This window comes from Rhodococcus sp. MS16 (assembly GCF_013277795.1).
Classification (GTDB): domain Bacteria; phylum Actinomycetota; class Actinomycetes; order Mycobacteriales; family Mycobacteriaceae; genus Rhodococcus_F; species Rhodococcus_F globerula.
Genome location: NZ_VBTM01000004.1, coordinates 56242 through 171584 on the forward strand (window position 1 = coordinate 56242; position 115343 = coordinate 171584).

111 protein-coding genes (2 of these 111 only partly in view) are annotated in these 115343 nt (G+C 62.9%); 60 read left to right on the forward strand and 51 right to left on the reverse strand.

From position 1 onward, the window contains the following. A protein-coding gene (locus FEZ60_RS09735; RefSeq protein ID WP_172936021.1) for an adenosine deaminase crosses the window boundary here: on the forward strand, positions 1-212 show its end. Its footprint begins 871 nt before the window's first position; 212 of the gene's 1083 nt are visible here — the last part of the coding sequence; its start codon lies beyond the left edge, outside the window; its stop codon occupies positions 210-212. A gap of 40 nt (positions 213-252) precedes the next feature. On the opposite strand, the gene FEZ60_RS09740 is transcribed toward FEZ60_RS09735, so the two are convergent. From FEZ60_RS09740 to FEZ60_RS09760, 5 genes are read right to left on the reverse strand one after another with little or no spacing between them, the layout of a single operon-like run. Next, the gene (locus tag FEZ60_RS09740) at positions 253-1491 is read right to left on the reverse strand and encodes a hypothetical protein (RefSeq protein WP_033231270.1); all 1239 of its coding nucleotides are present in this window, start codon (positions 1489-1491) and stop codon (positions 253-255) included. 47 nt (positions 1492-1538) lie between these two features. Continuing rightward, positions 1539-1838 carry a YbaB/EbfC family nucleoid-associated protein gene (locus FEZ60_RS09745; protein WP_172936022.1) on the reverse strand — a complete coding sequence of 100 codons (300 nt, stop codon included), beginning with the start codon at positions 1836-1838 and terminating at the stop codon, positions 1539-1541. Then, the gene (locus FEZ60_RS09750; protein ID WP_045070695.1) at positions 1835-2191 is read right to left on the reverse strand and encodes a hypothetical protein; all 357 of its coding nucleotides are present in this window, start codon (positions 2189-2191) and stop codon (positions 1835-1837) included. The genes FEZ60_RS09745 and FEZ60_RS09750 overlap by 4 nt, the downstream gene beginning before the upstream one ends. A gap of 1 nt (position 2192) precedes the next feature. After that, a complete protein-coding gene (locus FEZ60_RS09755) occupies positions 2193-3164 on the reverse strand; it encodes a C40 family peptidase (protein WP_172936023.1) in 972 nt (323 codons plus the stop codon). Further along, a complete protein-coding gene (locus FEZ60_RS09760) occupies positions 3161-3475 on the reverse strand; it encodes a hypothetical protein (protein ID WP_172936024.1) in 315 nt (104 codons plus the stop codon). The genes FEZ60_RS09755 and FEZ60_RS09760 overlap by 4 nt, the downstream gene beginning before the upstream one ends. 82 nt (positions 3476-3557) lie before the next feature. Between FEZ60_RS09760 and upp the strand changes: the two genes are divergently transcribed. Then, entirely contained in the window at positions 3558-4181 is a 624-nt protein-coding gene (upp, locus tag FEZ60_RS09765; RefSeq protein ID WP_033231521.1) for a uracil phosphoribosyltransferase, read from the forward strand. Position 4182: 1 nt separating this feature from the next. Here the strand turns inward: upp and FEZ60_RS09770 are convergent, their stop codons facing one another. Together FEZ60_RS09770 and FEZ60_RS09775 are read right to left on the reverse strand one after the other, a co-directional pair. Further along, positions 4183-5790 carry a phospho-sugar mutase gene (locus FEZ60_RS09770; RefSeq protein WP_172936025.1) on the reverse strand — a complete coding sequence of 536 codons (1608 nt, stop codon included), beginning with the start codon at positions 5788-5790 and terminating at the stop codon, positions 4183-4185. Then, positions 5787-6572, reverse strand: coding sequence for a purine-nucleoside phosphorylase (locus FEZ60_RS09775; RefSeq protein ID WP_172936026.1), 786 nt, complete (start codon positions 6570-6572; stop codon positions 5787-5789). Before FEZ60_RS09775 ends, FEZ60_RS09770 begins: the two co-directional genes overlap by 4 nt. A 67-nt stretch (positions 6573-6639) precedes the next feature. Between FEZ60_RS09775 and FEZ60_RS09780 the strand changes: the two genes are divergently transcribed. The 4 genes from FEZ60_RS09780 to FEZ60_RS09795 are packed head-to-tail and all read left to right on the forward strand — an operon-like array spanning position 6640 to position 10788. Further along, positions 6640-7338, forward strand: a complete 699-nt coding sequence (locus FEZ60_RS09780; RefSeq protein WP_033231264.1) for an enoyl-CoA hydratase-related protein — start codon at positions 6640-6642, stop codon at positions 7336-7338. A gap of 12 nt (positions 7339-7350) precedes the next feature. Then, positions 7351-8511, forward strand: a complete 1161-nt coding sequence (locus tag FEZ60_RS09785) for a M20 family metallopeptidase (RefSeq protein WP_051730213.1) — start codon at positions 7351-7353, stop codon at positions 8509-8511. Beyond that, a complete protein-coding gene (locus FEZ60_RS09790) occupies positions 8508-9656 on the forward strand; it encodes a M20 family metallopeptidase (RefSeq protein WP_033231263.1) in 1149 nt (382 codons plus the stop codon). The genes FEZ60_RS09785 and FEZ60_RS09790 overlap by 4 nt, the downstream gene beginning before the upstream one ends. 55 nt (positions 9657-9711) lie before the next feature. Beyond that, positions 9712-10788 (forward strand): hypothetical protein, encoded by a 1077-nt coding sequence (locus FEZ60_RS09795; protein ID WP_172936027.1) that lies wholly within the window; start codon positions 9712-9714, stop codon positions 10786-10788. A gap of 14 nt (positions 10789-10802) precedes the next feature. Here FEZ60_RS09795 and FEZ60_RS09800 read toward each other — a convergent pair whose 3' ends face one another. Continuing rightward, positions 10803-11273 carry a gamma-glutamylcyclotransferase gene (locus FEZ60_RS09800; RefSeq protein WP_172936028.1) on the reverse strand — a complete coding sequence of 157 codons (471 nt, stop codon included), beginning with the start codon at positions 11271-11273 and terminating at the stop codon, positions 10803-10805. 178 nt (positions 11274-11451) lie between these two features. Between FEZ60_RS09800 and FEZ60_RS09805 the strand changes: the two genes are divergently transcribed. Both FEZ60_RS09805 and FEZ60_RS09810 read left to right on the forward strand, forming a co-directional pair. Next, complete coding sequence (locus FEZ60_RS09805) at positions 11452-12855, forward strand: NAD(P)H-quinone dehydrogenase (RefSeq protein ID WP_033231260.1); 1404 nt, start codon at positions 11452-11454, stop codon at positions 12853-12855. 184 nt (positions 12856-13039) lie between these two features. Next, positions 13040-14233, forward strand: coding sequence for a PLP-dependent aminotransferase family protein (locus FEZ60_RS09810; protein WP_172936029.1), 1194 nt, complete (start codon positions 13040-13042; stop codon positions 14231-14233). Here FEZ60_RS09810 and FEZ60_RS09815 read toward each other — a convergent pair. From FEZ60_RS09815 to glpK, 6 genes are all read right to left on the reverse strand, one after another. Continuing rightward, on the reverse strand, positions 14218-14823 hold the full coding sequence (locus FEZ60_RS09815) for a TetR/AcrR family transcriptional regulator (RefSeq protein ID WP_172936030.1): 606 nt from the start codon (positions 14821-14823) through the stop codon (positions 14218-14220). The genes FEZ60_RS09810 and FEZ60_RS09815 overlap by 16 nt on opposite strands. 11 nt (positions 14824-14834) lie before the next feature. Beyond that, entirely contained in the window at positions 14835-15605 is a 771-nt protein-coding gene (locus FEZ60_RS09820; protein ID WP_172936031.1) for a tyrosine-protein phosphatase, read from the reverse strand. Positions 15606-15613: 8 nt separating this feature from the next. Then, complete coding sequence (gene phnE / locus FEZ60_RS09825) at positions 15614-16447, reverse strand: phosphonate ABC transporter, permease protein PhnE (protein ID WP_033231257.1); 834 nt, start codon at positions 16445-16447, stop codon at positions 15614-15616. Next, positions 16425-17225, reverse strand: a complete 801-nt coding sequence (gene phnC, locus FEZ60_RS09830) for a phosphonate ABC transporter ATP-binding protein (protein ID WP_172936032.1) — start codon at positions 17223-17225, stop codon at positions 16425-16427. Before phnC ends, phnE begins: the two co-directional genes overlap by 23 nt. Further along, the gene (gene phnD / locus FEZ60_RS09835) at positions 17222-18109 is read right to left on the reverse strand and encodes a phosphate/phosphite/phosphonate ABC transporter substrate-binding protein (protein WP_172936033.1); all 888 of its coding nucleotides are present in this window, start codon (positions 18107-18109) and stop codon (positions 17222-17224) included. Before phnD ends, phnC begins: the two co-directional genes overlap by 4 nt. A gap of 153 nt (positions 18110-18262) precedes the next feature. After that, complete coding sequence (gene glpK, locus FEZ60_RS09840) at positions 18263-19753, reverse strand: glycerol kinase GlpK (protein WP_141484630.1); 1491 nt, start codon at positions 19751-19753, stop codon at positions 18263-18265. An 89-nt stretch (positions 19754-19842) separates the two neighbouring features. On the opposite strand from glpK, the gene FEZ60_RS09845 reads away from it, so the two are divergent. Together FEZ60_RS09845 and FEZ60_RS09850 are read left to right on the forward strand one after the other, a co-directional pair. Continuing rightward, on the forward strand, positions 19843-21585 hold the full coding sequence (locus FEZ60_RS09845; protein ID WP_033231254.1) for a glycerol-3-phosphate dehydrogenase/oxidase: 1743 nt from the start codon (positions 19843-19845) through the stop codon (positions 21583-21585). A 187-nt stretch (positions 21586-21772) separates the two neighbouring features. Then, entirely contained in the window at positions 21773-23230 is a 1458-nt protein-coding gene (locus tag FEZ60_RS09850) for an HNH endonuclease signature motif containing protein (RefSeq protein WP_242484540.1), read from the forward strand. A 35-nt stretch (positions 23231-23265) separates the two neighbouring features. On the opposite strand, the gene FEZ60_RS09855 is transcribed toward FEZ60_RS09850, so the two are convergent. The 3 genes from FEZ60_RS09855 to FEZ60_RS09865 all read right to left on the reverse strand — a co-directional run bounded on the left by FEZ60_RS09855 (position 23266) and on the right by FEZ60_RS09865 (position 25481). Next, positions 23266-23862: a serine/threonine protein kinase gene (locus FEZ60_RS09855; protein ID WP_202025917.1), complete on the reverse strand. Its 597-nt coding sequence runs from the start codon at positions 23860-23862 to the stop codon at positions 23266-23268. A gap of 123 nt (positions 23863-23985) precedes the next feature. Then, entirely contained in the window at positions 23986-24522 is a 537-nt protein-coding gene (locus FEZ60_RS09860; protein ID WP_033231251.1) for a hypothetical protein, read from the reverse strand. Between the two features lie 17 nt (positions 24523-24539). Next, entirely contained in the window at positions 24540-25481 is a 942-nt protein-coding gene (locus FEZ60_RS09865; RefSeq protein WP_172936035.1) for an oxygenase MpaB family protein, read from the reverse strand. A gap of 52 nt (positions 25482-25533) precedes the next feature. On the opposite strand from FEZ60_RS09865, the gene FEZ60_RS09870 reads away from it, so the two are divergent. Continuing rightward, complete coding sequence (locus FEZ60_RS09870; protein ID WP_033231249.1) at positions 25534-26103, forward strand: TetR/AcrR family transcriptional regulator; 570 nt, start codon at positions 25534-25536, stop codon at positions 26101-26103. Here the strand turns inward: FEZ60_RS09870 and FEZ60_RS09875 are convergent. Both FEZ60_RS09875 and FEZ60_RS09880 read right to left on the reverse strand, forming a co-directional pair. Continuing rightward, positions 26090-26881 (reverse strand): DNA-formamidopyrimidine glycosylase family protein, encoded by a 792-nt coding sequence (locus FEZ60_RS09875; RefSeq protein ID WP_045070662.1) that lies wholly within the window; start codon positions 26879-26881, stop codon positions 26090-26092. The genes FEZ60_RS09870 and FEZ60_RS09875 overlap by 14 nt on opposite strands. 13 nt (positions 26882-26894) lie before the next feature. Next, positions 26895-31415 carry an ATP-dependent helicase gene (locus FEZ60_RS09880; RefSeq protein WP_172936036.1) on the reverse strand — a complete coding sequence of 1507 codons (4521 nt, stop codon included), beginning with the start codon at positions 31413-31415 and terminating at the stop codon, positions 26895-26897. A gap of 117 nt (positions 31416-31532) precedes the next feature. Here FEZ60_RS09880 and FEZ60_RS09885 point away from each other — a divergent pair, with 117 nt between their 5' ends. After that, positions 31533-32864: an anaerobic C4-dicarboxylate transporter family protein gene (locus FEZ60_RS09885; protein ID WP_045071171.1), complete on the forward strand. Its 1332-nt coding sequence runs from the start codon at positions 31533-31535 to the stop codon at positions 32862-32864. Here FEZ60_RS09885 and FEZ60_RS09890 read toward each other — a convergent pair. From FEZ60_RS09890 to FEZ60_RS09900, 3 genes are read right to left on the reverse strand one after another with little or no spacing between them, the layout of a single operon-like run. Further along, entirely contained in the window at positions 32861-33976 is a 1116-nt protein-coding gene (locus FEZ60_RS09890) for an N-formylglutamate amidohydrolase (RefSeq protein ID WP_239654806.1), read from the reverse strand. The genes FEZ60_RS09885 and FEZ60_RS09890 overlap by 4 nt on opposite strands. A gap of 38 nt (positions 33977-34014) precedes the next feature. After that, entirely contained in the window at positions 34015-35016 is a 1002-nt protein-coding gene (locus FEZ60_RS09895) for an acyl-CoA dehydrogenase family protein (protein ID WP_084703041.1), read from the reverse strand. A gap of 21 nt (positions 35017-35037) precedes the next feature. Continuing rightward, a complete protein-coding gene (locus FEZ60_RS09900) occupies positions 35038-35601 on the reverse strand; it encodes a cupin domain-containing protein (protein ID WP_033231245.1) in 564 nt (187 codons plus the stop codon). Positions 35602-35748: 147 nt separating this feature from the next. Here FEZ60_RS09900 and FEZ60_RS09905 point away from each other — a divergent pair, with 147 nt between their 5' ends. From FEZ60_RS09905 to FEZ60_RS09915, 3 genes are read left to right on the forward strand one after another with little or no spacing between them, the layout of a single operon-like run. Continuing rightward, positions 35749-37143: a nucleobase:cation symporter-2 family protein gene (locus FEZ60_RS09905; protein ID WP_092801274.1), complete on the forward strand. Its 1395-nt coding sequence runs from the start codon at positions 35749-35751 to the stop codon at positions 37141-37143. Further along, on the forward strand, positions 37124-38188 hold the full coding sequence (locus FEZ60_RS09910) for an isopenicillin N synthase family oxygenase (protein WP_172936037.1): 1065 nt from the start codon (positions 37124-37126) through the stop codon (positions 38186-38188). Before FEZ60_RS09905 ends, FEZ60_RS09910 begins: the two co-directional genes overlap by 20 nt. Further along, positions 38185-38970: an alpha/beta fold hydrolase gene (locus FEZ60_RS09915; protein WP_033231242.1), complete on the forward strand. Its 786-nt coding sequence runs from the start codon at positions 38185-38187 to the stop codon at positions 38968-38970. Before FEZ60_RS09910 ends, FEZ60_RS09915 begins: the two co-directional genes overlap by 4 nt. Here FEZ60_RS09915 and FEZ60_RS09920 read toward each other — a convergent pair. Further along, the gene (locus tag FEZ60_RS09920) at positions 38921-40426 is read right to left on the reverse strand and encodes an aldehyde dehydrogenase family protein (RefSeq protein ID WP_095886593.1); all 1506 of its coding nucleotides are present in this window, start codon (positions 40424-40426) and stop codon (positions 38921-38923) included. The genes FEZ60_RS09915 and FEZ60_RS09920 overlap by 50 nt on opposite strands. Continuing rightward, positions 40423-41679 (reverse strand): VOC family protein, encoded by a 1257-nt coding sequence (locus tag FEZ60_RS09925; RefSeq protein WP_172936038.1) that lies wholly within the window; start codon positions 41677-41679, stop codon positions 40423-40425. The genes FEZ60_RS09920 and FEZ60_RS09925 overlap by 4 nt, the downstream gene beginning before the upstream one ends. 30 nt (positions 41680-41709) lie before the next feature. Here FEZ60_RS09925 and FEZ60_RS09930 point away from each other — a divergent pair, with 30 nt between their 5' ends. Together FEZ60_RS09930 and lat are read left to right on the forward strand one after the other, a co-directional pair. Next, a complete protein-coding gene (locus FEZ60_RS09930; protein ID WP_045070647.1) occupies positions 41710-42171 on the forward strand; it encodes an Lrp/AsnC family transcriptional regulator in 462 nt (153 codons plus the stop codon). A gap of 65 nt (positions 42172-42236) precedes the next feature. Continuing rightward, positions 42237-43568: an L-lysine 6-transaminase gene (lat, locus tag FEZ60_RS09935; RefSeq protein ID WP_172936039.1), complete on the forward strand. Its 1332-nt coding sequence runs from the start codon at positions 42237-42239 to the stop codon at positions 43566-43568. Here lat and FEZ60_RS09940 read toward each other — a convergent pair. Genes FEZ60_RS09940 through uraD form a run of 6 tightly spaced genes read right to left on the reverse strand, consistent with a single transcriptional unit; the run spans position 43558 to position 50202 of the window. Continuing rightward, the gene (locus FEZ60_RS09940; protein ID WP_172936040.1) at positions 43558-46254 is read right to left on the reverse strand and encodes a molybdopterin cofactor-binding domain-containing protein; all 2697 of its coding nucleotides are present in this window, start codon (positions 46252-46254) and stop codon (positions 43558-43560) included. The genes lat and FEZ60_RS09940 overlap by 11 nt on opposite strands. Then, positions 46251-47057, reverse strand: coding sequence for an FAD binding domain-containing protein (locus FEZ60_RS09945; protein ID WP_033231237.1), 807 nt, complete (start codon positions 47055-47057; stop codon positions 46251-46253). Before FEZ60_RS09945 ends, FEZ60_RS09940 begins: the two co-directional genes overlap by 4 nt. 7 nt (positions 47058-47064) lie before the next feature. Next, positions 47065-48429, reverse strand: coding sequence for an 8-oxoguanine deaminase (locus tag FEZ60_RS09950; RefSeq protein ID WP_172936041.1), 1365 nt, complete (start codon positions 48427-48429; stop codon positions 47065-47067). After that, positions 48417-49340, reverse strand: a complete 924-nt coding sequence (gene pucL, locus FEZ60_RS09955) for a factor-independent urate hydroxylase (RefSeq protein ID WP_095887912.1) — start codon at positions 49338-49340, stop codon at positions 48417-48419. Before pucL ends, FEZ60_RS09950 begins: the two co-directional genes overlap by 13 nt. Positions 49341-49357: 17 nt before the next feature. Further along, complete coding sequence (uraH, locus tag FEZ60_RS09960) at positions 49358-49687, reverse strand: hydroxyisourate hydrolase (RefSeq protein WP_045070635.1); 330 nt, start codon at positions 49685-49687, stop codon at positions 49358-49360. Beyond that, positions 49684-50202 carry a 2-oxo-4-hydroxy-4-carboxy-5-ureidoimidazoline decarboxylase gene (uraD, locus tag FEZ60_RS09965; protein ID WP_172936042.1) on the reverse strand — a complete coding sequence of 173 codons (519 nt, stop codon included), beginning with the start codon at positions 50200-50202 and terminating at the stop codon, positions 49684-49686. The genes uraH and uraD overlap by 4 nt, the downstream gene beginning before the upstream one ends. Positions 50203-50321: 119 nt before the next feature. On the opposite strand from uraD, the gene FEZ60_RS09970 reads away from it, so the two are divergent. Continuing rightward, a complete protein-coding gene (locus tag FEZ60_RS09970; protein WP_045071165.1) occupies positions 50322-51122 on the forward strand; it encodes a tyrosine-protein phosphatase in 801 nt (266 codons plus the stop codon). 7 nt (positions 51123-51129) lie between these two features. Here FEZ60_RS09970 and FEZ60_RS09975 read toward each other — a convergent pair whose 3' ends face one another. From FEZ60_RS09975 to FEZ60_RS10015, 9 genes are all read right to left on the reverse strand, one after another. Continuing rightward, positions 51130-51477 carry a VanZ family protein gene (locus FEZ60_RS09975; RefSeq protein ID WP_045070628.1) on the reverse strand — a complete coding sequence of 116 codons (348 nt, stop codon included), beginning with the start codon at positions 51475-51477 and terminating at the stop codon, positions 51130-51132. Beyond that, on the reverse strand, positions 51474-51815 hold the full coding sequence (locus FEZ60_RS09980; protein ID WP_172936043.1) for a hypothetical protein: 342 nt from the start codon (positions 51813-51815) through the stop codon (positions 51474-51476). The genes FEZ60_RS09975 and FEZ60_RS09980 overlap by 4 nt, the downstream gene beginning before the upstream one ends. 4 nt (positions 51816-51819) lie before the next feature. Further along, entirely contained in the window at positions 51820-52221 is a 402-nt protein-coding gene (locus FEZ60_RS09985) for a DUF1707 domain-containing protein (RefSeq protein ID WP_172936044.1), read from the reverse strand. 76 nt (positions 52222-52297) lie between these two features. Beyond that, a complete protein-coding gene (locus tag FEZ60_RS09990; RefSeq protein ID WP_033231230.1) occupies positions 52298-54094 on the reverse strand; it encodes an acetyl/propionyl/methylcrotonyl-CoA carboxylase subunit alpha in 1797 nt (598 codons plus the stop codon). 140 nt (positions 54095-54234) lie between these two features. Continuing rightward, complete coding sequence (locus FEZ60_RS09995; RefSeq protein WP_172936045.1) at positions 54235-55647, reverse strand: condensation domain-containing protein; 1413 nt, start codon at positions 55645-55647, stop codon at positions 54235-54237. A 10-nt stretch (positions 55648-55657) separates the two neighbouring features. Beyond that, a complete protein-coding gene (locus FEZ60_RS10000) occupies positions 55658-56074 on the reverse strand; it encodes a SufE family protein (protein WP_033231228.1) in 417 nt (138 codons plus the stop codon). After that, positions 56071-56973 carry a sulfurtransferase gene (locus FEZ60_RS10005; RefSeq protein ID WP_045070622.1) on the reverse strand — a complete coding sequence of 301 codons (903 nt, stop codon included), beginning with the start codon at positions 56971-56973 and terminating at the stop codon, positions 56071-56073. The genes FEZ60_RS10000 and FEZ60_RS10005 overlap by 4 nt, the downstream gene beginning before the upstream one ends. Positions 56974-57101: 128 nt before the next feature. Then, a complete protein-coding gene (locus FEZ60_RS10010; protein ID WP_045070621.1) occupies positions 57102-58565 on the reverse strand; it encodes a condensation domain-containing protein in 1464 nt (487 codons plus the stop codon). Continuing rightward, entirely contained in the window at positions 58565-60046 is a 1482-nt protein-coding gene (locus FEZ60_RS10015; protein ID WP_033231225.1) for a condensation domain-containing protein, read from the reverse strand. The genes FEZ60_RS10010 and FEZ60_RS10015 overlap by 1 nt, the downstream gene beginning before the upstream one ends. A gap of 219 nt (positions 60047-60265) precedes the next feature. Here FEZ60_RS10015 and FEZ60_RS10020 point away from each other — a divergent pair, with 219 nt between their 5' ends. After that, the gene (locus FEZ60_RS10020) at positions 60266-61960 is read left to right on the forward strand and encodes a DHA2 family efflux MFS transporter permease subunit (RefSeq protein WP_257013076.1); all 1695 of its coding nucleotides are present in this window, start codon (positions 60266-60268) and stop codon (positions 61958-61960) included. Here the strand turns inward: FEZ60_RS10020 and FEZ60_RS10025 are convergent. From FEZ60_RS10025 to FEZ60_RS10035, 3 genes are read right to left on the reverse strand one after another with little or no spacing between them, the layout of a single operon-like run. Beyond that, positions 61945-62586 (reverse strand): Maf family nucleotide pyrophosphatase, encoded by a 642-nt coding sequence (locus tag FEZ60_RS10025; RefSeq protein ID WP_172936046.1) that lies wholly within the window; start codon positions 62584-62586, stop codon positions 61945-61947. The two genes, FEZ60_RS10020 and FEZ60_RS10025, sit on opposite strands and share 16 nt — an antisense overlap. Before the next feature lie 37 nt (positions 62587-62623). Continuing rightward, the gene (locus FEZ60_RS10030; RefSeq protein ID WP_033231223.1) at positions 62624-62962 is read right to left on the reverse strand and encodes an acyl-CoA carboxylase epsilon subunit; all 339 of its coding nucleotides are present in this window, start codon (positions 62960-62962) and stop codon (positions 62624-62626) included. Then, positions 62959-64599 carry an acyl-CoA carboxylase subunit beta gene (locus FEZ60_RS10035; RefSeq protein WP_033231222.1) on the reverse strand — a complete coding sequence of 547 codons (1641 nt, stop codon included), beginning with the start codon at positions 64597-64599 and terminating at the stop codon, positions 62959-62961. The genes FEZ60_RS10030 and FEZ60_RS10035 overlap by 4 nt, the downstream gene beginning before the upstream one ends. Before the next feature lie 116 nt (positions 64600-64715). Between FEZ60_RS10035 and FEZ60_RS10040 the strand changes: the two genes are divergently transcribed. From FEZ60_RS10040 to FEZ60_RS10060, 5 genes are all read left to right on the forward strand, one after another. Next, entirely contained in the window at positions 64716-65570 is an 855-nt protein-coding gene (locus tag FEZ60_RS10040) for a biotin--[acetyl-CoA-carboxylase] ligase (RefSeq protein WP_172936047.1), read from the forward strand. Between the two features lie 52 nt (positions 65571-65622). Then, on the forward strand, positions 65623-66198 hold the full coding sequence (locus FEZ60_RS10045; RefSeq protein ID WP_095886585.1) for a DUF308 domain-containing protein: 576 nt from the start codon (positions 65623-65625) through the stop codon (positions 66196-66198). A 61-nt stretch (positions 66199-66259) separates the two neighbouring features. Further along, the gene (locus tag FEZ60_RS10050; RefSeq protein ID WP_172936048.1) at positions 66260-66814 is read left to right on the forward strand and encodes a PH domain-containing protein; all 555 of its coding nucleotides are present in this window, start codon (positions 66260-66262) and stop codon (positions 66812-66814) included. Between the two features lie 37 nt (positions 66815-66851). Continuing rightward, positions 66852-67532, forward strand: coding sequence for a response regulator (locus FEZ60_RS10055; protein ID WP_172936049.1), 681 nt, complete (start codon positions 66852-66854; stop codon positions 67530-67532). A gap of 8 nt (positions 67533-67540) precedes the next feature. Next, on the forward strand, positions 67541-68848 hold the full coding sequence (locus FEZ60_RS10060; protein ID WP_033231218.1) for a HAMP domain-containing sensor histidine kinase: 1308 nt from the start codon (positions 67541-67543) through the stop codon (positions 68846-68848). 27 nt (positions 68849-68875) lie between these two features. Here FEZ60_RS10060 and FEZ60_RS10065 read toward each other — a convergent pair whose 3' ends face one another. Continuing rightward, positions 68876-69409, reverse strand: a complete 534-nt coding sequence (locus FEZ60_RS10065; RefSeq protein WP_092801217.1) for a GtrA family protein — start codon at positions 69407-69409, stop codon at positions 68876-68878. A gap of 139 nt (positions 69410-69548) precedes the next feature. On the opposite strand from FEZ60_RS10065, the gene FEZ60_RS10070 reads away from it, so the two are divergent. The 7 genes from FEZ60_RS10070 (at position 69549) to FEZ60_RS10100 (ending at position 77006) form a co-directional block, all read left to right on the forward strand. Beyond that, complete coding sequence (locus tag FEZ60_RS10070; RefSeq protein WP_172936050.1) at positions 69549-70817, forward strand: 5-(carboxyamino)imidazole ribonucleotide synthase; 1269 nt, start codon at positions 69549-69551, stop codon at positions 70815-70817. Next, positions 70801-71319: a 5-(carboxyamino)imidazole ribonucleotide mutase gene (purE, locus tag FEZ60_RS10075; RefSeq protein ID WP_172936051.1), complete on the forward strand. Its 519-nt coding sequence runs from the start codon at positions 70801-70803 to the stop codon at positions 71317-71319. Before FEZ60_RS10070 ends, purE begins: the two co-directional genes overlap by 17 nt. A gap of 24 nt (positions 71320-71343) precedes the next feature. Beyond that, positions 71344-71727: a hypothetical protein gene (locus tag FEZ60_RS10080; protein ID WP_033231215.1), complete on the forward strand. Its 384-nt coding sequence runs from the start codon at positions 71344-71346 to the stop codon at positions 71725-71727. Positions 71728-71747: 20 nt separating this feature from the next. Then, positions 71748-72929 (forward strand): sensor histidine kinase, encoded by a 1182-nt coding sequence (locus FEZ60_RS10085; protein WP_172936052.1) that lies wholly within the window; start codon positions 71748-71750, stop codon positions 72927-72929. A gap of 10 nt (positions 72930-72939) precedes the next feature. After that, complete coding sequence (locus FEZ60_RS10090; protein ID WP_033231507.1) at positions 72940-73632, forward strand: response regulator transcription factor; 693 nt, start codon at positions 72940-72942, stop codon at positions 73630-73632. Positions 73633-73761: 129 nt separating this feature from the next. After that, the gene (locus FEZ60_RS10095) at positions 73762-74562 is read left to right on the forward strand and encodes an ABC transporter ATP-binding protein (RefSeq protein WP_045070610.1); all 801 of its coding nucleotides are present in this window, start codon (positions 73762-73764) and stop codon (positions 74560-74562) included. After that, the gene (locus tag FEZ60_RS10100; protein ID WP_172936053.1) at positions 74559-77006 is read left to right on the forward strand and encodes an ABC transporter permease; all 2448 of its coding nucleotides are present in this window, start codon (positions 74559-74561) and stop codon (positions 77004-77006) included. Before FEZ60_RS10095 ends, FEZ60_RS10100 begins: the two co-directional genes overlap by 4 nt. 20 nt (positions 77007-77026) lie before the next feature. Here the strand turns inward: FEZ60_RS10100 and FEZ60_RS10105 are convergent, their stop codons facing one another. Both FEZ60_RS10105 and FEZ60_RS10110 read right to left on the reverse strand, forming a co-directional pair. Then, positions 77027-77740 carry a TIGR03089 family protein gene (locus tag FEZ60_RS10105; RefSeq protein WP_172936054.1) on the reverse strand — a complete coding sequence of 238 codons (714 nt, stop codon included), beginning with the start codon at positions 77738-77740 and terminating at the stop codon, positions 77027-77029. A gap of 21 nt (positions 77741-77761) precedes the next feature. After that, the gene (locus tag FEZ60_RS10110; protein WP_045070602.1) at positions 77762-79276 is read right to left on the reverse strand and encodes an LCP family protein; all 1515 of its coding nucleotides are present in this window, start codon (positions 79274-79276) and stop codon (positions 77762-77764) included. 94 nt (positions 79277-79370) lie between these two features. Here FEZ60_RS10110 and rfbD point away from each other — a divergent pair, with 94 nt between their 5' ends. From rfbD to FEZ60_RS10130, 4 genes are read left to right on the forward strand one after another with little or no spacing between them, the layout of a single operon-like run. Then, complete coding sequence (rfbD, locus tag FEZ60_RS10115; protein WP_033231212.1) at positions 79371-80225, forward strand: dTDP-4-dehydrorhamnose reductase; 855 nt, start codon at positions 79371-79373, stop codon at positions 80223-80225. A gap of 43 nt (positions 80226-80268) precedes the next feature. After that, positions 80269-81183 (forward strand): glycosyltransferase family 2 protein, encoded by a 915-nt coding sequence (locus FEZ60_RS10120; protein WP_092801201.1) that lies wholly within the window; start codon positions 80269-80271, stop codon positions 81181-81183. Then, complete coding sequence (locus FEZ60_RS10125; protein ID WP_033231210.1) at positions 81180-82259, forward strand: NDP-sugar synthase; 1080 nt, start codon at positions 81180-81182, stop codon at positions 82257-82259. Before FEZ60_RS10120 ends, FEZ60_RS10125 begins: the two co-directional genes overlap by 4 nt. Before the next feature lie 32 nt (positions 82260-82291). Continuing rightward, entirely contained in the window at positions 82292-83065 is a 774-nt protein-coding gene (locus FEZ60_RS10130; RefSeq protein WP_116101573.1) for an SGNH/GDSL hydrolase family protein, read from the forward strand. Positions 83066-83069: 4 nt separating this feature from the next. Here FEZ60_RS10130 and FEZ60_RS10135 read toward each other — a convergent pair whose 3' ends face one another. From FEZ60_RS10135 to cofD, 3 genes are read right to left on the reverse strand one after another with little or no spacing between them, the layout of a single operon-like run. Continuing rightward, positions 83070-83627: an NUDIX domain-containing protein gene (locus FEZ60_RS10135; RefSeq protein ID WP_172936055.1), complete on the reverse strand. Its 558-nt coding sequence runs from the start codon at positions 83625-83627 to the stop codon at positions 83070-83072. Continuing rightward, positions 83628-84995 (reverse strand): coenzyme F420-0:L-glutamate ligase, encoded by a 1368-nt coding sequence (locus FEZ60_RS10140; protein WP_172936056.1) that lies wholly within the window; start codon positions 84993-84995, stop codon positions 83628-83630. Continuing rightward, the gene (gene cofD, locus FEZ60_RS10145) at positions 84992-85984 is read right to left on the reverse strand and encodes a 2-phospho-L-lactate transferase (RefSeq protein WP_033231206.1); all 993 of its coding nucleotides are present in this window, start codon (positions 85982-85984) and stop codon (positions 84992-84994) included. Before cofD ends, FEZ60_RS10140 begins: the two co-directional genes overlap by 4 nt. 402 nt (positions 85985-86386) lie before the next feature. Here cofD and FEZ60_RS10150 point away from each other — a divergent pair, with 402 nt between their 5' ends. Further along, positions 86387-86650 (forward strand): WhiB family transcriptional regulator, encoded by a 264-nt coding sequence (locus tag FEZ60_RS10150; protein WP_165826358.1) that lies wholly within the window; start codon positions 86387-86389, stop codon positions 86648-86650. Positions 86651-86836: 186 nt separating this feature from the next. Here FEZ60_RS10150 and FEZ60_RS10155 read toward each other — a convergent pair whose 3' ends face one another. Further along, a complete protein-coding gene (locus tag FEZ60_RS10155; protein ID WP_033231205.1) occupies positions 86837-87325 on the reverse strand; it encodes a metallopeptidase family protein in 489 nt (162 codons plus the stop codon). Between the two features lie 80 nt (positions 87326-87405). On the opposite strand from FEZ60_RS10155, the gene FEZ60_RS10160 reads away from it, so the two are divergent. The 18 genes from FEZ60_RS10160 to secA all read left to right on the forward strand — a co-directional run bounded on the left by FEZ60_RS10160 (position 87406) and on the right by secA (position 107793). After that, on the forward strand, positions 87406-87804 hold the full coding sequence (locus FEZ60_RS10160; protein ID WP_033231204.1) for a DUF3499 domain-containing protein: 399 nt from the start codon (positions 87406-87408) through the stop codon (positions 87802-87804). 138 nt (positions 87805-87942) lie between these two features. Beyond that, complete coding sequence (locus tag FEZ60_RS10165) at positions 87943-89316, forward strand: phosphomannomutase/phosphoglucomutase (protein WP_092801333.1); 1374 nt, start codon at positions 87943-87945, stop codon at positions 89314-89316. Between the two features lie 132 nt (positions 89317-89448). Beyond that, on the forward strand, positions 89449-90543 hold the full coding sequence (locus FEZ60_RS10170; protein ID WP_172936057.1) for a tobH protein: 1095 nt from the start codon (positions 89449-89451) through the stop codon (positions 90541-90543). Then, positions 90543-91760, forward strand: coding sequence for a mannose-6-phosphate isomerase, class I (gene manA / locus FEZ60_RS10175; protein ID WP_033231201.1), 1218 nt, complete (start codon positions 90543-90545; stop codon positions 91758-91760). The genes FEZ60_RS10170 and manA overlap by 1 nt, the downstream gene beginning before the upstream one ends. A 2-nt stretch (positions 91761-91762) precedes the next feature. Then, the gene (locus FEZ60_RS10180; RefSeq protein WP_033231200.1) at positions 91763-92689 is read left to right on the forward strand and encodes a cation diffusion facilitator family transporter; all 927 of its coding nucleotides are present in this window, start codon (positions 91763-91765) and stop codon (positions 92687-92689) included. Positions 92690-92740: 51 nt separating this feature from the next. Continuing rightward, on the forward strand, positions 92741-94234 hold the full coding sequence (locus FEZ60_RS10185; protein ID WP_033231199.1) for an amino acid permease: 1494 nt from the start codon (positions 92741-92743) through the stop codon (positions 94232-94234). Between the two features lie 111 nt (positions 94235-94345). Next, the gene (locus FEZ60_RS10190; RefSeq protein WP_095886572.1) at positions 94346-95569 is read left to right on the forward strand and encodes an alkane 1-monooxygenase; all 1224 of its coding nucleotides are present in this window, start codon (positions 94346-94348) and stop codon (positions 95567-95569) included. Then, a complete protein-coding gene (locus tag FEZ60_RS10195; RefSeq protein WP_072782327.1) occupies positions 95566-95745 on the forward strand; it encodes a rubredoxin in 180 nt (59 codons plus the stop codon). The genes FEZ60_RS10190 and FEZ60_RS10195 overlap by 4 nt, the downstream gene beginning before the upstream one ends. A gap of 3 nt (positions 95746-95748) precedes the next feature. Further along, positions 95749-95931 (forward strand): rubredoxin, encoded by a 183-nt coding sequence (locus tag FEZ60_RS10200; RefSeq protein WP_033231503.1) that lies wholly within the window; start codon positions 95749-95751, stop codon positions 95929-95931. A 34-nt stretch (positions 95932-95965) separates the two neighbouring features. Beyond that, entirely contained in the window at positions 95966-96586 is a 621-nt protein-coding gene (locus tag FEZ60_RS10205; RefSeq protein ID WP_033231197.1) for a TetR family transcriptional regulator, read from the forward strand. A gap of 87 nt (positions 96587-96673) precedes the next feature. Next, positions 96674-98152 (forward strand): adenosylhomocysteinase, encoded by a 1479-nt coding sequence (ahcY, locus tag FEZ60_RS10210; RefSeq protein ID WP_033231196.1) that lies wholly within the window; start codon positions 96674-96676, stop codon positions 98150-98152. Between the two features lie 116 nt (positions 98153-98268). Continuing rightward, positions 98269-98910 carry a dTMP kinase gene (locus tag FEZ60_RS10215; RefSeq protein ID WP_033231195.1) on the forward strand — a complete coding sequence of 214 codons (642 nt, stop codon included), beginning with the start codon at positions 98269-98271 and terminating at the stop codon, positions 98908-98910. Between the two features lie 115 nt (positions 98911-99025). Next, on the forward strand, positions 99026-99703 hold the full coding sequence (mtrA, locus tag FEZ60_RS10220) for an MtrAB system response regulator MtrA (RefSeq protein WP_033231194.1): 678 nt from the start codon (positions 99026-99028) through the stop codon (positions 99701-99703). Then, on the forward strand, positions 99700-101439 hold the full coding sequence (mtrB, locus tag FEZ60_RS10225) for an MtrAB system histidine kinase MtrB (RefSeq protein ID WP_346343342.1): 1740 nt from the start codon (positions 99700-99702) through the stop codon (positions 101437-101439). Before mtrA ends, mtrB begins: the two co-directional genes overlap by 4 nt. After that, positions 101439-103211 carry an MtrAB system accessory lipoprotein LpqB gene (lpqB, locus tag FEZ60_RS10230; protein WP_172936212.1) on the forward strand — a complete coding sequence of 591 codons (1773 nt, stop codon included), beginning with the start codon at positions 101439-101441 and terminating at the stop codon, positions 103209-103211. The genes mtrB and lpqB overlap by 1 nt, the downstream gene beginning before the upstream one ends. 55 nt (positions 103212-103266) lie before the next feature. Beyond that, positions 103267-103968, forward strand: a complete 702-nt coding sequence (locus tag FEZ60_RS10235) for a ComF family protein (RefSeq protein WP_172936058.1) — start codon at positions 103267-103269, stop codon at positions 103966-103968. Positions 103969-104142: 174 nt separating this feature from the next. Continuing rightward, positions 104143-104823, forward strand: a complete 681-nt coding sequence (gene raiA, locus FEZ60_RS10240) for a ribosome-associated translation inhibitor RaiA (protein WP_033231192.1) — start codon at positions 104143-104145, stop codon at positions 104821-104823. A 132-nt stretch (positions 104824-104955) separates the two neighbouring features. Next, positions 104956-107793: a preprotein translocase subunit SecA gene (secA, locus tag FEZ60_RS10245; RefSeq protein WP_033231191.1), complete on the forward strand. Its 2838-nt coding sequence runs from the start codon at positions 104956-104958 to the stop codon at positions 107791-107793. A 41-nt stretch (positions 107794-107834) separates the two neighbouring features. Here secA and FEZ60_RS10250 read toward each other — a convergent pair whose 3' ends face one another. Beyond that, positions 107835-108374 (reverse strand): Rv3235 family protein, encoded by a 540-nt coding sequence (locus tag FEZ60_RS10250; RefSeq protein ID WP_095886570.1) that lies wholly within the window; start codon positions 108372-108374, stop codon positions 107835-107837. A gap of 111 nt (positions 108375-108485) precedes the next feature. Between FEZ60_RS10250 and FEZ60_RS10255 the strand changes: the two genes are divergently transcribed. From FEZ60_RS10255 to FEZ60_RS10280, 6 genes are all read left to right on the forward strand, one after another. Next, the gene (locus FEZ60_RS10255) at positions 108486-108932 is read left to right on the forward strand and encodes an HAD-IA family hydrolase (protein WP_045070558.1); all 447 of its coding nucleotides are present in this window, start codon (positions 108486-108488) and stop codon (positions 108930-108932) included. After that, positions 108926-110335, forward strand: coding sequence for a wax ester/triacylglycerol synthase family O-acyltransferase (locus FEZ60_RS10260; RefSeq protein ID WP_172936059.1), 1410 nt, complete (start codon positions 108926-108928; stop codon positions 110333-110335). The genes FEZ60_RS10255 and FEZ60_RS10260 overlap by 7 nt, the downstream gene beginning before the upstream one ends. 41 nt (positions 110336-110376) lie before the next feature. Next, a complete protein-coding gene (locus FEZ60_RS10265; protein ID WP_033231187.1) occupies positions 110377-110871 on the forward strand; it encodes a hypothetical protein in 495 nt (164 codons plus the stop codon). A 117-nt stretch (positions 110872-110988) separates the two neighbouring features. Beyond that, entirely contained in the window at positions 110989-112107 is a 1119-nt protein-coding gene (locus FEZ60_RS10270) for a ferredoxin reductase (protein ID WP_033231186.1), read from the forward strand. Between the two features lie 24 nt (positions 112108-112131). Continuing rightward, positions 112132-113394, forward strand: coding sequence for an acyl-CoA desaturase (locus FEZ60_RS10275; protein WP_033231185.1), 1263 nt, complete (start codon positions 112132-112134; stop codon positions 113392-113394). A gap of 115 nt (positions 113395-113509) precedes the next feature. Continuing rightward, a complete protein-coding gene (locus FEZ60_RS10280; protein WP_033231184.1) occupies positions 113510-114751 on the forward strand; it encodes a fatty acid desaturase in 1242 nt (413 codons plus the stop codon). Between the two features lie 55 nt (positions 114752-114806). Here the strand turns inward: FEZ60_RS10280 and rsgA are convergent, their stop codons facing one another. Further along, positions 114807-115343, reverse strand: the 3' portion of a protein-coding gene (gene rsgA / locus FEZ60_RS10285; protein WP_045070554.1) for a ribosome small subunit-dependent GTPase A. It continues 495 nt past the right edge of the window; the window shows 537 of its 1032 coding nt (coding positions 496-1032); the start codon falls outside the window, past its right edge; it ends in the stop codon at positions 114807-114809.

Genomic DNA, 115343 nt, shown 5'->3' on the forward strand with positions numbered 1-115343 from the left:
TCCGGGTCACCGTCAACACCGACAATCGGCTCATGGGTGATACCAGCATGAGTCGCGAAATGGCGGCGCTCGTCGAAACATTCGGTTACGGCTGGACCGACCTCGAACGTTTCACGATCAACGCCATGAAGTCTGCGTTCATCCCGTTCGACCAGCGTCTGGCGTACATCGACGACGTCATCAAGCCCGGATACGCAGTTTTGGTCGGCTGACAGTGTTGGTCGGGTAGCAGTACTGATCAGCCGACGCCGTTTACTCGGGACGCAGGCGTGTCTCGAACTCACGCTCGAGTTCGCGCCACCCCTCGGATTCCTTGGTGAACGGCGCACTGGGAGCCATCCGGGACGGATCGGGATTGAGAAGGTACGAGACGTACCACCCGAGCTCGTTCGACGCGGACAGCGCTTCCTCGGTGGAGTCATCGTCCGCGAAATCGGCTGCATCGGTGAACAATTCGACAGCTAGTTCGAGTTGTTCGACGTCGACGGCGTCCGGGCCCTGGGCAAGGTCGTCGGCGATGCCGGGGAGAACGTAGACATTTTCGTCGGTGACCTCGATGTCGAGTGAACCGTCGACGGCGGCATTCTGGATCACGCCGTACGTGCTGACCTGTGACAGATCGTGCTCGTGATTGTCGGCAAGGTAGCGGCCGAGTGCGCGCTCGGACCGGAAGACGGTGATCAACCCGTCCTTTCCGAGGAAGATTGCCTGGTCACCCATGTAGCAACGAAGGGTGTAGAAGGTGTCGCCGGAGGTGATGATGCGGACCGGATCGACGCCGACCTCGCCCCAGAACGTCTCGATCTCGTCGTCGTCCTCGTCGAGTTCGTCTTCGTCGAATTCCTCGTCCTCGCCTTCCTCGGCGACGTCGTCCGCATCGACGGTGTTCTCGGCGGCTGCGAGGAGTTCGGCTTCGGCGACTGCGACGGCAGCGGCATCAACCTTGGGCGATGTCACGACGGTGTCGATCGCGTCGAGAACCTTGTCCCAGTCCTTGGCGATGGCTGCGCCGACCTGGTCCCAGATCTCGAGTCCTTCACGACCCTCGAAGGCGCTCGCGCCCGTCGCGAGTGCACCCAGGATCGGGTGGCCGCTGAAGAACCGGATCACGGAATCGAGTTCGCAGACCTCGCCGATATTGCGGGCCATGTTCAGGGTGTCTTCGAGTTCGGAGACAACCAGCGGTTCCGGGTCCCCGGCAGCAAGTTCCGGTACTCCGACGAAGTCGAACGTGAAGTTCTCCTCCGGTTCGAGTTCCGCGGCGGAGAGACCGGCAACAACACTCCAAGCGGGGTGGTCGACCAAATCGTTGTCGGTATCGGTGCGGATGAATGCGGCGAGTTCCGCGACCGAGGCAAACCCGTACAGGTCTTCCTCATGACCGAGGAAGGCCTCCCATTCGTCGTCGCCCTCACGCCACCGCGGCGCCCACAACGTGACGAGGTCTCCACTTGTGAGACCGATTTCGATCGGGACGATATCTCCAGCCATGGGCGGAAGCCTATCGACCCGACCGCCCTGCGTATAGCGCGGGTTACTCACACCTCGCCGAGTGAGCGACTCAGTTGATTCATCAGACGTTCGCGTTCGACGTTGCTGCGGTGAACTGCCTGGTGGATGGTGGCGATAGTCAGTGCCGCGACGGCCTTCGGTTCCATAGTGGTTACGGCGTCGGTGATGGTCAGTTCGACCAGCGCGCCCATTCCGTCGACACAGGCGACAACCGTGCCGTCGGCGCTCGCGGCGGTCGCCCGGATGGCGTCGACGTCACCGACCGCATCCTGCATGAATCCGCACTGACTCTTGGCGCGCTCCATGATTCGGTCCATTTCGTTCATATCGATCGCATCCAGGTAGTGGGGGCTGTGTCGGTGTGCTCTTCGGCAGCTTGGGCGTCGGCCAATTGCTCACGTGTTGCGAGTCCCAGGGCATTCACGATGTCGGCCGGAACCCCATCGGCTTCCAATTCGAGGCGGTGGCGGACGCCGGCCTCCATGGCGGCCCGGGCAGAGAGGGCCATGATCTCGGTGGCCAGGCGAGCACCGCCATAGCGTAATTCGCTGTGATGGATACGGATGTCGATGGGAATGCCCTGTTCGGTGGCCCGTAAGGCGATGGTTCCGCGGCGATTTGCCGCCACGGCGGTGATGACGCTCGGCGGGCGCGGTGTGTCCTGCATATTCGTGCTCATTTCACTCTGTGGGTCGGTAGAAGCCGTGAAATCCCATGCCGATGTTGGATGTTCGGACAGGGCTGACGCTGACCGGGTCTCCGGCTTCGACCATCTGGCCGTTGCCGATCACCATGGCAACGTGGCCGTCCCAGACTGCGAGGTCGCCCGGCAGAAGTTCGGACTGATCGACGGGGCTGCCGATGCCTTGTTCCTGGGCAAGGCGCGGAATATCGACGCCCGCTTGTCCGTAGGCCCATTGCGTCAAACCACTGCAGTCGAGGCCAACCCCAGGTGAGGTGCCGCCCCACTCGTATGGCACTCCTTGCTGGGTGAGTGCGTTGCGCACTGCTGCGGCGGCTTCGGCGTTGGGCGCGGTCGCAACAGAACCGTCGGGCAGATCGATCTGCAATCCAGCGCTGCCGGTACTGGCAGCAGAACCGGTTCCCGATTCCGGGTTGGTGACCCCGGGCGCGGGATCCGGCAGCGGGACTGACGGCACCAGAGCGGACATCTTGTCGGTGGACCCGGAGAGATCGCCGCGCATTCTCTCGACGACGGATATTGCCTGCCCAAGATGGTCGAATGCAGCTGCAACGAGCATCAATTGGCCCGGCGGCGTCAGTAGGGCCGGACCGGCTTTGGCAGCGATCCCGAGAAACGACTGCAAGATGCCGTTCAGTTCGTTGATCCCGGCGGACACCGTCATGGTGGCCTCGTCGACAATTCCGGCGATGTCGGTGCCTTTACCGGTGAGTGTTCGAGTTGCCGCTTGGGTCTGTTCGGTCATTGTTGTCGCGGCGCGCATGCCCGCGGTGGATGTTCCGCCGCCGGACAGTTCCCCCAGTGCAGCGGTACCCAGTTGGTAGGCGATCTCCAGTACGTCCGACGCGATGCGGAGTCCGACTTCGGGTCCGTTCGAGTCGGTGACGCCAGAACCAAGGGTTGCCACCAGGTCGATGATCGGCCGGGCAAGGGCCTCGACGGGGATCATGTCCGCGCCGCTTCGACGATGGTGCTGCGAATCAACTCGTCTGTGCCCACGTACAGGTCGCGGGCGCTGTGTGTGGCGGCTGCGGCACTGGACACAACGGTGGCAAGACGGCCGAGATCGTCGATGTGAGTCTGTTGGGCTTCGCCGGTGACTCGGACGAAGTCCTCCGCAATCAACCCCAGGACTGCGCGGAGCGCAGTGTGATCGTGACGGGCCGCGTCGGCCTGGGCGCGGGCCACGGTGTCGGCGACTACGGCCAGTCGTGAACCGAAGTCTGTGATGTCTTCTGTGTGAGCTAGAAAATTGTCCAACTTCTCTTCCCCCCGTTGCGCTTACTCCTTTCTTGGACGCCGCCCGGGGCCGCTCGGTTCCCGAGGAACTATCCTCATGGTCATGCAAACGCACGTAGTCGACCATCCGCTGGCAGCGGCACTCCTGACGACAATGCGTGATGCACGCAGCGACAATGCGACATTCCGGTCGGCTCTGCGTCGGCTCACGCACATGCTCGTGTACGAGGCAATGCGCGACGCCGAGATCGAAGAGTTCCCCGTCGACACGCCGGTGGCAGCGACAACGGGAATTCGTCTGGCCAAGCCTCCGTTGCTGGTCCCGGTGCTGCGCGCCGGTCTGGGCATGGTCGAGCAGGCCAGTGCGTTGATCCCGTCGGCTGGTGTCGGCTTTGTGGGAATGGCGCGCGACGAGAAGACCCACGCGCCCGTTCCGTACCTCGAATCGCTCCCGGCTGATCTCTCCGGAATCCCGGTATTCGTACTCGATCCGATGCTGGCAACCGGTGGATCGATGGTTCACACGATCGACCTGCTCGTTGCGCGCGGAGCAACCGACGTGACAGCGGTGTGTGTTGTCGCGGCACCGCGTGGTGTCGACGCGCTTGCGGAGTCCGGCCACCCGGTTCGCCTGGTTCTGGCGAGCATCGACGACGGCTTGGACGAGAACGCTTTCATCGTGCCGGGCCTCGGCGACGCGGGCGATCGGCAGTTCGGACCGCGCTAGCCTACAAATTTTCTGCGAAGGCCCGGAGTTGTCTTGTCCGGGTCTTCGCTGCTGCCTGGGCGCCGGCGAGTTCGCTGCGGTTCGCTACCGGAATCACGACCTCGAGATAACACTTGAGCTTGGGCTCGGTGCCGGACGGGCGGACGACGATGCGCGTCGTCGCGCCGGTGAAGACCACCGCGTCGGTGCGCAGTGGCGAATCGACCGTCGCCAGATCCTCGAAAGCAGCCAGATCTTCGAAAGCAACTGCCTCGTCGCAGATTTCGTGCGGTGGATTGCTCCGAATGCGGTCCATGATGGTGGCGATGTCGGCAACGTCGTCGACTCTGCGGGAAACTTGGTCCCCGTGGTGATAGCCGAATTCGAGGGCGTAGTCGTCGAGCACATCCAGCACGGTTCGGCCGGTCTCGGCAAGAGTGGCAACCAGATCGGCGACCAGGACGGCGGCCGAGATTCCGTCCTTGTCTCGGACGGCGTCGGGGTCGACGCAGTGGCCGATCGCCTCTTCGTAGGCGTAGACAAGACCGTCGCCCGCGCGGGTCAGCCACTTGAATCCGGTGAGGGTGCAGGCGAATCGAGCGCCGCGAGTGGGAGCCAGTTTCGAGAGCAGAGTAGACGACACGATGGTGGTCGCTACGAGGGAATTCGGCCGAGCCGCGGTGAGGACGTGGTCGGCGAGCAGCACGCCCGTCTCGTCTCCGCGAAGCATTCGCCACCTGTCGCCGTCGCGCACCCCGACGGCGCAGCGGTCGGCGTCCGGATCGAGAGCGATCGCGAGATCGGCGTTCACCGTGTCGGCCAGCTCGAGAAGTGCATCGGTGGCACCGGGTTCTTCCGGATTGGGAAATGCGACGGTCGGGAAATCGGGATCGGGATCGAATTGCCCGGCGACTACGTGGACGTCGGTGAAACCGGCGGCGTGCAATGCGGCCAGTGCGGTGTCCCCGCCCACGCCGTGCAGTGGTGTCAGTGCGATGCGAATGTTGCGGGCTTGACCGTGAGGAAGCGTTGCGACGCGTCGTACGTAGTTTTCGATCACGGAGTTGCCCACCGGCGTCACCGGAGTTCTGGCAATGCTCGACGCGCCGCCGACCTTCGCGATCGCGCTTTCGATTTCGCGATCCGCCGGTGAGACCAGTTGGGATCCACCGTCGAGGTACACCTTGTAGCCGTTGTCCGCGGCGGGGTTGTGCGACGCGGTGATCTGGATTCCGGCGCTGGCGCCGAGTGCCCGAACGGCAAATGCGAGCACCGGTGTCGGTAGCGGGTGGGGAAGAAGAGTGACCTCGAATCCGGCGGCGGCCAGAACCTCGGCGCCGGCAGTGGCAAATGCTTCGGAACCATGGCGGGCGTCGCGGCCGACAACGATGTGAGAGCCGCTGTGGCCGTGCGCGTTCAGCCACGCTGCGAGTCCGGCGGTGGTGCGGATGACAACAGCTACGTTCATCCCGTTGGGGCCGCCTCGCACCGGTCCGCGCAACCCCGCCGTGCCGAATGTCAGTGGAGCGGAAAAACGTTCGGCCAGTTCATGTTCGGAGAGCGATGCGAGTTCGCGCCTGGTGGCCGGGTCGGGATCGGAGTTGATCCACTCCTGCGCCGCCAGGATCACAGTTCGCGGACCAGTTGGCGCAGCAGCGTTCCCACTCGGGTCGCGGACGCCTTGCCTGCCGCGAGTACTTCCTGATGATCGAGTGGTGCGCCGGTGATGCCCGCGGCAAGATTGGTGACCATCGAGATGCCCAACACCCGTGCGCCCAGAGCGCGAGCCGCGATGGTCTCGTGGACCGTCGACATGCCTACGAGATCGGCGCCGAGGGTGCGCAGCATGCGGATTTCGGCCGGCGTTTCGTAATGGGGCCCGGGTAGTCCGGCGTACACGCCTTCGGCGAGTTCGGGGTCGATGGAGCGGGCGAGTGCTCGAAGTTCGGGGGAGTACGCGTCGACGAGATCGACGAATTCCGCGCCCACCAACGGCGAGCGAGCCGTCAGGTTGAGGTGGTCACTGATCAGGACCGGCTGACCGACGGCGTAGTCCTCGCGGATACCGCCGGCGGCATTGGTGAGGATCACGGTGTCCGCGCCCGCTGCGATGGCGGTGCGAACGGGATGGACCACGGAGCTGAGTTCATGGCCTTCGTACGCGTGGGTGCGTCCGAGAAGCAACAGAACCTGGGTATCGCCGACGGTGACGGTTCGGATCCTTCCGGCGTGGCCGAGAGCCGACGGCGGAGCGAAGCCAGGTAGGTCGGCCATCGACACCTCGGCAGTGGGCTCACCGAACTGGTCGGCAGCGTCGGTCCACCCTGAACCGAGGACTACGGCGACGGAGGGCGGCGCGCTTCCGGTCATGGCGGACAGAGCGGCAGCGGCGGCTTCGGCGATCGTTCCCATGTGCGTTACCTTACTGACGAGTCGGGTCGGTTCGTCGGATGACCTACCGGCCATTACGCTGCCCTTCATGCCTTATCTCGAACGCGACGGCGACGTATTCATCCTGTACCTCGGAAACGAGGGTGAAACTGACAACGAGAACCGTTTCACCCCTGATTGGATCGACTCGGTGCACAGCGCACTCGACGAGGTCGAAGCGCACGAGGGGCCGGCTGCCCTGGTCACCACGGCGACGGGCAAGTTCTACACGAACGGCCTGGACACCACGTGGATCTTTGCCAACATCGACGGTCTTCCCGGGTACCTCGACAAGGTACACACGCTGTACACCCGCTTGCTGACATTCCCGATGGCGACGGTCGCGGCGATCGGTGGCCACGCCTTCGGAGCGGGCGCGATGCTCGCGACGTCGCACGACTTCCAGATCATGCGCGCCGACCGCGGTTTCTACTGCCTGCCAGAGGTGAGCCTGAACATGCCGTTCACCGTTGGCATGTCGGCCCTGCTGAACAGCAGACTCCCCAAGCAAGCGGCCGTGGAGGCAATGACCACCGGGCGCCGATTCGGTGGCGCCGACGCACTGTCTGCCGGAATTGTCCAGGAAACCGTCGAGGGTGATTCGGTGCTCGCGACCGCGGTGGCCAAGGCCGCTGCGCTCACCGCGACACACGGACCGAACCTGGCCGGAATCAAGGCCGGGATTCATCGAGACCTGTTGGTTGATCTTGGACGGGTGACTGACAAGAGCAACTTCTCGTTCGGGTGAGACAATGATTCGGTGAATCATGAAGTCGACGGCGTAGTCAGGTCTGTGGAGACCGATCTGATTGCGCTGTCGCATTCGATTCACGGTGATCCGGAGCTTGCATTCGAGGAATTCCGCAGCAGCGCCAAGGTGTCCGAACTGCTGGAGCAGCACGGCTTCGCGATCACTCGCGGTCTGGTCGATCTACCCACGGCGTTCGATGCGACGTACGGCAGCGGAGAGCTGGTCATCGCGATCTGCGCCGAGTACGACGCTCTTCCGGACATCGGCCACGCCTGTGGGCACAACATCATCGCTGCGGCGGCGGTAGGTGCCGGTATCGCCTTGGCGTCTGTGGCGGACCAACTCGGCATCACCGTTCGGGTGATCGGAACTCCGGCCGAGGAAACGGGTGGCGGCAAAGTGCTGATGCTCGAGCGCGGGGCGTTCGACGGCGTCGGCGCCGCGATGATGGTTCACCCTGGCCCGATCGACATCATCGGTGCGACGTCGTTGGCCTTGGCCGATATCGCCGTCAGCTACCACGGACGGGAGGCTCACGCGTCCGCCGCACCGGAGTTCGGACTCAATGCCGCCGACGCGGCAACCCTGGCTCAGGTGGCAGTGGGGTTGTTGCGCCAGCACCTGCTCCCCGGTCAGCAGATTCACGGCATCGTCAGTGACGGTGGAACCGCCCCCAACATCGTGCCGGCGCGTTCGGAGCTGTTGTATTACTTGCGGGCGGAGACCGCCGCGTCGTTGGCCAATCTGTCGGAGCGGTCGAATGCCTGTTTTGCAGCCGGCGCTCTTGGCACCGGTTGCACTCACGAGATCCGCACCGTATCGCCGACCTACACCGAATTGACGCCTGATCCGTGGCTCGCTGACGTGTACCGCGAACAGATCCTGGACCTGGGCCGGGTGCCGTTGGCACCTGAATGGGAGCGTTCTCGTCCGCTCGGAAGTACCGACATGGGTAATGTCACCAACGTGATTCCTGGAATTCATCCTGTGATCGGTTTGGATTCAGCTGGGGCAGTGACACATCAGCCGGAGTTCGCTGCTGCGTGTGTCACGGAATCTGCTGATCGCGCCGTTGTAGACGGCGCAATAGCCTTGGCTCGCACTGCTGTCCGGGTAGCGTCCGATCCTTCGGAACGCGCCCGTCTGTTGGAAGGAGTAGATCGCCGGTGAACGCGGCAATCGATACTTGGATTCACGCGCATACCGACGATCTGGTCGCGTGGCGACGGCACATTCACGCCAACCCCGAATTGGCGCGCCATGAATACGCGACAACGGAATTTGTCGCGACGCGGCTCATCGAAGCTGGACTTTCACCGAAGGTGCTTCCCGGCGGCACGGGGTTGACGTGCGATATCGGTCCGGACGGACCCCGCATTGCCCTGCGCGCCGACATGGATGCACTGCCGATGCAGGAGGCGACGGGTGCGACGTACTCGTCCACGGTCCCTGGTGTTTCCCACGCTTGTGGGCACGACGCGCACACCACGATCCTGTTGGGCGTTGGTGTGGCCTTGGCGTCGTTGCCGGAACTTCCGGTCGGAGTTCGGTTGATCTTCCAGCCTGCCGAAGAAGTGATGCCGGGCGGTGCGCTCGACGTCATCGCGGCCGGTGCACTCGACGGTGTTTCGAGAATCTTTGCTCTGCATTGTGATCCGCGCCTGGAAGCGGGTCAGGTCGGTGTGAGACTCGGCGCGATCACGTCCGCAGCCGATACCGTCGAAGTGGTTCTGGATTCGCCGGGAGGCCATACGTCGCGGCCTCACCTGACAACTGATCTCATCTACGCGCTCGGAACTGTTGTCACCGGTTTGCCCGGAATGCTCAGCCGCCGTATCGATCCGCGCACCGGCACCGTCATGGTGTGGGGCGCGGTCAGCGCCGGTCAAGCGCCCAACGCTATCCCGCAGACCGGCATGATGACGGGCACGGTCCGAACGGGCGATCACGAAACGTGGGAACTGCTCGAACCTCTTGTGGAGGAGATCGTGCACGGACTGCTCGCACCGACAGGTGTCCGCTACCAACTGAACTACCGCCGCGGTGTCCCGCCGGTCGTCAATGACGAGGTCTCGACGCGTATGTTCGAGGACGCCATCGCCAGCGTCGGGCAGGATGCCTTGGCTGACACACCACAATCCGGTGGTGGAGAAGACTTTTCGTGGTACCTCGAGACCGTCCCTGGTGCAATGGCCAGGTTGGGTGTGTGGTCCGGCGAAGGTGAACAACTCGATATCCATCAACCCACATTCGATCTCGACGAGCGCGCGCTCGGTGTGGGCGTGAAGGTTCTCACAAGCCTCGTTCTCGGTTAGTTCCGGTTCCCGTCGGGGGCACCGTTTTTCGTAAGGTTCGAGTGAAGGTACGGGCATGTCCATAGGTGTGGGAGTGCGAATCGGCACAGTGGTGTCGACGGCAGTGGTCGCGTCGAACGATCCAGGTTCGGCTGATCCGGTGGTAATCGTTCGCGATACGGTTCTCAATCAGCGCAAGGACGGCACCACCGTGCTCGGCGGCGAGTCGGAGTTGGGCGGCGGCCGCGAGTTCACAGAAAGCTGGACGGGCTTTGTCGCCCGCGTCGGCGATCCGAGCGGTGTTGCCGGAACCGCTGATACCCGTTATCGCGCTGAAGATTTGGTGGCAACGTCCATCCGCTGTCTGCTACAGGAATGCGAGCCGCTGCCCGATCGTGGGGGTAAGGACGGCGGCGCGCCCGACATCGTGGCGACGTACCCGTCACGCTGGGATTCCTCGACGGCGGCGATCCTGCGCGATTCACTGGTCTACGCGGGCCTCGAACGGGTCACCTTGGTATCGGACGCCGAAGCGGTGTCGGCGTGGTTCGAATCGGAAATCGCCGCGCTGGCCGGAACGCTCATCGGGATCTATCACGTCGACGACACCGGAGCCGCTGTCACCCTGGTGCGTTCGGGTGTTGCCGCGGGCCGCGCATTCGGATTTGCCGGCGACGGCAGCTCTCCGAGTTCACGAATCGCAACGGCGCTCGGCGCCTTCGGATGGATGCCGGAAAACCTCGACGCCGTTGTCGTGACAGGCGACGGTGACATGGCGGGCGACAAGGCAGCGATGACGGCCATTGCCGTTGGGGTCGCCGAAAAGCTCAATGTCCGTTGTGAACTCGGACCTGGTCCGGAACAGTCGGCAGCGCTCGGTGCGGCAATTCTTGCAGCCGGTTTCACGTCGACGTCGCACAAGATCGTGCCGATCGGACTGCCGCCGTCACATGACGTCACCGAAGTATTCGACAACGTCCCGAGGGTTGCCGTGTCGGCCGAAGCGACACAGGTTGCCACTGCGGAGGCAGAAGGTACGGCGGTTGCGGAGACCGAGACCGGCAAGTCCGGCTCCACGCGCATCGTGATCGCAGTTGCCACCGTAGCGGCGATCATCGCGCTCGCGGTGCTGGCCTATTTCCTGCTGCTCTAGTCGGTCAATCTGGATTAGTCGGTCAAACCGTTTCCGGGACCCACGTTCCGGCTGTTTCGCGTCCGCAGTTCCCGGACGTAGTCGGCCGGAGCGCCCGCGATCTCGGCTGCGTCGGCCATCACACCGATGTAGCGAGCGGACGGAAGACCACCTTCGTAGGCGTCCATGACATACAGCCAGGCCAGAACGGCGCCGTCCGTGGTGTCGACACGTACCCGGATCTTGCGGTGCAGTCCGAGTTCGGCGCCTTCCCAGCGGTCGAGGCTCACCTCGTCCTCTTCCGGTACGTCGTAGAGGACTACGAAAACGCTGGAATTCGGGTCTTCCACAACTGTGGCGAGAGCGCCTTCCCAGCCGAGGTCTTCGCCGCTGAAGGTCAGGCGCCAGCCACGCAACCATCCAGTTCCCGACATGGGGGAGTGTGGGCAGCGCAACAGCATCTGCTCGGGGTGCATGTTGGAACCGTACGCAGCATAAATCGACACGGGCGCAAGCCTAAACGGTGGTGCGAGGGTGACGCGAAGCGGACCACCGGACGCTAGTAATCTGGTACAAGCACTGCGCGACCTCGATCGCTGCAATAGCGTGACCAACGCGTGCTGTACATGAGGTATATGGACTGGCGGGAGACCCCTGCCGGTCGCCTGACGACTTGGAGGACACATGACCCGGATCGTGATCATCGGCGGCGGACCTGCCGGATATGAGGCAGCGCTGGTTGCTGCCCAGCACGGCGCAACCGTCACCCTGGTCGATTCGGACGGCGTCGGCGGCGCGTGTGTCCTGTTCGACTGTGTGCCGTCGAAGACGTTCATCGCGTCGACCGGAATCCGCACCGACATGCGTCGCGCATCCGATTTGGGAATCACGCTCGATCCCGAGCAGGCGTCGGTGTCGCTCCCCAAGATTCACGCCCGTGTGAAGGCGCTTGCGCTGTCCCAGTCCTCGGACATTCGCGCTCGACTGCAGACGGTTGGTGTCGAGGTCCTCTCCGGCACCGCAGAACTGACGGACCAGGAACTCGGATTGGCGACACACCAGGTGCGGGCGACCCTCGCCGACGGTGAGGAGCGCACCATCGCTGCCGACGTAGTCCTTATTGCGACCGGCGCCAGCCCCCGCATCATCCCGGGCGCGGAGCCGGACGGTGAGCGCATCATGACGTGGCGTCAGCTCTACGACTTGGAAGAGCTGCCCTCGCACCTCGTTGTTGTCGGTTCCGGTGTGACCGGTGCCGAGTTCGTGTCCGCGTACACCGAGATGGGCGTCAAGGTGACGCTGGTGTCCAGCCGTGACCGAGTGCTCCCGGGCGAGGATGCCGACGCGGCCCTCGTGCTCGAAGACGCGTTGGCCGAGCGCGGCGTGATCCTGGTCAAGCACGCGCGCGCCGATGCCGTCGAGCGCACCGAGGACGGGATCATCGTCAAGCTTTCCGACGGCCGCACGGTCGAGGGCAGCCATGCCCTCATGACAGTCGGCTCGGTTCCGAATACCGACGGACTCGGTCTCGACAAGGTCGGCATCGAGCTCGACAAGGGCGGCTACCTGCGCGTCGACCGCGTCTCCCGCACCGCGGTGTCGGGTATCTACGCTGCCGGTGACTGCACTGGCCTGCTCCCGCTCGCATCCGTGGCCGCCATGCAGGGCCGCATCGCGATGTACCACGCACTCGGTGAAGGCGTGAGCCCCATCAAGTTGAAGACGGTGGCGTCGGCGGTGTTCACACGTCCCGAGATCGCAACGGTGGGTGTGACGCAGGCTGCAATCGACAACGGTGAAGTTCCGGCTCGTACCGTCATGCTGCCGCTCAACACCAACCCGCGCGCCAAGATGTCCGGACTGCGTCGTGGCTTCGTGAAGATCTTCTGCCGTCCCGCAACGGGTGTCGTGATCGGCGGAGTTGTGGTCGCGCCCAATGGATCCGAGTTGATCCTGCCGCTCGCGATGGCCGTGCAGAACAACCTGAGCGTCAACGACCTGGCCCAGACGTTCTCGGTGTACCCGTCGCTGACCGGTTCGATCACCGAGGCGGCGCGTCAGCTCATGCGTCACGACGACCTCGACTGATTTTCCGTAATGTGGTTTCCCGAAATCTGAGAATTCGATTTCACATATTGGCGTGATGGTGGGATAGTCGTGGTACCGGTCGAATCATGGATCGGTACCACGGCGCTCTCCCCGCCCCGTAGACCCCTCGGCGGCTCAGGGTGTTTTTCCTCTGATCTTTCTTTTTGCGTGCCTGGGAGTTTCTATGAAACACGCCGCGCTGTCTGCTCGTATGGGTGGGCTCCGTAGTTCTGCAATCCGTGACCTGCTCACCCTGACTGCTCGCCCTGACGTGATCAGTTTGGCCGGCGGCTTGCCGGATCCGAATTTTATTCCCCGAGAGCGCATTTCACAGGCAGCTGCCGACGCTCTCGGTGATGCGTCGTCCGTTCAGTACGGTGAGACCTCGGGGTTGCGACACCTTCGTGAGGTCATTGCGGCCCGCGAATCCGTCAAGATCGGCCGCACACTCGAATCGTCCGACGTGGTGGTCACGCATGGTTCCCAACAGGGCCTGAGTTTGCTGGCTCAGGTATTGCTCGACGCCGGTGACACCGTTGTCGTGGAAGATCCGGCGTATACCGGCGCACTGCAGGTCTTTCGGACTGCGCAGGCAAGCCTGGCCGCCGTCCCGGTCGACGCGGACGGCATGGATACCGACGTTCTCGAAGCGAAGCTTGCGGGTGGACTTCGCCCGAAAGCGGTTCATACCGTGAGTAACTTTCACAATCCGCGCGGGTCCGTTCTTTCGCTCGAACGTCGCGCGCACCTCGCGAAACTTGCCGATACGTACGGCTTCTGGATACTCGAGGACGACCCGTACGGGGAACTGTACTTCGACGGGCCGCCGCCGCTTCCGGTCGCAGCATTGTCGGACAGGGTGATTCGACTGTCCAGTGCGTCCAAGGTGCTGGCTCCTGCCCTGCGTGTCGGCTGGCTGCACGGTGACCGGCGCGTGTGCGAAGCGGTCGAATTGATCAAACAGGGTGCAGATCTGTGCGGGTCGTCGCTCACTCAACAGATTGCGGCCGACTTGTTCTCGGACACCGCGTGGTTCGACGCTCATCTGGACAAGTTGCGGGCGTCCTACGGCAACCGCGCGAAGGCTCTTGTCAGTGCCTTGGAGGCCGGCTTCGGCGACAGCGCACGATTCTCGCTCGTGCGCGGCGGTATGTTCTGTTGGATGGAGAGCCTTGAACCCGTAGACACTGCGGCGGTTCTCGATGTTGCCGTCGAGCATGGTGTTGCCTTTGTGCCCGGTGCCGCATTCGGCGTCGACGCAGACCTGAGCCTATCGGCCCGACTGTGTTTTGCGACGTATCCGGAAACAGTGCTGGAAGACGCCGCACGGAAACTGTGCGACGCCTTCCGTGATGCTTCCGCTCAGTCTCGGGGTTGAACTCCGCGCCACAGCAATTCGATTGCGGCACGGACCCGATCGTCGGCCCCGTCGGCCGTGGACGGTCCGCGGACGACAAACTGGTAGTAGGACATTCCCACGATCAGGTCGATCAGGACATCCGTGTCCACCGAGGAGTCCAAGGTGCCTGCGGCCTGCGCTTCGGACATTGCTTCCGTCAGGTGGACGCGGCGCCGTGAGACGTGTTGCTGCCAGCTGGCTTCGCGGACCTTGTCGTTCTGCAATCCGAGAACGATGCGTTTACGAACCAGGTCACCGGACGCGCCGGTCACGTCGACCATGCCGACCGCAAAGGAATTGGCAAGGTCGACGCGGAGATCGCCGGTGAAGGTTGTCTTCACCTCGGATCGGACGCTGTCGAGCGCTGCCGCCAGGAGTTCCTCGCGGCTCGACCATCGTCGATAGATTGCGGCGCGCGAAATTCCGGACCGAGTGGTGATGGCGGCGATCGTCACGTCGTCAGCGCTGGGGAATTCCGTCAACAATTCGATGGTGGCGGTAAGGACTGCTTCTTCGACGGCGGTATCGCGGGGGCGACCGGGTCCGCGCGGCGTTTCCGGTGTTGTCACGTTCTCGAGTATCACTGTGTTGCAAGCATTTTCGTGCGCAAGAGCTCGACCAGTTCCTGGCTGAGTCCGGCCGCACGCAACGGCGCCAGAACGTCCCCGTGGCGCCGCACGAGTGTGCGCTGCATGACGGTCATGGAGGTACGCTCGGCGCCCATCATGGCGCCACTGGGCATGCTGTCCGCATCGAAGTCGAACGGTAGGAAGCCGCCCATGATCATCTGGACCCGCGCATGCAGGCGGGGTAGTTCAGCCGAGGTGCGGGCGTAGTCGTCTGCGATGGCGTCGGCGTCCGCGCCGACTGCACTGAGCAGCGCCGCTGCAAACACCCCCGTGCGGTCCTTGCCTGCGGCGCAGTGGAATACGGTTCCGCCGGGGCTCAGGGCGAGGACGGTCAGACCTGTCGCGAGTTGAGGTGCCGCGGATTCCAGAAGGTCCGCATACCACTGGCCGACGTGATCGGGAGTGGTTACCTGTGGCAGCGCCTGATTCATGGCGGCGGGAGCGGCGACCTCGGCGACGAGTGGAATGTGGTGATAGGCGATAGCGTGAGCAGCGAGTGGGCCGCGCCCGGTGTATGCCGCTTCGCCAGGGGACCGTAGATCGATCACCGTGCGGATTCCCCTGTTCCACAGTGAATCGGCGTATTCCGTCGACAGGTGTGAGACGTCGTCGCTGCGGAAGGCGACAGATTCGCGAATGTATCCGCTTGCCACTGGCACCGCGGCAAGATCGCGCAGGTTCACCGGGTCGAGCAGTTCGGGGGACGAGAGTACGTTGGTCATGGTTTTTCTCAGCTCAGTCGGGCGCGGATCATCGCGCTGATTCGGTCGATGACGGTGACGAGCACGATGATGCTCAGAATGATGGTGCTCAGGTGCCCGTAGTCGTACATGCGCATGGCCGTGGTGAGTTCCAAACCGATACCACCGGCACCGACGAGACCGAGAATTGTTGCACCGCGGACATTTCCCTCGAAGAGGAGCAGGGTGTAGCTGACAAGCAGGGGTGCTGCTTGCGGCAGAACTCCGTAGGCGATGATCTGCCGTTTGTCGGCTCCCGCGGAACTCAAGGCATCGAGTGGACCTTGATCGACCGATTCCATCGCCTCGGCGTAGATCTTGCTGATCGAGCCGAGGGAGCCGACCACGATGGCAAGCACACCGGCAAACGGGCCGAGGCCCACAGCGGAGACGAACATCAGGGCGTAGATGAGTTCGGGGATCGAGCGCAAGACGTTCAGGATCGCCCGGGATATGCCGTAGAGCCACTTCGGGGCGATGTTCGATGCCGCACCGAAACTGAGGATCAGTGACAGAACCGCGCCTACCAGCGTTCCGACAATTGCCATCTGGAGCGTTTCGATCAGCAGGGTGACGATGACGTCGAACTTGTCGAAAGTCGGCGGGAACAGTCGCGAGACAAAATCAACCATGTTGGGTACACCGGAAACCAGGCGCGCGGGGTCGGCGTCTGCGCCGGCAAACGACCACGCGAGGACCACTGCAATGACGATCAGACCGACCCCGCTGCGAGGGGAGGGTAGACGCCACGGTTTGGCGAGGCGTTCGGCTTCCTTCGACATAGCCTGCGTCTGTTCGCGCTTACTGCTCGATGATGTCTGCATGTTCACCATAGATCGTGCTCACCGCCTCTTCGTTGAGTTCTTCTGCACGGCTGTTGAATACGATGCGTCCGTCCCGCAGGCCGATGACGCGATCGGTGTACTTTCTCGCGAGGCCGACGACGTGAAGGCTGACGATCGCCGGAACCTGACGTTCGCGGGCAATCTCCCTCAGCAAGGTGAGGATGGTTCCGGCAAGTCGTGGATCGAGGGAGGCGACGGGTTCGTCGGCGAGGATCAGTGTCGGGTGTTGCATCAGAGTGCGCGCGATCGCTACGCGTTGCTGTTCACCGCCGCTGAGTGTCCGGCTCTGCTGAGATGCTTTGCCTTCCAATCCGACTCGGCGCAATAGTTCGAGAGCCTCGACGCGTTGGGTGCGTCCGAATCCGCCGATCAGGTTGACCGCACCGGCGTCGTACAGACCGCCGGTCAAGACGTTGGTCAGGGCGCTCAGTCGCGGTACCAGATTGAAGTGCTGAAAGACGTAGCCGACATCCGAACGCAGAGAACGTAAGTCGGAACCGTTCTGCTGCGCGACGTCTCGGCCGGCAACTGTCAATTCGTCGGCGGTGAAGTCGGTGAGGCGGGTCAGTGTCTTCATCAATGTCGATTTGCCGGATCCCGAGTGGCCGAGCAAACCGACTACTTCACCGGGGCGAACGGTGAGGTCGACGCCGTCGAGGGCGATGTTGTCGCCGAACGTGACTCGGATGTTGCGTCCAGCGACCACCGGCGGCGAAACTACGGACGAGCGCGGCGGGCGAATTACCGGCGCTGTCATCGGATGTTGTCCAGGTCGACTCCGGCGGCTTCCGCGATCGTGACCAACGGTTCGTACACCGAGAAGTCGGGATCGGCGGTGTACGTGCCGCCAACGCCCAGGATCTTCGATGCTTCGGGATTCGCCGAGAGCATTGCCGGGAGATTGTCCTTGATCGCGTCACGAGTCTCGGAATCGAGGCCGCTGCGGGCGACAATGGAAACACCAACCGGGATGGGTGCGCTTTGGCCGACGATCCGGACGTCGTCGGCAGTGAACATGCCACCGGCTATGAACGACGTGTAGAGCTGGCGCGCGGTGCAGGCAACGTCGACGTTCCCGTTCATCAATGCGAGAACTGCAGAGTCGTGTCCGCCGGCAAAGGTGCTCTTGTAGTCGGTTCCGTCGGTGAGGCCCGCCTCGGCCATCATTGCCTTCGGCATGAAGTAGCCAGTGGTCGATCCCGGATCGACAAAGGCGACCTGATGTCCCTTGATGTCGGTGACGGATTGAATTGTGCTGTCGGACTTGGCCAGACAGTACGACGCTGGATCGGGTGCCCCGTTCCAGGCGAGGATGGGCTCGACGCTTCCCGTCTTGAATGCGAGGGCGGCCGAGAAAGGGCTGAGGACGGCGACGTCGACAAATCCGTTCCGAACAGCCTCTACGACGCCGAGGTAGTCCGCCGGCGACTCGTGTTTGACGGTTTTGCCGGTCGCGGTTCCCATCATGTCGGCGACGTCGGTCATGATGGCGAGCTCTTTGACGTCATCGGTGCCGGGAGGCGTGGCAAAAATGATCTGATTCGAATCCGCAGACGAGGCTTCGGATTCGGTGGAGCACGAGGACAGGGCGAGTGAAGCGACGGCAGTCAACGCGACGGCGATACCGACTCGAGCACGCATGATGGACCTTCCGAAAAGGCGGGGGAGTTTGACGCCTGTTACGAAACCATCGGTGTCTGTATCGGAATTACGAGAACGCTGTACTCGTAATTGCGCGCAGGTGAACAGTTGGAGCGGCTTTCGGTGGGGCGCGCGGCGCCCCACCGAACTCGACTAATCGGACCAGTTGTACGTGCGTTCGACGGCCTTGTTCCACTCCGCGTACAGGCGGGCGCGCTCGGACTCTTCCATGTCGGGCTCCCACGTCTTGCCGACGGCCCAATTGCGGCGGATGTCGTCGGTATCGGACCAGTAGCCGACGGCCAAACCGGCAGCGTAGGCAGCGCCCAACGCGGTCGTCTCGTTGACAACGGGACGGATGACCGGCACTCCGAGAATGTCGGACTGGAACTGCATCAGGGTCTCGTTGACAACCATGCCTCCGTCGACCTTGAGGGCGGAGAGTTCGACGCCGGAATCGGCGCGCATGGCGTCGATGACCTCACGGGTTTGATACGCGGTGGCTTCGAGTGCTGCCCGGGCCAGATGACCCTTGTTCACGAAGCGGGTCAGTCCGACGATGACGCCGCGAGCATCGGGACGCCAGCGCGGCGCGAAGAGACCGGAGAAGGCAGGGACGATGTAGGCGCCGCCGTTGTCGTCGACGGTGGCAGCGAGGGCCTCGATGTCCTTGGCATTCTGAATGATCCCGAGGTTGTCACGCAGCCACTGGACCAGTGATCCCGATACGGCAACAGAACCTTCCAGGGCATAGACAGCCGGGGCGTCGCCCAGTTTGTAGCAGAGAGTGGTCAGGAGGCCGTGCTTGCTGTGGACCGGAGTGGTACCGGTATTGAGGAGAAGGAAGTTGCCGGTGCCGTAGGTGTTTTTTGCTTCACCCACCGACAGACAGGCCTGACCGAACGTGGCTGCTTGCTGGTCTCCGAGAATGCCCGCGACCGGAACGCCGGCCAGGTTGCCCCGAGGTCGACCCTTGCCGTAGATCTCGGAAGAACTGCGGATTTCCGGAAGTATCGACATCGGAATACCGAAATCCGCGCAGATGGACTCGTCCCACTGCAAAGTCTCCAGATCCATCAGCATTGTGCGTGACGCATTGGTGACATCTGTCACGTGCTGCCCCTCAGTGAGGTGCCACAAAATCCACGTGTCGATGGTGCCGAAGCACAATTCGCCGGCTTCTGCCTTCGCGCGCGCCCCGTCGACGTTGTCGAGAATCCACCGGATTTTCGGGCCCGAGAAATACGTCGACAACGGCAACCCGGTCTGGGCGCGGTACTTTTCCGGCCCGGCGTCGCCACCGAGTTCCTGGCACAGCTGATCGGTGCGCGTGTCCTGCCAGACAATGGCGTTGTAGACAGGTTTGCCGGTCTTTCGCTCCCAGACCACCGTTGTCTCACGTTGATTCGTGATTCCGACGGCCGCGATGTCCGCGCGGGTGAGGTCGGCTTTGGCAAGTGCACCTGCCACCACTTCGCGGGTGTTCATCCACAGCGCCACCGGATCGTGTTCGACCCAGCCGGCTTGCGGGAAGATCTGTTCGTGTTCCTTCTGGGCAACGCTGACAACAGCGCCGTCGTGGTCGAAGATCATGCATCGGCTCGACGTGGTGCCTTGGTCGATGGCGGCGATGTACTGGTTCACATGTCTCCTTGGTTCGTGCGCTGTCGCAGTATGAGCATGAAGCTACTAGCCTGGATGCGAATTCGTCGTCGACTTACAGGAGATACGGGTTGAGTAAGCAGCAGGGTGTGCAGTTTCTCGGCCCACAGCAGCGAGAAGCTGCCTGGGAGCAGCTTCAGAGTGAACAGTTCGACGTTATCGTCGTCGGTGGCGGCGTCGTGGGTGTCGGCACAGCGCTCGACGCCGCAACGCGTGGACTCAAAGTCGCGTTGGTCGAGGCTCGTGACTACGCGTCTGGCACGTCTTCCCGATCATCGAAGATGTTCCACGGCGGTCTGCGCTATCTGGAACAGCTGGAATTCGGGTTGGTCCGTGAGGCATTACGCGAGCGTGAGCTCTCTCTGACGACACTGGCGCCGCACCTGGTCAAGCCGCTCAAGTTTCTGTTCCCGCTGGCTCACCGCGTCTGGGAACGCCCGTACATGGCAGCCGGAATCTTCCTGTACGACCGGATGGGCGGGGCCAAATCGGTGCCCTCGCAGAAGCACCTGACGCGAGCCGGGGCACTGCGTATGTCGCCGAGCCTCAAGCGCAGTTCGCTGACCGGCGGAATCCAGTACTACGACACAGTGGTCGACGACGCCCGTCACACCATGACCGTCGCGCGGACGGCGGCGCATTACGGCGCTGTGGTCCGGACGTCGACGCAGGTTGTCGGCTTCCTACGCGAAGCAGATCGAGTGTCGGGTGTCCGTGTTCGTGACTGTGAAGACGGACGGACCGCCGAGGTCAAGGGACACGTCGTCATCAACGCGACGGGCGTGTGGACCGACGAGATCCAAGCACTGTCGCGTCAGCGTGGCAGGTTCCGGGTTCGGGCGTCGAAGGGCGTGCACATCGTCGTTCCTCGTGACCGCATCGTCAGTGAAGCGGCGATCATCCTGCGCACCGAAAAATCTGTGCTGTTCGTGATTCCGTGGGGCAACCACTGGATCATCGGAACTACGGACACGGATTGGAATCTCGACCTCGCGCACCCAGCCGCAACCAAGGCCGATATCGACTACATTCTCGGACACGTAAACTCGGTGCTCGTGACGCCTTTGACGCACGCCGACATCGACGGTGTGTACGCCGGCCTTCGTCCGCTGCTGGCCGGCGAGAGCGACGAGACGTCGAAACTGTCGCGTGAGCATGCCGTTGCCCGGGTTGCTCCGGGCCTCGTTGCCATTGCGGGCGGAAAGTACACCACGTACCGCGTCATGGCGGAGGATGCGGTTGACGTTGCGTCCGAGGACATTCCGGCGCGAGTTGCGTCGTCGATCACCGAGAAGGTGCCGCTCGTGGGCGCCGACGGATACTTTGCGTTGGTCAATCAGACCATGCAGTTGGGTGAGACGTACGGTCTGCATCCGTACCGCGTCAAGCATCTCCTCGACCGGTACGGTTCCTTGATCACCGAAGTGTTGGAATTAGGTCGCACGACTCCGGAGTTGTTGCAGCCCATCACCGATGCGCCCGATTACCTTCAGGTTGAGGCAGTGTATGCCGCGGCCGCAGAAGGGGCACTGCATCTGGACGACATCTTGGCGCGGCGCACGCGCATTGCGATCGAGTACCCGCACCGCGGCGTCAACTGCGCCCAGCAAGTCGCGGAACTTGTTGCCCCCGTGCTGGGTTGGGATGCCGAGGCCGTCGATCGCGAGGTTGACACCTACCGTGCGCGGGTGAAGGCCGAAGTGGAATCACAGGCTCAGCCCGACGATGAAGCAGCGGACGCACTGAGGGCAGCGGCACCGGAATCACGGGTGGAAATCCTCGAGCCGGTAGTCGAGGTGGCGGACCGCGTGTAGTTGTTTTAACTGTGTGCGGTTCGTGGGCGTTTTTCACTTATCGGACTTTTCCGACTGATTTCGAGGAGCTCTCGAATTCGAACAGGATTTCGATTACGGTGAGAGCATGTTCGATTCGGGGGTGGGGAATTTCGGTATCTCAGCGCAGCTGAGTGGTACCGAAACCGATTGCGCCCTAATCGATCTTATGAGTGACTTGCATTCATGTGAAGCGATGCTGGTCGAGCGGAAACTGGCCGTGGTGGCGGAGTTTTTCACCCGCCGTAGCGCCGAGCATGTCGAGGGTGGCACGTGGACGTCGTCGGCGCACGAGCTCGCCGAATCCGAGGTCGGCGCGGTCCTCACGATGGGGCGCGCCGCGGCCGGGAAGCTCATCGGGTTGGGTTTTGCTTTGAAGACGCGGTTGCATCGCACTCGTGCGGCGATGGCCAGCGGTGAACTCGACTTCTACCGGGTCGGGCTGATCGAGTCCGCGACCGCGAATGTCAGCGACGAGCTGATCGACGAAGTCGAACGCTTGCTGCTCGAGCAGGTGTTGGCTCCACCGGTGGACGGTGGTACCGGGTTGACGGGTCGGCGGTTGACGGCGGCGATCGACCGGATCGTCGCCCGCGTCGATCCGGAGGGCATGCGGGAACGACGACGCCGCGCGCTCGCCGATCGGTTTGTCGGAGTCAGCGCCGCCGAGGACGGTATGGCCCGCATCTTGGGCAGCATCCCGGCGGAGCAGGCCCGCGCGTTCGATGGCCGGTTGCGGGAGTTGGCGATGTCGGTGTGTCGCCGTGATTCCCGTACGTACGAGCAGCGGCGCGCGGATGCGTTGGGCGCTTTGGTGAGTGGTTCGACGGTGTTGGTGTGCGACTGCGACCGCAGAGATTGCCCGCAGGACCGCAGCGGCATGGTCATCATTCGCCGGCCACTCGTGCATGTCGTGATGCACGAATCCACCTTCGCCGGCGGCGATACTCCCGGAAGCGACGAGGCCGCGCACCTTGACGGGTACGGGGTGATCAGTGCTGAGCATGCCCGCGACATCGCGAAAGACGCAGACGTTCGGGAAGTGCGAGTCCCGGCAGATGCTGAACCTGAACCGACACCTGAGCCGGCATCGGCGTTGGTGTACCGCCCCGGCGCGACACTCGATGCGTGGCTGCGGGTCAGCGCGGGCAGCTGCCAGTGGCCGCACTGCGATGTCCCGGCCTGGAATTGCGACCTCGACCACAACGATCCGTTCAACCACACCAACCCCACAAACGGCGGAAAAACCGTCGCGTCGAATCTGAGTGCGTTCTGCCGCAACCATCACCGCCTCAAGCATTCCGGCAAGTGGCAACTGGACCCGAACCCGGACCGCAGCATTACCCTGACCTCGCAGACGGGTCATTGCTACCGCACCAGAGCTGCCGGACTACTCGCCAGCCAACAGGAACCGCCGCCACCGGAAGGCGGCAAACCGCGACGAACACGACTGGAGAACAAAGCTGCCCGCATCCGAGGTGAGCGGAAGCTCCGGCGTGTCAAGATTCAGCACCGCACAGCAAAACACGCCGATCGCAAACGCCGGCAAACGTTCCCGATCTCCACGCCCCGAAAGCGCGTGCCCCACAAAACCGTCGACTACGGCGACGACCCACCGCCATTCTGAATTCGTCGCCTCATCTACTAAAAGAGCCTCATCTACTAAAAGAGGTAGACGATTGCGTTGTTACCGCCAGTGCAGGTGACAACTTTCTTTCCGGTGCAACTCATCGAATAGCGAGTATTGGTGACGGGGCTGACAGCGTTGATCGACACTGTCGCATTTCGTTTGCCTTGACTGACGTACTGATACCGAACTTCTTCGGCGAACTCGCATGACGTGGCTTTGCTGCCGGTCGCGGAGTTCGGCAATTCGTTGTTGGAAAACACGGGTCCGCAGCGCGTTGCGTTTGCTGGGACAGCTGTGCCGGACGACGGCGCGGAGGTAGTGGTTCGAGCAGCTGCCGACGTTGTGGTGGGAGAAGATTCTGTGGTGGGTGTAGTTGTTGTAGATGCCGTTGTGTTGAGCTGAGTCGAAGATCGTGCGGATTGATTCGTCTCTGCGTCGAAGAGCATCGGCCGCACCCAGACAAGCCCAACAACCACAACGATCGCAGCTACCCCGGCACCGAGAAGAACCCACACCCACGCCGGTGTTTGTGGTGGCGGTGGATCTTTCGGTGGCTGTGAATCCCGCTGTGATTGGGAGTCCCACTGTGGTTGAGAATCCCACGGATCTGGCGGTTGTGGGGCGTTCATATCGGCAGGTTCTCCGGATCCGTCATGAAGAGTGAATTGTCTGCGTTATGTATATCGGATCGCGGGGGCGCAGTAGCTATTGTCGGATGGGTGCGATGACGTTCTCATAAAGCACGCGCGAAGTCAGTGAGTCAGCACGATTTTGATGGCGACGATCAACGTCGCTACCGCAGCGAGACCGAACGCCGCGACATGAGTTGCTGTGCCGACTTTTTCGCCGCGGAGATAGCTGATGACGTAACTCGTGGAACCGATACGGAGCACCAACACAAATTCCGCAATCAATTGCGCAGTCCGCGGCTCGAGAAGGTTGAACCAGGCGGTTGCCAGAATGACGATCGGAACCACGGCCGAGGTCAGGATGGGCACGGAATCACGAAGAGCTTCGATTCTCTCCGCAGTCGTGAGTTCTCGATCATTGCGAATACTCTCGCCGACGCCCTCGGCGAAAGTATGCGCGATATACGTCGACAGGGCCGTGCCGATGACGATGGCGACGCCGAGCGATTCCTGAGATTGGGTGACCGGAATCAGAGCGGCCAGAGCCAAGATATTGCCGTACACGTAGGCGGTGGTCCGGGCGGCAATGCGCTCCTGCCCGAGGTGGCGACCGCGGGCGGTAATCGGGCGATTGAGCAGGGTACGTAGGCTCCGCGGCATCGCTTGATTATGGCAGATCAGGCATTTGGGCTGTAGTGCATCGGACTGTCACGGCGCGTTGCGGGAGGCAGGTTGCGGGCCGGTGTGTGAACGAGTGGCGCATCGGGCGCCGTCCTGCCCGTGGCTCGGTCCCAGCCCGCGCGGGCGCGCGGTTGATAACGGTAGCGCCACGGGACAAGGTGGAAGACCGCGTTGACGGTCTTGCCGACAGCTGTGTGAATCCTCGTCTCGCGCGCGCTCCACGAGTATCCGAGAAGATCGCGAACCGGCTGGTCGTACATACCGACGGTCAGCCACACAAAGCCTCGTGCGACGGGAATGCGTGCGAGCCTCCAGATCGGCTCGGGTAGCCACGTCATGAATGGCGGCTTGCCCAGGCCGGAGAGGTCGAGCACATCACGCGTGGCCTTGTTGTCCTCGAGAATGCTGCGGCACATGTGATCCCAATACTCTTGGAATGCCTCCCACGTTTCGGGGACGGGCCGCATGCTCATGCCGTAGAGGCGATACCACTGGATGTGCTCGGTGAAGAGTTGCCGTTTCTGTGCTTCGGTCAGGCCGCCGGAAAAGTTCTCTGCCGTCACGATTGTGCCCATGAAGAAGGTCGCGTGTGCCCAGTAGAAGGTGTCCGGGTCGAGGGCGTGGTAGCGCCGACCCAGCTTGTCGACGCCCTTGATCGTGGTGTGGTAGCCGCGTACCTGTTCAGCGGTTTCCTGGGCTCTGTCGCCGTCGAAGACAACTCCGGCGATGGGGTAGAGCGATCGGTAGAGGCGTTCCCAGCGCTCGTCGAAGAACTGCGAATGCTCCTCGACGCCGGCCCCGAGTCCTGGATGCATGTTCTGCATAGAACCTGCCCACACGCCCTGAAGCATGCCTCGCCAATCGCCGAAATACTTCCAGGTCAAGGAATCGGGCCCAAGCGGTGTTGGTGTGGGTACGTCATCACTTTGACTACGCATGTTGTCAGATTAGGATCGACAACATCAGTAGTCAAGGAATCGGAGCAGGGTAGTGGGTATCGAGGAACGGCGTGCAGCACGGAAGGCAGCGCTGTTCGATGTCGGCGTGACACTACTGGGCGCAGTGGACGGTCCTGCCGTCAATGTCCGGGCAGTATGTAAGGCTGCGGGACTGACGGAACGGTACTTCTACGAGAGCTTCACCGATCGCGATCAGTACGTGGTGTCGGTCCACTCATATGTTTCGGAGCGCGCCCAAACCGCACTCGCGGCAGCAGTAGCTACAGAGTCCGGATCCGAAGCGATTGCCACCGCAGCGGTTGACACGTTCGTGAAGTTGATGGTCGACGATCCCGCGATGGGTAGAGTGCTGTTGATCGCTCCGCTCTCCGAACCGGTGCTCGGAGGCCGCGGAATCGAATCGATGCCGGCTTTTGTGGACCTCGTCTATGCACAGCTCTCCGAAATCACTGATCCGGTGGAGAAGCAGCTGACCGCGGTGGGATTGGTGGGTGCACTGTTCACCCTGTTCATCGGATACCTCGACGGCACAATCGACGTAAGCCGCGATCGCTTTGTCGCGCACTGCGTCCGTTTGTTGACAAAAGCTAATCGCGCGTAAGCGGTTGGCAGGAAGGGCAGAAGAATATCTGTCGTTCGGTGAGCTGGTCGGGTCCGAGCAGTTCCTCGCGGATTCGCGTTCCGCAACGCCGACATGGCTTTCCGCGGCGGCCGTACACCCACGTCTGCCTCCCGGGACGAGTATCGCCGGTGGTCACCCGAACGTGACGTGATTTGTTGGCACCGACAATGCGGTGCGACAGATCGACTACGGCCGCGAGATCCGGAACCCGGTCTGTCGGTGTGCGTGGATGAAGCCCACGGAGAAAACAGATTTCATTGCGATACACATTGCCGAGTCCAGCCATGACCCGTTGATCGAGGAGCGCAACGCCGATCGGTTCGGAGCCCGCGCCGCGCAGATTTTCCTCCGCAACAGCACTGTCCCAATCCGGGCCGAGGAGATCCGGCCCAAGATGGCCAACGACGGAGTCTTCCTGGTTGCGATCGAGGATTTCGGTGATGCCGAGCGAAAACCCCACGGCAACAGCATCTTCGGTCGCCAGGATAATGCGCGCCTGATGGGCGGGGCGATGCCACCGCTCACCTGGTGCGTAGATCTGCCACGCGCCTTCCATCTTCAGGTGGGTGTGGACGGAGGCGTCGCCGACTCGGATCAACAGGTGCTTTCCTCGGCTGACTACGGAGTCGACTCGTGTGCCGGTCAGATTGACGGTGGCATATCGCGGGACACGCACGTCGCACGTGGTGAGTACCTTGCCGTTCAGTGCCGTGCGAAGTGCATTGGCCGTCCGCCAGACGGTATCGCCTTCGGGCATCAGTGAGCACCCTTCACGATCTCAGCCTGAAGCCGCGTGGGGTGGCGGCAAAACCGGCTTCGACCAAGACCGGCGCAAAGTTGTTGCCGTGGATGGTTTCGCCGTTCACCTTCTCGACGACGATCTTCTCGACTGATCGGTTCTTCACTATCTGGGCCAGAGACGTTGCTGCCGTTCGGAGTACGCCGGGGTCGTCGGTGAACGTCAGGATGGTTCGACCACCACGTTCGACATAGAGCACCAGTTCTCCCTCGACGAGAACGACCAGCGCGCCGGCCTTCCGCCCGGGTCGGTGTCCGGGTGATTCTTCGGCGTTCGATGCCGGCCATGGGAGCGCCGCTCCATACGGATTGGCGGGGTCGCACGCAGCAAGAGTGACGGTGGCAGAAGGGGTATGGCGACCCTCGATGGATTCCCCGAACGTACGCAGACGATCCACGACCGCAGGCGTGGAGAACTGCGCGCCGCCCAACGTATCGACGAAGTATCCGCGTCTTGCCCGGCCGTTGTCCTCGAAAGTACTGAGCACCTTGTAGATCAACGCAAATCCGCCGGGGACGTTCTCGCTCACCACGCTGCCTCGGGTGACAACTCCGTAGCGTTCGAGCAGGAGGTCCGCAGTCGCGTGTGCCCGCACCGTTGGATCGGGTTCGGCAGCCGGTAGCAGAAACCAGCGTCCGGCGGCGGTGGCCGGTCCGGTGCGCGCGGGCACCGCCGGACGCATCATTCCGCGATACGGACGGGCCCGCGGAACACGCCTCGGAGCGCGGTGGCTGGTTGTGGTTCGAGTGGTGTCGGATAGCAGAGCACGAAGTGGAGCAAGGGTGTCATTGCCGATGTGTCCGAGCCACACCAATTCCCACAGTGCGGTCGTGAGCGCGCCGTCTTCCGGATTGTCGAGTGCTTCGGCCAATTGACGGAAGAAGTAGGCGCCACCAGCGGTCAGGACGTCGAGGGCTTGCTGCTGCAAGTCCGAGACATCGGTGTCAGCAGGTGGATTGAGAGTCGCCGGGGCAAGGTCCGCCGGGTGCAGGACAACCCAACCGTCCTTGGCTGAGATGGCTCCGGACCCCGACCACAGGACTTCGCCGGTCGAAGTCAGTTCGTCGAGCATGGCAGGTGAATAGTCAGGGATTCGACTCGGCAGGATCAGCGATTCGAGCGCCGACGCCGGAATGGGAACTCCGGCAAGCTGATCGACGACGGCGGCAACGCCGTCGATACCGCGGAGAGTGCCGCCGACATGCTGCCAGCTGGGGAGGAAGCGGCCCAGAGTGGCGGTGCTGACGGGTTCCACATCCGCCCGGGCAGCAGCGAGTGAGCGTCGACGCAATCGCCGGAGAACCTCGGCGTCGCACCATTCGCTGCCGGCCGATCCGGGGCGGAATTCACCCTCGAGTACCCGCTTCTCCAAGGCAAGACGGCCGAGAACATCGCGAGCCACTGAAATGCCGATGCCGAATCTGGCGGCCGCGTCGGCGAGCGTGAAAGGTCCGTGCGTGCGCGCATAGCGGCTCAACAAGTCCTCGAGCGGCTGATCCACCGGTTCGATGAATGCGGCGGGCACGCCGATGGGTAGGGGTACGCCGAGGCCGTCGCGCAAGCGGGCGGAGTCTTCGATTGCCGTCCACCATTGTTGCCCGGCAAACGAAACATGTAGGGCGCGTTTGTCCGTCACCAGGGTGTCGAGCCACGATCGCGGATCTTCGAGGGAACGCGCGTTCACCTCCGCCGTCGTGAGTGGACCGAGCATGCGCAGCAGATCAGCAACACCCTCGAGGTCTTTTGCCTTGCGCTCCGGCACCAGTCGTTGCAGCTCGCGCTCGGCTTGCTCGATGACACCGCCGTCGAGCAGTTCCCGCAATTCGACGCGGCCCAACAGTTCGGCGAGCAGTGTGGAGTCGAGAGACAGTGCAGCCGCGCGTCTTTCGGCGAGCGGGCTGTCACCCTCGTACATGAAGGCGCCGACGTAGCTGAACAGCAGCGCACTGGCAAACGGGGATGGTGATGCCGTCTCGACATCAACGATGCGGATCTGGCGTTTGGCGATCTTGCCGAGTAATTCCATGAGCGCCGGCAGGTCGTAGACGTCCTGGAGACATTCGCGCACGGTCTCGAGCAGGATGGGGAACGTGGGAAACTTGCGTGCCACGTCCAGGAGCTGGGCGCTGCGTTGACGCTGCTGCCACAGCGGCGCACGCTTGCCGGGATTTCGGCGGGGAAGAAGCAGTGCGCGAGCGGCACATTCACGAAACCGTGAGGCAAACAGTGCAGACCCGCCAACCTCCTGGGTGACCAGATCTTCGATGTCCTCGACGTCGAACGCAAAGAGTTCGGCGCCGGGTGGATCGTTCTCGGTATCAGGTAGACGGATGATAATGCCGTCGTCGGAGGCAGTGGGGCTGGAATCCACGCCGTACCGTTCCTGCAGCCGGGCGCCGATGGCAAGTGCCCACGGAGCGTGCACTCGCTGGCCGTACGGGGAGTGCAGGACCAGACGCCAATCGCCGAGTTCGTCGCGGAAGCGTTCGACCACCAACGTTCGATCCGACGGTACCTGCCCGGTCGCGTTTTTCTGCTCGCCCACCAGCTGGATCAGGTTGGTGGTGGCGTTGTGGTCCAGGCCGCCGATGCGGCAGCGCTCGATCACGTCGGCCTCGTTGCCGAGCGCTGTTTCACGGACGAACTGACCGAGAGCCTGGCCGAGTTCCGCTGGGCGCCCAAGACCGTCGCCGTGCCAGAACGGGAGGCGCCCCGGTTGTCCGTAGGCGGGGCTGACCAGAACCCGGTCGAACGTGATTTCCTCGATCCGCCAGCTGGTCGCGCCCAGGGCGAACACGTCGCCGACTCGGGATTCGTAGACCATTTCCTCGTCGAGTTCGCCGACTCGGGAGGCTTTTTCGCCGACCATGTAGACAGTGAAAAGGCCGCGGTCGGGGATTGCGCCGCCCGAAGTGACAGCCAGACGCTGAGCCCCCGGGCGTCCGGTGAGTGTGTTGGCCTCGCGATCCCACACCAGGCGTGGACGCAGTTCGGCAAACTCGTCCGAGGGGTACCGACCTGCCAGCAGATCGAGGGTGGACTCGTACGCGGAGCGGGGAAGTGTTGCAAACGAACCACTTCGGCGGACAGTGTCGAACCAGTCGTCGACGTCGATCGGCTCGAGTGCCGTCGCGGCCACCGTCTGCTGGGCCAGAATGTCGAGCGGATTGGCAGGAACGGCCATCGCTTCGATCTTGCCTTCGACCATGCGCTCGACGGTGACGGCGCAGTGAATGAGATCGGTTCGATGTTTCGGAAACACCACGCCTCGGGAGATTTCGCCGACCTGGTGTCCGGCCCGGCCGACGCGTTGGAGTCCGCTCGCAACCGATGGCGGCGCCTCGACTTGGATAACCAGATCAACTGCGCCCATGTCGATTCCGAGTTCGAGGCTGCTTGTTGCGACGACGCACCGCAGTCGCCCGGCTTTCAGATCGTCTTCGATGATGGCGCGTTGATCCTTGCTGACCGAGCCGTGGTGGGCGCGCGCGAGCAGTGGTTCGGCACCGAAATTGACTTCGGTGGGTGTGCCGATTTGTGACGGCGGCTTCGGCATTTTTTCGACCACAACACCGGTGCGTTCGGCGTGGATTTCGTTGAGCCGAGCCGTCAAACGCTCGGCGAGACGCCTGGAATTCGCGAACACTATGGATGAGCGGTGTTCGAGAACAAGATCGACTATCTGCTCTTCGACGTGCGGCCAGATGGAGCCCGCTTGGGGCGTCGGAGATTCTGATCCGTCTGCCGGTGTTGCGATGCCCAATTCGGTCATGTCCTCCACGGGAACGCGGACGGTGAGGTCGAAGGTCTTGGCGGCCGGCGGCGCGACGATCCTGATGGGCGCGGACCCGGAAAGGAACCGCCCGACTTCTTCGTGGGGGCGGACGGTAGCGGACAAACCGATGCGCTGCGCGGGCGACTCGAGAAGTGCGTCGAGACGCTCCAGCGAGAGTGCGAGATGCGAGCCGCGTTTGGTCCCGGCCACGGCGTGGACCTCGTCGACGATGACGGTGTCGACCCCGGCCAACGTCTCGCGGGCGGCGGAGGTGAGCATCAGGAACAGCGATTCCGGGGTAGTGATCAGGATGTCCGGCGGCCTTTTGATCAACGAGCGTCGATCGGCGGGGGAGGTGTCACCGGAGCGGACGCCGACCGTGATCTCGGGCGGAGTGAGACCGAGGCGTTTGGCGGTTTGAGTGATGCCGACAAGCGGAGCGCGGAGGTTGCGTTCGACATCCACGCCGAGTGCCTTGAGCGGTGAGATGTACAGGACCTTGGTGGTGCGGTGACTCTCGTCCCGCGAAGCCAACTGATCGAGTGCCCACAGAAAAGCGGACAGCGTCTTGCCGGAACCGGTAGGCGCAACGACGAGGGTGTGCGCGCCGCTTGCTATGGATTCCCACGCGCCGAGTTGAGCCGGTGTTGGGGCGCTGAAGGCACCGTCGAACCATTCTCGTGTCGCGGGCGAGAACTTTTCGAGGACGTCGGTCACGTATCCATAGTGCACCTGCCCACCGACAGCGTGTTCAAACCTGCTGAAGACGTCGGCGGCATTATATTTTTCTCTAATCAGGACGGTTTGGCTGTTTTTCGAGAAGGCGAGTGCCAGATGGAAGCTGTAATTATTGCTCTCGAGCTCGTAGTGGTGCTCGGGGCAATCGTCATGGGCACTCGATCGAGTGGTGTTGCACTCGGTCTGTGGGGCGGTGCCGGCGTCGCCGTCCTTGTGTTCGTGTTCGGCGAGGACGTAGGAGCGCCGCCGGTCGATGCCCTCCTGATCGTGCTGTCCGTCGTGCTTGCGTCGTCGATGATGCAGGCAGCTGGTGGCATCGACTGGATGGTCACCATCGCGGCAAAACTGATCGAATCCAGGCCCAAACAGATCACGTTGATTGCGCCGTTGGTGTCGTTCCTCTTCTCGGTCGGCGCCGGAACGTCCAACATTCTGTATCCGCTGCTGCCCGTGATTTACGACGTGTCGTACAAGAACGGGGTGCGTCCGTCACGGCCGCTGTCGCTGTCCGTCGTCTCGACCGGTGTTGCGCTGGCGTGTAGCCCGGTATCGGCGGCCATGGCGGCGATGGTGACGTTGACCGATGTGTCGCCGTACGATTTCGAGCTCATCGACATCATCAAGATCACCTTCCCGGCAGCGGTGATCGGCATCATCATCTCGTCGTTCGCTGTGAATCGCCTCGGCAAGGAACTGGCCGACGATCCCGACGTACAGGCAAAGCTGAAGTCCGGAGAGCTAGCCGGCCCCGGCGCTGCGGCCACCACCGAACTGGTCTCGACGAAGACCGGTCGCAACGCAGCGCTGATCTTCCTCGCAGGTGTTCTGGCGATCGTGATCTTCGGACTCTTCAAGGGAATTCGACCCGAGGCAGCCGACGGCTCGCCGCTGGGAATGACCCCGATCATCGAGATGCTGATGTTCCTGGTCGGCACTCTCATCCTGCTCGTGTGCAAGCCCAATGTGGCCGACGTTCCGACCTCGACGGTGTTCCGCGCCGGTATGGTCTCGGCGATTGCGCTGTTCGGTCTCGCGTGGCTCACCGATACGTTTATCAGCGCTCACTTGGAGCTGATCACCAGCACCGTCGGCGACTTGGTCAGTGCCGCGCCGTGGATCTTTGCGCTCGGTGTCTTCCTGGTGTGTGTGCTCACCACCAGCCAGTCGACCGCCACCAGAACCATCGTGCCGATCGGGCTTGCGGCCGGTATCGCCCCCGGACTGCTGACCGGTATGTGGGCCGGAGCGTTTGCCGGTATCTACCTGTTGCCGACAAACGGTTCGCAGATCGCGGCCGCGAACTTCGACCTCTCCGGCAGCACGAAGCTCGGTACCAAGCTCGTGGACCACTCGTTCTTCCTGCCGACGATAATCCTGGCCGTGACCACGATTACCGCCGGCGCGATATTCGGAGTGGTGCTCGGCTAGCTGTCTCGGTAGTGGTCCCAGCTCGCCTTGCACGCGCGGGCGAGCTGGTCCACCCGCTCCGGATCAGAGCTCGGCCAGTCGACGCCGGGTTCCATGATGTGCGCGGCGAGGGCATCGCCGAGAAGGAACTCGCGTTTGAACTCCGCCTGCACGGCGCTGAGTGTGATGCCGGCAGCATCCGCGCGTGCTGACTGCTCGGCGAATCGCGCACCCGCTGTGATGATTTCGAAGCTGCCGAGATACGGCTGGTTAAGGGCGACAGCGTCCGGATCGTCGACCTGAAATCCCTTGCGATGTGCTGCCGCGAGAGTTCGGATGAGTTCGGGGTCCATCGTCACGGGATTGTCGCCACGTCGATTGCCGTCGTGATCACCGCGATTGGACAGTGCCACGACGTCAGGCAGCCGATCCTCCTCGGGGCGAAGTACATTGACCGCACCGTCGCGTCGCGTCGTGTGGTTCATCGTGTCGTGGAACGAGAGTGTCGTGAACGATCGCCGCACCTCGAAACTCTTCTCCACCATTTTCTCGACCAGAGAATCACGCGTGCGCTCGTACACGCCGAGTCCGCGATCTGCTGTCTCGGTGAACGTGTCGGCCAGGCGCTTCCACCCGGCGTCGTCGGTTGGTTCCAGCAGCAACGGGTAGAAGGAGAACGTGACCGGGCGGACGGCGTCTACGCCCGTGAGGTCCACCTTGTTGCCCGCCCCGGCCTGGTGAACACGTGCAAATGCTTCGCGCAGTGAAGCTTCCAGGTTTTCGGGCTTGGCGCGGTTTGGATCGCGGATCATGCGCGGATGAGGATTTTCGACGTACACGATGCGCGGATCGATCTCGGCCCACCGACGCACGATCGCGCTGGTCGACATGTCGGTGAAATCGAACTGTAGGCGCCTCGTGAACTCGGGTGCCAGAAACTCGGCAAGCTCTTCCGGGATGGCTGAACCCGAATGAGGGCAGCTCACAAGAAGATCGGCGCCCGCGATCGCGTCGTCGAGTGTGCGTGATTCACGATCGGCATAGAACGTCAGATCGTCGGGAGTGAAGCTGGTTCCGGCCGGAATGAGTACAGGTGCACCGTTGTTCGTGACACTGTTCATGACACTGTTCATGGCACCGAGCGTAATCCAGGGCAGCGGAGTGCACTCGGCTAATCGCGCAGTCGCTCGACCAGAGCAGTCTTGATTCCAGGGCGGGTGGCGGCTACCAGTGTGAACGTGGCTTCACGCATCAGACGCTCGGCCGTGTTGCTGCCCACCAGCGAGCGCGAGCCGGTAGCCGTGACGAAAGCCGCCGCAACCCGGACTGCGAGTTCGGAGGCCGCGGCGCGGGCGGCAGACATGTCGGCGTTGCCCGCCACAGCGCTGTCGAGCTGTTCACGCACCAGTTCGGCTTGGCTTTGGAACGGTTCCGTATCGACTCCGAGATCCGCCAACTCTGCCATTGCGCGCCGCGCGACCCCCATCGCCATGGCTCCGTTGAACCACAGGCCGGGCAGTTGAGTGTTCTGGAATTGCTGATCGTCGACAACTGCCGTGACCTGGGCGTCGGGGATGGCAAAACCGTCGAAAGCTATTCGGACGGTGTTGCTTCCGCGAGCAGCGATAAGGGGGAGTTCCTCGACGGACAGGCCAGGAGCGTCGGTAGCCTTGACCACCGAGTGGACGATGGAATTGTCGAATTCGTCCCGCGCCGACACGAGAAGAACGTCGACGATTCCCCAGCCGGTGACAAAGGGGGCTATCCCGTCGAGGACGTATCCGTGATCGACCCGGCGTGCCCACAGCAGGGGAGGGCGCGGGATGGCGCCGGCGTAGGCGACACCGCCCTGCAGTTCTCCGCTGACGAGGCCGTCCCAGTACTGCTCAGTCAGTGCAGTGTTGGTGGTCGATGCCAAGGCGCCGACGACGCCGTGATGCTGCATCCAGGTGAATGCAGTCGCGAGGCACCCGCCGCACAGTGTTTCGACAACCTCGACAAGTTCGGCCGCCGAAGGTCCTTCCTCGCCGAGCGCGGCCAGGCCGTAGAACCCGTCGGCGGCGAGGGCGTCGAAATGACTGCTCGGAATTTCACCGTCCGCGTCAACGCTGTCGGCAACGGGGAACAGAACGGTATCGGCGATCTCGCGCGCAAGTTCCGGCCACATGGTCACCGCTTCAGGGTATGCGGTGTGTCAGAAGGACGGGGGAGAACTCACGATCAGGAACCGGGCAATTCGATCGGTTCGGTTGAACCATCGGTGGGGAATGGTCGCCGCGTACAGCAATGTGTCCCCGACATTCAGCCGATGCCGTTCGTCCAGGCCCACTTCGACATCGACAGTTCCCTCGAGAACGTGAATGAATTCCTCGCCGGCGTGTTCAGTGTGTTCACCGGCTTCGCTGTGCGGCCCGGCCGTGATTTCGTTCGGTTCCATGGTGTGTGACCCGGTGGAACAGAACCGGATCGAGGAATCGTGGGCGAGTTCGAACTTCCGGCCCTCGTGCGCCCGCACCAGACTCGACGGCGTGCGCTCACCTTGGGCGAGTAGCGCATGAGCGGTAGTGCCAAGCGATTGTGCGAGTCTGTGCAGATTCATCACACTCGGCACTGCGCGACCGTTTTCGGTCTGACTCAGAAACGGCTGTGAGAGACCGGATTTCAGTGCAACCTCACGCATGGTCAATCCGGCTTCCTTGCGCGCATGGCGCACTGCGATACCGATTGCCGTTGCGATCGCCACTTGGTCGTCGTCCATGTGCTGAACATAGCAGTGCGGAGGCGGCGCATCCGAGCGGAGAATTTCATTACATGCGCGAAACAAAATTGACCACAGCAAGAAATTATCGACGTGCTCAATAGGGAAGTACACAAAACACTCCCAGCTACGGACGGAGATCGGCGCATGGCCATCCATCCAGTCGACGAGCGGTTGCCCTTTGCCCGCCAGTCAGCTTTTGCTCTTCAGCACGTCCTGATCATGTACACAGGCTGCATCACGGTACCGCTGGTGTTCGGTGCGGCCGTGGGCCTGGATCGTAGCACCGTTGCACTGCTGATCAGCGCCGATCTGCTTGTTGCCGGCATCATCACCATCATTCAGAGCCTGGGCGTGGGGAAGGTTGCGGGCGTACGACTTCCGATCGTCTGCGGCGCCACATTCGCCGGCCTGACACCGATGATTCTCATCGCCCAGGAATACGGATTGCAGGCGGTGTACGGCTCCATGCTGGTCGGTGGTGTGGTCGGAATCGCGCTGGCAGTGCCATTTGCCAAGATCGTCCGTTACTTCCCGCCGCTCGTGACCGGAGTGGTCCTGACCGTGATCGGTATCTCGCTGATCGGCGTCGCCGGTGGCCTGATCGTCGGAAACGACCCCACCGCACCGTCATTCGCAGATCCCAAGAACCTCGCGCTGGCCGCAGCTGTCGTTGCGATCGCAGTCGGTTTCATCTGCCTCGGGCGCGGAATGTGGACTCAGCTGGGAGTCCTGATCGCGCTGGTCATCGGTACCGTGATCGCCATTCCGATGGGCTTGATCGACCTCGGTGGTGTATCCGGTTCCGCGTGGGTCGGCATTCCCATGCCCTTCCATTTCGGAGCACCCGAGTTTCCGGTCACCGCAGTGGTGGCCATGAGCATCGTGATGGCAGTCGTGTTCGCAGAATCGACCGCCAGCATGTTGGCAGTCAGTGAGATCACCGGAAAGCCCTTGAAGAAGGCTGATTTGGCGCGTGGCCTGGTGGCCGACGGTCTGTCCGGAGTGCTCGGCGGTATCTTCAACGCCTTTGTCGACACCGTGTTCTCGCAGAATGTCGGCGCCGTCGCGACTACCCGCGTGTACAGCCGATACGTCACCGCTACCAGTGGCGCCATCCTCATCGTTCTCGGACTGATCCCCCGAATGGGTGAAGTTGTTGCAGCACTGCCTGATCCGGTGGTGGGCGGCGTCGGCATCATCCTGTTCTCCACGGTTGCCGTCGTCGGCATCAACACACTCCGCAAGGTCGATCTCAGCGATCCGATCAATACGACCATTGCCGCGGTATCCGTCGGAATCGGTCTCCTTCCGGAGTTCGCGGAAGGAATGTTCGAGCGGTTCCCGTCGTCTGCGCAGATCCTGCTCGGCAGCGGAATCACCCTGGCCGCGGCGTCGGCCTTCACACTCAACCTGCTGTTCAACCACACCCGACTCGGCGAACTCGCCCGCAGTTCGCGCGAGAGCCTTCCCGAATCACCTGCAGTCGCACAATCCCCAGTCACACCGACAGGAGACGCCCATGTCGCAGTTACCGCCTGAGTCCTTCGAAGTCCCCGTCATCGACATCTCCCCGTACGTTCGTGGCGGTTCGCCGCAGGAGCAGGCCAGAGTTGCCGCCGAGATCGACGATGCCTGCAGCAGAGTGGGATTCATCCAGATCCGAGGTCATGGAATTCCTGCGGAAGTGGCGGGAGGTCTCGCCGGCGCGATGGACGATTTCTTTGTACTGCCGATGGAGGCGAAGAACGAGTACCGCGTTGCCGGAGCCAACCGCGGGTACAGCCCACCCAAGAGTGAATCGCTGAGCCTGAGTCTCGGCGTGGAATCCGCGACCCGGATGAACGATTTCTTCGAGGCGTTCAACATCGGCATCGAAGCTCGGTCGTTCACCGATCTTGATCTCTCCGAAGCGGATTACGGTATCAACGTGTGGCCGGACGTCGAGAAATTCCGGGCCAGGATCGAGTCGTACTACACACACGCAGCACGGGTAGCTCGCACGCTGACCACTATCTTCGACGATGCGCTGGGGCTGACGCCGGGGTTCTTCGACTCGATCACCGATCACTCGATCGACGTGCTGAGAATGAACAACTACGCGTTGCCCGAGGGAACCGTGACGCTGGACGGCGAGCTCAAGGGGATGGGCGAACACACCGACTTCGGGCTGGTCACCGTCCTGTGGGCCGATCAGGTTGAGGGGCTCCAGGTACTCGGAAGTGACCAACGGTGGCACGACGTGTGGCCTGAAGACGATGCGCTACTGGTCAATCTCGGCGATCTGACGGCCCAGTTGACCAACGACCGCTGGATGTCGACGCTGCACCGCGTGGCACCTCCCGTGGTGAACGGCACCATCAAGCGGCGTCGTTCCGCCGCATTTTTCCACGACGGAAACGTCGATGCCGTGATCGAAACGCTGCCGAGTTTCTTCGACGAGTCCGGACTGGCGTACGAACCTGTCTCCGTCCGGGATCACATCAAAGCCAAGCTGGCCGGATCGCGGCAGGGCAAGTCCAACACCGCGGCCGGGCGCGAAGCCGAGCGGGTTCGCGTCGCAGCGCAGCTGGAGGCAACGTCGTGACTGCCAGGAATCTTGTTCTGGTCCACGGTGCCTGGGCCGGAGGCTGGGTCTGGGATTCGATGCTGGAACCACTGCGAGCGGCGGGGTTCAACCCGGTAGTCGTTGACCTTCCCGGGGCCGGCGTCCTCGATCGGGACACTGTCGTAGACCTAAGTGCCGTGACCGATCACGTTGTAGCGGTGCTCGATTCGCTGGACGGTCCGGCTGTGCTGGTAGGTCACTCGGGTGGTGGCATCGTGGTGTCGCAGGTTGCCGAGCGAGTTCCCGCTGCGGTCGCGGGAATCGTGTATGTCGCCGGGATGATGCTGCCGTCGGGTATGGACTTCGGAATGCTGTGCAACGAAGTGGAATTACCGGCGCCCGTCGGGATCTCGCGATGGGTGGTCAGCTCGGATGACGGGTTTTCGAGTGTGGTCCCACCCGAAGCCGGTGCAGCGGTGTTCTTCCACGAGGCCCCGGTAGCCGACGCGATCGCTGCGGCACGCCAACTTGTGCCACAACAGGAAACTGCACGACTGATGGCACCGACAATCACCCCCGAGCGATTCGGTACGGTTCCGCGCCTATACGTCGAATGCACCTTGGACCGTACAGTTCCGATCGAGACGCAGCGAGGAATGCAGCAGCGAGTGCCTGGGGCCAACGTGGTGAGTCTCGAGACCGATCACGCTCCGCAATTGTCCGCGCGCACCGAATTGGTCACCGCGATCGCCGAATTTGCCGCAGATGCCCTCAGCCGAACTCGACGCCTTGAGCCAGCGGTAGTTGGTCCGAGTAGTTGATCGTGTTGGTTGCGCGGCGCATGTACGCCTTCCACGCATCGGAACCCGATTCGCGTCCGCCGCCGGTGTCCTTCTCGCCGCCGAACGCGCCGCCGATCTCTGCGCCCGACGTGCCGATGTTGACGTTGGCAATACCGCAGTCGGAACCGTCGGCTGCGAGAAACCGTTCGGCTTCCCGCTGATCGAGTGTGAAGATCGAGGATGAAAGACCCTGCGGCACAGCATTGTGGAGTGCGATGGCATCGTCGAACTCGTTGTAGGTGACAACGTAGAGGATGGGTGCAAAGGTCTCGGTGTGCATGATCTCGCTTTGTTTCGGCATCCGGACCAGCGCCGGGCGCACGTAGCAACCGGTGTCGCCGACCCGCTCACCGCCGCAGACGACGGTGCCGCCGCTCGACTGCGCGGCGGTGAGCGCGGACTGCATCGCCTCGAGTGCGGCGTCGTTGATCAGCGGACCGACCAGGACGCCGTCGTCGAACGGGTTGCCTACCTGTAGTTGTGCGTAGGCGGCAGAGATTCTTGCGACCAGCTCGTCGGCTATCGATTCGTGAACGATCAACCGGCGCAGCGATGTACACCGCTGCCCCGCAGTTCCGGCCGCTGAGAAGACAATTCCGCGGACTGCCAGATCAAGATCCGCGGACGGGGTGACAACGGCGCCGTTGTTTCCGCCCAGTTCGAGGAGGCTTCGTCCGAACCTCGCCGCCACTCGCGGCGCAACCTCGCGTCCCATGCGTACCGACCCGGTGGCACTCACCAGCGCGACCTGCGGATTGTCCACCAGTGCCGCACCCACGTCGCGTCCACCGATCACCAGTTGATGGACGCCTCGAGGGGCGTCGCAATCGGCGAGGGCGCGGCGAAGGAGGGTATGGCAGGCCAGCGCGGTCAAAGGTGTGGTCTCGGACGGCTTCCAGACCACCGTGTCTCCGCACACCAGAGCGATCGCGGTGTTCCACGACCACACCGCGACCGGGAAGTTGAAGGCCGAGATGACACCGACAACACCGATCGGATGCCACGTCTCCATCAGTCTGTGTCCTGGCCGTTCCGAAGGCATGGTCCGCCCGTAGAGTTGGCGCGAGAGACCAACCGCGAATTCGCAGATGTCGATCATTTCCTGGACCTCGCCGAGTGCTTCCGACGAGATCTTGCCGGCCTCGAGCGTGACCAGTTCCGCGAGATCCGTTTTGTGCTCGCTCAGGAGTCGGCCGAGTTGCCGCACGACGGCGCCGCGGATCGGCGCAGGAACCGTGCGCCAGTCACCGAACGCGTCGTGTGCTGCGGCAACCGCGCCGTTGACATCGTCAGCGGAATGTTGTTCCAGAGTGCGAATTTCGGTTCCGGTAATCGGTGTGCGAGCCGTCAGGTTGCCGGTGGGCCACTCGGCTCCGCAGCGAGCAAGCGCGGAGTGGGCGCGCTCGGCGAGAGCGGAAGGATCGGGAAGGTTCACGGGTGAGTCCTTTCGCGGGAGGCGTCCTGCTGCGTGCGGTACAACTCGAAAGGGTCGAGGACGGGGTGTCCGATGGCACCCTCGAGTCGATCCTGCCCGTAATCGGCGCTGTCCGCATCGGAAACGAATCCACTGGGCGAATCGAGGTTCGACGCAAAGATCCCAGCGGCGGACGCCGGCAGGAAGTCTTCGTAGACGATGGGCTCGCGAATTATCCTCGAACCGTCACGTCGGTAGGTGAAATACGCCAGGTCGGCGTCGGCAAGGCCGTCCTCCGTGGATGGAAACGCGTCTTCCCATACCGCCGTGTCCGGGGAGGAGATCAGAGCGTCGTAGATCTCGCGGCCCGTGCGAGTCAGCGCTATGCCGCGGGCCTCGACTTCACCGAAGCGCACGCGGACGGGGACATCGTGCACCGAACCATCCGGCTCGCGGAACGGGCGGTTCTCGGCCAACGCCCGAAACGAGGTCTGCCGCAGCAGGAGTGGTGGACCACCCCATCGCGGTGGACCCTGAATCCGGTCGATCATGGTGATGCCGCGTTCGGTCATGCGGCGGTACAGATCGTCGATGTCGAGTACCCGCGGGGTGAGATGGTTGAGGTGGGTCGACCTTTGGCCTGCGATGTCCGCGGCCACCGGGGAGATGTGCGCAAGTTCGCGATACCAGGGCGCGTCGATCGGCCCGGTTCCGAGGCGGAAGGCGCGGGTGGCGGCGTCGACGAAGTGTGTCGCCTGCGGCTCCGGCAACCCGTTGTCGCGCTGCGCCGTCGCGGCCAGGCGAAGCAGGTCGGGGGAGAAGAGAGATCGCGTACCCAGATATGCGGCGATTCTGCGCTGAAGATCGGCCGTGAAGAAGCGCTTGTCTCCGGTAGTGAGAACCGAAGTGAAGACGCGGAATGGGTTCAGCGCGAGTTCCCCCGGATCGGTAGGACGGAATGCGGTAGAGACCACGGGAACAGGGGGATCGGTGAGCCGCAGATCGTAGAACCCGACCGCCGACATCCCGAGGGCGCCGAAGATCGTCGCGACGTCGCGCAGTTCGCCGAGAGTGCCCAGCCGGATCGCACCGTGCCTTTCCGCACTGATCCGGCCCAGGGTTCCCCAGCGTTCCGAGCCCGGACGGGTGGCCGTGTAATCCCGATTGACCTGCAGTGTCACGTCAACCAGCGTGTTGTACGCTGGAACCTCGTTCCCGTACATCCGCGACAGTTCGGCGGCAAACCGAGAACGTAACTGCCACTTTTCAAGCATGTGTATGTCCGGTTACGTTAACCTTCGCGGGTGGGTGACGAACAGAATGACGGCGGAATTCCTCCGGTCGACGACACGGACAAGTTGTTGATTCGAGAGCTCGTTGTGGACGGGCGTGCCACTTTGGCGAGTCTTGCCGACAAGGCGGGGTTATCGATCTCGGCGGTGCAGTCGCGGGTGCGTCGGCTTGAATCGCGCAACGTGATCCGGGGGTACGCGGCAAAGATCGATCCGGAAGCTGTGGGTCAGAATCTGTCGGCATTTGTCGCGATCTCCCCTCTGGATCCTTCTCAACCCGACGATGCGCCGGCCAGGCTCCGGCACTTGCCCCAAGTGGTGTCCTGTCACTCGGTAGCCGGGGCCGAAAGCTACGTACTTCTTGTTCGAGTCGCCTCGCCCCGGGCATTGGAGGCGTTGCTGCAGGAGATCCGAACGGCGGCCAATGTGAGCACCCGTAGCACGGTCATTCTTCAAACATTTTACGACGAATGACCGATCTGCAGTAATTTTTCCATCTAATCATCGACATGGCAATAATTTTGACTTAATCTTTGCGTATGAGTACCGCGACGCAAGGCTTCGACGGCAGTGCGGATTTCCCGGTGTTCGAGGTCCTGTCTGCCAGTATCCTCACGGACGGATTCGATCTGGTTCTCGATCTCGAACGCTCGCACGGTGTGTATCTACAAGATCTCCGCACCCGTGTCGACTATCTGGACATGTTCGGGTTCTTCGGGTCGTCGGCGCTCGGAATGAACCATCCGGACATTGCCGACGACGAGGCATTCTCGCGCGAATTGGCAATGGTTGCAGCAAACAAGCCGAGTAATTCCGACATCTACAGTGTGCCGATGGCACGATTTGTCGACGCCTTCGTTCGGGTGCTTGGCGATCCGGCGTTACCGCATCTGTTTTTTGTGGACGGCGGCGCCCTTGCTGTGGAGAATGCGCTGAAGGTGGCGTTCGACTGGAAGAGCCGACGGAACGAAAGTGAGGGGCGCTCACCGGATCTCGGGACCAAGGTCTTGCACCTGACCGAGGCTTTCCACGGGCGCAGTGGCTATACGATGTCGCTCACCAACACCGATCCGGGAAAGGTTGCCCGGTTTCCCAAGTTCGACTGGCCTCGGATCACCTCGCCCTATGTCGCGGACGGCCGCGACATCGAGGCTGTCGAGCAGGAAACCTTGGCACAGGCCCGGCAGGCATTTCACGAGAATCCGCACGACATCGCCTGTTTCATCGCCGAACCGATCCAGGGTGAGGGTGGTGACCACCATTTCCGGCCTCGGTTTCTCCAGGCGATGCAGGAATTGTGCCGCGAGAACGACGCATTGTTCGTTCTCGACGAAGTGCAGACCGGGTGCGGATCAACCGGAACGCCCTGGGCCTACCAACAATTGGGGTTGGCACCGGATGTCGTGGCCTTCGGGAAGAAGACTCAGGTCTGCGGCATCATGGCAGGCGGCCGTGTCGACGAGGTGCACGACAACGTTTTTCACATCAGCTCGCGGATCAACTCGACGTGGGGCGGCAATCTCACCGACATGGTGCGTGCCCGGCGCATTCTCGAGGTCATCGAACGCGACCGGTTGATCGACCGGGTTCGATTCACCGGCGCGCACCTACTTCAGCGACTGACCGCGACAAGCGAAAGGTTCGACGAGGTCACCGAACCCCGCGGACGTGGCCTCATGTGCGCGATCACCCTGAGCGCCACCGAGTTACGCGACCGGGTGGTGACCGCGCTTCGCGAGGACGAGCATGTCCTCATTCTGCCGAGCGGGCAGCGCGGAATTCGGTTCCGTCCACCGCTGACCGTGACAACCGGTGAGTTGGACGCAGCGGTGGACGCCGTCGAGCGGGTACTGCACACACTTACCGCGTGAGCTCGGCCCAGATCCGATCCGGCGTCATCGGAGTGGCGAGGCACCGAACACCCACCGCGTCGAAGATAGCGTTGGCCAGTGCCGGGGCAACGGGATTGAACGGCGCTTCGCTCATGGACTTGGCGCCGAATGGTCCCAACTTGTCGTAGGTATCGGCAAAAAGAACCTCGGTGATCGGGAGATCCGCCAACTGCGGAACGTGATAGTTGCGCAATTGCGGATTCACCACATGCCCGTCCTCGATGACGATCTCCTCGAACATCGCTGCGCCGAGTGCCTGTCCCACACCACCTTCCACCTGCCCACGCAATTGTGCGGGGTTCAGTACCGTGCCGGCGTCGGCAGCCTGGACCGACTGCAGAATGACGACCCGGCCCGTTGCTGTATCCACCGCGACCCGAAAGCCGTGGACGTTGAACGCCACCGACCGCGGCGAGCCGTCATGGTGGCCGTTGGCCGAGAGCGGTCCGCCGTCGAGGAGTGCAGGGAAACCGACAGAGCCGGTTGTGGTGGTTACACCGTCCGTCGCGAGTTCGACCGGACCGACGCACAGTGATTGTGCTCGTGCGAGTATCCGATCACGGAGGCGTTCGCACGCGATCTGGAGAGCCTTGCCCGCCACAACGGTGCCGGCCGAACCGAAGGCGCCGGTGTCGTGTCCACCGATGTCGGTGTCGGATTGAGCGATCACGATGCGATCGACGGTGGTTCGCAATTCGGTGGCGGCAATCTGATGATGAACTGTTGTTGTCCCGTTACCGAATTCGGCGGTACCGATCCGGACCACATAGCGCCCGTCGGCCTCGAGGGTGACCGTGGTGTCGGCGAAGTGTCCGCGCGGCGGGATCGTGGCGATCATCGCAACGGCCATGCCCTGCCCCGTTTTCCACCGGGGTCCGTCTGGCGGCGTCTGCCCGCGTCCGCTCGACAGCGCGCGCTCGACCAGGTCCAGACACTGATCGAGACCGTAACTGCCGAACTCGAGGTCGCCGTCCTCGACGTGCCAGTCCACGAAGTCGTCTCCCGGAACCACCACGTTGCGTCGACGGAACTCGAACGGGTCGACGCCGAGTTTCCGAGCAAGTTGATCCATCGCGGATTCGACGGCAAAGATGATCTGCCCCAGGCCGTAGCCGCGGAACGCACCAGACGGCACATTGTTCGTGTACACGGCCTCGGCGTCGACGCGTTTGGTCGGGCAACGGTAGACGGCAATAGATTCCGCGCAGCCGTGGAACATCACTCCGACGGAATGGTTGCCGTATGCGCCGGCGTCGGAGAGGACGTCGATCGCCAGCGCGTTCAGGTGGCCATGCTCGTCAGCGCCCAACCGGACCGACACCCGCATCGGATGCCGCGACGGGGCCATCGTGAACTGATCGCTGCGACTGAACTCGTACTGCACCGGTCGGCCGGTCTTCCGGACGGCAAGGGCAACAAGATCCTCGGTCAGCATTTCCTGCTTGCCGCCGAAACCGCCACCCACTCGCGCGGTGAACACGCGGACTTTCTCGCGGGTGAGACCGAAGATGTGTGCCAACTCGTCCCGAACCAGGAACGGCACCTGCGTGCTGCTGCGAATGACAAGCCGGCCACCGGAGTCCAGCCATCCCACCGCGGCGTGCGTCTCCATGGCAACGTGCTGAACCCGAGCGGTCTGCCACGTGCCTTCGACAACGGCAGCGGATGCACTCAGGGCTTTCTCGACGTCGCCCACTCCGTCGTGGAGTGCGGCGACGATATTGCGCGTGGGCTCGGCGATACGAGCGGACATATCCTTGTCCGCGTGCAGAAGCGGCGCGCCGGGCGCGCGAGCGGGCTCCGGATCGAAGACAGCTGCGCGAACCTCGAAGTCGACCTCGATCAGCGCGAGCGCGCGCTGTGCGTCCCGCGGTGTCTCTGCAATGACAGCGGCAACTCGCTGACCGACGAAACGTACGGTGCGGTCGAAGATGCGGGTGTCGTCCGGATCGTCGGTGCGGTTCTGATGGCGCGCTGTGGAGAAGAGAACATCCGGGCTGTCGAGATAGGTCAGAACGGCAACGACACCTGGCGCGGACTGTGCTGCGTCAGTGTTGATCTCCTTGACATACGCATGGGGGTGCGGGCTGCCGAGAACCGCTGCATGCACCAAGCCCGAAGGGACGTCGCCCTCGGCCAGATCCAGAGTGAAGGGTTCTGTTCCGGTGACGATTCGACTCGAAGCCGGGGCCGCAATGGAACGGCCCTGAGCTACAGAGCGAACCGCGTCCTCGACGTTCTTCGCGCCCGCCAGAGCGTCGCGGATCGAGCGATACCCCGTGCAGCGGCACAGGTTTCCCTTCATCGACGCCGGCAGGTTCTCCTTCTGCGCGGGTGTCAGCGCCGACGCCGTCACCACCATGCCTGCGGTGCAGAATCCGCATTGAAATCCGCCGGCGTCGACAAACGCCTGCTGCACCGGGTGCAGATCGTCTTCAGTGCCGAGACCGGTTGCGGTCACAATCTCGTGCCCGTCGACGCGGTGCGCCGGGAAGATGCACGAATGCGTGGGCGTGCCGTCCAGCAGTACCGAACACGCGCCACAATCTCCGGCGTCGCACCCCTTCTTGACGGACATGACCCCGTGCTCGCGCAGGAACGTCCGCAAGCACTGTCCCGGACGTGGTTCGTCGTCGCGGGCAACCCCGTCGACGGAGTACTTCATGTGAGTTCCTCCCTGACCTCTTCGGCCAGTAGTGCTGTCATCGACTCACGCCAGGGTGCGCTGCCGTGGACGTCCGTGAAATAACAGTCGGCTGGGATCACGCGAAGGGCGTCGGCCAACTCGGACGCGCTCGGGTGGGCGTCGAATCGCAGCACGTGGGGCCGCCGCGTTGCCGCCGTGACGCTGAGTGTGAAACCAGCGACGTCTTTTCGGCCCGCTACGACAACGGCAGACCGTCCGAGTGAGGTCTGAGCGAGTTTGCGTAATGCGGTGCGGGCGAGCAGCGACCGAGTGGGGAGAGTGATGCACCGAATGATGTCGCCGACGCCCAGCGCGTTCGTGCCGTTTCCGGTCACAAAATCTTTCACGGCCACACGGTATTCGCCGCTGCCCGGACGCCACACGGTCAATTCACCGTCGAGAGTGACGGCCATAGTGGTCATGGCACCGGCGGGAAACGACAGAGCGATGTTCCCGCCGACGGTGGCGTGGCGCAACACTTTCCACGACGCAAGCAGCGCGTCCGCGCAGTCCCGAAACAACTGCTGAGCCCGGAACTGTGCCACAAGTTCGGAGCGGCACAGTTCCTCGATGGTGCAGGTCGCGGCAATCTCGAGGCCATGTTCGGTGACTGTGAGCGGCTCCCAGCCGAAGCCGGCCAGATCGACAAGCGTGCTCAGGTGAGGTTGAGGTTCGGAATACAGCCAAGTGCCGCCTCCGATGAATCCGACACCGGTCGAGGGACCGGGCAGATCGGTCCGAGTGGCCGGCACCAGAACCTGATCGACCGTGTGCAGATCCACTGTCGGCTCACCCGGCCTTTCGCACCAGGTCGAGGTGAGCGCGAGCAACGTCCGATGCGACGACGTCCTCGTCGATCGTGGTTACCCGATCGTCGGCGACCACAACCGCACCGTTCACCATCAGAAGTTTCAACGGTGGTGTCGAGCCGAGCACCAACGCCGCGACCGGGTCGGTGATGCCGGTGTGCGCGAGCGTATTCAGATCCCACACCGCGAGGTCGGCCAGTTTTCCCACTTCGAGGGAGCCGATCTCGTGCTCACGGCCGAGAACCCTCGCACCCCCGATGGTCCCGAGTTCCAGGGCGGTGCGAACCGTCAAAGCCTGGGGGCCGCCGCGAGCGCGGGCGAACAGGAGGGCGTGGCGCGACTCCTCGACCAAACTGCACGCCTCGTTGCTGGCCGCGCCGTCGACTCCGAGCCCGATGGTGACACCGGCGTCCAGCAAATCGCGGGTGCGCGCGATCCCGGCGCCGAGTCGCGCATTGGACGTAGGGCAGTGTGCCGCAGCAGTTCCCGTGCGCGCCATCGTCTCGATCGCGGAATCGTCGAGGTGGACGGCGTGCGCGAACCATACGTCCGGGCCAACCCAGCCGACTCGCTCCATGTACTCCATCGGCGTGCAGCCGAACAGCTCTGCGCAGAAGTCCTGCTCGTCCAGCGTCTCCGCCAAATGGGTGTGCATTCGGACGCCGGAATCCCGGGCCAGAACCGCGGACTCGCGGAGTAACGCCTCGGTAACCGAGAACGGGGAGCAGGGTGCCACCGCGATCCGCAGCATCGAATCGGGGCTGGGGTCGTGCCACCGGTCGATGACCGACGCGGTGTCGGTGAGGATGTCGTCCAGTTTCTCCACGACGTGATCAGGCGGCAGTCCGCCGGAACTCTGCCCGAGGTCCATCGACCCCCGCGTCGGATGGAATCGCAGGCCGACCTGTGCTGCCGCCGTGATCTCCGCTTCGAACACGTCACCGGCATCGCGTGGGACCACGTAGTGATGATCGGTGGTGGTGGTGCATCCCGTCTTCGCCAGCGCGGCGAGGCCACCGGTTGCGGCCGTATGCACTGCGTCGGCGTCGATCCCCGCCCAGATCGGGTACAGCGTGGTCAGCCACTGGAACAGCGTTGAATCGGCAGCCAGGCCGCGAGTGATCCACTGGTACAGGTGATGGTGCGTGTTCACCAGGCCCGGCGTCACGAGGCAACCGGGGGCGTCGATGGTACGTGCCCCGGGAAACTCCGGAGCCGGCCCTTGGCCGACGGCCGTGATCATATTCCCGGTAACTGCTACGTACCCGTCGGTGAATTCGGTACGGGCGCCGTCCATTGTGACGACATGAGCGCCCCTGATGACGAAGTCGGTCACGAAAGCCATCCGGCGTACGTTGTCCACGATGGGCCGGCGTCCGGTGCGTCCGAGCGGCTGACGGCGGCCTGGATCAGGCCGTACGGGCGATCCGCGGCATGGAACACCTCGTTGTCGTTCTCGATACCGAAACGGCCGAGCGCGTAGTCGAAATGGTGCTTGTTGGGCGCGGACAGCCGCACCTCCGCGATGATCGGGAAGTCCTCGAGGATCGCCTTGCCGATCTGGAACAAGGTCTGCTGCAACGCAAGTGAGTGCACCGTCGCGAATTGCTTCACGATCTGTGCCTTGATGCCCACATATACCGATTCCCAGTCGACGTCGGTGGTGGTGAATCGCCACTGCGCCACCAGCGTGGTGGCCATGACGCGGTCCTGCGTCGGTTCGAGGACGGTGTACGGATCCTGGAGGAACCCGGAGAACTCACTGCCGGTGGACTTGAGCAGAACCAGGTCCTTCAGACCGCCGATCACCCAGGTTCCGGTGTCGTCGTGCGTGATCGACGCGGTTCGCACTTCCTGACCCTTGCGAATCCAGGTGTGATCGTGCTCGGCGCCGTCGACCACGGCGCGCTCCCAGGCGTACTCCTCGATCTCGATCCGTGCGCCCGTCACCGGTTCGATGTCGTCGACAAAATGCGATGCGAGTTCGAGACCGTACGACTCGATCGAGATCAGGCCTTTTTCCTTGGCGTAGGCGTACGCGGTCTGCTTCTGAGTGTCGGTGGGTAGCACCTTCGACTGATCGCCGGTGAGGTAGGCATCGGCGAAATCGCCTCGCAGACAAGTGGAGACGTTGATGTCGTGAATCTCGTGGCGCGGCGTGTCGCGGTAGATCCGGACAACACGATTCTCGGCCTTGCCGTACTGGTGCCCGGTGAGTTCGATGGTTCCGGAGAGCGGTGCGGTGGTGGTGTTGATGGTGTTCACAGTGGTTCTCAGCTCCCGCGATAGGTGGAATAGGCAAAGGGGGACAGCAACAGCGGGACGTGATAGCCACGGCTCGTGTCGTCTATCCGGAAGGTCACTGTCACTTCCGGGTAGAAGGTTTCCTGCTGGATCGACTCGAAATATGTTCCGGTGTCGAAGATCAGGCGGTAGGTTCCGGAAGTCAGGCCGTCTGGGGCAAGTTCGGCGACCCGGCCGTCGGAATCGGTGTGGGCCTGAGAAATCTGCGAACCGTCCGGCTCGCAGAGCTGGACGTGGACACCTTCGGCCGGGTTGCCGGTTGTCGCATCGAGGACGTGTGTACTCAGTACCTTGCTCATGCATCATCTCCGGACAACGAGTCGATCAGACGGGTGAGTCTGATGCGATTGATAGCGGCCAACTCGATTCGTAGCACGCGGCGTTCGGACTCCGGATCGTTTTCCAGTCGCTTCTGGAGTATGTCGAGGAGCTCGGTGGCCGACCGACCGCTTGCACAGACGAGGTAGACGTGCGAGAACTTGTCCTCGTACTCGGCGTTCTTGATGCGCAACTGCTCGAGGAGGTCGGCGCCGGCCGTGGATACCGCGGCCTGTTCGCGACTCGACGACGCGTTCTCGGTGCGCTCACCGATACGCGGGTGCCCCGCGAGGGCTTTGTCGATCTCGGATTCGGGTAGGTCGCGCAGCACGGAATCCGCGCTGTCCAGCAGAGCGTCGACGCTCGCGAAGGGCCGTGCCGCCGCGAGCGAGTTCGCCCAGGCGTCGGAGTGGCAACAGTCGAGCAGAGCCTTGCGCACCGATTGGTCTGCGAGTGCGTTGAACGCATCGAGACCGCTGGAATTCGTTGTAGGCATGTCCACAGCATTATCCGAACATGTTTCGGAAATGTAGCGCAGCAATTACGGGCGATCGTACGTCGCAATTGTCGCGAGTGTCATAAGTCGTGAGGGTGTCATCGCCTATGTTCTTAGGTATGACTGACAATCCGAAGCTGTCTTCCGTTGTTCCTTCGCTGGCGAACCTGCGCGATATCGGGGGACCGGAGTCCCGATTCGGCGGTTCGGTGCGAACCGGCGCGGTGTACCGCTCCACCGATCTAGCGTCGCTCAGCAAAGAAGGCGAGCAGACGCTGGCCGACTTGGCCGTCACCACGATCTACGACCTGCGAACCGCCTCCGAGCGCGAAACAGCACCGGACCGGACCCCGGCCGGAATCCGGGAACTCGGACTGGACGTATTGGCGGACAAGCAGTATCGAGCTATCCCGGCCCAGATGCAGCAAATGATCGCCGATCCCCGGGCCGCGTCAGAGTTGCTGGGAAGCGGGCAGGCGCTCGAGTACTTCCAAGGCAGCTACCGCGATTTTGTGACCCTGCCCAGCGCGGTGGCGTCGTACCGCCAGTTGTTCCTCGATCTCGCAGAGCCAACCAGTGCGCCGGCACTCATTCACTGCACGACGGGTAAAGACCGGACGGGATGGGCCGCGGCGGCGCTGTTGCTCTTCCTGGGCGCGTCGAAGGACGCGGTGTTCGAGGACTACCTGCTGACGAACACGGTCCTGCTACCGCTGTTCGCGCCGCTCTTCGAGAAATTTGCCGCCACGGGAGGGGATCCGACGCTGCTCGAAGGCGTTCTGGGGGTACGGCCCGAGTACCTGGAGGCATCGCTTGCCGAACTGGAATCGGTGCACGGTTCCATCGAGGCGTATTTCACTGACGGGCTCAAGATCGACCAGGACACTCAGACTCGGTTGCGCGGCAACCTGATCGGCTGATCGCGGATTAGACGGCGCGGGCGCGTCGCCGGTATCCGACGGCGGCGACGATCCCGATGCCGATCGCGATACCGACCAGATCGGCGGCCGCGTCCCACACCGAACCGGAACGGGAAATCGGCAGGACTCCCTGCAGGACTTCGGACACCGCGGCAAACGCGATCAGCCACAGCGCCGTGAGCCACCAGGGGATTCTGGCGTGCAACGACGTCATCGCCAGAACGACGAACATCAATGTGTGGGTGACCTTGTCGCTGTTCTCCGGCCCGGACGGAACGGTGGATCCGGGGGAGAACAACATGATCAGTGCGATCACCACAGCGATGGCGAGTGGCCAGTACCGGTTGTACGTCATCCGCGCGTCACCGTGAGTTCGAGGGCGCCCTCGGCAAAACGCGAAACCGCATCAGTTGCGGTAGCAAGAGCCTCGTCGTGGCCGGATCTTGCCCAACCGGTGAGTTCGGCAGTGGCGCCGCGGGGCGTCAGCAGAACCTCCGCCAGAAGTTCACCGGTATTCGGTTGGCACACAGCCCACGAGTAGACGGTGTTCTCGGCCCACTGAGATGTCCGGAGATCTACGTAACCGGGGTCGCTGATCCCTCCGTCGGCAAGCGCCGGTCGGTCGTCGACGCGTTCGTCCGCGCGCAACGCTCGCAGATACCACGCGCCCGCATTGATCTCTATCGGGTCCATGAATTCAGGAATTCCTGTCGTCGCGACGTTTCTTCTTGCGTTCTTTGTCCGTCCCGAACAGCAGCGGGCCGGCCAGCGGAATGGCGAGGAACCACAGCCACGTACCGGTGACGAAGAAGAGGATGAGGGCAAGGATCGGGATGACCGCCATGATGCGACCGGACCAGTCGGGGTCGAACTTCCGCGCTGGAACCGAAGCTGATGTGGCGGGGGGAGATGGAACGGGATCGGGAAGATCCTTGAAAACCGGAGCGAGTTCACTGCGAGTTGTTGCAGCCGTGACGATTCCACTGCGCTCGTCGAACTCCGAGACAGTGAGGCGACCGGCTGCAAAATGCTCGGTCAGCGCCGTCAATGCCTGCTCACGTTCAGCAGTGCCGATACGAATGTCGGGAACATCAGCCATGAGTGACAGCCTACTCAAACGACTGTGCGCCTTTCCGGTAGTGGGAACTACCGGAAAGGCGCACACGCGAAGCCTGTTACTTAAGTTCTGCCAGAACCGTGCCCTGAGTGATGGCTGCGCCTGCCTCGACGGACAGTCCGGTGACGATACCGGCCTTGTGCGCGTTGACGGGGTTTTCCATCTTCATGGCCTCGAGGACAGCGATGAGGTCGCCTTCGGCAACTTCCTGGCCCTCGGTGACGGCAACCTTGACGACGGTGCCCTGCATCGGAGCGGTGACGGCGTCACCGGATGCTGCGCCGCCGCCCGCGCCGCCGCGCTTGCGTGCCTTCGGCTTCTTGCGGATGGCACCGGATGCTGCGCCGCCGCCGTTGCCGAGCGAGAACTGACCCGGGAGGGAAACCTCGACACGACGTCCACCGACCTCGACGACAACGTTCTGACGCGGCAGAGCCTCGTCCTCGTCGTCGACCGGTGCACCGGAACCGGCGTACGGCTCGATGGTGTTTTCCCAGTCGGTTTCGATCCACTTGGTGTAGATGTCGAACTTCTCGCCGTTGCCGACGAATGCCGGGTTCTCGACGATGTGGCGGTGGAACGGGAGGACGGTCGCGAGGCCGTCGATCTCGAACTCGGCCAGAGCGCGAGAAGCACGCTGGAGGGCTTCTTCGCGGTTGGCGCCGGTGACGATGAGCTTGGCGAGCATGGAGTCGAACTGGCCGCCGATGACGTCGCCGGCAACAACACCGGAATCGACGCGGACGCCGGGGCCCGAGGGCTCACGGTAGACGGAAACGGGGCCGGGGGCGGGCATGAAGCCGCGGCCGGCGTCTTCGCCGTTGATGCGGAACTCGAAGGAGTGTCCACGCGGGGTGGGATCTTCCTTGATGGAGAGCTCTTCACCGTTGGCGATGAGGAACTGCTGACGCACCAGGTCGATGCCTGCGGTCTCTTCCGTGACAGGGTGCTCGACCTGCAGGCGGGTGTTGACCTCGAGGAAGGAGATGGTGTCGCCCTGAACGAGGTACTCGACCGTTCCGGCGCCGTAGTAGCCGGCTTCCTTGCAAATCGCCTTGGCGGACGCGTGGATGCGTGCGCGCTGGTCGTCCGTCAGGAAGGGGGCCGGAGCCTCTTCGACGAGCTTCTGGAAACGACGCTGCAGCGAGCAGTCGCGGGTACCGGCAACAACAACGTTGCCGTGCTGGTCGGCGATGACCTGAGCTTCGACGTGGCGCGCCTTGTCGAGGTACTGCTCGACGAAGCACTCGCCGCGACCGAAGGCGGCGATGGCCTCACGGGTAGCGGACTCGAACAGCTCGGGGATTTCCTCGATGGTCTGGGCGACCTTCATGCCGCGTCCACCGCCGCCGAATGCTGCCTTGATGGCAACCGGTACACCGAATTCCTTGGCGAACGCGACGACCTCGTCGGCACCCTTGACGGGGTCCTTGGTGCCGGCTGCCATCGGAGCCTTGGCGCGCTCGGCGATGTGACGAGCGGTGACCTTGTCGCCGAGGTCGCGGATGGACTGCGGTGATGGACCGATCCAGATGAGGTTCGCGTCGATGACGGCCTGGGCGAAGTCGGCGTTCTCGGAGAGGAAGCCGTAGCCCGGGTGAATGGCGTCGGCGCCGGACTTACGGGCTGCGTCGAGAATCTTGTCGAATACGAGGTAGGACTCGGCGGAGGTCTGTCCACCGAGGGCAAACGCCTCGTCTGCGAGCTTCACGAACTGTGCGTCGGCATCGGGTTCGGCGTAGACAGCGACGCTGCCGTAGCCGGCGTCCTTGGCTGCCCGAATGACCCGCACCGCGATCTCACCGCGGTTTGCGACAAGCACCTTCGTAATGTGCGCGCTGGCATGACTGGGCACTGAGCCTCCTGTAGTTCGCATTATCTGTCTCCTCGGTGCACTGACGGAGCAGTCACCGTCGGAGTTTTACTGGCATCGCTTCGGAGTGTATTCATCGCTTCGATGCAGGTTGTAACCGGATCGGTCTACCTGGGCCGTGCTCACGAAACGGTTTGCAAAGCTACCGACGAGTAGCCGGGAGCGTCGTTTGTCGGGTTCTTCTCTTCGTTGCCGACGACCGTTTCTTCGATCGCTCGACGGAACGCCGCCACATACCTGTGCACCGACGAGTTTGCGGTGTCGTTGTTGGGATAGCGCACAGCCAGATTGAGACCCTGTGGTGTTCGATTGATCCAGAGGTAGACGTCATGGGTGTATGCCTTGCTGCGCAGCGCGCGTGCCTTCCATTCCGGCCACTGTGCTGCTTCCGGGACAAATCGAACATCCATGTAGGACACCACAAATCGAGGCCGGATCGGAGTTCCGAGTTTCTCTCCGATGCGATCGAACGGTATCGCTGCCGCCGGTTTGCGCATGGACATCGATGTGGCAGCCCGCTCGGCGAGAGTGTCGAAGGAGCGGTCGGAATCAATCGGGATGTCCAGTGGACACAAACCGACGAACCACCCCAGCGCGCCGGCCCATTCCTGAGCGGTGCGAGTGTGGATCGGCGTCACGACCCGGAAATGATCGACCCCGGCGACGTCATGTCCGACGGCGGCAAGGCGGCCGAGCAGTCCCGCGAAGTAGCCGACCCCGCTCGCGGCGCACTTGGCGCTGAACGCCTTCGACTGATCGGTGTCGAGAAGCCACGTCGATAGCCCGTTCTGGGACTCCGGACCCCGGTCGCCGATAGGCAGTGGAAACTGGGGGAGTCCGCCGTCTTCCATGGCCTCTCGCCAGACGTCGAGAGCGGCGTCCTCGGCGTCTTGATCGGCCATCTGCTGGCGTTCCTGTGCCCCGAAATCGACGTAGCTGCCGACCGGGAACAAGTTGGCAGGCTGGCCCGTCAGATTCTCGCGATACAGCGACGCGATCTCGTGTGCGATCAGGACGATGGAAAAACCGTCGATGATCGAGTGATCGGCCGCGAAGAACACTGTGAAGGGGCCGTCGTCGGTTCGAGGTGTGAGGGTCGCGAACACGTACGACGGCCAACTGTGCGGTGACGCAAACTCGTCGAACAGGCGGTGCAGGTGCTCGAAGTTGACCTGGCTCGGCGAGTTGTATCCGTGATCGACAACGCCGATGTCGATTCCGTTCACGGGAACCGTGTGCCGAATTATCTCACCCGACTCGGTATCGAGTGACGTGTGCGAGCGAAGAACTTCGTGCCGATCGATCCACTGCTGCAAGGTAATTCGGAAAGCCTCGAGATCGAGTGGTCCGGGGATCTCGAACGCCGTTCCGAGCCAGGACTGCCCGCCCGCGCCCGCGGACGAGCGCTGCAGGTGCGCCTCGTGGATGTACGACGCCGGGCGCGGATCAGGCGTCCATTGACCGGTTGCGCACGGAAGCCATTCGACGAGCGATCCACTGGGAATCGCGTAGTCGGCAAGTTCGGTGAATTCCATGTTCTTGTACTCAGCCCCGCAAACGACGCTTGATACGGGCGAGCATCGCGGACATGCCGCGCAGACGAAGGGGACTGACCGCTTCCGCGAGACCGAGCGCCGAGTAGAAATCGTCGGGAACCGCAAGAATCGCGTCCGCGCTCTGACCGTCGAGGCCCTGCGCCAGGATGGAGGCAAAGCCACGAGTGGTCGGGGCTTCTGCGGGCGCGCTGAAATACAGCCGGACCTTGTCACGATCGGCATCGTCCACCGAAAGGAACAGCGGCGACTGACATTCCGGAACTGGTTCCATGGCGTCTTGTTCGAGTTCGGCGGGTAGCGGCGGCAACTCGCGACTGAACTCGAGAAGGAGAGTGAGCTTGTCGGAGGTGCCGACGGCTGCGAAGTCGTCGACTATCTCCGCCAGTGGCTCAGGTAATTCGCTCATGCCGATGCTCCGGCGGGAACGTCTCCGGGTTCTTCGCCGACAGCGATCGGAACGCGCACGGCATTGCCCCACTCGGTCCACGAACCGTCGTAGTTGCGGACGTCGGGGTACCCGAGGAGGTGTGTGAGGACAAACCACGTGTGGCTCGAGCGCTCACCGATACGGCAGTACGCAACGATCTTGTCTTCGCGCGACAGGTCACCGTAGATCTCGTCGAGTTCTGCGCGCGTGCGGAAACGGCTGTCAGGGGCGGCGGCCTTGGCCCACGGAATGCTCCGGGCGCTGGGGATGTGACCTCCGCGCAGCGCGCCTTCCTCTGGGTAATCGGGCATGTGGGTGCGCTCGCCGGTGTACTCCTGCGGTGACCGCACGTCGATCAGCGGTCCGCCGCCGAGATGCGCCAGGACGTCGTCCTTGAAGGCGCGGATGGGAGCGTCGTTACGCGCGGTCACCGGGTAACCGGTGGACGTGGCAAACGGGACGTCGAACGAGGTGTCGCGGTTCTCCGCAATCCACGCGTCGCGGCCGCCGTCGAGCAGACGGACGTCCTCGTGTCCGAACAGGGTGAACACCCACAGAGCGTATGCCGCCCACCAGTTGCTCTTGTCGCCGTAGATGACAACGGTGTCGTCGCGGCTGATGCCCTTGCGGTTCATCAGGTCGGCAAAGGCCTCGCCGTCGATGTAATCGCGGGTGACCCGATCGTTGAGGTCGAGGTGCCAGTCGATCTTGACGGCACCGGGGATGTGCCCGATGTCGTACAGCAGAACGTCCTCGTCGGATTCGACCACCTTCAGTCCCGGCGCACCGATATTCGCCGACAGCCATTCAGTAGAGACCAACCGGTCGGGATTACTGAACTCGGCAAACGCGGGTAAAGGATCGGGGGCAACGGGCACGGGTGGCTCCTGTAAGGCGAATCGATCGGGTCGATAGACGGACTCCAACGATTCTAGGCGCTCCCCGCGTGGGAGTCGCTCGAATGCGTGCGAGGGCTCCCGCTCCCGCTGCCCCGAACCAGGTCGGGCTAGATCAGCGGTGTTCCTGCTCCGATCGCCGAATCCCTCAATTGTTCGGTCAGACTTCCGATCGGCGTCACGCCGCGCTTGCAGATGTCATGGAGTATCCGGTCCAGTTCGGTGAGGAAGTTCACCATCGTGACGTTCGCTACGTCGGTGTCCGGGAACCTCGATCGCAGTGACAAGCCGCGGTTTGTCCGTGAAATCCAGAACTGTGCGTCGTCGGCCACGGTGACGTTGCTGATGTGGTGAGCGTTGAGTTCGTCGTGATCGTCGGTGCCTGGAAGCCTGCGGTAGTCGATGTACGAGACCATGAAGACATCAGTGCGAGTGCGACGGATCTTCTCGCCCAACGCATCACGAACTTGTGCCATCGTGAGACCTTCGAGTGTCAGTGCCACCCGGAACGACGCGTGCGTATGTGCCAGCGACGCCCCGAAATCACCGTCCGGGGTGACCCGCACGGTGATCGGCGCGCTCGTGGTGAGCCACCCGATTGCGTCCGCCCAGCGGGGGTCCTTACGGATGTGCAACGGAAACTGCAGTGGCAGTGTGGATTTCCCGGTAGTTGATTCCGTGGTCATTCCCATCGCCGTGAGAACTCCGGTGAAGACACTGCCACCTGCCGCGGTGCAGATCGAGTCGAATTCCGCTGTCCGTTCGGCATCGAGGAGAACCCGCACGTCCGCTCCTTGCGGCGCCGGATGTCCGGCCTCCACACCGAGATCGAGGGGGAAACTCGGCGACGTGCCGCCACAGATTTCGTAGAACCGCTCCCACTCTCGCAAGCGGGGATCGTTCTCGATGGGAACGAGCCCGTCGGCTTCCAGTTCGCAGTAGCGCACGAAGCTGCCCGGATCACCCAGGTGGCTCATCACGTCGGCAACAGCACTCGCGTCGTCGAGCGCGGGGAGCGCGTTCAAGCCCTCGTAGATCTGACGGAGCTCACCGAGTGCGATGACCAGTGAATAGCCGTCCACCAATGTGTGGTCGAATGCGCTCAGGACTGTGTAGTGCTCGGCGCGCTCCACCGTCGCGAAGGTGTACGCGGGGAACGTCAAGGGATCGCAGACCTCGGTGAACCGCTTCTTGAGATGGCTGCGCAGTTCCGCAGTGGTGGCCGTGGTCATCGGTTCCGACGTGACGATAGTTGCGGTCGCATGGTCCAGATCCATCCGAACCGCACCGAACTCGCCGACCTCGAAGCCGGTGTGCAACGTGTCGTGGCGACTGATGAACAGTCGCAGAGCCAGATCCAGTGCCGGACGGTTCAATTGGCCGGGGAGATCGAAAGCTGCTGCCATCCAGACGCTTCGGCCGACGCCATGGGTGCGCGCCGTCTCGAGGTGGAAATGCTGATTGTAGGACGGCGGAATCGCGGATTCGGTGACAGCGTCGTCAGCCGGCTGCAGCGACCATTCGGTGACGACGCCGGGTTCGAGGCCGTAACGGTCGATCGATGTCACATGCATCAGGCGACACCCGACGCGCGTGAAATCGAGTAATCACCCTGGGTGGCAACAGTTGTGATGACGTTCGCCAGGTGCTTCGCGAAACGGGTGACCGACTCGTGCGCGGTCGGTGTGTCGGGATGGGAAATCGCCATCCAGGTACCGGTCTGCACCCGATTGATCCACATGGAGGCGATCTGCGTTTCCTTACCGCCGACAATGCCGGTGGCATTGGTCTCGACGTAGGTTTCCGATCCAGGCGTGCGGCGGCCGTCGATGTAGGAGACGATGGGGGGCGGCGTCAATGTCTTCGTAATTCCGGTCGACGCTCCCGCTTCACCCATGGCGGCGAGCACGACGTCGATCACTTGTTGCACCGATACGTGCAGGAGTGACTTGCCCCGGTGATACGCCTGCTGGCCGATCTCGGCCAATTGCGTGAACGTCTGTTGCTCCCCGATGTCGATTCCGACCGGAATGAGATTGACGTACCAACCTTGGGAGAACGTGTCGGCTTCTGATCGAGTGCTGACCGGCGAGAGCGCGATGAACTTGTCGCGGCCGGCCAATTCGAATTCGGTAATAGCGAGCGCAGTGAAAATTCCACCGATGAAATTCGATCCGTTCTCCTTGCAGACGGCCCCGAATTTCTCGCATTCGATATCGTCGGCCAATTCGAACCGCGATCCGATCGCGGGTTTCGGGGTGTCCTCGGCACCGAGCGGCAAGGCAAATCCCGGGAACGACCCACCGCTGCGCATGAGGTAGCCGAGCCACTCGTGAACCTCGGGAGATTCCATGGTCAAGGTCGCGGAGAGTTCCTGCTCGGCTCGACCCAGCTGGGCGTAACTACCCGCAGCTGGAAGCTCGATGTCGGTTCCGGTCGTTTCGGCGGCGTAGCACGCGCGCAGCTCCGCGTACGTCAGCACCATCGAATACATGTCGGTGTGCGCATGATCGATCGCGTGGAAGAGTGTGAAGCCGGGTGATTGGGGCGAGAGGTGCTCCACCGCGCCGAAGACAAACGCGGGCCAACCCAATCCGCTGGTCTCGGTGGCAAACTTTCGCTCGACCAGAGCGCGGACGTCCTCCGGGTCGCTCAGCTCCTGGCCTTCTCGGTATGTGAGATCGATGGTTTCCGGCGGCACCACATGGCGTCGCACCGGAAAGTTCGGGTCGCTCGGATCGGCCATCGCAGCGTCGAACGAGAACCAACTGTGCAGAGTGTCGTGCCGGCGGACGTACTTCGTCAGCGCACGCGTCATCGCCGCGCGGTCGAGCGGGCCGTCGAAATCGAAGGCGATGCCGATCCACGGCGATTGGGGATCACCGTTCTCAGCAGCGATCCGCGCACGTCGGAAGTGACGGTCCTGCATCGTTGTAGGAGGTAGATCCCGATTGATCTCTGCTCCGGCAGCGCTCGCGGCGCAGGCATCCGTGACCCCCCATTCGACCACCCTTCCGGGTTGTGGACGCCAATGGGTGATCAGATTCAGATCCATCGAGTAGGGCTCCTGCGCATGTCGTAAGAGAAGGTCCGTCCTGGAACTGGACAGACGATGAACTATCGCATTCGGGAGAACGGATTGTCTGTTCTTCCCTGTTCTAAACCGATAATGATTACAACCACACCTACCGGACATTGTGGTCATCTCCATAGTGACGTATCCAGAATGCCGTCATATGGACAGGGTGGCAACAACCTCGTCTAGTGTGGCCGGGTGCTTCCCACTACCCGTGATCGGTCGTCCACCCCGTCGTCACTGACGCCGTGGCTCGGCCTCGCGACCAGCCTCGCCGCGGCATTCATGCAGTTGCTCGATGCAACGATCGTGAACGTGGCATTGCCCAGCATCGCCGTCGATCTGGGCGCCGGTGTCTCCGCACAGCTGCTGATGGTGAGTGTGTACGTCCTGGCATTTGCCTGTTCCCTCATTACCGCAGCGCGTCTGGGCGACCTGTGGGGGCGTCGTGCGGTGTTCCTGACCGCATTGTCGGTGTTCGTGGTCGCGTCATTGCTCTGTGGACTGGCGCAGAGTGCCACGATGCTCATTGTCTGTCGTGGTTTGCAGGGTCTTGCGGCAGGCTCGATGTCCGCGCAGACGTTTGCGATCATCTCGGGATTGTTTCCGAAATCCCGTCATCCACGGGTGTTCGGGATCTACGGAGCAACTATCGGTCTGGCGACGGTCAGTGGCCCGCTGATCGGCGGACTGCTGATCGAATGGAATCTCTTCGACTGGGGTTGGCGGCTGATTTTCTTCGTCAATATCCCGATCGGCATCGCCGCACTGATCGTGGGCTACTTCCATCTTGCCGACGCCAAGGCGGATTCTGTTCGTTCGCTCGATCTGGTGGGCGCGCTGCTGTCGTCCGTCGCGCTCTTCTTGCTCATCTTCCCCCTGGCCGAGGGTCGCGCCCGCGGGTGGCCCACCCCGCTCGTCGTGATGATCGCGGCGTCGGTTCCGATCGCAGTGGCGTTTGTCCTCTACGAATATCGATTGGGAAAACACGGCGGCGATCCCGTTCTGCGCCTCGAACTCTTTCGAGACCGAGCATTTGCCGTCGGCGCAGCCCTGGCCTTCGTGTTCTTCGGCACTTTGACGTCATTGATCTTCACGATCAGCCTGACGCTGCAGTTCGGGTTCGGGTTCTCCCCACTTCGTGCCGGCGTCATGACGTTGCCATGGGCAGTGGGAATGGGGGTGGCGGCGGTGCTCTCGTCGGCGGTCTACCGGCTGCTCGGCAACCGCGTACTCATTGTGGGAATGGTGGTTTTTGCCGGATCACTGCTGACGCTCTCGACGATTCTCGAAAAGGTGGGGACCGATCCGTCCTGGCTTTCCCTGGCCGGGCCGCTGCTGATCGGCGGCGCCGGACTCGGTCTGTTCGTCGCGCCGTTGCAGACGGCCATTCTTGCTTCGGTGCGGCCACAACACGCAGGTTCGGTGTCTGGCCTGCTGCCCACCGTGCAACAGGTGGGGAGCTCGATCGGGCTGGCGCTGATCGGAGTCGTGTTCTTTTCGCTCGTCGCCGGCAATGCGCCCGCCGCGGTGCAAGGGGAGCGCGAGAACTACGTCGCGACGCTCGAGGCTGCCGGCCTGAACGAAGGTATCCGCGACATTGCCGAGAAGACCTTTGTCGATTGTGCGACAAGCCAACTCGAATCCGGCTCGCCGATGACGGTGGCGCCGGAATGCAGTTCGAAAGGTTCCGCAGTCGCAGCGAGTGGCCCCGCTCAGGTGGCCGTCACGGCAGCGTATGCGTCCACCAGATCAGCGGCGGGAGAAGCCTTCCTGCAGGCCCAGCGCAGCGTGCTGACGATCATTTCCGTCATCGCGCTGGCAATTGCACTTGCATCGCTGGGGCTGCCGAAGGTCAATATTCTGGTGATGGAAGATCAGAAGACGCTCTGAGTGCGCCACAGATCGGAGACGGAGACACCGACGCGTTCCAAAAGGGTTCGCACCAAAGGTAATCCGATACCGATCACACTCGACGGGTCGCCCTCGATCTTCTCGACGAACCATCCACCAAGGCTGTCCAGCGTGAAAGCGCCTGCAACCTGGAGGGGTTCGCCCGTGGCGAGATAGGCCTCGAGATCATCGGTGGACGGATTCGCGAAATGCACCACCGTGGCGCTGTGATCGGACGCGACGCGCACTATTTGGCCTTCGATCACCCGCATCACACAATGACCGGTGAGCAGAGTGGCACTACGGCCCGCCATCGCGGCCCACCGACGCCGCGCAACTTCGACACTGCCCGGCTTTCCGTGCAGTTCACCATCGATCAGAAGCATCGAATCACAGCCGACGACAACAACATCGGTCAAACCGTCTGCCGCCAGGCCGGGAACGATCTCCGCGGCCTTTGCCTCGGCCAGCACCGTGACCACCTTCTGCGGGGCCGCACCCGGTCCGAGTTCACCCGCGATCTTGTCTTCGTCGACACCGGAAACACGTACAACAGGCAAAACCCCGGCCGCCCGCAAAACTGCGAGGCGTGCCGGGGATGCCGAAGCCAGAACTAGTTGAGTCACACAAGCAGGCTAGATCAGGTGCGCTACCCGAACGGGTTCAGGTACGTCGTCCGAACGGGTTCAGGTACGAGTACGGCGAGAACGGCGCACGCGTGCGATGGAACTGCGTCGGATCTCCCCACGTTTCGCTCGGGAGCGACTCGGCCGGAGCCGAACCACCCGATGCAGCGGCAAGGACGCTGACCAGCGCGGCAATCTCGACGTCGGTGGGCGAACCCTTGACGATCTTGATGACCGACGCATCCGAAACCGGGGTTTCGGCCTTTTCGGTCACCGCGGAGTCAGCGACGGCGCCGTCGACATCGGCACCGTTGACGGACGAAGTCGCCACAACTGTGACCTCTTCCGTCGTGATGTCCTCGGTAACTGTGCTCATAGGGGAATGTTCCCATGCTTCTTGGGCGGAAGGGAAACGGACTTGCGCTCGAGCAGGCGCAGAGCGGCAACGATCTGACCGCGGGTGTGCGACGGCGGGATCACAGCGTCGACGTATCCACGCTCGGCCGCTACGTACGGGTTGACGAGGGTGTCCTCGTACTCGTTCTGCAGCTTCAAGCGCAATGCGTCGACGTCGTCACCGTTCTTCGCGGCTTCGAGAAGCTGCTTGCGGTAGACGAATCCGACGGCTCCCGATGCGCCCATGACGGCGATCTGCGCAGTCGGCCAGGCCAGGTTGAGGTCGGCGCCCATGTGCTTGGAGCCCATGACGTCGTACGCTCCGCCGTATGCCTTGCGGGTGATGACGGTGATCTTGCCCACAGTGGCCTCGCCGTACGCGTACAGCAACTTCGCGCCGCGGCGGATGATGCCGTTGTACTCCTGCTCGGTACCCGGGAGGAAGCCGGGAACGTCGACGAGGGTGATGATAGGGACGTTGAACGCGTCGCAGGTGCGGACGAAGCGCGCAGCCTTCTCGGACGCGTCGATGTCGAGGCAACCGGCGAACTGCATCGGCTGGTTGGCGACGATACCGACGCTGCGGCCGTCGACGCGGCCGAAGCCGACGATGATGTTCATCGCACGCTCGGCCTGGACCTCGAGGAACTCGTCGTCGTCGAGGATGCGGCGGATGACCTCGTGCATGTCGTACGGCTGGTTCGCCGAATCCGGGATGAGGGTGTCGAGTTCGATGTCCTCGGCGGTGAGGCTCTCCTCGATGGAACCGACGATCGGATCGGTGATCTCGCCGCGCGGTGCTGCTGCCTGGTTGTTGGACGGCAGGTAGCTCAGCAGGTCCTTGACGTAGTCGAGGGCATCCTGCTCGCCGGACGCGACGTAGTGCGCGACACCGGACTTGACCATGTGGGTGCGTGCGCCGCCCAGGTCTTCCATGGTGACGTCTTCGCCGGTGACGGTCTTGATGACGTCGGGGCCGGTGACGAACATCTGCGAGGTCTCGTCGACCATCACGACGAAGTCCGTCAGCGCGGGGGAGTACACGTGGCCACCGGCGGCGGGGCCCATGATCAGGGAGATCTGTGGGATGACACCGGACGCCTGAACGTTGCGGTGGAAGATCTCGCCGTACAGGCCGAGCGAGACGACGCCTTCCTGGATGCGGGCTCCTGCGCCTTCGTTGATGCCGACCAGCGGGCGGCCGGTACGGATCGCGAGGTCCATGACCTTGACGATCTTCTCGCCGTAGATTTCGCCGAGCGATCCACCGAAGACGGTGGCGTCCTGGCTGAAGACGCAGACGTCGCGGCCGTCGATGGTGCCGTAACCGGTGACGACGCCGTCGCCGACGGGACGGTTCTCGGCCAGGCCGAAGTTCACCGAGCGGTGACGGGCCAGGGCGTCGAGTTCGACGAACGAACCCTCGTCGAGAAGGGCGGTGATGCGCTCACGGGCGGTCAGCTTGCCTTTGGCATGCACTTTGTCGATGGCGGCTTCGCCACTCGGTGCTTGCGCCTGCGCTTGCCGGATCCGCAGATCCGCGAGCTTTCCCGCGGTCGTATGGATATCGGGTGCGGTCGCCGCCTCCGGCGCGTTGGGCTCTTGGACAGTGGTCATGAGTCGTGAGCTTAACGAGCGTACTCGGGCCGGTTCGAAGGCAGGTCCGATTGTTGCGGTTTCGTCCGCCTAAGCTACTGACCAGTACATTTTGCTCGTCGCCTTAGGCTGGGACTATGTGGACTGATCTGAACCGACCACCCCTCGATCAAGCGTCGCTGCGACGCGCACTCGTGCGCAGCGACAGCGGTAGCGATGCACGTGCGTTCTGGAACCGGCTCGACGTCGTCGAGAGCACCGGGTCGACCAACGCGGACCTCTTGGCACGCGCGTCGGATCCGGGCGCCGATCGTCATGTGCTGATCGCCGAACATCAGGAAAGCGCGCGCGGGCGACACGCGCGCACGTGGGTTAGTCCCGCGCAGGCGCAGATATCGATGTCGGTTCTGCTGGGGATGCCCGGACTGAACCTCGCCGACATGGGTTGGCTGCCGCTGCTCACCGGTATCGCCGTCGTCGACGCATTGCGCACGGTGGCCGAGGTGCCCGCAGAACTGAAGTGGCCCAACGACGTTCTGATCGGTGACAAGAAAGTGGCCGGCATTCTCGCCGAGGTCGCGCGGACCACCCCGGAACCCGCGGTGGTCGTGGGAATCGGATTGAACGTGAGTCTGGGCGCCGAGGAACTGCCGGTGCCGACGGCCACGTCGCTCCTTCTCGAAAACGCGGAAACCGTTGACCGGGACACGTTGGTGCGGGCACTGGCACGGGAACTGGCGAGGCAGTTCCGCGGCTGGGAGAACTCCGGGTGGGATACCGGGGCGCTGGCAGCCGAATATCGCGAGCGCTGCGGAACTCTCGGCAAACGGGTACGTGCTGTCTTGCCGGGGGACAAGGAAGTTTTCGGCACGGCGACGGACATCGACACCTCCGGTCGCGTGGTCATCGAGATCGAGGGAAGTGGTGGCGAGACGTTTGCCGTTGCCGCCGGTGACATCACGCATCTGCGGGCGGCGCCGATCACGGACTAGAAAAACAGCGAGTCGTGTCCGTTTTTGACCGCTCGGGTGCTATTTTTCGGTCATGACCACACCGATCGTGCTTCCGACCGAATCAGAAATGGCAGAAAGCGCCCGGCGCGTTCTGACCGGCATGACTGTGCTCCTCGGCCTCCTGACGCTCGGCCTCGGTATTGCGGTTCTCGTATGGCCGGACGCCACACTGTTTGTCGTCGCGGTAGTGATCGCCATCCAGCTGTTCGCGTTCGGCATCGTGCAGATCATCCGTTCCTTCGCCGACGTCACCGCGAGCGGCGGCACTCGCACGCTCGTCGCGATCTCGGGCGCGCTTGCAGTGCTCCTCGGATTCCTCGTCCTGCGCAGCCCGCTGCAGACCGTGGTGCTGATCGCCCTGGTGATCGGTGCCTGGTGGGTGTTCCGCGGTGTACTCGACATCATCGCCGCGGCGTCCGGTGGCACTGCGGATCGTGGCCTGTCGATCGTGCTCGGTGTCATCAGCATCGTGGCCGGCGCGGTTGTGCTGCTGCAGCCTGAGTTGTCCCTCGAGGTCTTCCGCATCGTCGTCGGTGTCTGGATGGTGCTGTACGGCATCGTCATCGTCATCACGCCGTTCGTCTTGCGCAAGCTCGCCCAGAACTGATTAGGGCTGCGCAAGCTCGCCCAGAACTGATCTGTCCGAGGTAGATGGCACACTTCCCGTCATGGGATATCCGGAAGATGCGCTCGCCCAGGACGAGGAACTGATCCTGCATCGGCATCCACACTGGAAGATGCTGGTGGTTCCAGCGCTCACGTTTGTCCTGGCGACGGCCGTGGCAGGGTTTTTGCTCGGCGTGACACAGAAGCAGGTCGACGGGACAGCGCGTACCGTGCTGTCGATCGTGATCGGCGTCGTGTGGCTCGGCGTTATCGCCTGGCGATCGGTGGCGCCGTTCACCGTCTGGAAGTTCACGCATTTCATCGTCACCGATCGACGGGTCCTGATTCGGCAAGGTGTGTTGACCCACACCGGAATTGACATCCCGATGGGCCGGATCAGCAACGTCCAGTTCCGGCACGGCCCGGTCGACCGGCTTCTCAAGACCGGCACGCTCGTGATCGCGTCGGCCAGTGACGATCCGCTCGAATTCGACGACATCCCGGACGTGGAGCACGTGCATTCGCTGCTCTATCACCAGGTTTTCGATTCCACGCAGCAACAGCACGAGCGAAACCGCCCCGAGGATCAGGGCGAAGATGACGGAAACGCTTGGTAATCACCGCGCAAAGGCTCGCTGTCCGTACGCTGTCCCTGTGACTGCCGTATTGCTAGCCGAAGACGACGAGGCCATTGCCGCACCACTTGCCCGGGCATTGGGGCGGGAGGGGTACACGGTCACAGTGGAACAGACCGGTCCCGCCGCACTGCAGCAGGCGCTCGAAGGTGACTTCGATCTGCTGATCCTCGATTTGGGGCTGCCCGGTATGGACGGGCTAGAGGTGTGCCGACAGATTCGCGCTCATCGGACGACTCTGGCCGTGCTGATGCTGACCGCCCGTACCGACGAGGTCGATTTTGTCGTCGGTCTCGACGCCGGTGCCGACGATTACGTGGGCAAGCCCTTCCGGTTGGCCGAACTGATGGCCCGGGTGCGCGCGCTCCTGCGTCGACATGGCGGTCGGGAGGACAGCATCGTCGAGGTCGGTGGTATCCGCCTGGAACCGGCCGCCCGCCGCGTCCTGGTCAACGGATCTGAGATCGCCTTGGCGAACAAGGAATACGAACTTCTGCGGGTGCTCCTCGAACACGCTGGTGAAGTCGTCTCCCGCGACGCAATCCTGCGTGAGGTGTGGGGCGACGTCGAGCTACGCGGCTCGAAGACCTTGGACATGCACATGTCCTGGCTGCGCCGGAAGATCGGCGACGAGGGCCCTGCGGTCGAACGTCGAATTGCCACTGTGCGCGGCGTCGGCTTCCGCATCAACACGGACTAGTTCGCTCGATGCGTCGGCGCATTCTCCAGTCGATTCTCGGGGTCGTCATCCTCACCGCGTTGTTGCTGGGTGTTCCGCTCATCTATACGGCTTGGTTGTGGGTCGAAGACGTGAGCCGCAACGATTTGCGGGTGCGACTCGATCGCATGGCCACCGAGGTGATCGCCCAGGAAGGTTCTCTCGGCGTTGTCGACGGAGCCCTCAATACCGACGCACTCCGATTGCTCACCCCGAACGACGCTCGACTTGTTGTCGTGTACCCGACCCCGTCGGACGGGGCCGCTCGCGTCGACATCGGCGAAGCGGTAGTGAAAAATCCGCTGGTCGAGTCGTTGGCAATGGGATCGTCCGGGTCACTGCGCCTCGAAGTGCCGTCGGAGAGATTGCGCACGCAGCAGAAGCAGGCAGTTGGGGCGGTCGGAGTTTTGGTCCTTGTCGCGATCACCACCGGAGCCGTCGTCGCGGTGGTCACGGCACGTCGACTGGCCGGGCCCCTGCAGGACGTCGCCGAACGGGCGGCGCGGTTGGCAGAAGGTGATTTCCGGCCGGACCCACGACGCCACGACATTCCCGAACTCGACCGAGTGTCCGATGTCCTCGATGCGGCGACTGTCGAAATTGCCGGCCGACTGCAGCGTGAGCGAGCACTGGTCGCGGACGTCTCGCACCAACTGCGTAGCCGACTCACCGCGGTGCGGCTGCGTCTGGACGAGTTGTCGGTGCACAGCGACCCTGATGTCGTTCACGAAGCTGAAGAAGCCATGGCCCAGGTGGATCGGCTGACGGAGGGAATCGACGAGTTGGTGCGGTCCTCGCGCAGCAGCGGTTCCGCAGCGACAACAGTCTCCGTGGTCAGCGAACTCGAAGGCGTCTGCGGGGATTGGCGGCCGCAGTTCGAGGATGCCGGACGAGCGCTCCGCTTGACCGGCGACCGCGGCGTGACAGCGTCGACAACAGGCTCTCGCCTGCGCGAAGCCGTGTCCGTTCTGGTGGACAATGCTTTTGCCCACGGCGACGGAACCTGCACGGTATCCGTTCGATTGATCGACGGAGCTCCCAAGCGCGAAGCGATGGTCTGTATCGAGGTGACCGACGAAGGCGGCGGGGTCGACAACAACCTCGCTCCGCACATCTTCGATCGAGGCTTCTCCGGGGCCGGGTCGACCGGCGTCGGATTGGCGCTCGCGCGGGCATTGATCGAAGCGGACGGCGGTCGGCTCGAGCTACAACGTCGAACGCCGGCACTGTTTGCGGTGTTCCTGCCGGTGGCGTCCGAAAAGCCGGTCGACGTCGGCACGCTGCGTGAACCGCGGTGACGCGAAGCGCGAATATCGCTGACGGCGTCAGGCTTGGTCGAGCTCTTCTTCGGTGCGGTCATCGCTGACGATCTCGGCATTCTCTTCCGGGAACACGAATTTACGGAAGGACCAGAAGCGGAACACCATTTGCAGGAGATTGCCGATGATATAGGCGCTGATGAAGTCGGCGATATTCTCCGTCGTCAAGCTGACTTCGGGAACGCGCAGGTTGAAGACGTAACTCGAGATGTACAGCGGAATGAAGCTGATCACCACGCCGATCGCGCTGATGAAGAAGAACAGCGCTGCCTCGTGGGCAGGTTCGCGTCCGCCACGATTCTTGAACGACCACTCACGATTGAGGATGTACGACGCGATCACCGCGATAACGCCGGCGATGATCTTGGCGGTGATCGGCTTGGATTCGAGGATCGAGAGCTTGAGTGTGTAGAAGATGCCCGAGTCGATCAGGAAGGTGGTTCCGCCGACGATCGCGAACTTGATCAGCTCGCTGTGGCGCAGGGCAATGTCTCGGAACGGCTGGGGTATGCGGGCGATTACCCCGTCGACAAATGACACAACAGATGAGTTTACGAAAGAAAACCGCGCCGTCATGGTTTTGTTCGGAAATCATCAGCAGAATCACAGACAGGGTCGGCGCTACGAAGCGCCCGCCCCGGCGCATGTCTACATCCGGCGCATGACAACATAGATAGCCGTGACCGGCAATAACGACGCAGTTCAGTCCTCCCCCCGCCCGACCACCGCGCGACCGGCGAACAAGGCCATGCCTGTCGTCACCATGATCGGTGGTGGACAGCTCGCGCGCATGACTCACCAGGCAGCCGTTGCCCTCGGCCAGACGCTCCGGGTGCTGTCCGGAACGGCCGGTGAGCCGGCCGCACAGGTCAGCCCCGATGTTGTTCTCGGCAGCCACGACGACTTGGACGCGCTGCGCCGCGCCGCCGTCGGATCCACTGCGCTCACATTCGATCACGAGCAGGTTCCGACCGAACATCTCGAGGTGCTGGTGGCCGAGGGTGTCAACGTGCAGCCGCCGCCGCAGGCACTGATCTTCGCTCAGGACAAACTGCTGATGCGTCGTAAACTGGCAGAACTGGGCGCACCGGTGCCCGCGTACGCCGAGGTGACGTGGGCCGAGGACGTCGTACGTTTCGGCGCCGAGCACGGCTGGCCGGTTGTCATCAAGGCAACGCGCGGTGGATACGACGGCCGTGGTGTGTGGATCACCGACGACTCCGACGAAGCCGAGGCGATCGTCACCGAGCAGTTGGACAAGGGTGTTCCGCTGATCGTCGAGGAAATGGTGTCGATGCGCCGGGAACTGTCGGCGATGGTGGCGCGGTCACCGTTCGGTCAGGGTGCGTCGTGGCCTGTCGTGGAGACCGTGCAGCGACACGGCCAGTGTGCCGTTGTCATCGCGCCGGCTCCTGATCTGCCCGGTGCCGTTGCAGCAGAAGCGGAACAGCTTGCGTTGCGGATCGCGTCGGAACTCGGGGTTGTCGGTGCGATGGCCATGGAACTGTTCGAGACGACCGACGGCCGTCTTGTAGTCAACGAATTGGCGATGCGCCCGCACAACTCGGGTCACTGGACCATGGACGGTGCCCGGACGTCGCAGTTCGAGCAGCACTTGCGCGCCGTTCTCGACTACCCGCTCGGCGATACGTCGCCGATTGCTCCGGTCACGGTGATGGCCAATGTTCTCGGTGCTCCCGACGCTCCCGAGATGAGCATGGACGAGCGTGTCCACCACCTCTTCGCCCGGATGCCCGACGCCAAGATTCACCTGTACGGCAAGGGTGAGCGCAAGGACCGCAAGATCGGCCACGTGAACATCGTGGGCGGGGCAGGCTCGATCGACGACCCGAATTACGTTGCCGCAGTTCGGGAACGGGCTGAGCGGGCAGCGCACTGGCTTTCGTATGCAGTATGGACCGACGGATGGGATGTACACGGTGAGTGAGAGCATGAGCGCACAGGTCGGCCTGATCATGGGCAGCGACTCCGATTGGCCGACGATGGAAGCCGCAGCCGAAGCGCTCGCAGAGTTCGGAATTCGCTTCGAGGTCGGTGTGGTCTCGGCGCACCGCACCCCTCAGCGCATGCTCGACTACGCGAAGGACGCTGCCGGCCGCGGCATCAAGGTCATCATCGCCGGCGCAGGCGGAGCGGCGCACCTGCCCGGGATGGTCGCCTCGGCAACGCCGTTGCCGGTCATCGGTGTACCGGTTCCGCTCAAGTACCTCGACGGTATGGACTCGTTGCTGTCCATCGTCCAGATGCCTGCCGGTGTTCCGGTCGCGACGGTGTCGATCGGTGGAGCCCGCAACGCCGGTCTGCTCGCCGCCCGCATCCTCGGTGCCTCGGATCCCGCGCTGCAGGCAGCCATGGTGGTATTCCAGGAAAGCCTCGAGACCATGGTGCTCGAGAAGGACAAGGCGCTGCGCGAAAAGCTGCTGGGCTGAGAAGCTGCGTAGCTGAGATTTTTCATGCGTGAACGACGCGGCCTGCCGCTGACCCTGATTCGAGCTAGTCGGGGCAGCGCGCAGGCCGCATTCGTGACGCAGGTGGCGTTGCTCTATGCCCGAGTGCTGGGCGCGCGCATCACCTTCGACGACGAGTTCGGAATTTTTGTCGCCTCCGGGATGCGGCGCGGATTTGCCCGCGGCGGAACAACTCTCGGTGGTGTGTATCTGACCCGCCGGAACATTACTCGGGCAGTGCTGCGTCACGAGGCGATTCATGCCGACCAATGGGCCAGGCACGGACTGGCATTCGGGCCGAAGTACCTGCGCGAGGAACTGCGCCACCCGGGCGTGCGAAACAAGTTCGAGATCGAAGCCGGGCTGGCAGACGGCGGATACCGCGTCTGAGTAGCGCTACTGTGGGCGGCATGGCCCGTTTTCCGACTAGTGAACGATTTGTGCGCTGGACTACGGAACACGCGCGCGGCATCGACATCACCCTGGCTTGCGCGGTCGCCTTGCTGAGCCTGGTCACCGCCGCCACAGCCGGAGTCTGGGCTGTGATCGTCTCGCTCGGCATGAGCGTCCCGTTGGCGTGGCGACGGTCCCGCCCCGAGCTGTCCGGCATGCTGATTGCCGGCTTCGCGGTACTGCACGTTCTTGTCATCGGAAACACTCTGCTCGGCTGCGCGATAGCCGTTCCGATCTCGCTGTACGCCCTCGCCGCATACGGCGCGCGGTGGAGTAGTTTCACCGGACTGGGGATCGCCTTACTCGGGTCGATCGCGGCGGAGTTCCGATACTTCGGCTACGACGGCATTTCGTTCTCCGCGCAAGTGTTTCAAGCGGTGGGCCTGATGATCTTCATGCTTGCGGTCTGGGCATTCGGAGACTTGCGGCGCGTGCGAACCAAACAACTCGAAGGTCTGACCGAACGCGCGCGACTGCTCGAACTCGAGCGAGCGCAGGAAGCCGAGATCGCCACTATCAGTGAGCGTTCGCGGATCGCCCGTGAGATGCACGACATCGTTGCCCACTCGCTCACCGTGGTGATTGCCCAGGCGGACGGCGGTCGATACAGCGCGGCCAAGGATCCGCAGGCAGCGGTTCAGGCGTTGGAAACCATCGCGTCGACGGGGCGGGCGGCATTGACCGACATGCGTGCGCTTCTCTCGGTGCTCCGCGAAGATCGCCCGCGAGATTTTGCGGTGATTCCCGGCGCCGGCGATATCGACGCTCTGCTGGGGGACCTGCGCCGCAGTGGACTTGATGTCACCGCGTCCGTGGCCGGAGAACCACGCGATCTGTCAGCCGGTGCCGGTCTGACCGCGTATCGCATCGTGCAGGAATCGCTGACCAACGTACTGAAGCACGCCGGACCCGGTGCCCACGCGGGCGTCGAGATCACCTGGACCGATACCGAACTCGTACTTCGCATCGCCGACGACGGACGCGGTGGTAGTGCTGCGCTTGTCGAATCCTCACCCGGTGGACAAGGCTTGATCGGGATGTCGGAACGCGCGCGGCTGCACGGCGGGACGATTACCGCCGGCCCCCAGGCAGGCGGCGGATACGCCGTGCATGCGGTGTTGCCGTACGAGAGGGCCTAGGGTGTCATCCATGGACAACCCGGTGACTCCGATTGCAGTGGCTCTGGTCGACGATCAGCAATTGGTTCGAGCGGGTTTCCGGATGGTGATCGACTCACAACCCGACCTCGAAGTGGTGGTCGAGGCGTCCGACGGGCAGCAGGGCCTGAACCAGCTGGCAACTCGTCGGGTGGATGTCGTGCTCATGGACGTCCAGATGCCGAACATGGACGGGATCGAAGCAACGCGGCGGTTGCTGACTACGGCGGATGCCCCAAAGGTTGTGGTGCTCACCACATTCGACAACGACGAGTACGTGATGTCGGCCATCAGGGCAGGTGCCAGCGGATTCCTGCTCAAGGACGTGCCGCCGGAGCAGTTGCTCGACGCCATTCGCACGGTGCACCGCGGCGACGCCGTCATCGAGGCGCGGGCAACGCGGCGTCTGCTCCAGCATGTCGGGCCACTCCTCGAAGGCTCAGCCCCCGAGGCGGCGTTACCCGGCGATCTCACACCCCGGGAGATCGAAGTTCTCGAGGCCATGGCGTACGGGCTGTCGAACTCGGAAATTGCCGCCAAGTTCCACGTTTCCGAAACGACCGTGAAAACTCATGTGGGACGGGTTCTTTCGAAAACCAAATCCCGCGATCGGGTGCAGGCAGTTGTCTTCGCGTTCCAGATCGGACTGGTGCGCCGTGCTGACCTGTTGAGTGCTGATACGTAAACTTGGTACTGCACGGCTTCGTACTGCTGAAGACTGATCCGGTGTCCTCCTGTGGGAGGATACCGGCGAGCCCGAAATCGGTCCGCGCTCCGACGCGCCAGCCCCCGGCGCTCCCATAGCGTCGTAGACATGAATCAGCATAGGAACAGCGCGCCTGCAATCACGGCGCGCGGTGTCACCAAGGTCTACGGCACCGGCGACACCGCTGTCCACGCATTGGGCGGCATCGACGTGGATTTCGGCCGCGGAATGTTCACGGCGATCATGGGTCCGTCCGGCTCCGGAAAATCGACGCTCATGCATTGCCTGGCCGGCCTCGACACGGTGACGGGTGGGCAGGTCTACCTCGGAGACACGGAGATCACCAAGCTCGGCGACACCGAGCTCACCGAATTGCGCCGCGAGCGAATCGGTTTCGTATTTCAGGCCTTCAACTTGCTGCCGGTGCTGACGGCCCGCGCAAATATGGTGCTTCCGATGAAGTTGGCCGGCAGTGAACCCGAACCGGCGTGGATGGACCAAGTGGTCAAAACCCTCGGCCTGTCCCAGCGACTCGACCACCTTCCGCACGAGCTGTCCGGCGGGCAGCAGCAGCGCGTTGCGGTGGCACGCGCATTGTTGCCACAACCGGACGTCATTTTTGCCGACGAGCCCACCGGCAATCTGGATTCACGTTCCGGTACAGAGGTTCTCGGTTTGCTCCGCACCGCCGTTCGGGAGAGTGGTCAGACCGTGGTCATGGTCACTCATGATCCGGTTGCGGCGTCGTACGCCGACCGAGTGGTGCTGATTGCGGACGGTCGTACGGCCGGGGAGATCTCCGGCCCCACCGTTGATTCGGTGATGGCCGCGATGCGCGGACTCGGGGCAGACGATCTGGGTAACGCCGGCTCGAGCAACGCCCCGCAACCGATCGGTGTCTACCGATGAGGGCACTGGCTTTTGCTCAGGCCCGGGCACATGCGGGCCGGTACGTCGCGTCGATCCTTGCCGTGGTGATCGCCGTCGGGTACATCGTCGCGACGTTGACGTTGAGTTCGACGGTGACCGCCAGCGTGCGGACATCGCTTGCTGCGCAATATAATACGACGGATGCGGTTGCGTCGGGTCCGGATGTGAACCTCGGGGCCTTGCGCAGCGTGCCGGGTGTGTCGGCAGTGGCCGAGGACGTCGCGGGATACGTCCGGGTCGATTCCGCGGAGCAAGGCGTGTCTTACGGCGATGTGCTGTCGGTTTCCGACAGCCCGCAGCTGCGTTGGCAGAGTCTCGCCCAAGGAGAGTGGCCGACCTCGCCGGGACAGGTTCTCGTGAGCGCTGATTCAGGGATTCCCCTCGGGGCCGAGATCATCGTGACTGCGGCGAATTCGGGGGAGAGCGCTGCAGATCCGAGTGCTCGGGTTGTCGGGTTTGTCGATCTGAGTGGGTCGGCGCAACGACTCGGCGGCACCAAAGTGTTTGCCACACCGGAGCAGGCTGCGACGTGGGCGGGTGACTCCGCCACCCGTGAGTTCCGCATCGTCGGTGACGGTTCGGTGACGCCTGACCAACTTGTGGAGCGGGTGGCGCACGCGCTGCCGGCGGACTCGACCGTTGTCAGTGCGGAATCCGCCACCGACGCCGCGGCAGCCGAGTACCTCGGCGGCACGGACATTCTCAGCACCGTGCTGCTGGCCTTCGGCGCGGTTGCGGTAGTGGTTGCGGCACTGGTCATCGCCAACACGTTTGCGGTCCTGCTGGCGGCCCGAACGCAGGAGCTCGCGTTGCTGCGGTGTGTGGGTGCGACCGCCACACAGGTTCGTCGCAGCATTCGGACCGAGGCTGCCGCAGTTGGTGTGATCGCATCGATCCTCGGAGTGGGACTGGGCATCGGATTGGCGGCCACGATCGGTGCGGTGGCCACTGCTGCGGACGTACCGGTACCGCTGTCGACTCTGACCGTCACACCGGTGACCCTGTTGGTCGGACTGGTGGTCGGCATCGTGATGACGATGGTTGCAGCGTCGGCACCCGGCCGTGCGGCAACCCGGTTGTCGCCCTTGGCGGCCCTGGTACCGATGGAGTCGAAGCCCGAACACGTGGCAGCCTCGGTGATTCGGGTTGCCTTCGGCATCGTTGCACTACTCGGCGGTATCGCGGCGACAGTAATGGGTGTGATCGGGCAGCAGGTGATGGTGGCAACAGTCGGCGGCTTGCTCTCGTTTGTCGGCATCGCGGCCCTGGCAGGTCGGATCGTGCCTGCGTTGATCACAGCGGCCGGTGGTGTCCTCGGGCGGATGATCGGCTCGGTGGGCGAACTCGCAGCGGGCAACGCCGGCCGGAATCCGCGTCGAACCTCTGCGACAGCACTGGCTTTGCTGATCGGAGTGGCATTGACGAGCACCATGGCGGTGGGTATCGCCACGGTGAAAGACGCTGCGCCGGTGGCGATGGACAACCAGTTTCCGGTAGATGTCATGGTGAGCAGTTCCGGATCCGCGTCACTGCCGGAGGCTCTGGGTACCGACATCGGCGCGATAGCAGGAGTCCGTGCCGTCAGCGGCCTGGTAAATGCAGATCTGATGCTCGACGGGCACGGGTCTCTGCAGGGGTACGGGGTGGACGCGGCGCAGGTGAAAGACGTTCTGCGTACCGATATTTCAGTTCCGGCTCCCGGCCAACTCGTGCTATCGCCAGCCGACCTGACCGACTACGGACTTGGTGCCGGTGATACCGTCACGCTGCGCGGAGATCGTGGACCATTCACCGTGAGTGTGATCGAGGGTGTGAAAGGGCAACCCGCACTGGTGGATCGAGCAGACCTAGCGGCGGCGTCCACCCCGACCATCGACGGTTACTGGGTCAGACTGGGCACCTCCACCGACGAAGAGGCGCTCGCCGTCACCGACCGCATTACCGAACTCGCGCGGCAGATCGCGCCGGGTAGCGACGTTCAAGGTATGACAGAGATGCGTTCGGCGATCGATTCGATCCTCGACACCATGCTGATGGTGGTTGCGGGCCTGCTGTCGGGTGCCATCCTGATCGCGCTGATCGGCGTCGGGAACACCCTGGCGCTCTCCGTTCTCGAGCGGCGCCGCGAATCCGGACTGCTGCGCGCACTCGGACTGACCAGGAAGGGAATTCGAGCGATGCTGATCTGGGAAGCGCTGTTGGTCGCGGGAGTCGCGTCGGTGATCGGTGTTGTATTCGGTCTGGTGTTCGGAGTCGCGGGAACGGCGTCTGTTTTCGGGCTTGGCGACGTGTCGCTCGGCGCCGTGCCCTGGGCGCAGTTGGTGGCCATCACCTTGATCGGCGGCGTGGCCGGAGTGATCGCCTCACTCCTGCCTGCCCGCCGAGCCGGGATGGTCTCACCCGTCAGCGCACTGTCGAGTTGAGCCTGCCTGGTCAAGTGCGGTCAGAACTGCTTCGTGACCTTCTCGGTGCCCACTCGGCGCGCGGTAGCATCCGCGTCCGGGTGGGCTACCTGCACGAGCGACGCGCCGGCGGCCAGCACCGACAGCAGTCCGCCGATCAGTTCTTCAGCCGAATCCCACGACGCGCTGGACATCACACGATCCGACGACGCGAGTTCGCGGGCGGCGGCGGATTCCGTTGCCGCGCGCACGGTTTCCGCAACCGATCGGCCTTCCAGGGCCGCTCCGGCGCCCGCGGCGCGGAACTGATCGCCATGCACTCGGATGGACGTCGCGTAGTCGGCAACCCCGATCGGCAGATCGCTCAGGCCCTTGCCGAATGCGTCGAGGGACAGCGCCGCGACCTCAGGGACGTCGGCGACGTCATCGAGTCGATCCGCCGTCACGAAAGCAAGTTCGGCGTCGGACTCGGGGGAGAGGACAACCTCGCACCCGGCCCACCACACACCGAGTAGGACGGCAACGCTCTGCCAGTGGGCCGGCAGCAGCACCGCAACTTTTGCTCCCGGCTCGAGAGCAAACTCGTCGCGCACCATGTTTGCGGTCTTGGCAGCCCAATTCATCAGGGTGCTTGCCGACAACTCGATGCGCTCGCCGCTCGCATCGTCGTAGTACGTGACCCGTGGTCCGGCAGGGTCGGCCGCGAGGATCGGTCCGAGGAGTGCGTCGGTCAGATTGTCGGCAGATGAAGGCATCCGCTCAGTTTACGCAGAGTATTAATTCACACAGCGGGGTCCGCTGGATGCGGCGTCGATCGGCGGTCCGGCGGGAGCGGGAGTCGGACTGGTCTCGGTTGTGCTCGCCGAGTCCGGTGTCCCGGAAGCTGAAGTCGAGCCGGAATCCGTTGGTGACACGGAATCGGCGGACGTCGGACCGGAGTAGTCCGAGGCGAGAACAACCCGAACGGTGTTCGAGGGCAACGACGAATCCGCTTTTACGGTCAAGCCGCCCAATGCGTCGGCGACGGCAAGGGCTGCGTCGTCGTCCTTGGACTTCGCAAAGACCGTTGACTCGGATACGTCTGCACCGGTGTTGTTTCCGACTTCGCCTTCCCGGTAGCCGAGTGCGCTCAGTGCTTCGGAGACTCCGCTCGCGAGTCCGCCGATATCGCTGGCGTTAGCTACGTCGACGGTGAATTTCGAGGCATCGACGGTAGGCGCCGCCGAGGTGGTTTCTTCTTCCTCGACCTCTGCGCCGACGAGGTTCGCGATGTACTTCTTCACCTCTTTCGGATCGACCTTGACGATCGACTCGCCGTAGTCGGTCATACCGTTGATATCGAGCACCGGGATGGTTTCGAACTGAACCTTGCCGCCCGCCAAATTTTGCAGTTGCTTCGCGAATTCGATGATGTCCCAGTCGTCGTCGATCACCACCGAGCGTGACACGGCGTTGGTCAACGAACTGAGCTTGCCGGGATCGCTGAGTGTTTTTGCGCTGAGGACCTGGCTGACAAGGGAAGCCATGAACACTTGCTGACGCACGATGCGGTCGAGGTCGCCGCGGGGAAGATCGTGACGTTGCCGGACAAAGCTGAGGGCGTTCGATCCGTCGAGAGTCTGTTGGCCGGCCGGAAAATTGGCGCCGGAGAGAGGCTCGTTCACGGCCGCGTTGAGGCATACGTCGACGCCGCCCACAGCATTGGTGAGCAGAACGAATCCGAGTAGACCGACCTCGGCGTAGTGGTCGACGGTGATTCCGGTCAGGTTCGCGACGGATTCGATGAGTGCTTCGCGGCCCGCTTCAGTGGATTTGCGGTCCGACTCCGATTCGCTTGCTCCGTTGTTGACCAGCCGCAGACGCTCGGTCTCCTTGGTTGCTCCGAAGGCTCCGTTGATCTTCGACATGCCGATGCCGGGAACATTGACGTACGCGTCGCGGGGAATGGAGATCGCGGTGGCGGAACTGCCGTCGTTGGGAACGCGGATCAAGATGATCGTGTCGGTGTTGGACGCAACTTCCTCACCGGCCCGTAGCGAATCCAGCTCGCTTTGGCTCAGGGGATTTCCGTGCGCATCCGTTCGGCTGTCGGTTCCCACCATGAGGATGTCGATGGCGCCGTCCTTGCCGCCGCCCAAGCCGAGTCCGCTGGCGGTGGCCAGGGAATTGCGCAGTGAGTCCACTCCGCGCCAGGCAAAGCCGGTAACCAGTAACACCAGGACCGACACGACGGCGACGGCGATCCGGCCTGGGCTGGTCTTTGCTCGACTAGGCGCAGGCTGCGGACGCACGCGGCGTTGTGGTTGCTGGTGTGACACCCATCCAGGTTACTGGTCTACTCACGTCAGGTCGGGTACCTGGCGACGGCGTGCCAAACTGACGGGTATGACTAATATCCTGCTCACAGGGGCGCGCGGCCAGCTTGGAAGTCGTATCGAATCGCTTGCGCTCTCGGCGGGTCGAAGCGTTGTCGCTCTGGGTTCAGCACAGTTGGACATCACCGATCGTGGTGCGGTCGACAAAGCGCTGACGTCCGATGTTCTCTCACCCGAGACGGTGGTGATCAACTGCGCCGCGTACACGGCAGTGGATGCAGCGGAGTCGGATGAGGCGGCGGCCACGGCAGTGAACGAGACCGGGCCGAGCAACCTGGCATCGGCCTGCGCGCGGGCGGGTGCCCGATTGATCCACGTCTCCACCGACTACGTCTTTCCTGGTGACGCTCACAGCCCGTACGAGGTCGATTCGCCGACAGGGCCGTCGACGGTCTACGGCCGCACGAAGCTTGCGGGCGAGGAAGCCGTGCGCAAGTCCGGCGCTGATTCCGTGATCGTGCGCACCGCCTGGGTCTACTCGGGTGAGGCCGGTGATTTTGTCGGCACGATGCGCCGCCTCGAAGGTGAACGGGACTTTATCGACGTCGTCGACGATCAGATCGGTTCGCCCACGTACAGCGTCGATCTGGCGGCCGGTCTGTTGGAACTGGCGTCACGTCCGTTCACGGGCACTTCGACACTGCACGCGACCAACGACGGGCAGGCCAGTTGGTTCGATCTGGCGCGCGCGGTGTTCGAGGAGATCGGTGCCGATCCGAATCGGGTTCGCCCCTGCACCAGCGCCGCATTTGTCCGCCCGGCGCCGCGCCCCGCGTACTCGGTGTTGTCCGGTGACGCGTGGGCGGCCGCGGGCCTGAGCCCGTTGCGCCCGTGGCGTGAGGCGCTTCACGACGCAATCGCGTGAGCAAAGTTCAGATGGAGCGCTCCGGGCGGCTAGGCTGACCGGCGTGAGTCCCAAGCTGGCCGTGGTAACGGTGACGTACTCGCCCGGCGAGCATCTCGAGAACTTTTTGAGCACACTCGCCGAGGCGACGACAGAAAAACCCCAGGTCATCATGGCCGACAATGGGTCGACCGACGGAACTCCCGAGGCCGCCGACAGCAAGTACGAACACGTTCGTCTGCTCCGTACCGGTGGAAATATCGGGTACGGAGGCGCGATAAATCGGGCTGTCGCGGAGATCGATCCGGCTATCGAATTCATCGTGATTTCCAATCCGGACGTCCAATGGAGCCCCGGTTCACTCGACAAATTGGTGGCTGCGGCAAATCGGTGGCCAAGGGCCGGTGCGCTGGGGCCCAAGGTCCTCGAACCCGACGGCAGCGTGTATCCGTCGGCGCGATCCGTTCCCGACATCACTTCCGGTGCGGGACACGCAATTCTGGGCACGGTGTGGCCGAAGAATCCGTGGACGACTCGCTACCGCCAGGAGAACGAGGCGCTCACCGAGCGCGCGGTCGGCTGGTTGTCCGGTTCGTGCCTGCTCGTTCGCCGCGATGCCTTCGACGCCATCTCCGGGTTCGACTCCCGTTACTTCATGTACATGGAGGACGTCGATTTCGGTGATCGCCTCGGAAAAGCGGGTTGGCTCAACGTGTTTGTGCCCTCTGCGGAGGTAACTCACGCGAAAGGGCATGCGGCAGGGCGTCATCCGGAGTTGATGCTGCCGGCACACCACCGCAGTGCCTACCGTTTCCAAGCCGATCGCCATCCACAGTGGTGGCAGGCCCCGCTGCGTCTGGCACTGCGCGGCGGCCTGGCGCTTCGTTCCAAGATTGCCGTCGCATCCGCAGTGCGCGCTCGCACAGATCACCCGACCGATGACACTTCAGTTTCGAATCCCAGGGGACAACAACGATGACCGAACCTACTCCGACCGACGCGGTAATCCTGGTAGGCGGCAAGGGCACTCGCCTGCGTCCGCTGACCTTGTCGGCTCCCAAGCCGATGTTGCCGACGGCCGGTCTGCCGTTCCTGACGCACCTGCTCGCGCGGATCGAAGCTGCGGGCATCAAGCACGTCGTACTCGGTACGTCGTTCAAGGCAGAGGTGTTCGAGGACTATTTCGGTGACGGGTCGAAGATGGGCCTCGAGATCGACTACGTGTTCGAGAACGAACCGCTCGGAACCGGCGGTGGTATCCGCAACGTTCTTCCGAAACTTCGCGGTGACAACATCATGGTGTTCAACGGCGACGTACTCGGCGGCACCGATCTGAATGCGATCCTCGACACACACACGAAAACGGACGCGGACGTCACGCTGCACCTCGTACGAGTCGGCGATCCGCGAGCGTTCGGCTGTGTACCCACCGACGAAGACGGTCGGGTGTCCGCGTTCCTGGAGAAGACCCAGGATCCGCCGACCGATCAGATCAACGCCGGTTGTTACGTCTTCAAGCGCGAGATCATCGAGCAGATCCCCGAGGGTCGCCCGGTGTCGGTCGAGCGCGAGGTGTTCCCGAACCTGCTGGCGGAGGGCAAGCGCGTCTTCGGTCACGTCGACACGTCGTACTGGCGTGACATGGGCACTCCGGAGGACTTCGTGCGCGGTTCAGCCGACCTGGTTCGCGGTATCGCGCCGTCACCCGCACTCGAGGGCCCGCGCGGCGAGTCCCTGGTGCATCCCGGTGCCGGTGTGGCTCCCGGAGCTGTGTTGATCGGCGGCACGGTTGTCGGACGCGGCGCAGAAGTGGGCGCAGGCGCCCGCCTCGACGGCGCAATCCTGTTCGACGGCGCCGTGGTGGAAGCCGGGGCAGTTGTCGAGCGATCGATCCTCGGATTCGGGGTTCGGGTGGGACCCCGCGCGCTCGTCCGTGACGCGGTGATCGGTGACGGTGCCGATATCGGCGCTCGCTGCGAATTGCTCCGCGGCGCTCGGGTGTGGCCCGGTGTGACGCTGCCCGACGGCGGCGTGCGTTTCAGCACAGATGTGTGATTGTTGAGCTTCGCAACTGGAATAATGGCCGGATGACTTCATTTCCGAGCCGCTACGTCGCCCTCGGTGATTCGTTCACCGAGGGCGTCGGCGACACAGACGACAGATTCCCCAACGGGCTACGAGGTTGGTCCGAACGCGTCGCGGAGCAGTTGGCAATCGGCAACCCGGATTTCCGATACGCCAATCTGGCGATTCGTGGTCGACTACTCGGTCCGATCGTCGACGAGCAGCTGGGGCCCGCGCTGGCGCTGAAGCCGGACCTCGTGACGATCTACGCCGGCGGCAACGACATGATGCGCCCGAAGCTGGACCTCGATGCCGTAGTCGCTCGCTACGACACCGCGATTGCCGCGCTCACCGAATCCGGTGCTCGCGTAGTGATGTTCACCGCCTACGACACCGGATGGTCGGCGTTCTTCGGCAAACTCCGTGGCCGGATGGCCATTTACAACGAATTGGTGCGCGAAGTCGCCGATCGACACGGCGCGACCATCGTCGACTTCTGGCGGTTCGCCGAATATCAGGATCTGCGGATGTGGGACTTCGACCGCCTGCACATGTCACCTGCCGGGCATCAGAACATGGCCGCTCACGTGCTCGACGCCATCGGTGTGGACCACACTCTCACCGCGCCGGATCTCGGTCCCGTGCCGGCGCAGTCGAAGATCGAGGCCAGGCGCGAAGACCGTCAATGGACCCGAGAGTTCCTGGTGCCGTGGCTGGCTCGGCGCGTCAAGGGCGTCTCCTCGGGTGACGGAGTCAGCGCCAAGCGGCCCGAGTTGGCCCCCGCTTTTCAAGCCTGAAGGTTCAGGCCTGAAGGCGCAGTCTCGCCAGCGAGACCATGTGGTTGACGCTCTCGTGTTCGGCATTGGCTGGGAGGGAATCGACGGGCCACCACTGCAGGTCCGTCGACTCCTCGCTGCGCACGATCGGTGAGTTGTCCGGTGCCACAACAAGAAACCTCAGGTCGAGGTGCCGGGTCGGGACGCCGAGTGAACACGTGATGGGGTGCGTGTGTGCGGAAAGAAGTGCGGGGTCGATGCGCAGATCGTGAATTCCCGATTCCTCGCGAGCTTCCCGCAAGGCGGAATCGATCACAGTGTCATCAGTCGGTTCGCAGTGTCCGCCGAGCTGAATCCACTTCCCGACACGCGGATGCAGAGTGAGCAGGACGTGATTCAGGCTTTCGTCGACAACGAGCGACGACGCGGTGATGTGCCCCGGCACATGACGACGAAGGCATCCGTCTGGTGCGGAGTCGAGAAAAGCCAACATGGTGTGACGGAGGGACTCGTCGTGCGCTGACGGCGTAGGCCATTGTTCCAGAACACCTTTGGCGGACCTGTGCAGAGTCTCTGCGCTCACCTACATCTCCACCAATGCGTCACCGGCTGCGGGAGCCGTACGGGGAGTGAGCGGTTCGAGGGGGTGACCGACAGCGACGGCGCCGAGCGGTTGCCAATCGGCGGGCACGCCCAGATGTTCGCGCACCGTGTCGGCGGCAAAGATCGTCGAACCGATCCAGCAGCTCCCGATCTCACGGGTCGCGAGCGCAACCAGCAAGCCCTGCACCGCCGCTCCCGCCGCCACGGTGAACATCGTGGACTCCGCAGCGGTGCGGCGCTCGTCCGGGTAGCTGTGCGCGCCGTCGGGGACGCAGAACGGGATGACAACTTCAGGGGCGTCGAACAGGATGTTGCCACGCGCGACGCGGGCCTGCGCGGATTCCTCGGTGCGTCCGTCGGCGCGGAGATCGGTGAGCCACTTCTCGCGTAGTGCTTCCAACAGTTGCTTGCGAATAGTGTTGGTGCGCAACCAGACAAAGCGAACGGGTCGGGTGTGGTGCGGCGCCGGCGCGGTCAACGCCTCGGCGATGGACAACCGAATCGCGTCGGCGTCAACAGGTTCCTCGCTGAACGCGCGAATCGAACGGCGCAGAAGCAACGACTGGCCGCGGCCCATCGCCGTGGCTTCGGCCGTGCCGAGCCAGAACAGATCGTCGGCACCGCGACGGATGAGATCCTGCGCTGTGGAACCGTTGTCCTGGAATCGCAAGCCGCGTACAACGGCAACCGGTACTCCGCCGAGCTTGCCCTTCACCAGATCGCCGGCAGCCGCGATTTCGTCGGCAACGGCGATCTCGGTCACGATCAGATCGTTACCCTGGCTGTCCTGCGCTCCGAGGTAACCATGCAACACCGGGATTCCGGCGGCGCCGATCGCGGCGTCGGTCTGCCCGTTGCGCCACGCGCGGCCCATGGTGTCCGTCACCACGACGGCGACGGACTTACCGGCGGCATCGAGGAACCGAGCGCGCAGCGTGGCGGCACTCGCGTCGGGATCGACGGGAAGCAAAGCCAACTCGCCGCCGTCGACGTTGGAGCCGTCGATGCCGGATGCGGCCTGAACGATTCCGAGCTTGTTCTCCGTGATGAGGGTTCGGCCCTTACGCGCTACGACGCGTACGGCTTCCTGATCGACGAGTACACGCCGCGCGGCATCGCGCTCGTCGGGGTCGGTCGGGGACGAGACGACGCGGCCTTCGACCTTCGAGAACACTTTGCTCGTCACGACAAGGACGTCGCCGTCGCGGATCCACGGTGTTGCCTCGATGAGGGCAGCAGCCAAATCATCCCCCGGACGGAACTCCGGAAGACCGTGAACGGGAATCACTTCGATGGCTGCGCCGGGCGAGTGATCGCCGGGAGCCTGATCGGTCGTGTTTGTTGTCACAGCGACACTCCGGCGATATCGAATGCGGTGGCCACCATCTCGGCGGTGGCCGCGGGCGAGGACATGATCAGTGGGACGGCGCGCACATCCACACCGTCGACGTCGGCGGTGTCACCTTCGTCGATCAGCCAGCCGTCGAGGATGCCGTTGATCGACCGGGCGCCGTAATGGCGACCGATTGCTTCGGATGTCGTCTCGACGCCGATGACGTCGAGGCACTCGTCGGCCATTCCGCGCAACGGTTTTCCGCCGATCACGGGGGAGAGTCCGATCACTTTGGCTGCGGTGGTGCGGAGTGCACCACGAATGCCTGGCACCGCCAGAATCGCGCCGACACTGACAACCGGGTTGGACGGAGCGATCAGGACGACGTCCGCGTTCTCGATCGCCTCGAGCACTCCCGGGGCCGGCTTCGCCTGTTCGGCACCGACGTGAGCAAAGCTGTGGGTCGGGACGTGTGCGCGGTGACGTACCCACCACTCCTGGAAATGGATCGCTTTCTGCTCGCCGTCCTCCGGGTCGGTGATCACGACGTGCGTTTCGCTGCGGTCGTCACTGACGGGGATGAGGTCAACGCCGGGATTCCAACGATTGCACAACGCTTCGGTAACTGCGGAGAGCGGATAGCCCGTTCTGAGCATCTGGCTGCGGATCAGATGGGTGGCGATATCGCGGTCGCCGAGCCCGAACCAGTCCGGCTTTGCGCCGTACGCGGCGAGCTCTTCTTTTGCGTTCCAACTCTCGCCCTTGTGGCCCCATCCGCGCTCGGTGTCGATGCCGCCGCCGAGGGTGTACATGCAGGTATCGAGGTCGGGGCAGATACGCAGCCCGTGCATCCAGACGTCGTCGCCGACGTTGACCACGGCTGTGATCCGGTGTGGGCCTTGATATTTCTCGAGCGTTTCACCACCGGAGATGCCGAGTGCGTGTTGCACTCCTTGGAGGAAACGAGCTCCGCCGACGCCGCCAACCAATACAGTCACGTTCACTTGACAAAGACTAGGCGGTGCTCGGCTTGCCGTGTCCGCTGGGCGGTGTGTCAGATGCAAAACTCGGGCCGGAATACTAATGGATTCCTGTTCATTAGCTTGACCGCGACACGCTGGACGTGTGTAATCTCAAATGTGTCATTCCACCGATGTCGGCGAGTTTGCCTGCAGCGGGACCACATTCGAACGTAGTTTCGAGTGGTCAACGGGGTGGGGTTGAAATGGGTTGAAATACGGAGTGAAATTCTGCGCTATTACAGGTGAGGAGGCGGAACGATGCCCAATGAAAATGTCGAGATCAGTGCTCTGGCAATGACAGTGAGCTACGAACCGCAGACCGATTCCCAAGCAGGCGCAGCAGAAGGTGCCTGCAGTGAAATCGAGGCGGTGACTGCTCGGCCTGTGCTGAGTCTGGTGACCGGCTTCGAGGAACTGTTCGACACCATCGAGGATCAATGGCAGGAACGCGCACTCTGTGCGCAGACCGATCCTGAGGCGTTCTTCCCCGAAAAGGGTGGATCTACTCGGGAAGCCAAGCGAATTTGCCTCGGCTGTGAGGTTCGTGACGAGTGCCTCGATTATGCACTCGCCAACGACGAACGGTTCGGAATCTGGGGAGGGTTGTCGGAGCGCGAGCGTCGACGTCTCAAGCGGGGGATCATCTGATCTGCTGCTGAATCGGTTCGGTCAGCGTCGGGGCTGACGGGACGGTCTGCGAAAAGTCTTGACCTGCAACGGGGAATTGCAGGTCGTGCACAGACTTTCAGAGGTATTTGCCTAAGGGACATGGGCTTTCGGCCCTAGCCTGCAGAGTACTTAGTCCTCTTCGGGTGCCTAGTCTTTTTCAGGTGCCTAGTCTTCTTCAGGGAACGTCGGATCGATCACTGATGGATCGACGCCGAGAAACGTACTGACTTGATGCACCAGCACGTCGTGAACCAGATCCGTGAGTTCGTCCGGATTCTTGGCACGCTGCTCCAACGGTCTACGGAACAACACAATTCGCGCACGTGTCGTCTTGCCGTGCCGATCGATGCCCGCGGGAATCAAACGTGAGAGTGGGACAGGTCCGTCCGCGACAACTTCCGGTGGCCAGTTCACCGAATCCGGATCACGGGCAAAAATCTTCGGAACCTCGTCTACGGCGATGTCGAGTTTCTTCAGCCGGTCGTGCCATGCCAGGTCCACCGGAGCAAACGCCTCCATCACGAGGAGATCGAATTTCTCCGCTCGGGTTCGCCGTGCCGGAACTTCCGGCGGCAACAAAGGTCCGCGCAGGCCGCGGCCGTGCCGTTCGATCGAACGGGTGGTGATCGACCGTCTGCGGGGGGAGCGTGACATGGCGTCGAGATTACGACAGTGACGCTCCGTCGGTGTGTCCGAGTAGGTTCCCGCCGCGGGGAGGGCTAGGCTCCGTACCTGTGAGATCTCTGCGTCGCTGCTGCCGCCCCGGGTGCAAGAACCCCGCCGTCGCGACGTTGACGTATGTCTACTCGGACTCCACTGCGGTAGTCGGTCCTCTCGCGACCGTCGCTGAACCGCACTCGTGGGATCTGTGTGACAACCATGCGTCGCGTATCACGGTCCCGAAGGGCTGGGAAATGGTCCGGTACGAGGGTGGATTCTCGACCAGCACTCCGGACGAAGACGATTTGACCGCTCTTGCCGAAGCTGTCCGTGAGGCAGGTTTCGGCGACCGCGCCAAGGGACGTGAGGACACAGGCGTGTCCGCAGGCGACGACGCCCGTTCCGTCGCGCCTCCCGCGGTTCGCACCGGTCGTCGCGGTCACCTGCGTGTTCTGCCGGATCCGTCGGCCTGAACTTCCGGCCGCTTTTGCCTGACATCCCGTAGTCACGCGTGAAGCATTAGGCTTGCTCAGAACTTCCAGCGTCTTGCGAACTTCCAGTGTCCCGGTCGAAAGATCCGACGGGATGCGCACACAAGGAGAATGAATTCAGTGGGGCGAACAGCCGAGTCGGTTGCTGCAATCATCAAGGCGTACGACGTCCGTGGCGTGGTGGGTGAGCAGATCGACGAAGATTTTGTCCGCGATGTCGGCGCGTCGTTTGCCCGCTTGGTTCGGGACGAGGAGGGCGCTGCATCGACCGTGGTGATCGGGCACGACATGCGTGAGTCCTCACCCGCGCTGTCGGCCGCGTTCGCCGAGGGTGTCGTCGCGCAGGGACTCGACGTAGTACACATCGGACTGGCGTCCACCGACGAGCTCTATTTTGCTTCCGGGTTGTTGAACTGCCCCGGTGCGATGTTCACGGCAAGCCACAACCCCGCGAAGTACAACGGCATCAAGTTGTGCCGGGCGGGTGCGAAGCCAGTCGGTCAGGACACCGGTCTTGCTGTCATCTCCGGTGAGGTCGTCTCCGGAGTTCCCGAGTTCGACGGTCCGGCCGGCGCGGTCAGCAGCCGCGATGTGCTCGACGAGTACGCAAGCTACTTGCGTGGGCTGGTCGACCTGTCCGAGATGCGCGCGATGAAGGTTGCCGTCGACGCGGGTAACGGGATGGGCGGACACACAGCGCCCGCCGTCTTCGGCCCGATGCCGCTCGACGTGCTGCCGCTGTACTTCGAATTGGACGGCTCGTTCCCCAATCACGAGGCGAACCCGCTCGATCCGGCCAACCTGGTCGATCTGCAGGCGTACGTCCGTGAGACGGGCGCAGATGTCGGTCTTGCCTTCGACGGTGACGCGGACCGTTGCTTCGTGGTCGACGAAAAGGGTGACCCGGTGTCCCCGTCCGCCGTGACGGCACTGGTTGCCCAGCGCGAGTTGGCAAAAGAGCCCGGCGCGTCGATCATCTACAACCTCATCACCTCGCACGCGGTGCCGGAACTGGTCACCGAATTGGGTGGCGTTCCGATCCGCACCCGTGTCGGCCATTCGTTCATCAAGCAGCAGATGGCCGAAACGGGCGCAGTCTTCGGCGGCGAGCATTCCGCTCACTACTACTTCCGCGATTTCTGGGGTGCCGATTCCGGCATGCTGGCTGCTCTGCACGTGCTGGCCGCACTCGGTGAGCAGGACCGGCCGCTGTCTGAACTGATGGCCGAGTACACCCGGTACAGCGCTTCCGGCGAGATCAACTCGACCGTTGCCGATGCGGCCGATCGAACGGCTGCGGTCCTCGCCGCCTTCGCGGACCGCACAGAATCCGTCGACCGCCTCGACGGTGTCACGGTCAACTTGTCCGGTAATGCGTGGTTCAACCTGCGGGCATCCAACACCGAACCGTTGCTCCGACTCAACGTCGAAGCTCCGACGCAGGCCGACGTCGACGCGTTGGTCGGCGAGATTCTGGCGATCGTTCGAGGCTGAGTTCATTTTTCTGCCCGATTGGTTTGTCGGCGCGTCGGCCGCCTGGGATAGTTGGGGGACTATCCGCGCACGCGGTGCTGCGGTCGATGTTGGTTGCGAGAGAAGTTGTTACGGAGAAGGGGGTGCGGTGAGATGACAGCGCCGACACCGCTCCTCGACCTCGACGACAGTGACGCATTGTCAGCTGCCGATTCCGAGGGGTTACTGCGTTCGGTAGCCATGGGGGGCGCACAGATTCGTTCGACGGCTTCGGCGGTCGCGGAAGGCTCGCTCGATCGGTTGGCCGGGCTGCGCCCACGAAGCATCGTGTTGATCGCGGGATCGGCCGGTGCCAGACACGCCGCCCGGATCGCCGTTGCCCTGCTCGGCAATGCTGTGCCGTGCCCGCTGGTGCTGCTCGACAGGACGCCGTCGTGGGTCGGCCCCCTCGACGTCGTGGTGGTTGCGGGAGACGACGCGGGGGATCCGCGCCTGGTGGAGTCCGTCGACGGGGCGGTGCGCCGCGGCGCAGAAGTTGTTGTCGCGGTTCCCGAAGAGGGACCGATGAGGGCAGCGGCTGCCGGGCGCACGATGACCCTGCCGCCGCGTGTGTTCACTGCTCCGCGCCACACGATGATTCGCTTTCTCGCGGTCTTCGTTGCCGTGGTTGCCGCGATCGAGAACCGCGACAAGGGTGAAGCCGGACCGTCGTCCCTCGATCGGATCGCGGACGCCGTCGACGCCGAAGCCATCAGCGACGGGTTGTCCAACGAGGTGTTTCACAATCCCGCCAAATCCTTGGCTACCAGAATGCGCGATCGCCGACTGGTCGTGTGCGGCAGCGGCGCGGTCGCCACTGCGCTTGCCGACTATGCAAGCGCGTCGCTTCTGGCATCGGGATGCTCCGCGGCCTCCGGTGAACTGTCGGATGTGATCGCAGCGGCACGGGCCCTCTTCGCTCCGCCGTCAGGGGCCCCCGATTCGGTTTTTCACGATCCCTTCTTCCACGATCCGGAGCTCGACGGTCCGTTGCCGATCGACCCGGTTCGGGCATTCGTTTTTGCCATGGAAGCGGGACGCGGCGAGGTTGTGCGACGCATGGATGCGCTGGCCGATGCGGATCTGGTGATCGCAGCAGACGAGGACAGCGCCAATACGGGGGTATCGGAAGTGGAACAGGTGTTTGTCTTGGCATCGAGAGTGGACATGGCGTCCGCATACGTGCAGTTGACGGGTGGGCCGCGCTAGTGCACGAACTCGAGGGCGCTCTGCGGTCCTACGCCTGGGGGTCACGTACGGCTATTGCCGAACTTCGTGGGCTTCCCGTGCCGTCCGCACATCCTGAGGCGGAATTGTGGCTGGGCGCGCATCCGGGCGATCCTGCGCGCGTCGTCACCGACGATGGCAGTGAGTCGTTACTCGACGTGCTCGGCCGGGACCCGGCGCGGCAACTGGGTGAGCAGAACATCGAGGCCTTCGGTGAACGCTTGCCGTTCCTGCTCAAGCTGTTGGCAGCAGAGGAACCGCTGTCATTGCAAGCGCATCCGAGCGCCCGCCAGGCAGAAGAGGGCTTCCGCCGGGAAAACGCCCTCGGTGTTCCGATGGACGCACCCGTCCGCAATTACAAGGACGGCAGCCACAAGCCGGAACTGGTCGTCGCCCTGAGCACGTTCGAAGCGCTCGCGGGATTCCGCGAACCGACGAGGACTGTCAAGATGCTGCGCGCACTGGCGGTGCCCGAACTGGAGCCGTACATCGGTCTCCTTGAAGGACAACCGGATTCGGACGGCCTGCGGGCGTTGTTCACAACGTGGATAACCTTGCCGTCCACCGCGCTCGGAACATTGTTGCCGGCCGTCCTCGCGGGATGCATCGGTTACGCGTCGTCGCGAGACGCCGAATTTGCCGCGGAGATCCGCACCGCGCTCGAACTCGGCGAATCGTATCCGGGTGACGCCGGAGTGCTGGCTGCGTTGCTGTTGAACCGGGTCACCCTGGAACCAGGTCAGGGAATCTTCCTGGCCGCCGGAAACCTGCATGCCTATCTACACGGACTGGCTGTCGAGATCATGGCGAACTCCGACAATGTTCTACGCGGCGGGCTTACCCCCAAATACGTCGATGTGCCCGAGTTGCTTCGGGTTCTCGACTTCAACGGATCCGACATCACGATTCTCGACCCGTCGCCGCACGCGGGCAGCGCGGACATCGTCTATCCGACGCCCGCTCCGGAATTTCGGCTCACGCGTATCGAATTGGGTGCAGACCTGACGGACAGCGTCGTTCCGGCCGGGGATCCGCGCATCCTGATCTGCACCGAGGGTTCGGTTACGGTGCGCTGTGGGACTGGCGAACTGGAACTCGATCGTGGCCGCGCAGCCTGGATTTCCGCTGACGAACCCATCGCGACAATCTCTCCCCGAAGTACAAAGGCACAGGTTTTCAGCGCCACGGTTGGCCGATAACCGTGTCGGCAGAAGGTGGAAAGAAAGCAATCCTGGCTGCATTGGGGGCTAATGCCGGAATTGCCGTAGCCAAATTCGCGGGATTCCTGATCACCGGGTCGTCGTCGATGCTGGCCGAGTCGGTGCACTCGGTTGCCGACACGTCCAATCAGGGACTGCTGTTGCTCGGGCAGAAGAAGGCCGAGAAGGAAGCCGACCAACTGCACCCGTTCGGATACGGGCGCAATCGGTACTTCTACTCGTTCGTGGTTGCGCTGGTGCTCTTCACTTTGGGTTCACTGTTCGCGATCTACGAGGGCATTCACAAGATCCAGCATCCGGAGGAACTCAACTCGGCGTTTGTAGCCGTTGTCATCCTGGTCATCGCCATGTGCCTGGAAGGGTTCAGTTTTTACACCGCGATGAAGGAATCTCGTCCGCTGAAGGGAAACGCGTCGTGGTGGTCGTTCATCCGTACGTCGCGCAGTCCTGAACTGCCGGTTGTCCTCCTCGAGGACACCGGCGCACTGATCGGACTGGTGCTGGCACTGGGCGGCGTCGGCCTGACGATGGTGACCGGCAATCCGGTTTTCGACGGCATCGGCACCCTGTGCATCGGCGTGCTCCTCGGCATCATCGCGATCGTCCTGATCGTCGAAATGCAATCCCTGTTGATCGGGGAAGGCGCGACCAGCGTCGAAACCGATCTCATCCTGGCCGCGTTGGTCGACGGAACCCGCATCGAACGAGTCATCCACTGCAAGACCCAGTACCTCGGTCCCGAGGAGATTCTTGTTGCGGCCAAGGTTGCCGTTCCGCTCGGTTCGACCATCTCGGATGTCGCGACCGCAATCGACGAGGCCGAAGCGCGTGTGCGTGCTGCTGTTCCGGCGGCGCGCGTGATCTACATCGAACCAGATCTCGACAAACTGGTCACTCGCAAACCCTGAACAAAGCCTCTCGTACAGGCTTAGGCTGATGCCATCTCTAAGGAGGCGGCAGTGGCGATCAAGGACGAGGCCGGATCCGGTCGTTCCAAATTGTTCCGAACCAAGTCGATAGAGCAGTCCATCAAGGACACCGACGAACCCGAGACCAAACTCCGAAAAGATCTGAACTCCTGGGATCTCACCGTATTCGGTGTTGCGGTGGTCATCGGTGCAGGAATCTTCACACTCACGGCTCGGACGGCAGGCAATGTCGCCGGGCCGTCGGTGTCGCTGGCGTTTGTCATCGCCGCTGTTGCCTGTGGCCTGGCGGCACTCTGTTACGCCGAATTCGCGTCGACGGTTCCCGTCGCCGGTAGCGCATACACCTTCTCGTACGCGACGTTCGGCGAGTTTGTCGCCTGGATCATCGGCTGGGACCTCATCCTCGAATTTGCGTTGGCGTCGTCCGTCGTCGCAAAGGGATGGTCCCTGTACCTCGGTGAGGTGATGGGTTCACGAAGTCCGATCGTCGAGTGGGGTCCGGTCTCGTTCGACTGGGGCGCGGTGCTGATCATCGCGGTCATCACGGTGTTGCTGGTGACCGGAACCAAACTGTCGTCGCGAGTGTCGCTGGTGATCACGTCGATCAAGGTCGCCGTGGTGCTGCTCGTGATCATCGTCGGCATGTTCTACATCGACACCGACAACTACACGCCGTACATTCCGCCCTCGCAGCCCGGCAGCACCGGGGAGGGCATACATCAGTCGTTGTTCTCCTACGTCACGGGCGCAGGCGGTAGCACGTTCGGATGGTACGGACTCCTTGCAGCGGCGAGCCTGGTGTTCTTTGCGTTCATCGGATTCGACGTCGTTGCCACCACCGCGGAGGAAACGAAGGAACCGCAGAAGGCGCTGCCTCGGGGAATTCTCGGCTCACTCCTCATCGTCACCGTGCTGTACGTGGCGGTGACGCTGGTGCTCACGGGAATGGTGAATTACACAGTGCTCGAGGGTGACACGTCCAATCTGGCAACGGCATTCGCGTTCCACGACATCACGTGGGCAAAGAATGTGATCTCGTTCGGTGCCCTCGCCGGGCTCACAACCGTGGTGATGGTGTTGATGCTGGGGCAGACTCGTGTGCTTTTTGCGATGGCGCGCGACGGTTTGATGCCGCGGCGGTTGGCGCCGACGGGTAAGCACGGAACTCCGGTTCGGATCACCGTGCTCGTCGGGGTGGTGGTTGCCGTATTGGCCGGATTCTTCCCGATCGGCACGCTCGAGGAAATGGTGAACATCGGAACGTTGTTCGCTTTTGTTCTCGTCTCGATCGGAGTGGTGGTGTTGCGCCGCACGCGTCCGGATCTACCCCGCGGATTCCGGGTTCCTCTCGTGCCTTGGGTGCCGATTCTGGCGGTGTTGGCCTGCGTGTGGCTCATGTTCAATCTGTCGGTGGAGACATGGATCAGGTTCGTCGTCTGGATGGCGCTCGGCGTGGTCATTTACTTTGCCTACAGCCGTCGGCATTCGTTGATCGGAAAGCGCGAGCGCGGCGAAATCGACTGAGTGTACAAATTTAAGGATTTGTATAGTTTTTTTACAATGTTGGCAGTATTGTCTACCTCATAGTGAAGTGACTCACAGCCGTGGGTCGTTCCGGATGGAGGAGGGCACGCAGTGTCGACACACGTGAGCGCAGAATCCGATCAGATATCGGGGGAGTGGCGAGACAAGAAGCGGCATCTCTGGCTGCTCGGCTTGGTTCCTCCGGTCGCGATTTTCATCGCGGTGGGAATGGTGGCCCTGTTCAACAACATTGGCCTGGGCGTCGTGTCCCCGATCTGGTGGTGGATAGGGCCGCTGCTCGTGTACCTGGTGTTGCCGATCCTCGATATCTTCTTCGGGCCGGACGGTGAGAACCCGCCAGACGAGGTCATGGAGAGGCTCGAGAACGACAAGTACTACCGCTACTGCACGTACGTCTACATTCCGTTCCAGCTGGTCAGCCTCGTCATGGCCTGCTACTTGTGGTCGGCTACCGACCTCTCGTGGCTCGGTATCGACGGCGGGCTCGGATTGGTATCGAAGATCGGTGTGGCGATCACCGTCGGGTGTGTTGCGGGCATCGGAATCAACACGGCACACGAACTCGGCCACAAGAAGGACGATCTCGAGCGGTGGTTGTCGAAGATTACTCTGGCGCAGTCCTTCTACGGTCACTTCTATATCGAGCACAACCGTGGTCATCACGTCCGGGTGGCAACTCCGGAAGATCCCGCGTCGTCGCGATTCGGTGAGAGCTTCTGGGCTTTCCTGCCGCGCAGTGTGTGGGGATCCCTGCGATCGTCGTGGGAACTCGAAAAGACGCGGCTGGATCGATTGGGTAAGAAGCCGTGGACAATTCGCAACGACGTCCTGCATTCGTGGTTGATGTCGGTAGTGCTGTTCGCTGTACTCGCCGCCGTGTTCGGGCTGTCGATTCTGCCGTTCCTGGCATTGCAGGCCGTCTTCGGATTCTGTCTGCTCGAGACGGTCAACTACCTCGAGCACTACGGACTGAAGCGAACGAAGTTGGCCAGCGGCCGGTACGAACGCGCCGCGCCGGAGCACAGCTGGAACAGTGACCACATCTGCACCAACATTTTCCTGTACCACCTGCAGCGACACAGTGATCATCACGCCAACCCCACCCGTCGCTATCAAACGCTCCGGAGCATGGACGGCGCACCCAATCTTCCGAGTGGTTACGCCAGCATGATCATGCTTGCCTACGTGCCGCCGCTGTGGCGAAAAGTGATGGATCCCAAGGTCGTTGCTCACTATGGCGGCGATATCACCCGGGTCAATATCCAGCCGGGCAAGCGGGAGAAGATCCTCGCGCGGTACGGAGCGAGCGCATGAGTGCCTACAAATGCCCCGTGTGTGACTACGTCTACGACGAAGTGAACGGCGCACCGCGAGAAGGGTTTCCGGCAGGAACGCCGTGGGACGCAGTCCATGACGACTGGTGCTGCCCAGACTGTGGTGTCCGGGAAAAGGTGGACTTCGAAACTGTTTCGGCAAAGGCAGGGGAGTGAATCATGAACGACTACAAGCTGTATCAGTGCGCGCAGTGCGGATTCGAGTACGACGAGGCGCAAGGCTGGCCAGACGACGGCATCGAACCAGGCACTCGCTGGGATGACATTCCGGACGACTGGAGCTGCCCGGACTGCGGCGCGGCGAAGAGTGATTTCTTCATGGTGGAGATCGAACGGGCCTGAGTGGGTCGGCGGGTGCGGCGGTAAAGTCGTCATCATGATGTCGACGCCCACCCGCTTGCCTCAGAAAGAGGCGTCCCGTCTGCTGCTGCGCGGTGCGGTGCTCGATTCGATGCGGGAGTTGCTGACCGAGCGGGACTGGTCCGAGGTGAGTCTGACCGTTCTGGCCAAGCATGCGGGTGTCAGCCGGCAGACGCTCTACAACGAGTTCGGTTCGCGGCAGGGCCTGGCGCAGGCGTACGCGCTGCGGCTCGCGGACGGGTTTGTCGACGCTGTGGACGACGCCGTTGCAGCAAACGAGGGTCGGAGCGTCGACGCCCTGATGTCCGGGTTCGGGGAGTTCTTTGCCTCCAGTGCGATGGACCCGTTGGTGCGTTCGCTCCTGACGGGGGAGGCGAAGCCCGATTTGTTGCGTTTGATCACGACGGACAGCGCCGTGATCATCGATCGGGCATCAACTCGGTTGTCGGAGAGTTTTCAGCGTGGGTGGATTCAGGCGTCGGCCGCTGATGCGGGCATCCTGGCCAGGGCAATTGCGAGGCTTGGCCTGAGTTATATATCGATGCCGCCCGAGTCCGGGGCGTCGGTGGCGGAGGATCTGGGTGCCTTGCTCGGACCGTTCATCGATGTTGCCCGAGGCGCGCGCGGCACGGTGTGAGGGTCGCCGCAATCACGGTGATGTCCTACTGCGTGGGTCGAGCGGATAGCCTGGAGTGGAGTATGCACGTCAACCAGGAGAGGGACGATGACGACCTCAGTTTCAACAACGCCCGTGGCCGACAACCGTAACGGTGTCGACTTCAAAGTTGCAGATCTTTCGCTCGCCGAATTCGGTCGCAAGGAAATCCGACTGGCCGAGCACGAGATGCCGGGCCTCATGGCGCTGCGCCGTGAATACGCAGAGGTCTTGCCGCTCAAGGGCGCTCGCGTTTCCGGTTCGCTCCACATGACCATTCAGACTGCAGTTCTGATCGAGACGCTGACCGCGCTCGGCGCCGAGGTTCGTTGGGCTTCGTGCAACATCTTCTCCACCCAGGATCATGCAGCCGCCGCTATCGTCGTCGGTCCCCACGGCACCCCGGAAGAGCCCAAGGGCGTTCCGGTGTTCGCGTGGAAGGGTGAAACCCTCGAGGAGTACTGGTGGGCAGCCGAGCAGATGCTGACGTGGCCGGGTGAGCCTGCCAACATGATTCTCGACGATGGTGGCGACGCCACCATGCTCGTGCTCAAGGGCGCGCAGTTCGAGAAGGCCGGCGTTGTTCCGCCGACGGACGACGATCAGGATTCCGACGAGTACAAGGTCTTCCTGGCTCTGCTGCGTCAGTCCCTCGAAGCCGACAAGGGCAAGTGGTCGGCAATCGCCGAGTCCGTCCAGGGCGTCACCGAAGAGACCACAACGGGCGTTCTGCGCCTGTACCAGGTCGCCGCTGCCGGTGAACTCACGTTCCCCGCGATCAACGTCAACGACTCGGTCACCAAGAGCAAGTTCGACAACAAATACGGCACACGCCACTCGCTGCTCGACGGCATCAACCGCGGCACCGACGTCCTGATCGGCGGCAAGGCTGCACTCGTCTGCGGTTACGGCGACGTCGGCAAGGGCTGCGCCGAGGCGCTTCGTGGCCAGGGCGCTCGCGTCGCGGTCACCGAGGTCGACCCGATCAACGCACTCCAGGCATTGATGGACGGCTTCGAGGTCAAGACCGTCGAGCAGGCCATCGGCTGGGCCGACATCGTGATCACGTCCACCGGCAACAAGGACATCATCACGTTCGAGCACATGAAGGCCATGAAGCACCAGGCCATCCTGGGCAACATCGGTCACTTCGACAACGAGATCGACATGGCCGGACTCGAGAAGTCCGGTGATGTCACGCGGATCAACATCAAGCCGCAGGTCGACGAGTTCACCTTCGCCGACGGTCATTCGATCATCGTGCTGTCCGAAGGGCGTCTGCTCAACCTCGGCAACGCGACGGGCCACCCGTCGTTCGTGATGAGCAACAGCTTCTCCAACCAGGTCATCGCGCAGATCGAACTGTGGACCAAGCCGGAGGAGTACGACAACGAGGTTTACCGCCTCCCGAAGCATCTCGACGAGAAGGTCGCCAAGATTCACGTCGAGGCCCTCGGTGGCACGCTGACCAAGCTCACCAAGGAGCAGGCAGAGTACATCGGCGTCGACGTCGAGGGCCCGTACAAGCCCGAGCACTACCGCTACTGATGTAGCAGTGCCGGTCTGAAGTAACAGTGCCGGCCTGAAGTAACAACGCCGTCCCCCGGTCTGACTCGACGGACCGGGGGATAGGCTTGTCAGGCTGCGGGATAGGCTTGTCAGCCGTGGGAATACTCGTGGCGTTGGAAGGGCTCGACGGAGCCGGCAAACGGACGTTGATCGGCAAAGTGGTGGACGAGCTTCGGCGCTCGGGGACCACCGTCGCCACGCTCGATTTCCCCCGCTACGGACAATCGATCCATGCCGATCTTGCGGCCGAAGCCCTCAAGGGAGCGCACGGAGACCTGGCGCAGTCCGTGAACGCGATGGCGGTGCTGTTTGCGCTCGACCGCGCGGGAGCGGCAGAGAAGGTCGCAGAGTTGTTGAGTACCAACGACATTGTTCTGCTCGATCGGTACGTCGCGTCCAATGCGGCGTACAACGCGGCGCGGATGCATCAGGGCGTCGACGGCGAGATGGTGGCGTGGGTTGGTGATCTGGAACTGGGTCGCCTCGGCCTCCCGGCGCCTGATTTGCAGATGTACCTCGACGTGCCGATCGCACTGGCAAACGAGCGTGCGCGCAGTCGTGAGGTGGAAGATTCGACGCGCGAGCGTGACGCCTACGAGCGCGACGGAGACCTCCAGGTCCGAACTGGCGAGCTGTACTCACAGCTCGCGGCAGCCGAGTGGGTATCACCGTGGTGGGTCATTGGTCCCGATACGGACCCGTCGGACCTTGCCCGCAAACTGGTCGATTTCGGGTGATGCGTCACGATAGCCACCCGATTCGGAAGTTTCCGGCACAGTAGAGGGAACACGCGGCACGCCGCACAGTCACGTAACGGTCTTAATTACGACTCGAAGATGCAACGATAGGGATATGAAACCAAGGATTCTGGTTGTCGACGACGACACGGCACTCGCCGAGATGCTCACGATCGTGCTGCGGGGTGAGGGTTTTGATCCCTACGTGGTAGGCGACGGAACTCTTGCACTTGCTGCGGTGCGCGAGACTCGGCCCGACCTTGTCTTGCTCGATCTGATGCTGCCCGGCATGAACGGCATCGACGTATGTCGGGTCCTGCGTGCGGATTCCGGCGTTCCCATCGTGATGTTGACCGCGAAGACCGACACCGTGGACGTTGTCCTCGGCCTCGAGTCCGGCGCGGACGACTACATCATGAAGCCGTTCAAGCCCAAGGAACTCGTCGCTCGGGTTCGCGCTCGCCTGCGCCGGACCGAGGAAGAACCGGCGGAGCTGCTGAGTATTGCCGACATCGTGATCGACGTGCCGGCGCACAAGGTCAGCCGCGGCGGCGAGCAGATTTCGCTCACACCCCTCGAATTCGATCTCCTCGTCGCTCTTGCGCGCAAACCCCGACAGGTGTTTACCCGTGAGGTGCTCCTCGAACAGGTGTGGGGTTACCGTCACGCCGCTGACACCCGCCTGGTCAACGTCCACGTCCAGCGTCTGCGCGCCAAGGTCGAAACCGATCCCGAGAATCCCGAAGTGGTTTTGACGGTGAGGGGTGTCGGCTACAAGGCCGGACCGCCGTGACCGGTGGCGTTTCCCGTTGGCGTCGCCGCCTCAATCGGTGGCTGACGCCTTTTCTCCGGTGGTGCCACTCACTGAGTAACACCCTCGCCCACACGTGGCGACGATCGCTGCAATTGCGGGTAGTCGTCTCCACGTTGTCGTTGTCGCTGATTGTGATCGTGATCCTCGGTGTTGTGCTCACGAGCCAGATCACCGACCGGCTGCTCGAAGCGAAGATCACCGCCGCCACGGAGGAGATGGATCGCGCCCGAGGCGTCGTCGAAGATCAGTTGGCCGGCGTCGACGGCAGTGCAGCCCTCAAAGACCAACTCGAGAGTGCGGCGTCAAGTTTGACGAGCCGCAATCAGTCGGGCGGTCAAGCATCGGGTTCTGCGGGCACCTTCGATCCCGCGCTGATCGTCGAGCAGGACGGGCCCCGAGATCCGGTGTTTGCCGGGCCGGCTGATCAGATCCCCGACAACTTGCGTGAGTTCGTTCACAACGGACAGATCGCCTACCAGTTCGCAACGGTCTCGGATCCCGAAGGGTATTCCGGCCCGGCCTTGATCATCGGCAGTCCCACGGCGTCGTCGATCTCCGGCCTCGAGTTGTATCTCGTGTTCCCACTTGCCAGTGAGGATCGCAGCCTGTCGCTGGTCCGCAGCACCCTGTTGATCGGTGGCGCTGTCCTACTGGTCCTGTTGGCAGCGATTTCTCTGCTCGTCGCGCGGCAGGTAGTGCTGCCGATCCGATCGGCGTCGAGGATCGCGGTGCGCTTCGCCGACGGCCGACTCAAGGAACGTATGCCGGTTCGCGGTGAGGACGACATGGCTCGTCTCGCAATGTCTTTCAACGAAATGGCGGAGAGCCTGTCGAAGCAGATCACCCAGCTCGAGGAGTTCGGCAATCTGCAGAAACGCTTCACATCGGATGTCAGCCACGAACTGCGCACCCCGCTCACCACAGTGCGGATGGCCGCGGACCTCATCCACGACGGCAGCGAGAGCCTCGATCCGATACTCCGCCGCTCGTCGGAACTGCTTGTTGCCGAACTCGACCGGTTCGAAGGTCTGCTGGCCGATCTGCTCGAGATTTCCCGGCACGACGCCGGCGTTGCGGAACTTGCGTCCGAGCAACTCGACGTCCGGATGTGTGCGCGGGCCGCGGTGTCCACCGTCCGCCACCTCGCCCGTGAATCCGGCACCGAATTGATAGTCGACATGCCAGACGACCCGGTGATCGCCGACGTCGATCCGCGGCGGGTCGAGCGGGTCCTGCGGAACCTACTGGCCAACGCCATCGATCACGGGGAAGGTAAACCCATCCTGCTGCGCCTGCGAGCCGACGACGACGCTCTGGCCTTCATCGTTCGCGACAGTGGTGTCGGACTGCGTCCTGGCGAGGAGAAACTTGTGTTCAACCGCTTCTGGCGATCCGATCCGTCGAGGGTCCGTCGTAGCGGCGGCACAGGTCTCGGCTTGGCGATCAGCGTCGAGGACGCCAATCTGCACGACGGCAAACTCGAAGCCTGGGGTGAGCCCGGTGTCGGCGCGTGCTTCCGTCTGACGTTGCCGCGAGTGCGCGGCAAGAAGCTGGTGTCCAGCCCGCTACCGCTGAAGCCGACGACGGCCAAGTTCGTGCGCACACCCTCCAACGCGGACATCGTCGCCGAAGAGGTCGGTGAGGTCACGTCGTCGATTCCGACGCCGCACGAGACCGAATCACGAACCGGCTCGCAAGGGGGTGAGCGTTCGTGATGCAGCGATACCGCCGTGGTCTCTTGGCGCTGAGCCTGAGCGCGCTGCTGTTGACCGGTGCGTGCGCGAGCTTGCCTGCCTCGTCGTCGCCGCAGGCGATCGGGACGCTTGCCACTGTGGCGCCGGGGACTCCCGTTGCTCCGCCGGCCTCGGGGCGTGAGCCCGATTTGTTGGTGCGGGACTTCGTGAAAGCGAGCACCGAACCCGCGAACCGGCACCTCGCGGCACGGCAGTACCTGACTCCCGAGATGTCCGCAAAATGGGACGACGCAGCAAGCGCCATCATCGTCGACAAGGTCGACACGCTCTCGGAGTCACGGACCGATCAGGAAGCGATCTACACGATTCGAGTCAACAAGGTCGGGCGTCTCGAAGCCGGGGGAATCTACGTTCCCGAGGACGGCAGTTACGAAGCCAAGATGACGCTGACTCTGGTCGACGGCGAGTGGCGGATCAGCGATCTTCCTTCGGGTGTGATCATGGAGCGCGCGGCGTTCCTCGGTGCGTACCAACGGAAGTCGTTGTACTTTCCGGATCCCAGCGGACAGACCATGGTTCCGGATCTGCGGTGGATATCGGGTTCCCAGGACCAGATGACATCGCAGTTGGTCGGCCTGCTGATCGAGGGGCCCAAGCAGGCGCTCGCGTCGGCGGTCCGCAACGAACTGGGCGCAGGCGTCTCGGTGATCGGGCCCATCACGAAGGCCGACGGTCGATCCGGTCAGGTGGGAGTCGGTCTCGGGGGCATCCGCATCGATTTCCGGATCGGTCAGTCGATGGACCCCGAAACTCGCGCTTTGTTTGCCGCCCAGATCATCTGGACATTGGCCGGCGCCGACATCGCCGGACCCTACGTTTTGCTGGTGGACGGGGCGCCCTTGGACGCAGCGCATCCGGAAGGCTGGACAACGGCCGACGTCGCCTCCACGAATCCGCTGGCGACGACCGGTGCGACGGTCGGGTTGCACGCCCTACGCGACGGTTCACTGGTCAGTGTCGGTGAACAAGCGGTCACACCCGTGCCCGGATTTGCCGGAACTGCAGGCAATCTTGCGTCTGTTGCGCTCTCTCGCGACGGCAAGACCGTCGCCGCAGTGGCGGATACCGCGAATCCTGATCCTGCAAAACGATTTTCGCTGACACTCGGTCCATACACCGAAGGTGCAGCCCCGGTCCTCGACGCCCCGGTGATCACCAGGCCGACATGGGAAATCGACAACAATACGATCTGGGCGGCGGTGAACGGCAACACCGTGGTGCGCGTGGTTCGCGAGCCCACCACCGGTCGGACGTCGGTCATGAACGTGGACGTGGGCGCTTTGATCCCACTGGGATCGAACATTACCGAGCTGCGCCTGTCCCGCGACGGAGTTCGAGCGGCGATGATCATCGACGGCAAGGTGTACCTGGCGACCGTGGTCCGCCTGCCCAGCGGCGTTTTCGCGTTGACCAGTCCGCGGGCCGTGGCTCCGGGATTGGGCAGCACAGCGCTCTCACTCGACTGGAGCAACAGCGACACCATTGTGATCGCACGCAACAACTCCGATGTACCCGTGGTGCAGGTCGCGATCGACGGTTCTCGAATGGACTCGTTGCCCCGGGGCAATCTCACGGCGCCGGTGGTGTCCGTCGACGCGTCGCCCACCACCGAGTACGTTGCCGATGCCCGAGCAGTTTTCCAGTTGAACAACAACGATCCCGCGGGCGACAGGTTGTGGCGTGAGGTGCCTGGATTGACGGGGCAGAGGGCGATTCCGGTACTGCCCGGCTGAGTTTCCCGGTGGTGCACTGGGGTTGCTGTCGGTGGGCGGATGCACACTGACAGGCATGGGGGTCGGCGGTTTTCGGACATGGAGCAGTATCGGCGGAGCAGCGCTCGATCTGGTGTTGCCGCGTGAGTGTGGGGGATGCGGACGGATCGGTGTGCAATGGTGCGACGACTGCGTCGCCATGCTTCGCGATCATCCGATCCGGCTCACACCTCGAGTCGATCCCGGCGCGCCGGCGTGGGCGCTCGGTCCATACAGTGGCGCGAGACGGCGCAGTGTGATCGAGATCAAGGAGCGCGGCCGACGCGACCTCGCGGCGCCTTTGGGAGTCGCTGTGGCCGAAGCGTTGACGCATCTGGCGCGGTGGGGTGAGCTCCACCATCCGACGCGTCGGACTTTGGTCCTGATCCCGGCCCCGTCCCGTTCGCGCGCCGCTCGTTCGCGCGGCGGGGATCCGGTCCGCCGCATTGCTCATGCGGCCTGTGAGGTCTTGCCGCCGCGCCGTGCCGAAGTTCATTCGGCATTGGCCATGACGCGTGGCGTCCGCGATTCCGTCGGGTTGTCTGCCGCTGCTCGGGCCACCAACGTTGCCGAGAAAATCGTCGTGACACGCGCGGGGGCCGGATTGGTGGATCGAGACGTCGACGTAGTGCTCCTCGATGACGTGCTGACGACGGGAGCGACTGCGGCAGAATCGATTCGGGTGCTCGCGAGGATCGGAATCCGGACAACTCTCGTGCTCGTTGTTGCCGGTGTGTAAATGAATTTCGGGCTAACAGTGGCACTCGCGCGGATTACGTACTAGCGTCGGCGGCACACCCGAAAACAGGTGGGAGGTGGTACTTCAATCCTGATGCCGGGCGGATCCCCTCTCGGTACTTGAAGAACTTGCCGCCGCTCAAACACTGAGCGGGGCCGTAATTGGGAGGTACGAGTGACGACCCCTTCGCAAGCCTCGTTTTTCATCGAGGACGCCACGACCGAGCGTTCCACGCAAACCACCGTTCCGAAGTCCGACATCGTCGTCAAGGGACGCAATGTCGAGATACCCGATCACTTCCGAGTTTATGTTTCGGACAAGCTGGCGCGACTGGAACACTTCGACCCCTCCATATTCCACTTCGACGTGGAACTTCAGCACGAACGTAATCGACGTCAGTCCAAGAACTGCCAGCGAGTCGAGATCACGGCCCGCGGCAAAGGACCGGTAGCGCGAGCAGAAGCCGCCGCAGACAGCTTCTATGCCGCATTCGAATCGGTGATCGACAAACTCGAGAGCCGCCTCCGTCGAACCAAGGACCGCAAGAAGGTCCATTACGGTGACAAGCGACCGCTGTCCGTCGCCGAGGCAACCGCCTCGCTAGTCGACGCAGACTCACTCGGTGCCACGCCCGATATTTCGCTGAACGGTCAAGAACCGGACGAATACGACGGCCCGGGCCGCGTGGTCCGCACCAAGGATCACCCAGCCGAGCCGATGAACATCGACGACGCTCTCTACGAGATGGAACTGGTCGGTCACGACTTCTTCCTCTTCCATGACAAGGAGTCCGACAAGCCGTCCGTCGTCTACCGTCGGCACGCATTCGACTACGGCCTGATCCGCCTGACGTGACCGATCTGTAGGTGGGTTGCCTCGCAACCTCGAGTTAGCGCCTACCATGGAATCCGGCCGGAGTTTTCGGACCCCGGCCGGATTTTTACTGTGTCACCCATTTGTTGCCGAAGATTGAGGACGAACAAGACTGTGCCGTCGCTGTCGCTATCGAAGCTGCTCCGTGTTGGTGAAGGTCGCATGGTCAAGCGCCTCAAGCACATTGCTGAGCATGTCGAATCACTGTCGCCCGAGGTAGAAGGCCTGACAGACGATCAACTCAAGGCCAAGACCGACGAGTTCCGCGAGCGTTACGCCGCTGGTGAGACGCTGGACGAGTTGCTGCCCGAGGCCTTTTCCGTCGCGCGTGAAGCGTCGTGGCGAGTCATCGACCAGAAGCACTTCCACGTGCAGATCATGGGTGGCGCGGCACTCCACTTCGGCAATGTCGCGGAGATGAAGACCGGTGAGGGCAAGACCCTGACCTGTGTGTTGCCGGCCTATCTCAATGCCATCGCGGGTGACGGTGTTCACGTCGTCACGGTCAACGACTACCTCGCCAAGCGCGACTCCGAGTGGATGGGCCGCGTTCACCGCTCGCTCGGACTCGAAACCAGCGTGATCCTCTCGGGTATGACGCCGGCCGAGCGTCGAGTCGCGTATGCAGCCGACATCACGTACGGCACCAACAACGAGTTCGGGTTCGACTACCTGCGTGACAACATGACGCACTCGCTGGACGATCTGGTCCAGCGTGGACATGCGTTTGCCATCGTGGACGAGGTCGACTCCATTCTGATCGACGAGGCCCGCACGCCGCTGATCATCTCGGGTCCGGCCGACGGCTCCAGCAAGTGGTACAGCGAGTTCGCACGTATCGCGCCGCTCCTGAAGAAGGACGTCCACTACGAGGTGGACATCCGCAAGCGCACCATCGGTGTCCACGAGGCCGGCGTCGAACTCGTCGAGGATCAGCTCGGCATCGACAACCTGTACGAGGCAGCGAACTCGCCGCTGGTGAGCTACTTGAACAACGCCATCAAGGCCAAAGAGCTCTACACCAAGGACAAGGACTACATCGTCCGCGACGGTGAAGTCATCATCGTCGACGAGTTCACCGGCCGCGTGCTGGTCGGCCGTCGATACAACGAGGGCATGCACCAGGCAATCGAGGCCAAGGAAAAGGTCGAGATCAAGGCTGAGAACCAGACCCTCGCCACGATCACCCTGCAGAACTACTTCCGTCTGTACGAAAAATTGTCCGGCATGACGGGTACCGCCGAGACCGAGGCCGCGGAGCTGCACCAGACGTACACCCTCGGTGTCATTCCGATCCCGACCAACCGCCCTATGATCCGTGTCGACAACGGCGACCTCATCTACAAGACCGAGGAAGCCAAGTTCGACGCAGTGGTCGACGACGTCGTCGAGCGTCACGAGAACGGTCAGCCGGTTCTGATCGGTACCACCAGCGTCGAACGCTCGGAGTACCTGTCCAAGCAGTTCACCAAGCGCGGAGTGGCGCACAACGTCCTCAACGCCAAGTTCCACGAAAAGGAAGCGACGATCATCGCCGAGGCCGGTCGTTCCGGTGCGGTGACTGTTGCCACCAACATGGCTGGTCGTGGTACCGACGTGGTGCTGGGCGGTAACCCGGACATCATCGCCGACATCGCACTGCGCAAGAACGGCCTCGACCCGGTCACCACGCCGGAAGAGTACGAAGCCGCGTGGGACGACGTCCTGAACCGCGTCAAGGAAGACGTCAAGGCCGACGCCGAGAAGGTTCGCGATGCCGGTGGCCTGTACGTGCTTGGCACCGAACGCCATGAATCGCGTCGTATCGACAACCAGCTTCGCGGCCGTTCCGGACGCCAGGGCGACCCGGGAGAATCCAGGTTCTACCTCTCGCTCGGTGACGAGCTCATGCGCCGATTCAACGGTTCCGCACTCGAGTCGATCATGACGCGCCTCAATCTTCCGGACGACGTTCCGATCGAAGCCAAGATGGTCTCCAAGGCCATCAAGAGCGCGCAGACTCAGGTCGAGCAGCAGAACTTCGAGATTCGCAAGAACGTCCTCAAGTACGACGAGGTCATGAATCAGCAGCGCACCGTGATCTACAAGGAACGCCGCCAGATCCTCGAAGGTGAGGATATGGAGGGCCAGGTCGAGCAGATGATCACCGACGTGGTCACCGCGTACGTCGACGGCGCGACTGCTGAAGGATATGTCGAGGACTGGGATCTCGAGCAGCTGTGGACGGCACTCAAGACCCTCTACCCGGTGGGTATCGACTACAAGGCTCTCGTGGGCGAGGACGGTGGGATCACCAGCGACCTCACCCGTGACGAGCTGCGCACCGCACTGCTCGACGACGCACATGCCGCGTACAAGAAGCGTGAAGCCGAAATCGACGCGATTGCCGGCGAGAACGGAATGCGCGAACTCGAGCGCCGGGTATTCCTGTCCGTGCTCGACCGCAAGTGGCGTGAACACCTCTACGAGATGGACTACCTCAAGGAAGGTATCGGCCTGCGCGCGATGGCGCAGCGTGACCCGTTGGTCGAGTACCAGCGCGAGGGCTACGACATGTTCATCGGCATGCTCGACGGCTTGAAGGAGGAGTCCGTCGGATTCCTCTTCAACCTTCAGGTCGAAGCCACTCCTGCGCAACCTTCTTCGGGTATCTCGGTCACGGCCGGTTCCGCTGCCGCGGCGTCCGCGACCGCACCGAAGCCGCTGCCGACGCAGCAAGCGGCGGCAGGTTCCACGGGTACGGCAGCTCCATCGGCCTTGCGCGCCAAGGGACTTGACGACGACGGCCCGTCGAGGCTGACGTACACCGGCCCGGACGAGGACGGGAAGGCAAAGGCCACACGCGATCCGGCTGTCGACGCGGGGGACACCGCGTCGCGTCGTGAGCGTCGTGAAGCCGCTCGCACGCAGGCAAAGGGCAACCGCGCACCCAAGTCCAAGCGCAAGCGCTGATTCTCAGGCGCTGACTTTTCCACCCGACAAAGGCTGGATGCTCACACCACGTGTAGTGCGGTGACCATCCAGCCTTTGTTGTCGGTGTTCTCGATCCTGGCGGCAATCGCAAAGGTTCGTGGGCCGCGTCGAAAGGTCGCGCACACTTCGGCCGCGTGGGGCGAGGCGGTGTTCACGTGTGTGCGGTGGGTTCGAGCGGCGCCGAGTCCGCGCGTCGGATCATGCGAAATGGAAAGGCGCTGAACAAGTTCCATCACCGTTGGAGACAGTACTGATTTGAGGTGTGCGGGACTTCGTCGTTGGTCGAGGACTTCGAGGACAAGGCGCAGAGACGTGTTCCAGAAGACATCGGCACCGGGTGCGACGGGCTCGGCAGTGAGGCTGGATTGCCCCGATGTTCCACTGTGCCCTGATGTTCCACTGTGCCCGGATGTTCCACTGTGTGGTGTTCTGCGTGCGGTGCCCAGCACTCGTTCGGTTCGGGCAGACGGTCGCCTGATCATCAGGGAATCGGCAGGCGGTTCGCACTGCGGCGCGGGTTGGAGAAAGCGTTGTGGCGTGTGGAGTTGGTCGATGGTCATGATGTATCCCCCGGATATTTTTTGCATCGCTCCCCCGAACGATGGTGAGAAGTATGACACGAACCCCTACAGATGTCGCAGAGATCACGGCCGCACCCTAATGTAATTCTGGTGCGGGGACTTCTGTTGGATGTGGGTGGCGTGCTGTTCGGTCCGGGGTCCGACCTGGACGGTCTCAGCGCGGTGGTTCGGCGGGCTCGTAGCGCGGGCATCGCGACGGGAATCGTGAGCAACGACCCGGGCGGAGCGGACGCCCAGTGGCTCCGTGACCTCGGCGACGGGGTGTTGGTGGACGACGTCGTGCTCTCCGGTGACGTCGGCATGGCAAAGCCGGATGCCGATATCTACCTTCTGGCCGCAACACGGTTGGGTCTGCGTCCGGCGGACTGCGTGTTTGTCGACGACCTCGAGGTGAATGTTCGAGGCGCCGTCGACGTCGGAATGGTGGGTGTCCATCACTACGACGCGGCCGACACGATCGAGGAGTTGTCGATCCTGCTCGATGTGGACGGTGCGCCGAGTCTTGGAGACATGTCGGCGGGTGATCAATCATGGTGAACAGATTGACGACTCAGGACGCAGCCTTCTACTTCCTCGAAGCCGGTAGCACTCCGATGCACGTCGGTTCGTTGGGGATCTTCCGGCAGCCGGGTACCGGGATCGATCACAACGAATTGCTGCGGCTTGTCGAAGAGCGACTCAGTCTGGTGCCGCGGTACCGGCAGAAGGTCCGGGAAGTTGTTCTGGGTCTGGCACGTCCGGTGTGGGTCGACGATCGAGATTTCGACATCACGTACCACGTGCGTAGGTCGGCCCTTCCGAAACCGGGATCGGCCGAACAGTTGAACGATCTGATCGCGCGCCTCATTTCCCGGCCGCTGGACAACACCCGGCCGCTGTGGGAGATGTACCTCGTCGAGGGGCTGGCGGACGACAGGTTTGCCATCTTCACAAAATCGCATTCCGCTTTGGTCGACGGTGAAACCGCGCTCGAGATCAGTCAGGTCTTGTTCGATCCGCAGGAGAAGCGTCAGCCTGGCGCAGAAGAGTTGTGGATGCCTGCCCCACCACCCAGTGATCTGAATCTGCTCATCGGTGCGCTCGCTGATCTGGTGACGAGTCCGGGTGAAGGGGTGGCTCGCGCGAGGGCGGCGCTGGGCGACGTGACGACGTCGATGACGGAGGCGGTCAGTGCTGTCGGCAAGATTGCCGCAGTGGTGCGTACGGCCGCGCAGGTCGCCCCGAGCAATCCGCTCAACGCGCCGATCACGCGGAGTCGACGATTGTCCGTCGCCAAGACTCCGCTGGACGACTACCGACGGATTCGGGCGAAGTACGGGTGCGAGATCAACGACGTGATCCTCACGGTGGTCGCCGGGGCATTGCGGAACTGGCTGTTGTCGCGGGGGGAGCCGGTTACCGAGTCGAGCGTTGTCCGCGCGCTGGTGCCGATGTCCGTGTACATCGACGGGCCGGACAACCCGGACGTCGAAGACCCGCAGGCGCCCGGCCATGTGTCGTCGTTCCTGATCGACCTGCCGGTGGGGGAGCCCAATGCTGTCGTCCGGTTGTCGCACGTCGCGCATGCAACGGAAGCTTTCGCGCGTCAGGGCCGTCGGGTGACCGCTCAGACCATGGTGAAGATGTCCGGGTTCGCGCCCGCCACACTCCATGCGATGAGTGCGCGCGCGGCGAGCAGTCTCTCGCAGCGCATGTTCAACCTCATGATCACCAACGCGCCGGGTCCGCAGTTTCCGCTGTACATCGGTGGCGCGCGGATGGAGGAGATGTATCCGGTCTCGCCATTGCTGAAGAATCAGACACTCAGTATTGCCTTGACGTCGTATGACGGGAATGTCTACTACGGTTTGAATGCCGACCGTGACGCGATGTCGGACGTCGACGTGGTGCGTTCGTTGCTCTTCGAGTCTCTCGAGGAGTTGACCGACGCCAGTCGGTAGGTGTTTCTCGCGCGTCGTGACAGTCCAACGAAGGTGGTCTCATGAGGGTGTACGTACCGGCAACTGTGGAAATTCTGCAGCGTTTGGTTGCCGATCAGGAGTTCGACGCGATGAGTCGGACTGCGTTTGCCGTCACTCCGGCACTGCGTGAGGCCTATGCGGCCGGGGACGACGACGAGTTGGCGGAAGTCGCGATGAGTGAGGCGGCGCGGGCGTCGTTGCGCTTGATTGCCGGCGCTGACGGACCGGTGACGTTCCGGCGTGCGGTGGTTGCCGCGGATGTCGACGACGCGAAGTTGCGTCCGGATCTCGATGACGCGGTGGTCCGCTTGGCCGGCCCGGTCACGATGGCGCAGGTCGCGTCCGTTCATGTTGATCTTGCGCAAGCCGAACCCGATATCGAGCGGGCGGCGGCGATTGTCGATGCTGCCGATCTCGGCGACACGGATGCCGAGTTCACCCTCGGTGACGCGGAGGATCACGAGTTGGCGTGGTACGCGGCGCAAGAGTTGCCGTTCCTGCTCGACCTGCTCTGAAATCGGACACCCGCTGTCCTTACTATGAAGTAACCTACGGTACCGTAACCTGATAACCTACGATAGCGTAGGCATAGGTATTGCGGGTGAGCATTGCAGGTGAGAGGTGGAGGTCTGATGGGTCTGAAGGACTGGATCGAGGCACCGGCAGCGTCGGTAGTTCCGGCAGCGCGGTCGAAGCTCAATTTGCTGCGCGGTGCCGCAGCGCGATTGACCACACCTCTCTTGCCTGACGACTACCTTCATCTGGCAAATCCGTTGTGGTCGGCGCGCGAACTGCGTGGCCGGATCGTCGAGGTTCGACCGGAAACTCAGGATTCCGCGACGATCGTGATCAAGCCGGGTTGGGGTTTCGACTTCAATTACCAGCCGGGGCAGTACATCGGTATCGGCTTGCACATCGACGGGCGATGGCATTGGCGGTCGTACTCGTTGACGTCGCCGCCCAACTGGGAGAACAAGAAGATCTCCATCGCGGTGAAGGCGATGCCCGAGGGTTTCCTTTCGAGCCACCTGGTCAGCGGAGCTGTTCCGTCCGGCACGATCGTCCGTCTGGCCACGCCGGCCGGTAACTTCGCGTTGCCGGACCCGCCGCCGGAGAAGGTCCTGTTCATCACCGCCGGCAGCGGAATCACGCCTGTCATGGGCATGCTGCGCACGATGAATCGTCGAGGGCAGTTGCCCGACGTCATGCACGTGCACTCCGCTCCCACGGAATCCGATGTCATGTTCGCGGACGAACTGACGGCACTACATGCCGAGCACGAGGATTTTGTCAGCCACATTCAGCTGACGCGCCGCGACGGAAAGTTCAAGCTCAGTTCACTCGATCAGGTGTGCCCGGATTGGCGTGAGCGTCACACCTGGGCCTGTGGACCACTGCCGTTGCTCGACGAGATCGACGACGTGTGGAAGGCCGAGGGGATCGAAGACCGCCTGCACATGGAGCGGTTTGCGGTGTCGAGGATCGATGCGTCTGCAGACGGCGGCACCGTCACGTTCGAGAAATCGGGAAAGACCGTCACGGTGGACGGTGCGACAACACTTCTCGAAGCCGGGGAGCAGTCCGGCGCTCTGATGCCTTTCGGTTGCCGAATGGGCATTTGCCAGACTTGTGTTGTACCTCTCGTTTCCGGTCATGCAATCGACCTACGCTCGGGAAAGCAGCATGTCGAGGGTGAACGCATCCAGACATGCATTTCCGCCGCGGCGGGCGACTGTACGCTGGACGCATAGCTTCTAGGCACACGGAGGACAACGGTGGCAATCACCGACATCAAAGAGTTTTCGCACCTCACCGCAGCTGATGTCGAAGCGCTCGGGCGTGAACTGGACCAGATTCGACTCGATGTCGAAGACTCTCGTGGAATCCGGGATGCTCGCTATATCCGTCGGGTCATTCGCGTTCAGCGCGCCTTGGAACTCGGCGGTCGTATCGCCCTGTTCGGTAGCAAGTACCGTCCCGCCTGGTTGGCGGGCACGGCGCTGCTGAGCATCTCGAAGATCATCGAGAACATGGAACTCGGGCATAACGTGATGCACGGGCAGTGGGACTGGATGAACGATCCGGAGATTCATTCCTGCTCGTGGGAATGGGATCAGACGGGCCCGTCCGAGCACTGGAAACGTGCCCACAACTACCAGCATCACACGTACACCAATGTTGTCGGGATGGACGAGGATCTTGGCTTCGGGATCCTGCGGATGACGCGGGACGAGGCGTGGAAGCCGATCAACCTTCTGCAGCCGATTGCCAATGTCATTCTTGCGGCGACGTTCGAGTGGGGCATCGCTCTCCATGACCTGACCGCGGCTTCCGAGTTGGAAGGTGCCGCGAAGGGGCAGCTGAATTCCCAGGCCAACAAGGATTTTGCACGCAAGATCGTCCGGCAGGTCGGCAAGGATTTTGTGGTGTTCCCCTTGCTGACCGGGCCCGCGTGGAAATCGACGCTGACGGCTAATGCGACGGCAAATCTCGTTCGTAACCTCTGGGCGTACGTGGTCATCTTCTGCGGCCATTTTCCCGATGGTGCGGAAAAGTTCACCGTCGCAGAGTTCGAGCAGGAAACACGTCACGAGTGGTACCTGCGTCAGATGCTCGGCAGCGCCAACTTCAATTCCGGAAAGCTCATGGGGTTCATGAGCGGCAACCTGAGTTACCAGATCGAACATCACGTCTTCCCGGATCTGCCGAGTAATCGCTATCCGGAGATTGCTGTGAAGATGCGTGCGCTGTGCGAGAAGTTCGATCTTCCGTACACGACAGGTTCGTTGTTCAAGCAGTATCTGCTTGCGCTTCGCACCATTCACAAGCTGGCTCTGCCGGACAAGTGGTTGATCGCGACCTCGGACAATGCGCCGGAGACTTCCTCGGAGCTGCGGTTCCGGGAGCCGGGACTCAAGGGTGCTGCGATGGCGATGGTCGACGATCTGCGTACCGATTCGGTGACCGGCAAGCGCTTGGGTCTGTTGACGGCTTTGAAGTCGCAGGCGCGTTCTCGCCTGCCGAAGCGCAAGAAGTGATATAGATTACATCGAGCAAAAGCTAACCTACGGTGCCGTAACTTACGCTAGAGTAGGTCGTGTTGAATCCGTTCGGCATGAACTTTTCGACAAGAACTCACCGTAGGAGGACCGCATGGCGATTGCAGACGTCAAGGAATATGCGCATCTCACCGAAGCCGACGTCGAGGCGCTCGGTCGTGAACTGGATGCGATCCGTCGCGACATAGAAGATTCACGTGGCGAGAAAGACGCACGCTACGTCCGCAATGTCATTCGTCTTCAGCGGACCCTCGAGGTCAGTGGTCGCGCTATCCTGTTCGCCAGCCGCAAGCGCCCGGCGTGGCTGCTCGGCACCGGCGTCCTCGGTGTCGCGAAGATCATCGAGAACATGGAACTCGGCCACAACGTCATGCACGGGCAGTGGGACTGGATGAACGATCCGGAAATCCACTCGAGCTCGTGGGAGTGGGACGTCACCGGCCCGTCGGCGCACTGGAAGCAGACCCACAACTTCCTGCACCACAAGTACACCAACGTCCTCGGCATGGATGACGACGTCGGATACGGACTGCTGCGCGTCACCCGTGACCAGCGATGGAAGCCGTTCAATGCCGGCAACCTCGTGTACAACACCCTGCTTGCGCTCTTCTTCGAGTGGGGCATCGCCGCGCAGCATCTCGAGCTCGGCAAGGTGGCCAAGGGCCGCGCAGACATGGACGACACGCGTCGTAAATTGCGTGAGGTCGGCGAGAAGGTCGGCAAGCAACTGGTCAAGGACTACGTCGTCTACCCGGCACTCACGGGACCGGCATGGAAGAGCACTCTCAGTGCGAATTTCACCGCCAACATCATCCGCAATCTGTGGACCAACGCCATCATCTTCTGCGGGCATTTCCCGGACGGCGCCGAGAAGTTCACCAAGGCAGACATCGACGGCGAATCGCAGGCGCAGTGGTACCTGCGTCAGATGCTCGGTAGCGCCAACATCGAGGGCAGCAAGCTGATGGACTTCATGTCCGGCAACCTCAGCTACCAGATCGAGCATCACCTGTTCCCCGACCTGCCGAGCAACCGGTACCCGGCCATCGCGGTCAAGGTTCGTGAGCTCACCGACAAGTACGACTTGCCTTACACGACAGGGCCTTTCCTGGTGCAGTACGCCAAGTCGTGGCGCACCATCGCCAAGTTGTCGCTGCCAAACAAGTACCTCAAGGACACCGTCGACAATGCGCCGGAAACGGCATCCGAGTTGATGTTCGACGGCAACGCCGCCTCGAGCGTCGATCCGGTCACCGGCCGTCGCCGTGGACTCAAGAGCGCCATAGCGCAAAAGCGTAAGAGCGGAAAGCTGCGGAGCCTGCTCGGCTTGCGCTGATCAACTACCGAAGAAGCCCAGACACCGAAATCGGTGTCTGGGCTTTTCTCGTTTGTCAGTACTGGTCGTTGGATTTGATGGCCTCGAGGAGTTGCCGCACGGCAATCACACGACGGGCCGATTTTCCTTCGAGAAGATCCAGCTTGCACTCCGGGTCCGCGGGCGGGCCGAGGTGCGTGCATCCACGAGGGCAATCCTCGATCTGTGCCGCGAGGTCGGAGAAAGCGGCGACAACATTCTCCGGTGAAATGTGGGCCAAGCCGAACGATCGGATGCCCGGCGTATCGATCACCCAACCACCCTCGGCGAGGGGGAGGGCCACAGACTGCGTCGACGTGTGCCGTCCCTTGCCGACGCCCGAGACGATGCCGACGGCTCGATTGGCGTCGGGGACAAGGCGATTCACCAACGTCGACTTACCGACGCCCGAGTGCCCGATCAGGGCCGTCAACTTGTCGTGCAGGATGGCGGTGAGTTCGTCCAGCGGATCGTCACGACCGGCCACGACCACTTGGATGTCGAGGTCGGCGAAGGTGCTGGCGAACTCCTCCGGCGGTTCGAGGTCGCTCTTGGTGAGGCACACGATCGGCGT

Excerpts from the sequence above, each read along its gene's own strand:
- FEZ60_RS10010 (WP_045070621.1), bottom strand. The coding sequence starts at position 58,565 with ATGCATGTGACATCGATCGACCGTTACGGCCTCGAACCCGGCGTCGTC.
- FEZ60_RS09755 (WP_172936023.1), bottom strand. The coding sequence starts at position 3,164 with ATGATCCCCGTCGAGGCCCTTGCCCGGCCGATCATCGACCTGGTGGCA.
- FEZ60_RS09810 (WP_172936029.1), top strand. The coding sequence starts at position 13,040 with ATGAAACACGCCGCGCTGTCTGCTCGTATGGGTGGGCTCCGTAGTTCT.
- FEZ60_RS09875 (WP_045070662.1), bottom strand. The coding sequence starts at position 26,881 with ATGCCCGAAGGCGATACCGTCTGGCGGACGGCCAATGCACTTCGCACG.
- FEZ60_RS09970 (WP_045071165.1), top strand. The coding sequence starts at position 50,322 with ATGACTGACAATCCGAAGCTGTCTTCCGTTGTTCCTTCGCTGGCGAAC.
- FEZ60_RS10125 (WP_033231210.1), top strand. The coding sequence starts at position 81,180 with ATGACCGAACCTACTCCGACCGACGCGGTAATCCTGGTAGGCGGCAAG.
- FEZ60_RS10080 (WP_033231215.1), top strand. The coding sequence starts at position 71,344 with ATGCGTGAACGACGCGGCCTGCCGCTGACCCTGATTCGAGCTAGTCGG.
- FEZ60_RS09745 (WP_172936022.1), bottom strand. The coding sequence starts at position 1,838 with ATGAACGAAATGGACCGAATCATGGAGCGCGCCAAGAGTCAGTGCGGA.
- FEZ60_RS09795 (WP_172936027.1), top strand. The coding sequence starts at position 9,712 with ATGTCCATAGGTGTGGGAGTGCGAATCGGCACAGTGGTGTCGACGGCA.
- FEZ60_RS10095 (WP_045070610.1), top strand. The coding sequence starts at position 73,762 with ATGAATCAGCATAGGAACAGCGCGCCTGCAATCACGGCGCGCGGTGTC.
- lpqB (WP_172936212.1), top strand. The coding sequence starts at position 101,439 with ATGCAGCGATACCGCCGTGGTCTCTTGGCGCTGAGCCTGAGCGCGCTG.
- phnC (WP_172936032.1), bottom strand. The coding sequence starts at position 17,225 with ATGACAGCGCCGGTAATTCGCCCGCCGCGCTCGTCCGTAGTTTCGCCG.
- phnE (WP_033231257.1), bottom strand. The coding sequence starts at position 16,447 with ATGCAGACATCATCGAGCAGTAAGCGCGAACAGACGCAGGCTATGTCG.
- rfbD (WP_033231212.1), top strand. The coding sequence starts at position 79,371 with ATGACTAATATCCTGCTCACAGGGGCGCGCGGCCAGCTTGGAAGTCGT.
- FEZ60_RS09775 (WP_172936026.1), bottom strand. The coding sequence starts at position 6,572 with ATGGGAACGATCGCCGAAGCCGCCGCTGCCGCTCTGTCCGCCATGACC.
- FEZ60_RS09890 (WP_239654806.1), bottom strand. The coding sequence starts at position 33,976 with ATGAACAGTGTCATGAACAGTGTCACGAACAACGGTGCACCTGTACTC.
- FEZ60_RS09885 (WP_045071171.1), top strand. The coding sequence starts at position 31,533 with ATGGAAGCTGTAATTATTGCTCTCGAGCTCGTAGTGGTGCTCGGGGCA.
- FEZ60_RS10205 (WP_033231197.1), top strand. The coding sequence starts at position 95,966 with ATGATGTCGACGCCCACCCGCTTGCCTCAGAAAGAGGCGTCCCGTCTG.
- FEZ60_RS10040 (WP_172936047.1), top strand. The coding sequence starts at position 64,716 with ATGTGGACTGATCTGAACCGACCACCCCTCGATCAAGCGTCGCTGCGA.
- FEZ60_RS09985 (WP_172936044.1), bottom strand. The coding sequence starts at position 52,221 with ATGGCTGATGTTCCCGACATTCGTATCGGCACTGCTGAACGTGAGCAG.
- FEZ60_RS10280 (WP_033231184.1), top strand. The coding sequence starts at position 113,510 with ATGGCGATTGCAGACGTCAAGGAATATGCGCATCTCACCGAAGCCGAC.
- FEZ60_RS09805 (WP_033231260.1), top strand. The coding sequence starts at position 11,452 with ATGACCCGGATCGTGATCATCGGCGGCGGACCTGCCGGATATGAGGCA.
- FEZ60_RS10155 (WP_033231205.1), bottom strand. The coding sequence starts at position 87,325 with ATGTCACGCTCCCCCCGCAGACGGTCGATCACCACCCGTTCGATCGAA.
- FEZ60_RS09850 (WP_242484540.1), top strand. The coding sequence starts at position 21,773 with ATGAGTGACTTGCATTCATGTGAAGCGATGCTGGTCGAGCGGAAACTG.
- FEZ60_RS10130 (WP_116101573.1), top strand. The coding sequence starts at position 82,292 with ATGACTTCATTTCCGAGCCGCTACGTCGCCCTCGGTGATTCGTTCACC.
- phnD (WP_172936033.1), bottom strand. The coding sequence starts at position 18,109 with ATGCGTGCTCGAGTCGGTATCGCCGTCGCGTTGACTGCCGTCGCTTCA.
- FEZ60_RS10235 (WP_172936058.1), top strand. The coding sequence starts at position 103,267 with ATGGGGGTCGGCGGTTTTCGGACATGGAGCAGTATCGGCGGAGCAGCG.
- FEZ60_RS10085 (WP_172936052.1), top strand. The coding sequence starts at position 71,748 with ATGGCCCGTTTTCCGACTAGTGAACGATTTGTGCGCTGGACTACGGAA.
- FEZ60_RS09950 (WP_172936041.1), bottom strand. The coding sequence starts at position 48,429 with ATGGCTTTCGTGACCGACTTCGTCATCAGGGGCGCTCATGTCGTCACA.
- FEZ60_RS09855 (WP_202025917.1), bottom strand. The coding sequence starts at position 23,862 with ATGAACGCCCCACAACCGCCAGATCCGTGGGATTCTCAACCACAGTGG.
- FEZ60_RS10030 (WP_033231223.1), bottom strand. The coding sequence starts at position 62,962 with ATGAGCACAGTTACCGAGGACATCACGACGGAAGAGGTCACAGTTGTG.
- FEZ60_RS09995 (WP_172936045.1), bottom strand. The coding sequence starts at position 55,647 with ATGGAATTCACCGAACTTGCCGACTACGCGATTCCCAGTGGATCGCTC.
- purE (WP_172936051.1), top strand. The coding sequence starts at position 70,801 with ATGTACACGGTGAGTGAGAGCATGAGCGCACAGGTCGGCCTGATCATG.
- ahcY (WP_033231196.1), top strand. The coding sequence starts at position 96,674 with ATGACGACCTCAGTTTCAACAACGCCCGTGGCCGACAACCGTAACGGT.
- FEZ60_RS10200 (WP_033231503.1), top strand. The coding sequence starts at position 95,749 with ATGAACGACTACAAGCTGTATCAGTGCGCGCAGTGCGGATTCGAGTAC.
- FEZ60_RS09905 (WP_092801274.1), top strand. The coding sequence starts at position 35,749 with ATGGCCATCCATCCAGTCGACGAGCGGTTGCCCTTTGCCCGCCAGTCA.
- FEZ60_RS09865 (WP_172936035.1), bottom strand. The coding sequence starts at position 25,481 with ATGCGTAGTCAAAGTGATGACGTACCCACACCAACACCGCTTGGGCCC.
- FEZ60_RS09820 (WP_172936031.1), bottom strand. The coding sequence starts at position 15,605 with ATGACCAACGTACTCTCGTCCCCCGAACTGCTCGACCCGGTGAACCTG.
- FEZ60_RS09780 (WP_033231264.1), top strand. The coding sequence starts at position 6,640 with ATGCCTTATCTCGAACGCGACGGCGACGTATTCATCCTGTACCTCGGA.
- FEZ60_RS10060 (WP_033231218.1), top strand. The coding sequence starts at position 67,541 with ATGCGTCGGCGCATTCTCCAGTCGATTCTCGGGGTCGTCATCCTCACC.
- lat (WP_172936039.1), top strand. The coding sequence starts at position 42,237 with ATGAGTACCGCGACGCAAGGCTTCGACGGCAGTGCGGATTTCCCGGTG.
- FEZ60_RS10015 (WP_033231225.1), bottom strand. The coding sequence starts at position 60,046 with ATGGATCTGAATCTGATCACCCATTGGCGTCCACAACCCGGAAGGGTG.
- FEZ60_RS10035 (WP_033231222.1), bottom strand. The coding sequence starts at position 64,599 with ATGACCACTGTCCAAGAGCCCAACGCGCCGGAGGCGGCGACCGCACCC.
- FEZ60_RS10105 (WP_172936054.1), bottom strand. The coding sequence starts at position 77,740 with ATGCCTTCATCTGCCGACAATCTGACCGACGCACTCCTCGGACCGATC.
- FEZ60_RS09860 (WP_033231251.1), bottom strand. The coding sequence starts at position 24,522 with ATGCCGCGGAGCCTACGTACCCTGCTCAATCGCCCGATTACCGCCCGC.
- FEZ60_RS10000 (WP_033231228.1), bottom strand. The coding sequence starts at position 56,074 with ATGAGCGAATTACCTGAGCCACTGGCGGAGATAGTCGACGACTTCGCA.
- FEZ60_RS09750 (WP_045070695.1), bottom strand. The coding sequence starts at position 2,191 with ATGAGCACGAATATGCAGGACACACCGCGCCCGCCGAGCGTCATCACC.
- FEZ60_RS10050 (WP_172936048.1), top strand. The coding sequence starts at position 66,260 with ATGGGATATCCGGAAGATGCGCTCGCCCAGGACGAGGAACTGATCCTG.
- mtrA (WP_033231194.1), top strand. The coding sequence starts at position 99,026 with ATGAAACCAAGGATTCTGGTTGTCGACGACGACACGGCACTCGCCGAG.
- FEZ60_RS10170 (WP_172936057.1), top strand. The coding sequence starts at position 89,449 with ATGACAGCGCCGACACCGCTCCTCGACCTCGACGACAGTGACGCATTG.
- FEZ60_RS10045 (WP_095886585.1), top strand. The coding sequence starts at position 65,623 with ATGACCACACCGATCGTGCTTCCGACCGAATCAGAAATGGCAGAAAGC.
- FEZ60_RS10270 (WP_033231186.1), top strand. The coding sequence starts at position 110,989 with ATGGGTCTGAAGGACTGGATCGAGGCACCGGCAGCGTCGGTAGTTCCG.
- FEZ60_RS10195 (WP_072782327.1), top strand. The coding sequence starts at position 95,566 with ATGAGTGCCTACAAATGCCCCGTGTGTGACTACGTCTACGACGAAGTG.
- FEZ60_RS10100 (WP_172936053.1), top strand. The coding sequence starts at position 74,559 with ATGAGGGCACTGGCTTTTGCTCAGGCCCGGGCACATGCGGGCCGGTAC.
- FEZ60_RS09900 (WP_033231245.1), bottom strand. The coding sequence starts at position 35,601 with ATGGACGACGACCAAGTGGCGATCGCAACGGCAATCGGTATCGCAGTG.
- FEZ60_RS09910 (WP_172936037.1), top strand. The coding sequence starts at position 37,124 with ATGTCGCAGTTACCGCCTGAGTCCTTCGAAGTCCCCGTCATCGACATC.
- FEZ60_RS09925 (WP_172936038.1), bottom strand. The coding sequence starts at position 41,679 with ATGCTTGAAAAGTGGCAGTTACGTTCTCGGTTTGCCGCCGAACTGTCG.
- FEZ60_RS10260 (WP_172936059.1), top strand. The coding sequence starts at position 108,926 with ATGGTGAACAGATTGACGACTCAGGACGCAGCCTTCTACTTCCTCGAA.
- upp (WP_033231521.1), top strand. The coding sequence starts at position 3,558 with ATGCAAACGCACGTAGTCGACCATCCGCTGGCAGCGGCACTCCTGACG.
- FEZ60_RS10265 (WP_033231187.1), top strand. The coding sequence starts at position 110,377 with ATGAGGGTGTACGTACCGGCAACTGTGGAAATTCTGCAGCGTTTGGTT.
- uraD (WP_172936042.1), bottom strand. The coding sequence starts at position 50,202 with ATGCCTACAACGAATTCCAGCGGTCTCGATGCGTTCAACGCACTCGCA.
- FEZ60_RS10090 (WP_033231507.1), top strand. The coding sequence starts at position 72,940 with ATGGACAACCCGGTGACTCCGATTGCAGTGGCTCTGGTCGACGATCAG.
- uraH (WP_045070635.1), bottom strand. The coding sequence starts at position 49,687 with ATGAGCAAGGTACTGAGTACACACGTCCTCGATGCGACAACCGGCAAC.
- FEZ60_RS09980 (WP_172936043.1), bottom strand. The coding sequence starts at position 51,815 with ATGGACCCGATAGAGATCAATGCGGGCGCGTGGTATCTGCGAGCGTTG.
- FEZ60_RS09740 (WP_033231270.1), bottom strand. The coding sequence starts at position 1,491 with ATGGCTGGAGATATCGTCCCGATCGAAATCGGTCTCACAAGTGGAGAC.
- FEZ60_RS09975 (WP_045070628.1), bottom strand. The coding sequence starts at position 51,477 with ATGACGTACAACCGGTACTGGCCACTCGCCATCGCTGTGGTGATCGCA.
- FEZ60_RS09940 (WP_172936040.1), bottom strand. The coding sequence starts at position 46,254 with ATGAAGTACTCCGTCGACGGGGTTGCCCGCGACGACGAACCACGTCCG.
- FEZ60_RS10250 (WP_095886570.1), bottom strand. The coding sequence starts at position 108,374 with ATGACCATCGACCAACTCCACACGCCACAACGCTTTCTCCAACCCGCG.